The sequence below is a fragment of the Actinomadura chokoriensis genome (assembly GCF_041463665.1).
In the GTDB taxonomy this organism is placed as follows: Bacteria; Actinomycetota; Actinomycetes; order Streptosporangiales; family Streptosporangiaceae; genus Spirillospora; species Spirillospora chokoriensis_A.
In genome coordinates this window covers 112,279-199,435 of record NZ_JAXCEJ010000017.1, presented here as the reverse complement: position 1 = coordinate 199,435, position 87,157 = coordinate 112,279, and the positions used below count along the sequence as shown (strand labels likewise).

The following is an 87,157-nucleotide window of genomic DNA, read 5'->3' as shown; positions in this document are numbered from 1 at the left end:
GCCGCCGTGCTGGAGGTATTGGTGGAGGATGTCGGGGGTGTTGGTGAAGGTGTTGGGGCGCATGTAGGCGGCGGCGGGTCCGGTGAGTTCGCCGAAGTAGTCGGTGAGTTCTTGGGCGGTGTTGCGCCAGGTGAAGTAGGTGTAGGACTGGTGGAAGCCGGTTTTGGCGAGGGTGTGCATGATGGCGGGGCGGGTGAAGGCCTCGGCGAGGAAGATGACGTCGGGGTCGGTGGTGTTGATGTCGGCCAGGAGGCGTTCCCAGAAGGCGATGGGTTTGGTGTGGGGGTTGTCGACGCGGAAGATGCGGACGCCGTGGTTCATCCAGTGGTGGATGAGGCGTTTGATCTCTTGGTAGAGGCCGTCGGGGTCGTGGTCGAAGTTGAGGGGGTAGATGTCCTGGTATTTCTTGGGCGGGTTTTCGGCGTAGGCGATGGTGCCGTCGGCGCGGGTGGTGAACCATTGGGGGTGCTGGGTGACCCAGGGGTGGTCGGGGGAGCATTGCAGGGCCAGGTCGAGGGCGATTTCCAGGCCGTGGTCGGCGGCGTGGGCCACGAAGGCGTCGAAGTCCTCCAGGGTGCCCAGGTCGGGGTGGACGGTGTCGTGGCCGCCCTGGGGTGAGCCGATGGCCCAGGGGGAGCCGGGGTCGTAGGGTCCGGCGTCCAGGGTGTTGTTGGGGCCTTTGCGGTGGGTGGTGCCGATGGGGTGGATGGGGGGGAGGTAGACCACGTCAAAGCCCATGTCGGCGATGGCGGGCAGGCGTTTCATCGCGGTGCGCAAGGTGCCGGAGGTGGGGCCGCGGCGCCCGATGGGGTCGAAGGCGGCGCCTTCGGAGCGGGGGAAGAACTCATACCAGGCGCCGTACAGGGCTCGTTGCCGGTGCACGGCCAGGGGGTACCAGTCGCTGACGGTCAGCAGGTCCCGCAGCGGATGACGCTCCAGCACGTCTGCGGCGTCGGGGTCGGCGGCGGCCTGCATCCGGTCGGCGACCGGGACGGTCTGGTCCCCCAGGAGTTCGGCCAGCCGCTCCAGCCTCGGCCGGTCCTTGCTCGGCACGGCGCCGGCCGCGCGCTCCAGCAGGGCCGATCCCTCGGCGAGCATGAGTTCGACGTCCTGGCCGCGCGGCACCTTGATCTGCGCGTCATGCCACCAGTGCGCGATCGGATCGCCCCACGCCTCCACCCGAAACGACCACGACCCCATCCGCGTCGGCGTCACCTGGGCCGCCCACCGGTCGGCCCCCACCCCGACCTCGGCCATCGGCTGCCCCGGCAGCTCCTCGCCCTCGGGCGTGCGCAGCACCACCGCCGCACCCAGCATCTCGTGCCCCTCACGGAACACCGTCGCCGACACCTCGACCGTCTCACCCACCACGGCCTTCGCCGGCCACCGCCCGCACCCCACCACCGGCGCCACGTCCAGGATCGGGATGCGACCGAGCCTCGGAATGCCGGTCGTGCTTGACGTTCCGGACTGCACGTGCATGTCGCCACCTCTACCCGATCGAGTCATCCGAAACTTCCATGCCCGGCAACCGGCGATTACCTCCAAGTAGTTTCGGCCGTTTTGTGCCGGGCTCGCGCCGAGCGGTGTTACGGTCGCCCCTTACCTGTTCATGATCAAGTAAGGATGTGGTTCCATGCGGCGATCCGTACGGACCGGAGCGGCCGGACTGGCCGGGGTGCTGGCGCTGAGCGCCTGCGCCGGGACCGGCGCGGAGGGGGACGGCGAGCGCGCCGGGCTCAAGGCCGCGACCGCGGCGTCGCTCCCGACGTCCCAGCGGTTCGATCTCACCAAGCCGTCCTACGACCTGTTCCGCGGCAAGAGCCTGCAGGACGGGACCGTCATGCAGTCGTTCGCGTTCGACCAGGTCAACAAGCGGCTCTTCACCGCGCAGGTGTCGAGCGGATCGGGCTCCGACGCGCGCGGCGATCTGACGATCACGCAGCTCGACTTCAAGGGCAACAAGCTCGGCTACATGCGGCTGAAGGGCTACGGGCACGGCGTCTCGATCGGCGTCGAGCCGTCCGGGACGGCCTCCTACCTGTGGACGGAGACGAACGCGGTCCAGTTCACCGACGCCAACGGCAACACCTCGTCGCGGGGCAAGAACCTCGCGCGCTTCAAGTTCGTCAACGGGACGACCCTGACGAACAGCTCGTCGGCGCTCACGAAGTACACGCCCGTCTCCGGGCAGGGCAGCGTCACCGCGTCCATCGACCCGATCAACAACCGGCTCGCGATGCGCTACCAGAAGTCGGGCCAGTGGCGTATAGCCGTGTGGAAGCTCTCCGACCTCAAGGCCCGCAACTACAGCGCCAAGCTCGCCGACATCGCCCAGCCCGCCACGGTCAGCGGCATCTCCTTCCAGGGCTACGCGCTCTACGGGAGCTACGTGTACCTGTACCACGGCAGCGCCTACAGCGCGTCCAACCCGAAGCCGGGCAACACGTATCTGTCGGCCGTCGACCTCAACACCGGCAAGCTGGTCGGCAAGCCGTTCCTCACCGGGGCGGGCTCGACGCTGTCCTACCGGGAGGCCGAAGGACTCGCGATCTACAAGGCCGGGTCCCAGGTACGGCTGTTCCTCGGCTTCGCCTCCGGCTCGTCCGGAGCGCGGAAGGCGAACCTCTTCTACAAGAACGCCCTGGTCTGATCCGACCGCCGGCGCGCCAGCGCTCACTGGGAGGGCCGGCGCGCCCGCCACGGGCACCGGGTCCGGGCTCGGCCGGGTCTGGGGATGGTCGAGTTTGGGCAAACGCTCGGACCGGGCGGCCGGGCCGGTGCCCGCGCCGGCCGCCGCCGCGACGGCCAGAACCCTGCGTGGACGGGCTTTCCACAGGCCCCGTCACCGCGCGGGCCGGCCCGTCCGCGCGGTGACGGTCTCGTTCACGCTCTCGCGCGCACGCGATGCGAGCGCATAGCGTGGCGTTGTGTGAAGGCAATCCGACGATTCACGGTCCGCACCGTCCTTCCCGAGCCGCTCCGGCAGCTTGAGGAACTGGTCCTCAACCTGCGCTGGTCCTGGCACCACGAGACGCTCGACCTGTTCCGCGCCGTGGACCCCGCGCTCTGGAAGGCCGTCCACCACGATCCCGTCCGGCTGCTCGGCGAGGTCGCGCCGGAGCGGCTGGCGCAGCTGGCCGGGGACCGGCGGTTCCTGCGCCGCCTGCAGGACACCGCCGAGGACCTGCGCGAGTACCTGACCGCCCCGCGCTGGTACCAGTCGCGGGCGGACGGGCCCGCCTGCATCGCCTACTTCTCACCCGAGTACGGGATCACCGCCGCGCTGCCGCAGTACTCCGGCGGCCTCGGCATCCTGGCCGGCGACCACCTGAAGACGGCGAGCGACCTCGGCGTCCCGATCCTCGGGGTCGGGCTGCTGTACCGGCACGGCTACTTCTCGCAGTCGCTGTCCCCGGACGGCTGGCAGCTGGAGCGCTACCCGCCGATCGACCCGAACGGGCTCCCGCTGACCCTGCTCCGCGAACGGGACGGGACGCCGGTCCGCGTCGCCATCGGCCTCCCCAAGGGGAACGAGCTGCACGCGCAAGTGTGGGTCGTGCGGGTCGGGCGCGTCCCCCAGCTGCTCCTGGACTCCGACGTCGAGGACAACGACCAGGCGGCCCGGGACGTCACCGACCGGCTGTACGGGGGCGGCGGCGACCACCGGCTGCTGCAGGAGATGCTGCTCGGCATCGGCGGCGTCCGGGCGATCCGCGCCTACTGCCGCATCACCGGGCATCCCGCTCCAGAGGTGTTCCACACCAACGAGGGCCACGCCGGGTTCCTCGGCCTGGAACGCATCCGCGAGCTGGTCTCGGAGGACGGGCTGTCGTTCGACGAAGCCCTCGAGGCGACGCGGGCGGGCACGGTGTTCACCACGCACACGCCCGTTCCCGCCGGCATCGACCGGTTCCCCCGCGACCTGATCGGCCGGTACTTCGGCGGCGCGAACGAGGAGGAGCAGGTCCCCGTCGACCGGATCCTCGCCCTCGGCAGCGAGGACTACCCGGGCGGCGACCGCACCGTGTTCAACATGGCCGTGATGGGGATGCGGCTCGCGCAGCGCGTCAACGGCGTCAGCGAGCTGCACGGCGAGGTCAGCCGCGAGATGTTCGGCGGCCTGTGGGGCGGGTTCGACACCGCCGAGGTCCCGGTCGGTTCGATCACCAACGGCGTGCACGCCGGAACGTGGGTGGCGCGCGAGGTGCTGGAGTTCACCGCCCGCGAGCTGCCGTCGGTGATGGAGTCCGGGCGCGGCTGGGAGGGCGTCCGCGCCGTGTCCGAGGCGGAGATCTGGCGGATGCGGGGCCTGCTGCGGCGCCGGCTCGTCCTGGACGCGCGGCGCCGGCTCCGCGAGTCGTGGCGGCAGCGCGGCGCGAGCGAGGCCGAGGTCTCCTGGATCGACGACGCGCTCGACCCCGGCGTCCTGACGATCGGGTTCGCGCGGCGCGTCCCCTCGTACAAGCGGCTCACCCTGATGATGAGCGACCCGGACCGGCTCCGCGCGATCCTGCTGGATCCGGACCGCCCCGTGCAGATCGTCATCGCCGGGAAGGCCCACCCGGCCGACGAGGGCGGCAAGCGGCTGATCCAGGACATCGTGCGGTTCGCCGACTCCGAGGACGTCCGGCACCGGATCGTGTTCCTGCCCGACTACGACATGGCGCTCGGGCAGCTGATGGTGCAGGGCTGCGACGTGTGGATGAACAACCCGCTGCGCCCGCTGGAGGCGTGCGGCACGTCCGGGATGAAGGCGGCGCTGAACGGCGGGCTGAACCTGTCCATCCGGGACGGCTGGTGGGACGAGTGGTACGACGGGCAGAACGGCTGGGCGATCCCGTCCGCCGACGGCCTCGCCAGCCCCGACCGGCGGGACGAGCTGGAGGCCGCCGCGCTGTACGAGCTGATCGAGGACCACGTGTCCGTCACGTTCTACGACCGCGACTCGGCGGACCTGCCGCGCCGCTGGCTGGAGATGGTCAAGCACACCATCGCCACCCTCGGCCCGAAGGTCCTCGCGACCCGGATGCTGCGCGACTACGTCGAGGACCTCTACACCCCGGCGGCCGAGTCCGAGCGGGCCATGGTCGCCGACAAGTTCGCGGGCGCGCGGACGCTGGCGGCGTGGAAGCAGCGGGTCCGCAGGGCGTGGCCGCACGTCGCCGTCGAGCACGTCGAGTCCAACGGTGAGGAGAGCCCGCAGGTGGGGGCCCGGCTCACGGTGCGGGTCGTCGTGAACCTCGGCGGGCTCGACCCGGACGACGTCGCCGTGGAGATCGCCTACGGGCGGGTCGACGACGCCGACGCTCTCGTCGACCCGACCCACCTGGAACTGGAGGAGGCCGAGTCCGCGGAGAACGGGCGGCGCCGCTACACCGGCGAGGTCCCGCTGGGGCGCAGCGGCGCGTTCGGCTACAGCGTCCGCGTGGTGCCGAGCCATCCGCTGCTGTCGGGCCGGGCCGAGATGGGCCTCGTCGCGCTGCCGCCCGCGCCGCAGGGCATGACGAACGGCGACCTGCGCTAGACGGCGGGCTGCTCCTGCTCCTCCTCGTCATCGTCGGCGGGCGGGTCGGCCACCTGCCAGGCCGCGACGACGAGGGGGAGCAGGACGTGCGTCGCCAGCAGGGCGAACAGGATCAGGAAGAGCGCCGCGGCGGGGATCTGCGATTCGCGGCTGTCGCCGTCGGCGAGCATGGTCACCACCAGGACCGCGACGAGCACGCAGGTCGTGGCCTGGTGGGCGGTCGCGAACGCGCGGAGCCGCGCCGCGAGCTGGCGCTCGTCGAGTTCGTGCTCCCGCTTGGAGATGAGCCCCCGGGTGACGGCGATCAGCTGGCCCGCGAGCGGGAACCCCACCACTACCAGCACGCCCAGGATCACGAAGTTGGCGATCATCGCGGTGTCGCTGGGGGCGAGCGCCCACGACACGGCGGCGTCCACCCAGAGCAGGCCGAGCGTGACCGCGCCCGCCCCGGCCAGGATCCGGCGCGGCCGCCGGCGGGCGTAGCGGGCGGGCATCCGGCGCTCCAGCTCGTCGTCGAGGGCCGCGAGGCGGTCCGCGCGCTTGCGTCGCGCCCGCTCCAGCCGTCCCGGGGACTGGTTCGTCATGGTGTGTCTCCGATCCTGGGGAAGGGTTTCAGGGAGAAGACGACCTCGACCGGCACCTCGAAGTACTCGGCGATGCGCAGGGCGAGGTGCAGGCTGGGGCTGTACTCGCCCCGCTCCAGGTAGCCGACCGTCTGGTAGTGGACGCCCAGCGCGGCGGCGAGGTCGCGGCGCGAGACGCCGCGCTCGGCCCGCAGCACCGGGATCCGGTTGTGGACGGTCTCCTTGTCGGCGGGCACGGGGCCGGCCTTGCGGATCACGGCCCGCACCCGCTCATGCCCGTCCCCATAACGAGAACTTGAATCATTAGCCATACCCCTGCTTCTGTTGATAGTATATGTACTACATTCCATTGCAGACTCGCAACCAGGTGGCTTCTGGAGCGGGGCCGATGAGTTTTCGGTGCGGGGAGGGTCGACATCGTCATGACGACTACGCAGACGCTCGAAACGCCCGGGGCCGACCTCGTGTACGACGTCCACGGTCCGCTGCCGACCGCCGACGGGCGCCCGCCGCTGGTCATGATCGGTCAGCCCATGGACGCCAGCGGCTTCCACACCCTCGCGTCGCTCCTCTCCGAGCGCACGGTGATCACCTACGACCCGCGCGGCCTCGGCCGCAGCACCCGCAAGGACGGCCGGACCGACCATGCGCCGGACATCCAGGCCGCCGACGTGCACGCCCTCATCGAGGCGCTCGGCGCGGGCCCGGTCGAGATGTTCGCGAGCAGCGGCGGCGCGGTCACCGCGCTCGCCCTCGTGTCCGCGCACCCCGAGGACGTCACCACCCTGGTCGCCCACGAGCCACCGCTCATCGGGGTGCTTCCGGACGCCGGGGCCGCCGAGCGCGCCAGGGCCGGCGTCCGGGACGTGTACGAGAAGGAGGGCTGGGGCGCGGGCATGGCGGCCTTCATCGCGATGACGTCCTGGCAGGGCGAGTTCACCGACGACTACTTCGCCCAGCCCGCGCCGGATCCCGCCATATTCGGGATGCCGGCCGAGGACGACGGCTCCCGCGACGATCCGCTGCTGTCCGACCGGTCGTGGGCGGTCAGCGGGTACCGGCCCGACGCCGACGCCCTCGCCGCGGCGCCCACGCGGATCGTGATCGCGGTGGGCGAGGAGTCCGAGGGCACCATCACCGGACGCACGTCGGTGGCGACGGCCGAGCTGCTCGGCCGGCGGGCCGCGGTGTTCCCGAGCCACCACGGCGGCTTCATGGGCGGCGAGTTCGGCCAGGCGGGACAGCCCGAAGCGTTCGCCGGCAGGCTGCGCGAGGTCCTCGGCGGAGCCGGCTGACGGCCGGGGATCCAGCGCGGAACGGCCGCCCTCGCGCGCCCGGCCCCTCGGACCCGAACGAGAGTTAAGCGTCGTCGCGGGCGGCCAGGGCCTCGTAGGCGGGGGCCAGGACGTCCGGGAGGGAACGGCGCCGGATCTTGATCGGTGGGGGCGGGGCGACCTGGAGGACGAAACCGGGCGGGACGGGAGGCGCGGGCGGCCGGTCGCGGAGCCGGGCGAGGCCGGACGGCGGTGTCCAGAAGCCGGCGGCGGTCAGCGGCTCGTCCTCCACGTCCAGAGGGTCGGGTTCGGTCCCGGTGGCGCGCCGCAGGGAGGCCAGCAACTGGTCCCTGCCCCGTCCGTTCCACTGGAGGATGAGGAACGGGTCGTCGTCGAACGCCTCGGCCAGCAGGTAGAGGACGGCCGCCGCGTGCTTGCACGGGTCGCCCCAGTCGGGGCAGTCGCACATCAGGTGCAGGTCGGCGGCCGAACCGGGGAAGAGCGCGAGGCCCAGTTCGGCGAACACCCACTCGATCTCGGGCGGCATCTCCCCGGCCAGGAGGCGGGCGCGGAAAACGGCGCGGGACGCCAGTTCCTGCTCGGCGGCCCGCCAGTCCGCCTCGTCGATCGCGTCGATGCCGAGGGCCACCTCGTACGGTTCGGGCGCCGACCCGCGCACCTTCGCGGTCACCTCGTACGGCTCGACTCTCAGGTCGAACACGTTGCCCTTGCGGGCGTAGGTGCGTCCGCGCTGCAGGCGGCCCTTGTCGGCGAACGACTCGACGAGGTCGATGAAGCGGCGGGACCACCATTCGGCGCCGATCGACCCGCGCTTGTTGCGGGCCCTGATGCCGTCGTCCATGACGCCGTCGTCCATCAGTCGCTCACCGCCTCGGGGGACAGCCGCAGGACGTCCCGGAGTTCGGCGACCGAGAGTTCGGTCAGCCAGTCCTCGCCGGTGCCCACGATCGATTCGGCGAGGGCCTTCTTGCGCTCGATCATCTCGTCCACGCGCTCCTCCATCGTCCCGACGCAGATGAACTTGCGGACCTGGACGTTGCGGGTCTGGCCGATGCGGAACGCGCGGTCGGTGGCCTGGTCCTCGACGGCGGGGTTCCACCAGCGGTCGACGTGCACGACGTGGTTGGCGGCGGTCAGCGTCAGGCCCGTCCCGGCGGCCTTGAGGGAGAGCAGGAAGATCGCCGGTTCGGCGTCGTTCTGGAAGTGCTGCACGAGGTCGTCGCGTGCCTGCTTGGACGTCCCGCCGTGCAGCCACAGGACGGGACGTTCGAGACGGGCGGCGAGGTAGGGCTGGAGCATCGAGCCGAACTCGGCGTACTGGGTGAAGACGAGCGCCTTCTCACCCTGTCCGAGGACCTCGGCGCAGATCTCCTCCAGCCGTTCGAGCTTGCCCGAGCGGCCGGGGAGGCGCGAGCCGTCCTTCAGCAACTGCGCCGGATGGTTGCAGACCTGCTTGAGCTTGGCCATCGTCGCCAGGACGAGGCCGCGCCGCTGCTTGTCGTCCGCCTCGGCGATCTGCTGGAGCATGTCGTCCACGGTCGCCCGGTAGAGGGACGCCTGCTCGGTCGTGAGGTTGCAGTAGACCTTGATCTCCTGCTTCTCCGGCAGGTCGGAGATGATCGACTTGTCGGTCTTGAGGCGGCGGAGGATGAACGGCTGGGTGGCCCGCTTCAGCGCCAGTGCCGCCTGCTCGTCGCCCTCCCGCTCGATCGGGACGGCGAACCGCTGCCGGAACGCGGCGCGCGGCCCGAGCAGGCCGGGGTTCGCGAACTCCATGATCGACCACAGTTCGGTCAGATGGTTCTCGACCGGCGTGCCCGTGAGCGCGATCCGGGTGCGCGCCGGGATGCTCCGCACCGCCCTGGCCTGCCGCGTCCCGCTGTTCTTGAGCGCCTGCGCCTCGTCGCAGACGATCCGCCCCCACTCGATCGGCGCGAGCGCCTCCGCGTCCCGCGCGGCCGTCCCGTACGTGGTCAGCACGAGATCGGCGCTCGCCACGGCCTCGGCCAGCTCCTCGCCGCGATGCCGCCCCGTCCCGTGGTGGACGTAGACGCGCAGCTTGGGAGTGAACCGCGCGGCCTCCCGCTGCCAGTTCCCCACCAGCGACATCGGCAGGATCGCGAGCGTCGGGTCCGGGCGCGCGCCGTTCTCCCGTTCATGTACGAGAAGGGACAAGACAGAAATGGTCTTACCGAGTCCCATATCGTCGGCAAGAAGTGCGCCAAGCCCCAAGTCATTCATGAAGGTCAGCCAGGCGAGGCCGCGTTCCTGGTACGGGCGCAGTTCGGCGTCCAGCTCGTCCGGCGTGTGCATGGGGGTGAGGCGGCGGTCGGCCTCGCCGGACAGCAGGTCGCCGAGGGGGCCGCCCGCGTCGACCTCGGTGAGGGGGAGGACCTCGTCGCCGGCGTGCACGATCGCGCGGATCGCCTCGGCGGCGCTCATGCGGCCCCGGCGAGGGTGGCGGAGGAAGTCGAGGGCCGCCTCGAGCTGGCGCTCGTCGAGCTCGACCCACCGGCCGCGCAGGCGGACGAGCGGGGTCTTCAGGCGGGCCAGCTCCTCCAGTTCGGCCTCGTCGATGCTCTCGTCGCCGATGGCCAGGTCCCAGCGGAAGCCGACCATGGCCTTCAGATCGAAGCCGGAGGGGGCGGCCGCGCCGGCCGACGCCTCCGGATCCTCGTCGCGGGTCGTCAGCTTCATGCCGAGCTTCGCCTTGCCCGCCCACTGGGGGAGCAGGACGCCGAAGCCCGCGGCGGCGAGCATCGGGGCGGCCTGGCGCAGGAAGCGGAACGCCCCCGCCGTGTCGAGGGCCAGTTCGTGCGGGGCCGGGCCGTCAAGGGCGGGGGCCATCTCGGGGAAAAGGCGCAGGGCGCGGCCGAGGCCGGTGAGGAGCGTCTCCTCCGCGTCGCGGATCGAGGTCGCCTCACCGTCCCAGACCATGGCGGCCGGTACGTAGAGGCTCGGGTCGTCGGTGCCCTGGAGGGCGAACTCGACCCGCCACGAATCGTCCTTCGACTCCTCGCTCTCGCCGGACTCCCCAGTGCCGGACTCTTCGGTGCCGAACTCTTCGGCGCCCGGCTCGGCGAGGCGGAAGCAGACGCGGAGCGGTCCGGACGGGCGGCGCGCGGCGGCGGCCCACGCGTCCAGCTCGGCGATCAGGTCGCCCGGATCGTCGCGGGGCTCGCGGGCCACGGCGGCGGACGGGCCGGTCAGCGCCGTCACCCAGCGTTCGGCGAGCGGCAGCCGGTCGAGCTCCTTGCGCCGCGACACGAGCAGCGGATGCGGCACCACGCCCCGGACGGCGGTGTCGACCAGGGCGGACAGCGCCTCCCGCAGCACCTCGGCGGCGGGACGTCCGCCGTCCGCGGCGCGGCAGGCGGCGGGCATGGCGCGCGCGAGAGCGCGGAAGCGCGCCGGGTCGTCGATCACCGGACGCCAGCGCGCCACGAGATCGCCGTCCTCGCGCAGGAGGGCGGGCAGGACGTGGCCGCGGGAGGTCAGATGGTCGGCCTCGTCCGCGAGCATGCACAGGAACCGCAGGTCGGTACCGGGGACGACGTCGGCGCTGTGCTCGGCTCCCTGGAGCAGCGCCATCGCGGGGAAGGGTTCGAGCACGAGGGCCGGGACGCGCCACGGACGCAGCTCGGGCTCGTCCGACACCGGCTCCGGGCCGAGCTCGGCCGAGGGCAGCGGATGGTCGCCGATCGTGGGGAGCGACATCGTCAGCTCGACGCGGAACGCCGTGCGGACGAGCGGCTCGTAGGACGTCCCGCCGAAGTCGCAGGTCGCGAACGGGTGGACGTCCGCGGACGGCTCGTACGGGCCGGTGCGCTCGGCCCAGAGGCAGAGCGCACCGCCATGCCAGGTGGCGTGGGCGACGAGCATGGTCCCCGAAGCTACCAGCAGCCCCCGACATCACCGGACGTCACAGCGGTCGCCCGAGCCGGCGGCCGCCACTCAGAGAATTCTCATAGCGGTCAAATATCCCTCTCACCGCCCGCCGGGAGGCTCCCTCCATCTCACTCCCGAGCATGAGGAGGCTCCCGATGGCAGAGAACGGAACCGGTGAGGCGCGAGGACTGAGCCGCCGCGCGGCGCTCACCGCGATGGGCGGCGTCGGGCTCGGCACGGTCGGCGCGGTCGCCGGCGGCGCCGCGCTGGCCGGCGGCGCGCAGAGCACGACCGGCCCCCCGGTGGAGCAGGTGGCGCACGGGGGGACGAACCCGGCGTGCGTGCTGTCCCCGGAGACGACGGAGGGCCCGTACTACCTGGACTACGAGATGGTCCGCCGGGACGTCACCGAGGACCGTCCGGGCATCCCCCTGATCCTGCGGGTCGCGGTCGTGGACACCTCCGCCGGATGCCGTCCGGTCAAGCGGGCCGCCGTGGACATCTGGCACTGCGACGCGGGCGGCGTCTACTCCGGCTACGAGGGCAACACGCTGCCGGGCGGTCCGCCGTCGGGAATGCCGACGGACATGCCGACCGGGATGCCGACCGGCATGCCGCCCGGCGGCGGAGGCGGAGGGCACGCGGAGCCCGTCAACGACCTGACGTTCCTGCGCGGCGTCCAGCTCACCAACGGGCACGGCACCGCCGAACTCCGGACGATCTACCCCGGCTGGTACCAGGGAAGGGCCCTGCACATCCATGTGAAGGTGCACGTCGGAGGCAAGGTCGACGCGAAGAAGAAGTCGTACTCCGGCGGGCACGTCAGCCACACCGGGCAGTTCTTCTTCGAGGAGGAGCTGGCCGAGAAGGTCGCCGCGCTGGAGCCCTACAAGCACAACACGGTCCCGCGCGTGAAACTGGAGGAGGACGGGATCTACCGGCAGGCGGGCTCGGGCCTGCTCACCATCCGCCCGATCCACCGGGGACGCATCGAGCGCGGGCTGCTCGCCACGATCACGGTCGGCGTGGATCCGTCCGCCACGCCCGCCGCCGTCTGAGCAGTACCGGCGCGAGGCACGCGGCGACCCCCTGGCTAGGCTCGGGACGTTCGTCACCGAGTTGCACAGGAGGGCCGCCGTGGGCGAGTTCGTACGGGTCGAGATCGAGGACGGGATCGCGACGATCAGGCTGGACCGCCCGAAGATGAACGCCCTGAACGCCCGGATGCAGCGGGAGCTGATCGACGCGGCCCGGCAGGTCACCGATGACGCCTCGGTGGGCGCCGTCGTGCTGTACGGCGGGGAGAAGGTGTTCGCCGCCGGCGCGGACATCAAGGAGATGGCCCCGATGTCCTACGCCGAGATGTCGGCGGGCCACTCGCGGCTCCTGCAGGACTTCGCCAAGGCGCTCGCCGCCATCCCGAAGCCGGTCATCGCCGCGATCACCGGGTACGCGCTCGGCGGCGGCCTGGAGGTGGCGCTGACCGCCGACTTCCGCGTCGCGGGCGAGGGCGCGAAGGTGGGGCAGCCGGAGATCCAGCTCGGCATCATCCCCGGCGCGGGCGGCACGCAGCGGCTGTCCCGGCTGGTCGGCCCGGCCAAGGCGAAGGACCTGATCTTCTCCGGACGGCACGTCAAGGCCGACGAGGCCCTCGCCATCGGCCTGGTCGACCGGGTCGTCCCGGACGCCGACGTCTACACGGCCGCCAAGGAGTGGGCAGCGACCTTCGTCGGCGGCCCCGCGATCGCGCTGCGCGCGGCGAAGCAGGCCATCGACAAGGGCCTGGAGGTCGACCTCGACACCGGCCTGGAGATCGAGCGGACGCAGTTCGCGGCCCTGTTCGCCACCGACGACCAGGCCAACGGCATGAAGAGCTTCATGGAGGAAGGCCCCGGCAAGGCCGAGTTCACCGGCCGCTGACCGCCCGCTCCCGCGCGTCCAGTACCTCGTCGGCGTAGCGCTCGGTCCACCGGCCCAGGGCGGACAGGGGCTCGATCAACCCGCGCCCAGGGCCGGTCAGCTGGTATTCCACGCGCGGTGGTGCCTCGGCATAGCGGCGGCGCGTGACCAGACCGTTCTGTTCAAGGCGCCGCAGCGTCTCCGTCAGGACCTTCTGGCTGATGCCGCCGATGCGCTCCCGCAGCTCGCCTGGACGGCGGGGGCCTTCGCGCAGGGACCAGAGCACCACGCCGGTCCAGGTGCCCGAAAGTAGGTCGAGCCCAAGGCGCGTCTGGCAGTCGGCGACGAACTCGTTCATGGTCTCGTCCGCCATCCTGCCCCTCCCGATGCGCACCGGATGGTGCCGAACGGATCGCCTAGCGTCCCCCCGACGGTAATCGAACGGGAGGTCACCATGCGGATCGGAGTGCTGGGCGCGGGGAACATGGCGGATGCGCTCGCCACGCAATGGGCGCGCAAGGGGCATGAGGTGCGGATCGGCGCGCGCACCCCCGGGAAGGCGGTCGCGCTGGCGGAACGCGTCGGCCACGGTTCAGCCGGCGGGACGCTGCGGGACGCGGCGCAGTTCGGGGACGCGGTGCTGCTCGCCGTCTGGTACGACGGCGTCCGCGACGTGCTGCGCGAGGCGGGGCCGCTGGCGGGACGCGTGCTGATCGACTGCACCAACCCGATGGGACCCCCGTTCGAGCGGCTCCGGACGGGAGGCGGCCCGTCGGCCGCGCGGCGCGCCGCGGTGACCGGCGCCCGCGTGGTCAAGGCGTTCAACCTGTGCCCCGACAGCGTGTGGCGGATGACGCCGCCCGAATTCGGCGGCCGCCCCCTCGGCGTGCCGCTGTGCGGCGACGACGCGGACGCGCTGGCCGCGGTCCGGACGCTCGTGACCGATCTCGGCTGCGTGCCGATGGACGGCGGAAGCCTCGAAAGGGCCGGCCTCCTGGAGGCGGCGACGGCGTTCATGGTGGGCCTGTGGGTCGCGGGCGAGGACCCGTCGGCGATGCTGCCGCCGCCCGAGTACTCCGGCGTCCCCCGGCGTACCGGTGCATGACGGTTAAACCGTTATTTGTCTTTCCGGGTGTGCTGCCGGGGATCGTGCAGGCCGGCCGCTAGCATCTCCCGCCATGCGACACGCGTACCGAACCGCGCTCGTGACGGGTGCGTCCAGCGGGATCGGGGAGAGCTTCGCCCGCCTGCTGGCCGGCCGCGGCGCCGATCTGGTGATCGTGGCGCGCCGTGCCGACCTGCTGGACGGGCTGGCCCGCGAGCTGGTCGAACGGTACCGGGTCGCCGTCGAGGTGATGGCCGCCGACCTCGCCGACCCCGCGCAGCGCGCCGAGGTGGAGGGGCGGTTGAGGTCCGACCCGGTCGAGCTGCTGGTGAACAACGCCGGGTACGGCGCTTTCGGAGCCTTCGCGGACCTGCCGCTGGACGACCACCTCGCGCAGATCGAGCTGAACGTGACCGCGCTGGTGCGCCTCACGCACGCCGCCCTGCCCGGAATGGTCGAGCGCGGCCGCGGCGGAGTGCTCAACGTCGCGTCGATGGCCGGGTTCACCCCGTCCCCGGGCAGTGCCAGCTACGGGGCCACCAAGGCGTACGTGGCGTCGTTCTCCGAGAGCCTGCACTCGGAGGTCGCGGGCAAGGGCGTCCACGTGACGGCGCTGTGCCCCGGCTTCACCCGGACCGAGGACGACGTTCCGTCCAACCTGCTGTGGCTGCGGCGCGACGACGTGGCGCGCGCCGGGCTGGACGCGGTGGCCGCCGGACGCGCGCTCTGCGTCCCCGGCATGCAGTACAAGGCGGCGCTCCCGGCGCTGAAGCTCGTCCCGAGGCCGCTGCTCAGGGCCGCGGTGAACCGCATGTGGCAACAGGCCGCCGACACGCGGTGACGGAACGTCACGCCTCGTTTGCCCAGATCTACAAAAGTTCCCGCGGGTTGCTTGTCGCGAGCCTGACTTGACGGGGATCACGGTGAGTGGCGACGATCGAACCTACGCTTGAGTAAGTTGTGTACGGCCTGCTGGCCCGCAGACGCGGCGGCACGTCCCGCAACACCACCTCGTCCAGCGAAGGAACCACATGTCCGTGACCCCCGAAGAGAAGTTCCAGACCGGCCTCCTGCACGACCTCGAGCCGGTGGTCGAGACAGAACTGAACCGCCACCTGTCGATGGCCAAGGAATGGTTCCCGCACCAGTACGTCCCGTGGAGCGAGGGCCGCGACTTCGACGGGCCGCTGGACGGTGAGCCGTGGTCGATCGAGCAGTCGAAGGTGACCGCCGAGGCCCGCGAGTCGCTCATCGTCAACCTGCTCACCGAGGACAACCTCCCCGGATACCACAACGCCATCGCCGCCGTGTACGGCCGCGAGGGCGCCTGGGGCACCTGGGTCAACCGGTGGACGGCCGAGGAGAACCGGCACAGCGTCGTCCTGCGCGACTACCTCACCGTGACCCGCGCGGTCGACCCGGTCGCGCTGGAACGCGCCCGGATGCGCCACATGGAGGCCGGCTACGAGGCCGACCACGGCGACTCGTTCCTGCACGGCACGGCCTACGTCTCGTTCCAGGAACTCGCCACCCGGGTGTCGCACCGCAACACCGGCAAGGCGTCCGGCGACCCGCTCTGCGAGCAGATGATGGTCCGCATCGCCGCCGACGAGAACCTCCACATGATCTTCTACCGGAACCTCCTCGGCGCCTCGCTGGAGGCCGCCCCGAACGAGACGATGCGGGCGATCACCGACGTCGTGAAGGGGTTCCAGATGCCCGGCTACAGCATCGACGGCTTCCTCCGCAAGTCCGTCGTCATCGCCAACGCCGGCATCTACGACCTGCGGCTGCACCACGACGACGTGCTCGTCCCGGTGCTGCGCAAGTGGGGCGTGTTCGACCGCACGGACCTGTCGGGCGACGGCGAGAAGGCCCGCCAGGAGCTGGGCGAGTTCCTGGAGCAGCTCGACGCCGCCGCCACCAAGTTCGAGACCCGCCGAGAGGAACGCCGCGCCCGCCAAGCCACCCGCAAGTCCTGACCCGAGCCCCCAACAGAAGACCCGTGCCACGCAGCCGGGCGGCTCGGGGCCCGAGCGACAGAGGTTGAACCCCAGCCCCCGTTTACGGGCAGGGACGCGGAGCGAGCGCCAGCGAGCGGAGCGGTCATGCCCGGCGCGCCGCGTCCCCGCAGCGTAGGGAGCGCCAGCGACCGGAGCGAGGAGACCCGTGTCGCGCAGCCGGGGGGTATGGGGGGTCGCCCCCCAATAAAAACCAGCCCGGCGCGCCGCGTCCCCGCAGCGTAGGGAGCGCCAGCGACCGGAGCGAGGAGACCCGTGCCGCGCAGCCGGGGGTCTGGGGGTCGCCCCCCAGATAAACAGGGAACGCGGCCCCGTTTCTTGGCGTCAAAGGGGATATGGGGACGCATCGGCGACTGGGTGAGTATCGGTTGCTGGACGAGATCGGCCGGGGGAGCACCGCGGTGGTGTATCTCGCCATGGATTCGCGTGGCCGTGAGGTGGCGGTCAAGGAGCTGGTTCCGGAGTTGACGGGGGTTCCGGAGGCGATCGATCGGCTGGCGCGGGAGATGCGGGCGCAGGCGCGGGTGCGCAGCGCTTATGTCGCGGGCCTGCTGGATGGGGCGATCACGGCGGAGCGGCCGCACGTGGTGATGCAGTACGTGCCGGGCTGTCCGTTGTATGACTTGGTCCCGGCGTATGGGCCGTTGCGCGGTGACCGGCTGGCCCGGTTCGCCCGGCGGCTGGCGCTCGCGCTGGGGGACGTCCACGACGCGGGTGTGCTGCACCGGGATGTGTCGCCGGGTAATGTCATCGTGATGGGCGACCGGCCGACGCTGATCGATTTCGGGATCGCGCAGGAGTCCGGCGCCGATCAGATCACCCGGCGGGGGATGGTCGTGGGGACGCCCGCCTATCTCGCCCCGGAGTTGATCGAGGGGGAGCGCGCCACCACCGCGTCGGACGTGTTCTCTTGGGCGGCGACTGTCGCGTTCGCGGCGACGGGCCGTCCGCCGTTCGGGCGGGGGTCGCTGCACGGGGTGTGCTTCCGGATCCTGCGCGGCCAGGCTGATCTTGACGGTGTTCCTGAGCCGGTGGCGGGGCTGCTGCGGGCGGCGCTGCGGCGGGATCCTGCCGAGCGGCCGCCGGCGCGCTGGTTCGCCGGGGCGCTGGCGCCGCTGCCGGGGGGTGGTCGTCCCCGCGCGGTGCATGCGACCGCCCGGGACGGGGTGGCGGCGGCCTGATGGCGGTTAGATCTTCCTGGCCGGAGCGGCGAGGGTAGGGTTTCGTAAACGATGAAGGGAGCCGTCACGTCCGGGGACCGAATCGGCCACTACAGCGTCCAGCAGACCCTCGGTGAGGGGGGCATGGGCGTCGTCTACCTCGGGACCGACCCCGAGGGGCGCAATGTTGCCATCAAGGTGCTGCGGCCCGCGGTCGCGGGTGACGCCACGGCGCGTCGCCGGCTGGCCCGCGAGGTCGATTCGATGCGCAGGGTGCACAGCCCGCACGTCGCGGAGATCCTCGACGCCGACGTGACCGCCGATCAGCCCTACATCGTGACCCAGTACGTGCCCGGCCGGACGCTCGAAGAGGTCGTCGAGGATTCGGGGCCGATCTACGGGCCCGGGCTGCAGCGGCTCGGGGTGGGGCTCGCGTCCGCGTTGTCGGCGATCCACGGCGCCGGGATCGTGCACCGCGACATGAAGCCCGGCAACGTGATGCTCGTGGACGGCGAGCCCGTCGTGATCGACTTCGGCATCGCGCAGGCCGCCGACGCGACCCGGCTCACCGCGACCGGCATGGTCATCGGCACGCCCGGCTATCTCGCCCCGGAGATCATCGAGGGGGAGGACGCGGGACCGCCGTCGGACGTGCACGCGTGGGCGGGCACGGTCGCCTACGCCGCCACGGGCCGGCCGCCGTTCGGCTCCGGCACCTTCGAGTCGATCTTCTACAAGATCATGCAGGGCGCGCCGGACCTGGAGGGGGTGCCGGACGCGCTGCTGCCGGTGCTGCGGTCGGCGATGGCGCGGCATCCGGCCGAGCGTCCGACAGCGGTCCACCTGGTGCAGCTCACCCGGCGGATCCACCTCGAGGCGACGATCACCGACCAGACCCGCGTCGACCAGCACTACACGTCGCCGGACCCGCCCGCGGCGGGTGCGGCCGCGGCGGGCACGTCGCTGGACGAGCCGGCGGCCGACCACTCGCGGCTGTTCTCCATGCCGGCGACCGGGCCGCAGGACTCCCGGCCGAGGGACGTCCCGGCGCGGCCCACCACGCCGGGCGGCGCGGCCGTCCCGACGCCGGCGCCCGTTCCGGCGCAGCCGAGGGACTTCGTCGGCCAGTTGCCGCCCGCGGCGCCTCCGCCGCCTCCGCCGGCGCCGCCGCCCGCGCAGTTCAAGGCGGGGGAGCAGTTCGGCCCGCGCGGCTACGGCCCGCCCGACCCCTACAACCAGGGCGGATACCCGCCGCCCTACGGCCAGCCGCCACCGGGCCAGCCACCGCCGGGCGCGCTCCAGCGCGGCGCTTACGACCAGCAGACGCAGGACGCGCAGCGCCGTGTCGCCGACCAGGCCCGTGCCGACAAGGCCCGTGCCGATCGGGAGCGTGCCGACCGGGACCGTGCCGACCGGGACCGCGGCGACCGGGACCGGCGCAAGCCCTACGGCTGGTACCGGGTGCTCAGTTTCGTCGTCCTCGTGGCGCTGCTCGGGTTCGCCGGCATCGCGCCGCTGCTCGCTCTCGGCGTCACGGTCGCGGGCGTGTTCGTGCTGCGTGCGGGGGACAAGGCCGCCAAGGGCATGGAGGGCCGGCAGACCCGGCGCGGCCCGCGCTCGGGCGATGCCGTCGCCGCCGCGTTCCGGACGCCGCTGCACCTGCCGGGCGCCCTGATGTCCACGGTCATGTGGACGTCGCTCAGCCTGTTCGCGGGGCTGGTCCTGCTCGGAGTGCTGATCTTCGCGCGGTCCGACATGACCGCCTCGAAGGCCATCGCGTACTCGTCCATGGCGGTGATCGGGCTGCTGTGTCTCGCGCCCGGCAGCGGCGCGCCGAGGCGGCAGCTCGCCCGGATCTGGGGCGCGCTCCTGCCGCGCGCCGAGGCCGCCCTCGCCGGCGCCCTGATCCTCGGGGTCTTCGCGGGGGTGCTGGTCGCGCTGTCGCAGCGGCAGCCGCCCGACACGACCCCGCTGGACGGGATGAGCCAGAGCCTGGAGGGGCTGCGGGCGGACGTCCGCGAACTCGTGTCCGGCATCCCCGGCATGTGATCGGCTCGTCCCCGCGGACGGGCCCGGTCGGTAGGGTGGCGACCCTTATGAGCGGTGAGACGAGCCATCAGGGACACATTGGTCCGTACCGGCTGCTGTCGCGCCTCGGCGGCGCGCCCGTCTTCGGTGGGCGGGCGCCGGGGGATGACGGGACCGTCCACCGCGCCGCCGCACCGGACGGGCGCGACGTGGCGATCCGGCTGCTCCCGCCCGGCGCGGCCCCGGACGTCGGGCGGATGCGCGAGGTGATCAGCCCGTACGTGGTGGACGTCCTGGACGGGGAGCCCGCCGGCCCGCGCCCGTATGTCGTGTCCAGGTTCGTCCCGGGCCGGCCGCTGGCGGAGACGGTCGCCGAGCGCGGCCCCATGTCGGGGGACGCGCTGCGCCGTATCGCCCTGGGGCTGGCCAAGGCGCTCGCGGCCATCCACCGGACGGGGCTCGCGCACGGCGGGCTCGGTCCGGGGACCGTGCTCGTCGTGGACGACGCACCCGTGGTCGTCGACTTCGCGCTGGTCGGCGGCGCCGATGCCGCCGGTGACGTCCGGGCGTGGGCCGCGACGGTGACGTTCGCCGCCACCGGACGGCGCGATGCCCACGCCGGCGCGCTGCCGGCTGGATTGCGGCCGCTGGTGGAGGCTGCTTCGCATCCCGATCCGGAGGTGCGCCCGGCGGCGGAGGAGCTGGCGGAGGCCGCCTCCGGGCTTGACCTCCCCGCCGTCCCGGCTCCCCGTCGTGCCCCGACGAGCGCGCCGCAGCCCGACCCCGAGCCCGTCCCAGGGCCGCGAGCCGAGCCCGTCCCAGAGCCGGACGCCGTGGCCGTGCCGGGGCCCGCGGACGGGACGCGGCGGCGGGGCGCCGAGGCGCACGAGATGGCGGTGGCGTCGGGCTGGGCGCGGCTGCTCGCCGCCATGGTCGTGGTGAACGCGATCGCTTTCGCGATCATGGCCCCGATCGCGGGGCTCGTCCTGTCGCTCGCCGCGGTGACGCTGCTGCGGCTCGCGGGCGCGGCTCCGGGGACCAGGGCGCGCGCACTCGGGCGGACACTGCTGACCGTCCCGTACGCGGCGGTGTTCACGGCCGCGGTCCCGCTCGGGCTCGTCGCGGCGTCGGCGGTCGGCGGGGAGATCGACTCGCTCACCGCCTGCGCGTTCGGTGCCGGGGCCGGGGCGGCGGCGCTGTGGACGGCGCCGGGCGTGAAGGGCCCGCGCCGGCAGCTGGAGCGGATCTTCCTGCCCCTCGCGCGCGGCCCCCGGCGCGTCGCCGCCGCTGTCGTGGGCCTCGGCGTGCTCGCTCTGCTCGCGGGCGTGGGCGCGATGACGCTGACGCCGAGTTTCGCCCCGATGTACGGGCTGCAGCAGACGCTGGAGAGCTCGATGGACCGCCTGCAGCACGCCGTCAACAGGTAGCGGGACGTGAAGTGCGTCACGTCCGTTTCGGGACACGGATAGGCCCGTGAAGGCCCCGGACTCGTGGGTAAGGTCTCACGAGCTGGGATTGGCCGGGGGGCTACCGGCAAGTAACATTGTTCGTGCACGGCCGAATCAGGGCCCCGGGTCCGAAGGACGTTCGGGGATTTGGCAGGCTGTGACTTCGAAAGCGCACGTCCGCGTCGACCCGTCATGGGCGGCGCCCCTCTGCCGCTTACCTCAGCGGCCAACTGAGTGCAGGGAGGTCGGCCACCGGCCATGAACATCGTCGTCCTGGTGAAGCAGGTTCCCGATACGGAGAGCCCGCGCAAGCTGAAGTCCGATGACAGCACGCTCGACCGCGCCGCGGCTGACGGCGTCATCAACGAGCTCGATGAGTACGCGATCGAAGAGGCGCTGCGCATCAAGGAGGCCCAGGGCGGCGAGGTGACCGTCCTGACCATGGGCCCCGACAAGGCCACCGACTCGATCCGCAAGTCCCTGGCCATGGGCGCCGACAAGGCCGTGCACCTCGTCGACGAGGGCCTCGCCGGCTCCGACGCGCTGCAGACCTCCTACGCGATCCAGCAGGCGCTCGGCCGCACCGGGTTCGACCTGGTGATCCTCGGCTCGGAGTCCACCGACGCGCGCACCGGCGTCCTCGCCGCGATGCTCGCCGAGCGGCTCGGCGTCGCGCAGGTGTCGCTCGCCAACAAGGTCGAGATCGACGGGACGTCCGTCAAGGCGCAGCGGCAGACCGACTACGGCTTCGACCGGGTCGAGGCCAGCCTGCCCGCGGTCGTCAGCGTCGTCGAGAAGATCAACGAGCCGCGCTACCCCTCGTTCAAGGGGATCATGGCGGCCAAGAAGAAGCCGGTCGAGACGCTCGGCCTGGGCGACGCCGGCATCGAGGCGTCCCAGGTGGGCCTGGCGAACGCCGCCACCGAGGTGGTCGACTTCGCCGAGGCGCCGCCGCGCGCCAAGGGCGAGATCGTCACCGACGAGGGCGACGGCGGTGCGAAGATCGCCGAGTTCCTCGCGTCGAAGAAGTTCGTCTGACCGGGGAAGGGGATTTAGAGACCAATGGCTGAGATTCTCGTCCTCGTCGACCATGTCGACGGTGAGGTCAAGAAGGTCACGCTCGAACTGCTGACGCTGGCCAACCGGCTCGGCGAGGCCGCCGCGGTATGGGTCGGCCCCGGCTACGAGAGCGCCAAGGACAGGCTGGGCGAGTACGGCGCCGGCAAGGTCTACGTGGCCGCCGACGAGGAGCTCACCTCCTACGTCGTCGCCCCGAAGGCCGCGCTGCTGGCGCAGCTGGTGAGCGAGAAGTCCCCGGCCGCGGTGCTCGTCGCCGCCACCGCCGAGGGCAAGGAGATCGCCGGCCGCCTCGCGGTCAAGACCGGCTCCGGCGTGCTCACCGACGTCGTGGACGTCACCGACGGCTTCGTCGCCGAGCACTCCATCTTCGGCGGCGGGATCATCGCGCACGCCAAGGTGCGGACCGGCACGCCGATCATCGCGGTCCGGCCGAACTCGGTCGCCCCCGAGGCGTCCGCGGCCACCCCGGCCGAGGAGCAGGTGTCGGTCACGCTGTCGGACACCGACAAGGGCACCAGGATCGTGGAGAAGGTCGTCCAGGAGAAGGGCGAGCGCCCGGACCTGACCGAGGCCGCGATCGTCGTCTCCGGCGGCCGCGGCGTCGGCGGCGCCGAGAACTTCAAGATCATCGAGGGCCTGGCCGACTCGCTCGGCGCGGCCGTCGGCGCCTCCCGCGCCGCGACCGACGCCGGCTGGTACCCGCACTCGTTCCAGGTCGGCCAGACCGGCAAGACCGTGTCGCCGCAGCTGTACATCGCGGTCGGCATCTCCGGCGCCATCCAGCACCGGGCCGGCATGCAGACCTCGAAGACCATCGTCGCCATCAACAAGGACCCCGAGGCGCCGATCTTCGAGCTCGTCGACTACGGCATCGTGGGCGACCTCTTCCAGGTCGCGCCGCAGCTCACCGAGGAGATCACCAAGCGCAAGTGATCCCACGCGAACGGCCCCGGCGACGCGCGTCGCCGGGGCCTTTCGCCGTTCAGGTCGCCGTTCAGGTCGCCGTTCAGGCCGTCGTTCGGGTCGCCGTTCAGGCGGCGACGGGTTCGGGACGGGTGTCGCTCGGGTCGCCGGGCCGGGGTCGCGCGGCCGGCATGGCGGCGGCGACGTCCGCCGACCTGCGGAGCGGGACGAAGCGCGCTCCGGCGGCGATCAGCAGTGCCAGGACGACGACCGTGCCGACGCCGATCCGCAGGGAGGTGGCGTCCGAGAGGAAGCCGACCACGACGGGGCCGAGCAGGAGGCCGCCGTAGCCCATCGCGCCGACCTGGGCGACGGCCGCGGCGGGACGGTCCGGCGCGGCGGTTCCGGCCAGCGAGATCGTCGTCGGGACGACGGTGCAGACGACGAGCCCGGTCACGAAGAACCCGGCGATCGCGACGGCCGGGGTCGGCGCCAGCACCACGACGGTCATGCCGGCCGCGGTGCCGAGGCCCGCGCCGACCAGCAGGCGGCGGGTGCCGACGCGCGTCCGGACGCGGTCGCCGACCAGCCGGCCGAGCAGCATCGCCAGCTCGAACACGGGGTAGCCGGCGGCGGCCAGGGCCTCGGTGGCGCCCAGCTCGTCGTGCAGGAGCAGGCCGCTCCAGTCGGCGATCGAGCCCTCGGTCATGAACGCGATGAAGGCCAGGACGCCGATCAGGTAGACGGCGGCGGGCATGCGGCGCGCCCTGCGGCCCGTCCCGGGCGCGGCGGGCGCCACGGGGTCGGGCAGGTAGGTGCGGCCGAGCGCGAGGCCGGCGGGGAGCGACAGCAGCGCGGCGGCCAGCACGGTCTCGGTGAAGCCGAACCCGGCGGCGGCCGTGGCGACGCCGAACAGCCCGCCGCTCATCGCGCCGACGCACCAGCCGGCGTGCATGCCGCTCAGGACGGGCCGGCGGTAGGCCTGCTCGACGACGCTGCCCTGCGCGTTCATCGCGATGTCGGTGATCCCGAACGTCATGCCGAACAGGGCGACGGCGACGAGCAGCAGCCAGTAGGCGGGCGCGAGCGCCACCGCCACGTAGGACAGCGCGGTCAGCGGGAGGGCCACCCGCAGCACCGCCCGGCTGCCCGCGCGCGCCATGACGCCGCGCAGCGCCTGCATGGCGGCGATCGCGCCGAGCCCCCAGACGAGGACGACGACGCCGATCTCGCCCTCCGTCGTCCCGAACTTCCCGGCCAGCGCGGGCATGCGCGCCACCCACACCCCGGTCAGCAGACCGGCCAGTGCGAAGGTGAGGAACGTTCCGGAACGGGCACGCAGCAGCATCGTTCACCTCTTTCTCGGCTCGGCGGGGCGCACCCCGGTGCCGCTCACGCGGCGTCGTGACGGACGTCCGGCCCGAACCGCGACGCGATCCGGGCTGTGCGGGGTGGACCCCGCGGGGTTGGTCAGTCGCTCGGGCCCCAGGGGCCCGCAGTGGGGGAGGCTCCCCCGTGTCATCGCTCCAGCAGGCCCAGGAGCCGGCGTTTCAGCGCTTCGAGCTGCCGCGCGTCGTACAGCTCGGGGTCGTGGCTCACCACTTCCCAGAGGCCCTCGGCGGCCAGCCGGACGACCGCCGCGATGCCCGGGTCCGGGTCGTCGGCCGGGTCGCGTCCGTGCCAGCGGCGCATCGCCTCGTTCAGCGGCTCGGCCTGGTCCGGGTCCGCCGCGGCGGCCGTGATGGCCGACCAGCGCCGGTAGGCGCGCGCCTCACCGGTGAGGATCTCGAACGTGGCCTCGACGTAGGCGCGGGTGTAGGAGCCCGGCGCGCCGGCCCCGTACGCGTCGACGTAGGAGGCGATCAGGTCGTCGAAATCCTCGATGACCCGCGCCACCATCGCCCGGACGAGCGCCTCCTTGGTGGGGAAGTGGTAGAGCAGCCCTCCCTTGCTGACGCCGGCGCGGTCGGCGACCGCGGTGAGCGTCAGCGCCTGCGTCCCCTGCTCGGAGAGGACGGCTTCGGCGGCGTCCAGTAGGGCTTCCTTCGTCATGATCCCTCCACTGTACCGGCTGGACGGTACAGACGGTGAACCCGGTCCCCGCCCCGGCTATTCCCGGCCTCCGCGTAAGCGCACGGCCACCGGCGGGGAACAGGGCGGGCGCGGATACTGTTGACCGCGTGGTGACCTACCTCGACCATGCGGCGACGACCCCGATGCGGCCCGAGGCCATCGAGGCGATGACGGCGGAGCTACGCGAGCTGGGGAACCCGTCCTCCCTGCACGCGGTGGGGCGGCGCGCCCGCCGGGTCGTCGAGGAGTCCCGCGAGATCATCGCCGAGGCGTTCGACGCCCGCCCGAGCGAGGTCGTGTTCACCTCCGGCGGCACCGAGGCCGACAACCTCGCGGTCAAGGGCCTCTACTGGGCGCGCCGCGGCGCCGACCCCGCGCGCACACGCGTGCTGGCGGGCGCCGTCGAGCACCACGCCGTCATGGACGCCGTGCAGTGGCTCGCCGACCACGAGGGCGCCAAGGTCGAGTGGCTGCCGGTGGACGCGGTGGGCCGCGTCCGTCCCGAGGCGCTCCGCGAGGCGCTCGGCTCCGGCGACGATGTGGCGCTCACCACGGTCATGTGGGCCAACAACGAGGTCGGGACCGTCCAGCCCATCGCCGACCTCGCCGCCGCCGCCCGCGAGCGCGGCGTCCCCCTGCACACCGACGCCGTCCAGGCCGCCGGGCAGCTGCCCGTCGGCTTCGCGGCGAGCGGGGCGCAGGCCCTGACCATCACCGGCCACAAGCTCGGCGGCCCGATCGGCGTCGGCGCGCTGCTGCTCGCCAAGCCGAAAGAGCCGGTCTTCCTCGACCCGGTGCCGCTGCTGCACGGCGGAGGGCAGGAGCGCGACGTCCGCTCCGGGACGCTCGACACGCCCGCCATCGCCGGGTTCGCCGCCGCCGTCCAGGCCACCCTCGCGCACCGGGAGGCCGAGGCGCGCCGCCTGACCGGGCTGCGCGACCTGCTGATCGCTGCCGTCCGCACGGCCGTGCCCGACGCGATCCTGAACGGCGACCCCGTGGACCGCCTGCCCGGCAACGCGCACTTCTCCTTCCCCGGCTGCGAGGGCGACGCCCTGCTCATGCTGCTGGACGCTCGCGGCATCGCGTGCTCCACCGGGTCGGCGTGCTCGGCCGGCGTCTCGCAGCCCAGCCACGTCCTGCTCGCGATGGACGCGAGCCCCGAGCGCGCCCGCGGCTCGCTGCGCTTCACCCTCGGCCACACCTCCGCCGAGGCGGACGTGAAGGCGCTCGCCGACGCCATCGGCCCCGCCGTGGAACGCGCGCGCCGCGCCGGTCTCAGCTGATCCATCCTGGTTTTACCGTTCCTTGAACGGGGACAGAGCGCCCGTGACGATCGACGTGACCGAAGGAATCAAGCAGGCGGCGGGACATCCCTGGTTCCACCGCATGTCCCGCGTGGGCCTGGTCGCCCACGGCCTCCTCTACCTGCTCATCGGCTGGCTCGCCCTCCAGGTCGCCTTCGGCGGCGGCGGGAAGGAGGCCGACCGGAACGGAGCGCTCCAGGAGGTCGCCGACAAGCCCGGCGGCCCCGTCGTCCTGTGGCTGATGGCGGTCGGGTTCGCCGCGCTCGTCCTCTGGCAGTGCGCCGAAGCCCTGTTCGGACGTCCCACGCCGGACGGTCACAAGCCCACCAAACGGCTGGGCTCCGCCGCGCGCGCCATCGTCTACGCGACGGCCTGCGGGGGGACCCTGGCGTTCCTGCTCGGCCACCAGGGGAAGTCGAGCGACCAGCAGTCCAAGAGCCTCACCGCGCGGCTGATGGGCGAGCCGGGCGGCCGCTGGCTCGTCCTCGCGATCGCGGCGGGCTTCGTGGTCTGGGGGGCCGTCGTGATCGTCGGCGCCGTCCGCCGCAAGTTCCTCCGCGAGCTCAAGACCGCCGAGATGAGCGGGGCGGAGCGCCGCTTCGCCCAGGCCCTCGGAATCGTCGGCAACCTCGCCCGCGGCCTCGTCGGGCTCGCCGTCGGAGCCTTCCTCGCCCACGCGGCCATCACCTTCGACCCCAAGAAGGCCCATGGCCTGGACGGCGCCCTCCGCGAGTTCGCCGACACCCCCGCCGGCGTCTGGGGCCTGGTGGCCGTCGCCGCCGGCGTCCTCACCTTCGGCCTCTACTCCATCTGCGAAGCGAAATGGCGGAAGGTCGACGCGACCCGCTAGGGCTGGTACGGCGCGAGGGCCTTCCAGGCCGGGTCGGCGGTGGAGGCGACCTTGGCCTTGCCCTCCGGCCAGCCGGCGGCGAGCTGGTCGAGCTCGGAGATGACGCCCGAGTCGGGGTCGGCGTACAGGTGGAAGACGCGCAGGCCGTCACCGGTCTCGCGAACGGCGAGGACCGCGCGGTCGCCGAGCTTGGTCAGCTTCTTCTCGAAGGCGCGCAGCGCGCCCGCCGACGGCTCGACCGGCAGCCGGTCGGGGTTGCTGTTGGCGTACGGGACGCTGATCGCCACGTGCAGGTCGCAGAGCGGGTAGTCCTGGCGGTGCAGCGGGAACCGGGCGCCGAGGCGGGCGGGATGCCCGCGCGGGGTGCGGCCCTCGCCGGACAGCCACGCGGGCTCGGCGAACGGCTCGGCGACCTGCTCGACGACGACGGGCAGCATCGACGGCGGCAGCGAGTCGATCGGCGCCTCCGTCGCGATCGTGACCTCGCCGATCCAGCGGGCCACGTCGTCCTCGCCGAGCGCCCAGTACAGGACGTTCAGCGCCACCTGGAGCTGCTGCTCCTCGGAGACGAAGAGGAAGTCGGGATGGTAGGCCGCGATGTGCACGCGGGCGCGGTCGGTGTCGGCGCGCATGCCCAGCCGGACGTACTCCAGGTCGAACTCGTGGTCGCCGAGGACGAGGTCCTGGGCGAGCATCTCCGGGTCGGCCTGGCGCGCCGGATGGAAGCTCCAGCCGCCGGCCGCGGCGCCGGTCGGCGCGGACCGCGCCCAGCGCTCGGTCACGCCGCGCAGCCCGGGGTCGCCGCCGCCGGTCACGGTCAGTGACGGGTTCCGGTCGTCGGCGCCGCCGATCTCCCACTGCAGCCCTGAGTGGATCTTGTGCACCCGGCGGGACAGCTCCTCCATCGTCTCCGCCGACAGCCCCTCGCCGGGCACGGCGGTCTCGGGCTCGCCGGGCGCGGTGGCCTCGGGCTCGCCGGGCGCGGTGGCCTCGGGCTCGCCGGGCCCGCCGATCTCGGGCTCGCCGGGCTCGGGCCGGGCGGCCAGCGACGCCTCGATCGTCGGGCGGGCCTGCGCCCACCACTCCCAGAACTCGCTGATGGCGGGCGGTGCGACGGCGGACGTCTCGCGCGGACGACGGAAGATTCCCATAGCGGCCCCAATCGTACGCGGAAATGCAGGCGGCGGACCCGGCCACGCCGCGTAGGCTCGAAGGACTATGACTCTGCGCGTACTCGCCGCCATGTCGGGCGGCGTCGACTCCGCCGTGGCCGCCGCCCGCGCCGCCGAGGCCGGGCACGACGTCACCGGTGTCCACATGGCCCTGTCCAGCAACCCCCAGTCCTACCGTACGGGGGCGCGCGGCTGCTGCACCCTGGAAGACTCGCGGGACGCGCGCCGCGCGGCCGACGTGATCGGCATCCCGTTCTACGTGTGGGATCTCGCCGAGCGCTTCCACGAGGACGTGGTGGAGGACTTCGTCAGCGAGTACGCGGCGGGCCGCACCCCGAACCCGTGCCTGCGCTGCAACGAGAAGATCAAGTTCGCCGCGCTGCTGGACCGCGCGACGGCCCTCGGGTTCGACGCCGTCTGCACCGGGCACTACGCGCGGCTGGACGGCGGCGTCCTGCGCCGCGGCGTCGACGCGGGCAAGGACCAGTCGTACGTGCTGGCCGTCTGCACGCCCGAGCAGCTCTCGCGCGCGCTGTTCCCGCTCGGCGACACGTCCAAGGCCGACATCCGGCGCGAGGCGCAGCGGCGCGGCCTCCAGGTCGCCGACAAGCCGGACAGCCACGACATCTGCTTCATCGCCGACGGCGACACGCGCGGTTTCCTCGCCGAGCGGCTCGGCTCCGCCAAGGGCCCGATCGTCGACTCGGGCGGCAACGAGGTCGGCGAGCACGACGGCGCCTACGCCTACACGATCGGCCAGCGCAAGGGCCTGCGGATCGGCACCCCGGCGCCGGACGGGCGGCCCCGCTACGTCCTCGACATCTCCCCGGTCACGAACACGGTGACGGTCGGGCCGCGCGAGGAGCTGGACGTCCACGAGATCACCGGCGAGCGCCCGGTGTGGCTGAGCGACGCGCCGGACGGCCCGTTCGGCTGCCAGGTCCAGCTCCGCGCGCACGGCGAGGTGCACGACTGCACGGTGGAGCGGCACGGCGACGAGCTGCGCATCCGCCTGGCCGCCCCGGCACGCGGCGTCGCGACCGGCCAGGCCGCCGTCCTGTACGCCGGCGACCGCGTCCTCGCGTCGGCCACGATCGCCGACGCGGCCCGCGTCCGCGCCTGACGGCGGCCGCCCGGTTCCTCGTTCCGGGCGGCTTGGGGAATCATGTGGGGCCGCGGTGGCTTATGCGCCGTAGCGAATCATGGAGGCGTGCTGTGGAGTTCGGTGTTTCGACGTTCGTGACCGATGACGGGATCGGGCCGGCGGCGCTCGGGCGGGCGCTGGAGGAGCGCGGGTTCGGGTCGTTGTTCCTGGCCGAGCACACGCACATCCCGGTGAAGCGGGAGTCGCCGTGGCCGGGCGGGGCGGAGCTGCCCCGGATGTACTACCGGACGCTCGACCCGTTCGTGGCGCTGACCGCCGCCGCGTCGGTGACCGAGCGGCTCCGCGTCGGAACCGGCATCGCCCTGATCATCCAGCGGGACCCGATCGTCCTGGCCAAGGAGACCGCCTCCCTCGACCTGGTCTCCGGCGGGCGGGCCGTGCTCGGCGTGGGCGCGGGCTGGAACCGGGAGGAGATGCGCAACCATGGCACCGACCCCGCGACGCGGATGCGGCTGCTCCGCGAGCGGGTGCTGGCCGTCAAGGAGCTGTGGACGAAGGACGAGGCCGAGTTCCACGGCGAGTTCGTCGACTTCGACCCCGTGTTCTCCTACCCGAAGCCCGTCCAGGACCCGCACCCGCCGGTGATGATCGGCGGGGCCGGGCCGACGACCTTCGACCGGGTCGTGGAGTTCGGCGACGGCTGGATGCCGATCTACGGGCGCGGCACCGACGTGCTCGCCGGGAAGATCGCCGAGCTGCGCGAGCGCGCGGGCCGCGCGGTGCCGGTCACGGTGTTCGGGGTCCCCGGGAAGCCGGAGGCCGTCGCGGAGCTGGCGGCCGCGGGCGTCGACGAGGTGCTGTTCAACCTGAAGACCGAGCCGGAAGGCGACACGCTCCGCTACCTGGACCGGCTCGCGGAACTGGTGTGATCGCCGCGCCGATAGGGTGCGCGGTGTGACGAGTTATCCGTGGCGGGCGGGGACGGCGACCGGTGCCGGGTCGTACCCGGGGGACGACCCGGCGGAGGCGCTGAGGGTCGTTTTCGGTGAGCTGCCCGAGCTGCCGCACCTGCCGGAGCTGCCCGCGCGCGGCCCCGGCGCCGACCTGACCGGGCGGACGGCCGGGCTGCTGGTCGACATGCCGGTGCGGGTGGAGCCGTCCGGGTGGCGGTTCTCCGACCGTCCCGGCCGTGACACGCTGCGCGCCCACGACCACCTCGCCCGCGACCTGGACGTCCTTGAGGAGGTCGCGGGCGGCCACGACGGACCGTTCAAGATCCAGGTGTGCGGTCCGTGGACGCTGGCCGCCACGATCGAGCTCCGGCACGGCGACCGGGCGCTGAAGGACCCGGGCGCCGTCCGCGACCTCGCCGCCTCGCTCGCCGAGGGCGTCGCCGCGCACGTCGCGGACGTCCGGCGGCGGCTGCCCGCCGCGGAGATCGTCCTGCAGTTGGACGAGCCGGGCCTGCCCGCCGTGCTCGCCGGGACCGTCCCGACCGCCAGCGGGTTCTCCCGGCTGCGCGCGATCGAGGAGCCCGTCGCCGAGGACACCCTTCGGAGCGTGATCGAAGCGGCCGGCGCCTACCCCGTCGTGCACTGCTGCGCCAGGAACGTCCCGTACGGGCTGCTGCGCGGCGCCGGCGCGAAGGCGATCTCGGTCGATCTGCGGCGGGTGCCGCAGCGCGACGACGACGCGGTGGGGGAGGCGATCGACGCGGGGACGGCCCTGTTCCTCGGCGCGGTGCCCGCCACCGACGCCGTCCTGCCCTCCCTCCAGGCGACCGGCGCGCCGGTCCGGGACCTGTGGCGGCGGCTCGGCTTCCCGCCCGCGCAGCTCGCGAGGCAGGTCGTGATCACCCCGGCGTGCGGGATGGCCGACGCGTCGCCCCGTTACGTCCGCGAGGCCCTCAAGCGCTGCCGCGAAACGGCGCGGATGCTCTACGAGGCGGCCGAGCAGTGATCGCGGCGGAGCGGAGGTCGCCGGCCTGCCGTTCTCGCCGTGCGGTGCGGGGCGCCGTCCCCCGCGATGACACGGCTGAGGTGCGCTCATAATGTCGTATGTGAAGGCGACAATGAAGGCATGACCATGAGCGACGGCGTTCCCACCGAGGCACGGCAGCGGCACCTCGAGCTGAGCGAACAGCTCGAAGAGGCCAACTACCGGTACTACGTCCTCGACCAGCCGACGCTCACGGACGCGGAGTACGACCAGCGGATGCGGGAGATCCGCGTGCTGGAGGAGCGGCACCCGGAGCTGGTCACGCCCGACTCGCCGACGCAGAAGGTCGGCGCGCCGATCATCACCGACTTCGCGACCGTCCGGCATCTGGAGCGGATGCAGAGCCTCGACAACGCGATGAACGCCGACGAGCTGCTCGCGTGGGACGAGCGCGTCGTCAAGGAGGTCGGCGAGGTCGCCGGCTACCTGTGCGAGCTGAAGATCGACGGCCTGGCGATCGCGCTGACCTACGAGAAGGGGCGGCTGGTGCGCGGGGTCACCCGCGGGGACGGCCGCACCGGCGAGGACGTCACGAACAACGTCCGCACCATCGCCGACATCCCCGGCCAGCTGGCGGGCGACGGCTGGCCGGACGTCCTGGAGGTCCGCGGCGAGGTCTTCCTGCCGGTCGAGGGGTTCGAGCAGGTCAACGCCGCGCAGATCGAGGCCGGCAAGGACCCGTTCGCCAACCCGCGCAACGCGGCCGCGGGGTCGCTGCGGCAGAAGGACCCGCGGGTCACCGCGCACCGGCCGCTCGGCATGCTCGTCCACGGGTTCGGCGCCTGGCAGGGCGGGACGCAGCCGGAGAGCCAGTCCGGGGCGTACGAGCTGATGCGCGGCTGGGGGCTGCCGGTCAGCGACCGGTACCAGGTCGTCGGCGGGATGGACGCGGTCCGCGAGTACATCGCCGGGTACGGCGACGACCGGCACGCCACCGCCTACGAGATCGACGGGGTCGTCGTCAAGGTCGACCAGTTCTCGCTGCAGCGGCGGCTCGGATCGACCAGCCGGGCGCCGCGCTGGGCGATCGCGTGGAAGTACCCGCCGGAGGAGGTCAACACCAAGCTCCTCGACATCAAGGTCGGCGTAGGGCGGACGGGGCGCATCACCCCCTACGGCGTGATGGAGCCCATCAAGGTCGCCGGGTCCACCGTCGAACGCGCGACGCTGCACAACGCGGGCGAGGTCAGGCGCAAGGGCGTGCTGATCGGCGACACCGTCGTGCTGCGGAAGGCGGGCGACGTGATCCCCGAGATCGTCGCGCCGGTGACCGCGCTGCGGGACGGCTCGGAGCGCGAGTTCGAGATGCCCGCCCACTGCCCCGAGTGCGGGACGGAGCTGGCGTACGAGAAGGAGGGCGACGCCGACATCCGCTGCCCGAACGCGCGGTTCTGCCCGGGGCAGCTGCGCGAGCGGCTGTTCTTCGTGGCGAGCCGCAACGCGCTCGACATCGAGGCGCTCGGTTACGTCGCGGCAACGGCGCTCACGCAGCCGCTCGAGCCGGACGACCCGCCGGTGAAGAACGAGGGCGACCTGTTCCACCTGACCGTCGACCGGCTCCTCCCGATCAGGAGCCTGGTCCTCGACCAGCGCACGGGCACGTCCAAGACCGACCCGAAGACCGGCGAGCCGAAGGTCGTGTCGTTCTTCGCCAACAAGGAGGGCGAGCCGAAGAAGACCGTCGAGATCCTCTTCGAGGAGCTGGAGAAGGCCAAGCGGCAGCCGCTGTGGCGGGTGCTGGTGGCCCTGTCGATCCGGCACGTGGGGCCCTCGGCCGCGCGCGACCTCGCCCGCGAAATGCGCTCGATGGACGCGATCGCGGACGCCACCGAGGAGGAGCTGGCGGCGGTCGACGGCGTCGGCCCGACGATCGCGGCGTCGATCAAGAACTGGTTCACGGTCCCGTGGCACCGGGAGATCGTCGACAAGTGGCGGGCCGCGGGCGTCCGGATGGAGGACGAGGGCGCGGCGGGCCCGCGCCCGCTGGAGGGCGTCACCGTGGTGATCACCGGCTCGCTGGAGGAGTACAGCCGGGACTCGGCGACCGAGGCGGTGCAGCGGCTCGGCGGCAAGGTGTCCGGCTCGGTGTCGAAGAAGACCGGCTTCGTGGTCGTGGGCGACAATCCAGGGTCGAAATACGACAAAGCCGTCAAGTTGGGCGTACCGGTCCTAGCGGAAGAGGGCTTCCGTGTCCTGCTCGCCGATGGGCCGGATGCGGCCAAAAACGTAACTTTGCGCGCCGGCGAATAACGGCGCGTGGTCGCGGAGGCCCCACCAGGGTTGCGTTACTCAGGGGTACACTTCAACTACCCAATGGTGAGTGGCGGGTGCGGACCGGCATAACGGAACGTACGCAATCGGTTTCGCGAAGTTGAGCAGAGGCCGTACTCTCCCTCTCATCACGACCTACACCTGAATCTCCGGACGTAGCACCCAGGGGGCGTCCCCCGAGGTCGGGGACGTCCGGAGCCGGGGACGGCCCCCGAACCCCCCGAGGATGTGATGAAGGACCCGAACAACACACGGAACACGGCCCCGCGCCGTGGTTCCCCGTTGTGGATCTACTTCGTCGTGGTCATCCTGCTCGGCGTCGCGGCCGGCGGGGCCGCGTTCTCCGGGCTGAGCGCGGCCGACCTGGACGCCCTCGTCAGCACCCCCGTGTTCTGGATCCTCGGCTGCTTCATCATCTTCGGCGAACTCCGCCCGATCATCACGCCCGGCTCCACCGAGAACAACGGCGCCACCACGTCCACCACGTTCTCGTTCGCCGCGCTGCTGTACGCCGGCCTGCCCATCGCCGCAGCCCTCCAGGCCGTCGCCGTCATCACCTGCGGCATCCTCCGCGGCCGCGCCCCCCACCGGATCGCCTTCAACGCCGCCCAGTACACCCTCAGCCTCGCCGCCGCCCAACTCGTCCTCGCCCTGTTCGGCGACCTCGCCACGCCGTCCGGCCTGTGGGTCCCGCACGGCTCCGACCTGCCCGCGATCGCGCTCGCCGGCGCCGTCTACTTCGCCTGCAACGACACCCTCGTCGGCTCCGCCGTCGCCCTGCACGCCCGAATCTCCCTGGTCAGGGCACTCCGCCTGGACCTCGGCTACCAGGTCCTCGTCCATCTCGCGCTACTCGGCCTCGCCCCGCTGATCGTCGTCGCGATGGACCGATCCGCCCTCTTCGTCCCGCTCATCGTGCTGCCGTTCATCGCCGTCTACCTGAACGCCTCCGTGTCGGTCCGGCGCGAGCACCAGGCCCTGCACGACGGGCTGACCGGGCTGCCCAACCGCAAGCTCCTGATCGTCCGCACCGAGGAGGCCCTCGCCGGAGCGCGAGGCGCGGAGAACCGCGGCGCCGACCGGCGCCGCGCGGGCGCCCTCGGCACCCGCTGCCGCAAGACCACCGACCCGCCCAGCCACCGCGCCGGGCTGTTCCTGCTCGACCTCGACCGGTTCAAGGAGGTCAACGACACCCTCGGGCACCCCACCGGCGACCGGCTGCTGCAACTCGTCGCGCACCGGCTCACCCACAGCGTCCGCCCCGGCGACCTCGTCGCGCGGCTCGGCGGCGACGAGTTCGCGGTGCTGCTGCCCACCGTCCGGGACGAGACCGCCGCCCGCGAAGTCGCCGCCCGGCTCCGCGCCGCGCTCAGCGAACCCGTCCGGCTGGACGGCATGTCGTTCGACCTGGAGGCCAGCGTCGGCATCGCGCTGTTCCCCGACCACGCACCCGACTTCGAACTGCTCCTGCAGCGCGCCGACGTCGCCATGTACAACGCCAAAGAGGCGCGCACCGGCGTCGAGATCTACTCGCCCCGCAAAGACCGCAACTCCCCGGAACGGCTCGGCATGCTCGGCGACCTCCGCCGCGCCATCGACCGCTCCGAACTCGAGCTGTTCTACCAGCCGAAGGTCTCGCTGCGGGACGGCCACCTCGTCGGCATGGAGGCGCTGCTCCGCTGGCGGCACCCCGCCAAGGGCGTCCTCGAACCCCACGCCTTCCTCCCGATCGCCGAGCAGACCTACCTGATGCGCTCGATCACCCACCACGTCGTCACCGCCGCGCTCGCGCAGACCGCCGCCTGGTGGCGCGAGAACCTCGCCGTCCAGGTCGCCGTCAACGCCTCCGGACGCGACCTCCTCGACACCGGCCTCACCGAGACGATCGAAGAGGGCCTCCTCGCCCGCGGCCTGCCCGCCGCCGCGCTCCAACTGGAGATCACCGAACGCATCCTGATGAACGAGCCCGCCTACGCCTCCGACACCGTCAGCGCCCTCGCCGAACTCGGCATCCCGCTCAGCCTCGACGACTTCGGCACCGGCTACTCCTCCCTCGTCCGGCTCAAGCGGCTCCCCGTCGAAGAGATCAAGATCGACGCCTCGTTCGTCCGGCGCATCGTCGAGTCCCCCGACGACGCCGTCATCGTCCGCTCCATCGTCGACCTCGTCCGCACCCTCGGCCTCCGCTCCGTCGCCGAGGGCGTCGAAACCCCCGCCACCGCCCAAGCCCTCCGCGACATGGGCTGCGACGCCGCCCAAGGCTGGCACTTCGGCCGCCCCATGGACGCCGCGACCGCCACCGACTGGCTCCGCCGCCACGCCCAAAAAGCCCCCGAGCCCGCGGCGTGATCTACCGGGGGGGCGACCCCCCCGAGCCCCCCGGCTGCGCGGCACGGGTCTCCTCGCTCCACTCCGCTGGCGCTCCGCTGCGCTGCGGGGACGCGGCGCGCCGGGCTGGTTTTTACCGGGGGGGCGACCGCCCGAACCCCCCGGCTGCGCGGCACGGGTCTCCTCGCTCCGGTCGCTGGCGCTCCCTGCGCTGCGGGGACGCGGCGCGCCGGGCATGGCCGCTGCGCTCGCTGGCGCTCCCTCCGCGTCCCTGCCCGTAACCGGGGGCTGGGGTTCAAACCCTGTGGTTCGGGGGCCCCGAGGCTCCCCGGCTGCGCGGGACGGGTCTCCTCGCTCGCCTGCGCTGTGGGGGCGCGGCGCGCTGGGCTTGACCGGGGCGCTCGCAGGGCTTGCTCCGCGTGCCTGCCCGGAAGTGGTGGCTGGGTTTGGAGCCGAGGGGGTCGCGGCCGTTCGGTGGGGGTGGTGTCCAAGGGGGACCGTGCGGCCTCGCGGGGGATGACAGGCTACTTTGCGGATGGTCTTACGGGATGTCGGTGGGGGCCGCTACCATCACGCGTCATGAACAACGCTGCGCGCGGAGTGATCTTCGGGCTTTCCCTCTTAGGGATCGGGTTCATGTTCTTCGGGATGATCGATTCCGCGTCCGCGGACCCCTTCAAGCTCGAAGATCTCGGCGGGCTGATGGCCGCCGGCTTCGCCATGGTGTCGTGCGCGGTCATCGGCGCCGGGGCGCTGATGGGGATGAAGGAGACGCCGCCGAAGCAGGTGACGTTCCCGTTCCAGCAGCAGGCGGCAGTCCCGCCGCAGGCGTATCCGCAGCCGGGCACCGGCCCGCAGGCCGTGCCGCGGCAGTATCAGCCGCCCCAGCAGCCGCAGTAGAGGTCAGAACCCGCGGCGGCGGGCCTCGTAGTCTTCCTCGTAGTACTCCTCGCGAACGCGCGGCGGGGGGCGCCGCTCGACGGAGCGGCGGGCGGACACGATCCGCATGATGCCGATGACGAGGCCGATCAGGCCGCCGACCATCAGGATCACGCCGACCAGCCGGATGTCGATGCCGCTGAACTCGTAGTTGACCGCATAGGCCATGATCGCGCCGATGATGATCAGTGCGATGCTGCCGCCGATGGTCACGGCGGGCTCCTCTCGTCGTCCCGGGGGTGGACGGGACAAGCGTTCCCCGTGTGCGGAGTTGAAACGGCGCGCCGGGATCATGCCTGCGTAAACCGGTCGGGGTGCGCGGCGCGCGGCCCATAGGATGGGCGGGAACCCAATTCATCGCAGGAACGGTTTCTCTCATGTCCGCCATCACCCGTGACGAGGTCTCGCACCTCGCCCGGCTGTCCCGGCTGGCGCTCGGCGACGATGAGCTCGACCATCTCGCCGCCCAGCTCGACCAGATCATCTCCGCGGTCGCGCGGGTGCAGGAGGTCGCGGCGGAGGACATCCCGCCCACCTCGCACGCGCTGCCGCTGACCAACGTGTACCGGACGGACGAGGTACGGCAGTGCCTCACGCCCGAGCAGGCCCTGTCCGGTGCGCCGGCCGCCGAGGAGCAGCGCTTCCGCGTCCCGCGGATCCTGGACGAGGAGGCCTGACCGGTGATCCGAACGCAGCGCGGCGGAGTGGAGGTCGCCGGTCAGGCGGCACGCGGCGGGGGATCTGGGGCGTCCTCCCCCCGGGAGGGATTCTGATGGAGCTGGTCAGGAAGGGGGCGGCGGAGCTCGGAGGGCTGCTCGCCGCCGGTGAGGTGTCGGCCGTCGAGGTGGCCGAGGCGCATCTGGACCGCATCGCGGCCGTGGACGGGCAGGTCAACGCGTTCCTGCACGTCGACCGGGACACGACGCTGGCGCAGGCGCGGAAGGTGGACGAGCGGCGCGCGTCGGGGGAGGAGCTCGGCCCGCTGGCCGGCGTCCCCATCGCGCACAAGGACGTCTTCACCACCGCGGACATGCCCACGACCGCCGGGTCCAAGATCCTCGAGGGGTGGCGGCCGCCGTACGACGCGACCGTCACGGCGCGGCTGCGGCAGGCCGGGCTGGTGATCCTCGGCAAGACGAACATGGACGAGTTCGCCATGGGCTCGTCCACGGAGAACAGCGCCTACAAGACCTCGCGCAACCCGTGGGATCTGGAGCGCATCCCCGGCGGCTCGTCCGGCGGGTCCTCGGCGGCGGTCGCGGCGTACGAGGCGCCACTGTCGACGGGCACCGACACGGGCGGCTCCATCCGGCAGCCCGCCGCCGTCACCGGCATCGTCGGGATGAAGCCCACCTACGGCGGCTCGTCCCGGTACGGGGTGATCGCGTTCGCGTCGTCGCTCGACACGCCCGGCCCGTTCGCGCGCAACGTCCTCGACGCCGCGCTGCTGCACGAGGCGTTCAGCGGCCACGACCCGATGGACTCCACCTCGGTGAGCGAGGCCGTCCCGCCGGTCGTGGAGGCCGCGCGCCACGCCGACGTCAACGGCCTGCGCGTCGGCGTGGTGAAGGAGTTCGCCGGCGACGGCTACGAGGCGGGCGTCTCGGCCCGCTTCACCGAGGCGGTCGAACTCCTGGAGTCCCTCGGCGCGAAGGTCGTCGAGGTCTCCTGCCCGCACTTCACGTACGCACTGCCCGCCTACTACCTGATCGCGCCGTCGGAGTGCTCGTCCAACCTGGCCCGCTTCGACGCCATGCGGTACGGCCTGCGCGTCGGCGACGACGGCTCCCGCAGCGCCGAGGAGGTCATGGCGCTGACCCGCGCCGAGGGCTTCGGCCCCGAGGTCAAGCGGCGCATCATGCTCGGCACCTACGCGCTCTCCTCGGGCTACTACGACGCCTACTACGGCAAGGCGCAGCAGGTCCGCACACTGATCAAGCGCGACTTCGAGGCCGCGTTCGAGCAGGTCGACGTGCTGGTCTCGCCGACGACGCCGACGACCGCGTTCCCCATCGGCGAGCGCGCCGACGACCCGATCGCGATGTACCTGGCCGACCTGTGCACCATCCCGGCCAACCTCACGGGCAACGCCGCGATCTCAGTGCCGTGCGGACTGTCGGACGGCCTCCCAGTCGGCCTGCAGATCATGGCGCCCGTCCTCGGCGACGATCGCGTCTACCGCGTCGGCGCCGCCGTCGAGCGGGCCCTCGAAGACCGCTGGGGCGGCCCCCTCCTGACCCAGGCCCCGGAACTCTAGGCGATCTGGAACGGCGGTACGTCAGTGATCACGCGCGTCGAGATGGACGGCTTCAAGTCCTTCCTGGACTTCAGGCTGGACGTCCCGCCGTTCCTCGGGACGATGAATGCGTTGAAAGGACTGCGGTACCTGTGAGCGTGGACACGCTGATGAACTATGACGAGGCGCTGGCGAAGTTCGAGCCGGTGCTCGGGATCGAGACGCACATCGAGCTGGGCACCGCGTCGAAGATGTTCTGCGGGTGCCCGACGGAGTTCGGGGCCGAGCCGAACACGCAGGTGTGCCCGGTGTGTCTCGGGCTGCCGGGGTCGCTGCCGGTGACCAACCACGCGGCGATCGAGGGCATCATCAAGATCGGCCTGGCGCTGAACTGCGACATCGTGGAGTGGTGCCGGTTCGCTCGGAAGAACTACTTCTATCCGGACATGCCGAAGAACTTCCAGATCTCGCAGTACGACGAGCCGCTCTGCGTGGACGGTCATCTGGACGTCGAGGTCGACGGCGAGACGTACCGGATCGAGATCGAGCGCGTCCACATGGAGGAGGACACCGGCAAGTCGCTGCACGTGGGCGGCTCGACGGGGCGCATCCACGGGGCCGAGTACTCGCTGGTCGACTACAACCGGGCCGGGATCCCGCTGGTGGAGATCGTCACCAAGCCGATCCCGGCGACCGGTGACAAGGCGCCGCTGGTGGCGCGGGCCTACGCGACGGAACTGCGGGAGCTGGTGCGGTCGCTCGACGTCTCGGACGTCCGCATGGAGCAGGGCTCGATGCGCTGCGACGTGAACGTGTCGCTCATGCCGCGCGGTGCGGGGGAGTGGGGCACCCGGACGGAGACCAAGAACGTCAACTCGCTGCGGTCGGTCGAGCGGGCCGTCCGGTCGGAGATCGAGCGGCAGGCGGGCGTGCTGGACGCGGGCGGGCGCGTGATCCAGGAGACCCGCCACTTCCACGAGGACACCGGCCGCACCACCAGCGGGCGCAGCAAGGAGGAGGCGCAGGACTACCGGTACTTCCCCGAGCCCGACCTCGTCCCGATGGCGCCGTCGCGGGAGTGGGTCGAGGAGTTGCGCGCGTCGCTGCCGGAGCTTCCGGCCGCGCGCCGCCGCCGCATCCAGACGGAGTGGAACCTGTCCGACCTGGAACTGCGGGACGTCGTCAACGCCGGCGCCGTCGACCTCATCGAGGCGACGGTCGCGGAGGGCGTCGACGCCGCCGCCGCGCGCAAATGGTGGATGAACGAGCTGTCGCGGCGCGCGACCGAGCAGGGCGTCGAGCTGGCCGACCTGCCGATCACGCCGGAGCAGGTCGCCCGGGTGCAGGCGATGATCACGGCCGGGGAGCTGAACGACAAGCTGGCCCGCAAGGTGTTCGAGGGCGTCCTCGCGGGCGAGGGCACCCCGGACGAGGTCGTCGCGAAGCGGGGCCTGAAGGTCGTCAGCGACGAGGGCGAGCTGTCCTCGGTCATCGACGAGGTGATCGCCGGCAACGCGGACGTGGCCGACAAGATCCGGGCCGGGAAGGTCGCCGCCGCCGGCGCCCTCGTCGGCGCCGTGATGAAGGCGACCCGCGGTCAGGCCGACGCCGGGCGGGCGCGCGAGCTGATCCTGGAGAAGCTCGGCGCGTCCTGACGCGTGACGCCGTCCCGTGGCCTCGCCGACGGGCACGGGACGGCGGTCAGCCGAGGGGGACCGACAGGACGCGGTCGTCGTCGGGGGCCGGGCTGCCGCGGCCGTCGCGGTTGCTGGTCGTCACCCAGAGGGAGCCGTCCGGGGCCCGGACGGCGGCGCGCAGGCGGCCGAACTCGTTGTCGAAGTGCGCGACCGGCCGGCCCGCCCTGCCGTTGTCGAGGGGTACCTGCCAGAGGCGCTGCCCGCGCAGGGCGGCGGCCCAGAGGGAGCCGTCCGCGTAGGCGAGGCCGGACGGGGACGCCTCGTCGGTCGTCCAGGTGAGGAGCGGGTCGGTGAAGCCCTTGCGGTGGCCGATGCCCTCGACCTCCGGCCATCCGTAGTTGCGGCCCTTCTCGATCAGGTTGATCTCGTCGAAGCGGTTCTGGCCGAACTCGGTGGCGTAGAGTCGGCCCTTCGCGTCCCACGCGAGGCCCTGCACGTTGCGGTGCCCGTAGGTCCAGACGCGGTTGCCGAACGGGTTGCCGGGGGCGGGCTTCCCGTCGGGGGCCACACGCAGGATCTTGCCGCCGAGGGAGTTCTTGTCCTGGGCCAGGCTGGGGTCGCCGGTCTCGCCGGTGCTGATGTAGAGCATCTTGTCCGGGCCGAACGCGAGCCGGCCGCCGTCGTGGTTGGCGCCCTTCGGTATGCCCGTCACGATCGGCTCGGGGGTACCGAGGCGTCCGTCATAGGTGGCGCGGACGACACGGTTGTCCGACGCGGCCGTGAAGTACAGGTAGATCAGGTGGTCCGTCGAATACGACGGGGACACCGCCACGCCCAGCAGCCCGCCCTCGCCCTGCGGCCGCACCCCGGGCACCGTGCCGACGGACGTCTTCTTCCCGGACGGCGCGACCCGCACGAGGCGAGCCGAGTCCCGTTCGGTGACGAGGGCGTCGCCGCCGGGCAGGAACGCCACCGCCCATGGCACCGACAGATTCGCTGCGATGGTGCGCGGCTTACCCGGCTTTCCGCCCGTCCCGGCCGATGGGCTGGACGAAAGCGGCGGCGGCGTGCGCGCGCCGCCCCCGCCGGACGGCGAGGGCGAGCAGCCCGCGAGGACCACCGCGGCGGAGACCAGGACGATCGTGTGCAGTCGCATGGACGCCTCCCGTAGGTAGTACGGATCCGGCGGGCAGGTCGTTCCCCGTCACCGAGCGTCATGCCAGGACAAGCCGCTGATTCGGTGACGATCGGCTTTCGGGTGTCCCAAACGGAACCAGGACGAGGGCGTTTGTCGCCGGGAGGACGCTCAGCCTCAATCGCTCCGTGACCTATGGAACGTACAGTGAGCGACGCGGTGATCCCGTAGTGCAGCAACGTCGCTGATCTCCGGCAGGCGGCTCCGGCAGGCATGCTCCCCCCAGGCAGGCCGGTTCGCTCGCCATCGCCCTGCGCCGACCCTGCGCGGGGCACGATTCGTGACCTTCCGGCCGTTGTACGGGCGGCGAGGGTCCCGGACCCATCTCTCCCGGCGTGCGGCCTCACCGTCCGCGGGGGCCGATCAGCTCCACGGGGGCAGGAAGGGACACGGCGTGATGAGCGGCGACTACGCCAGGCGGGTGCCGCCGCGTGCGCTGCCGGTCGCCATGGCCGCGGTCGTCGGCGTGCTCTACGCCACCGGTTCGCTGCTGGGCTGGGGAGGCCGGGCCTTCATCGCGTGGGCGGAGGCGGCCGCCGCGGGCGCCGCCGCGATCTCCCTGCTGATGTCGTCCCGGCGGCCGGACGGCGCGCCTGCTGAGCCGGGCGCCCCGGGCGGGCTCTGGCGCGCGTCGTGGCGCTGGTACGGGATCGCCGCGGCGTCCTGGTTCGTCGGCGCGGTCGGCAGCGCCCTGTCTGCGGGCGCCGGCCGCAGCGCCCTGTCCCTGTCGGTGCCCGACCTGTTCTACCTGGTCGCGCTGGTCGCGCTGGTCACCGGCCTCATCGTGCCGGTCAGGCCGCCGCGCGACGCGGGGACGTGGCTGCGCTACGTCGCGGACACCTACGTCTGCGCCAGCGCGCTGTTCGTGCTCGGCTGGGTCGCGCTGTTCGGCGGCCTGTACGACCGGTCGGGGGAGTCGCCGCCGCAGTTCCTGCTGGAGCTGCTGTACCCGCTGATCGACATCGTGTTCGTCTGCGCCGCGCTGCCGTTCGTCCTCGGCGCCGCGCGCGGGCACCGCCGGCTCGCGTGGATGGGGTACGGCGCGCTGACGGCCATCGCGGTCGCCGACGGCGTGACCACGTTCGTCCGGCTGGACGGCGGCGGGGTCGCCGACGACCCGTCCGACATCCTGCGCCTCGCCGGGCTGCTGCTCCTGCTGCTGGTCCCGTGGACGGGCCCGGCCGCCCGGCCGGATCTGCCCGTCGACGACATCCCCGCCGACGTCGAGGTCGACGCGGAGGAACGAGGCCGCATGATCGGCCCGGGCATCGCGCCGGCCGCGATCGCCGCCGCGGCGGCGCTGTTCGTCGCGGGCCACTCCGTCACCGGCAAGAACGGCCTGGAGCCCGCCGTGTCGATCGCCGCCGGGTCGGCCGCGCTGGTGCTGATCGCGCGCCTCGCCGGGCTGCTGCGGGAGAACGACGCGCTGCGCCGGGCCGTGGACACCGGCGAGGAGCACTTCCGGGCGCTGTCGGAGAGCATCAACGACGCGGTGCTCATCTGCGACCTGGACGCGACCGTCCAGTACGCCAGCGCGGGCGCCCTGCGCATGTACCACTACACGTCCGACGAACTGCTCGGACGCCCCCTGAACGAGCTCGTCCACCCGGAGGACGTGCCGCACGTCCAGGCGGTGTTCACCGAGTTCCTGGACGACCGGGCGGGCCCCGGCGGGGCCGACGAGGCGCTGCGCGTGTCGTGCCGGGTGCGGGCGGCGGACGGCACCTGGCTGCCGACCGAGTCGACGATCTCGCGGTACAGCGGCTCGGACGGGACGCCGGTCCGGCTGCTGGTCACGACGCGGGACCTCAGCGAGCAGGCGGCGCTGCAGCGCCAGGTCGCGCACCTGACGTTCCACGACGGGCTGACGGGCCTGCCGAACCGGTCCTACTTCGAGGAGCGGACACGGGAGGTGCTGTCGCGGCAGCCGTCCGGCGGCAAGGTCGCGGTCGTGTTCGTCGACCTCGACGGGTTCACCGCCGTGAACGACTCGGAGGGGCACGCGGCCGGGGACCAGGTCCTCGCGCAGGCGGCCCGGCGGCTGCGCGCGAACGTCCTGTCCGACGACACGGTGGCCCGCTGGGGCGGCGACGAGTTCGCCGTCCTCGTGCAGCTCCCGCCGGACGACCGTGAGACGCGCGCCACGGTGGAGCTCGCCGGGCGGCTCCTGCGGGTCCTCTCGGTCGACCCCTACCAGGTCGGCGCCAAGCACATCGTGCTGACCGCGAGTGTCGGCATCGCGTTCGCCGGGGACGAGGAGGAGCCCGCCGCCGCGGGCGGCGGCTCGGACGCGGGCCGCAGGCTCCGCCGCACCGCCGCCGACCTGCTGCGCAACGGCGACCTCGCGATGGCCCGCGCGAAGGAGACGGGCGGCGGGCGCGTCGAGGTGTACGCGCCGCACATGCACGCCGACGTCGTCCGGCGGCTGGAGCTCGGCAGTGACCTGCAGACGGCGCTCGCCGAAGAGCAGTTCGCGGTGGAGTTCCAGCCGGTGGTGGACCTCGCAACGTCCCGGGTGACCGGGGTGGAGGCGCTGCTGCGCTGGTGGCGCGGGAACGAGGCGGTGCCGCCGGAGGAGTTCATCGGCCCGGCCGAGGAGTCCGGCCTGATGGTCCCGCTCGGCGAGTGGGTGCTGCGGGAGGCGTGCCGGGAGGTCGCCCGGTGGCGCGGCGACTCCTGGGACATCGGCCTGTCGGTGAACTTCACCGCCCGGCAGATCGCCGCCCCCCGGTTCACCGAGTCGGTCGCGGCGGTGCTGGAGGAGACCGGGCTGCCGCCGAGCGCGCTGACGCTGGAGGTCCGCGAGGAGGTCCTCGTCGAGGACGCCGGCCAGAACGTGGCGCGGCTGTCGCGGCTGCGCGACCTCGGCGTCCGGCTGGCGATCGACGACTTCGGCACCGGGTACGCCTCGCTCGCCTACCTCGGGCAGCTGCCGGTCGACATCATCAAGATCGACCCGTCGTTCGTGGCGGGGCTCGGCTCGGACGAGACGCTGACGCTGCTCACCCGCACGATCGTGCGGCTCGGCAGCGACCTCGGGCTGGCCGTGGTCGCGGAGGGCATCGAGCGGCCCGAGCAGCTGGAGCTGCTGCGGGAGATGGGCTGCCCGCGCGGCCAGGGCTTCCTCGTGGCGCGGCCGATGGCGGCCGGGCGGGTCGAGTCGCTCGTGCGGACGAACCTCGGCGCGCGCGACCGTCCCGGCGACGTCGCGCTGCCCCTGCCCGGATGACCGGCGGCCGGATGACCGGCGCCCGGATGACCGGCCGCCGGGGTGACCGGCGACACGGTCGTCTCAAATAATGGGATATAGTGTCCACGGATTTGACCAGTGGCCGGACATCGGCGAAAGTAGGCCCGTGCAGAGCACTTCCACCATCCTCGTAGTACTTGGTCGGCGCGCGGGCTGACCAAGCTCTCCGTCCTGCGCGCCTCCCCTCGACCGCCTCCCGGCGGCGGGGGTTTTTTGTTGCCCGGCGAGCCAAGACTCACTCCCCAAGGAACCGCAGAATCATGACGACCGAACAGATGACGGGAGCCCAGGCGCTGGTCCGCGCCCTGGAGAACGTCGGCGTCGACACCGTGTTCGGCATTCCGGGTGGCGCGATCCTCCCGGCGTACGACCCGCTGTTCGACTCCAAGAAGCTGCGCCACGTCCTCGTCCGGCACGAGCAGGGCGCCGGCCACGCCGCCCAGGGCTATGCGATGGTGACCGGCAAGGTGGGCGTCTGCATGGCCACCAGCGGGCCCGGCGCGACCAACCTCGTCACGGCGATCTCCGACGCCTACATGGACTCGGTGCCGATCGTGGCGATCACCGGCCAGGTCGCGTCCTCGCTCATCGGGACGGACGGCTTCCAGGAGGCCGACATCGCCGGCATCACGATGCCGATCACCAAGCACAACTTCCTGGTCACCGATGCCGCCGACATCGGCCGGACGATCGCCGAGGCGTTCCACATCGCCTCCACCGGCCGTCCCGGGCCGGTCCTCGTCGACATCGCCAAGGACGCGCTGCAGGCCACGTTCGAGTTCGAGTGGCCCGTCCAGCTCCAGCTCCCCGGGTACCGGCCCGTCACCCGGCCGCACTCCAAGCAGGTCCGCGAGGCGGCACGGCTGATCGTGGGCGCCAGGCGCCCGGTCCTGTACGTCGGCGGCGGCGTGCTGAAGGCCGGGGCGTCCGCCGAGCTGAAGGTGCTCGCCGAGCTGACCGGCGCGCCCGTCGTCACCACGCTCATGGCCAAGGGCGCGCTGCCCGACAGCCACCCGCTGCACATGGGCATGCCGGGCATGCACGGCTCCGTCGGCGCCGTCGGCGCGCTGCAGCGCGCCGACCTGCTGGTCACCCTGGGCGCCCGGTTCGACGACCGGGTCACCGGCAAGCTGGACGGGTTCGCGCCGCACGCCAAGGTCGTGCACGCCGACATCGACCCGGCGGAGATCTCCAAGAACCGGCACGCCGACGTCCCGATCGTCGGGGACGCCCGCGAGGTCATCGCCGACCTGATCGTCGCTGTGCAGAACGAGCACGAGCAGGGCAACAAGGGCGACTACACCGACTGGTGGCGGCAGCTCGACGCCTGGCGCGAGACGTACCCGCTGGGCTACGACACGCCGGAGGACGGCTCGCTGTCCCCGCAGTACGTCATCGAGCGGATCGGGCGGATCGCCGGGCCGGACGCCTACTACGTCGCGGGCGTCGGCCAGCACCAGATGTGGGCCGCGCAGTTCATCAAGTACGAGCGGCCGGGGGCGTTCCTGAACTCCGGCGGCGCCGGGACGATGGGCTACGCCGTCCCCGCGGCGATGGGCGCCAAGGCCGGCGCGCCGGACACGACGGTCTGGGCGATCGACGGCGACGGCTGCTTCCAGATGACCAACCAGGAGCTCGCGACCTGCGCTATCGAGGGCATCCCGGTGAAGGTCGCCGTGATCAACAACGGCAACCTCGGCATGGTCCGGCAGTGGCAGACGCTCTTCTACAACGAGCGCTACTCCAACACCGGCCTCAAGCCCCAGGCCGAGCACGCCGCGAAGCGGATCCCCGACTTCGTCAAGCTCGCCGAGGCGTACGGTTGTGTGGGCCTGCGCTGCGACAAGGCCGAGGACGTCGACGAGGTCATCAACAAGGCCATGGAGATCAACGACGCCCCCGTCGTGATCGACTTCGTCGTCCACGAGGACGCCATGGTCTGGCCGATGGTCGCGGCCGGCACCGCCAACGACGACATCAAGATCGCGCGGGACATGGCTCCCGAGTGGGAGAACGGAGACTGACCCCGATGAGCCTGCACACCCTCTCGGTGCTGGTGGAGAACAAGCCCGGCATCCTCGCCAGGGTCGCGGCGCTGTTCTCCCGGCGCGGCTTCAACATCGAGTCCCTCGCCGTCGGCGTCACCGAGCACCCGGAGATCTCCCGGATGACGATCGTGGTGAACGTCGCCGACCTGCCGCTGGAGCAGGTCACCAAGCAGCTCAACAAGCTGATCAACGTGCTGAAGATCGTCGAGCTGGACTCCTCCGCGTCCGTCCAGCGCGAGCTCGTCCTGGTCAAGGTGCGCGCGGACGCGGAGACGCGCTCGCAGGTCCTGGAGACCGTCAACCTGTTCCGTGCCAAGGTGGTGGACGTCGCGCCGGACGCCGTCACCATCGAGGCGACCGGCAACCGCGACAAGCTGGACGCGTTCATCCGGGTCCTGGAGCCGTTCGGCATCAAGGAACTGGTGCAGTCGGGCATGGTGGCCATCGGCCGCGGCGCCCGGTCCATCACCGACCGCTCGCTGCGGTCCATCGAGCGCAGCGCGTGAACACACCTCATTACAACGCGTGACATGGAAAACAACGAAAGGCGACAGCACTGTGGCTGAGATGTTCTACGACGACGCCGCCGACCTGAGCGTGATCCAGGGCCGGCACGTGGCGATCATCGGCTACGGCAGCCAGGGGCACGCGCACGCGCTCTCCCTGCGCGACTCCGGCGTGGACGTGCGGGTCGGGCTCCGCGAGGGGTCGGCCAGCCGGGAGAAGGCGGAGAGCGAGGGCCTGCGGGTCGTCACCCCGGCCGAGGCGGCCGAGGAGGCCGACCTCATCATGCTGCTGGCCCCGGACCACCACCACCGGGAGATCTTCGAGAAGGACATCAAGCCCGCCCTCGTCGAGGGCGACGCGCTGTTCTTCGGCCACGGCTTCAGCATCCGCTACGACCTCGTCCAGCCGCCCGAGGGCGTCGACGTGGCGATGGTCGCGCCGAAGGGGCCGGGGCACCTCGTCCGCCGCCAGTTCGTCGCCGGGCGCGGCGTGCCGGTGATCGTGGCCGTGGAGAAGGACCCGTCCGGCAACGCCTGGCCGCTGGCCCTGTCCTACGCCAAGGCGATCGGCGGCCTGCGCGCCGGCGGGATCAGGACCACGTTCACCGAGGAGACCGAGACCGACCTGTTCGGCGAGCAGTCGGTGCTGTGCGGCGGCGTCTCCGAGCTGATCAAGACCGGGTTCGAGGTGCTGACGGAGGCCGGCTACCAGCCGGAGGTCGCCTACTTCGAGGTCCTGCACGAGCTGAAGCTGATCATCGACCTGATCTACGAGGGCGGCATCTCCAAGATGTACTGGTCGGTGTCCGACAACGCCGAGTACGGCGGCTACAGCCGCGGCCCTCGCGTGATCACGCCGGAGACCAAGGCCGCGATGAAGAAGATCCTCGGCGAGATCCAGTCCGGCCAGTACGCCAAGGAGCTGGTGGACGAGTTCGAGGGCGGCCAGAAGCAGTTCCAGCAGTACCGGGACGAGCTGGCCGAGCACCCGATCGAGAAGACCGGCGCCAAGCTGCGCCCGATGATGAGCTGGCTGAACGACTGAGCCGTCCTGCGGAGGCGCGGGGGCGGATGCGCTCCCGCGCCTTCGTGTGTCCGCTCCCGCGCCTTCGTGTGTTCGCGGCCGTGCCGGTGCCCCCGCGGCCGGACAGGTGCGCTCGTGGCAGGGCCGGTGCTTCAGCGGCCGAACCGGCGCAGCAGCCTGGCCAGCGGCGAGGCGCTACCGGGGGCGTCGGCCACGAAGAGCGCCAGGTGGCCGCCCTTGGTGAAGTAGACGGCCACGTCCTTCTGGCCCGCCGCGCGACGCTGCGGGCTGGTACGCAGTCCTTCGGCGCGGACGGAGCCGAAGCGGGCCTCGCGGGTGACGCCGAGCGACGTCGCCGCCACGTGCACGTCCCAGCGTCCGGGCTCCACCGCGGCGGGGTCGGCGACCACCTCGAACCCGCCGGCGCCGTCCGGGCGGGGTTCGGCGGGGAAGCCGTGCTCCTTGCCGGACGTCCGCTCCCGCAGGATGACGTCCACCGCGGTGTGGTTGGTCTCGACCCGCTGCAGCGCGGCGACGCCGCGGATGCGCACCTTGCGGCCCTGCCAGGAGACCGCGTCCAGCCGGTGCTCGACGCCGACCTCGGTGGTGATGTCGGCGTCCTGCCGGGGGACGCCGCGCAGGTAGGGGTACATCGCGTAGATCCGGCCGCCGACCACGACGGCGCCCGCCGGGCTGCCCTCGACCTCGTCGCGGATCAGCCGCTCCAGCTCCTCGCGCAGGCCGTGCTGGATGCAGAACGCCCGGAGCCGGACGGACGCGGGCATGGCGGCGCGGGTGGCCTCGCTCAGCCCCTCCTCGCCGATGACGCGGCGGGTGCCCTCCACGAGCCGCTCGCGCTGGGCGCGGTCGAGGCTCAGATAGCGGTGGTCGTACACGCCCAGCACGTCGCGCAGGACGCTGATGGTGCAGTCCGAGGTCACGGGTCTCTCCTGATCGGCCGGGGACAACGGTCACGTTAAGGCTCCAGCCGATCGCGCACAGTGAAAACCCGGTGGTCTGTCCTCCCGGATGCATACACCTCCCCAGGTTCGACCGCGACGAGCCGTGCGGATGCCGAGATCGGAAACGCGCGGGCCGGAACGCAGCCGCGCGCCTGACCGGTGGTAGCGTCCGGCGCGTGGCCGAGGTCGTCGTGGCGCAGGGGCCCGCTCGCGAGGTCCCCGCCGGCACCGGGGGAGACACCCGGCGCCGCCGCCTGCTGCTCGCCGCGCTGATCGCGGCGAGCGCGCTGCTGTACGCGGCGTACGCGCTGATGCGGCTGCGCGCCTTCCGGACCGGCAGCTACGACCTGGTGATCTTCGATCAGGCGGTCCGCTCCTACAGCCGCTTCGACCTTCCGGTCGCCATGGTGAAGGGCGTCCACAACGGATTCGGGCCCGACTTCGCCGTCCTCGGCGACCACTTCTCGCCGATCCTGGCCCTGCTCGCGCCGCTCTACTGGATCCACGACGGCCCGGAGACGCTGCTGGTCGCGCAGGCCGTGCTGTTCGCGCTCGCGATCTGGCCGATCTGGCGGTACACCGAACGCAGGCTCGGCCCGGCCGCCGCGTACTGCGCGGCGGGCGCCTACGCGCTGTCCTGGCCGATCGCGGAGGCGCTCGCCTTCGACTTCCACGAGGTCGCGTTCGTGCCGCCGCTGTCGGCGCTGATGGTCGAGCGGCACGACGCCGGACGGCGCGGCCAGGCGGCCGTCGCGGCCTTCGCGCTGCTGCTGGTCAAGGAGGACATGGGGCTCCTGCTCACCGGCTTCGGCCTCTACCTCCTGACCCGTCCCGACGAGCAGGACGGCGAGCGCCGGCGGCTGCGCGACCTGGTGCCGAGGGGCGACCGGCGGGCCGGCCTCGCCTATGCCGTGGTCGGGCTGGTCACCACCTGGGTCTGCTCCCGCGTGCTCATCACGGCCTTCGGCGGCGACAACGACTACTACTGGGCCTACGGCGCACTCGGTCCCGACGTGCCGCACGCCGCCGCGCACGCCCTCACCCATCCGTGGGACGTCGCGTCCGTGCTCGTCGACCCGCCGCAGAAGGTGGTGACGATGGCGCTGGTCGTCCTGCCGCTGCTCCTGCTGCCGCTGGCGTCCCCGCTGACCCTAACCGCCGTGCCGCTGCTGGCCGAGCGGATGCTCGCGAGCCGCTTCGGCAACTGGTGGGAGCCGCACTACCACTACAACGCGTTCATCGTCGCCGTGCTCGTCCTCGCGGCGGCGGACGGGGCGGCGCGGCTGCGCGGATGGGAACGGACGGGGCGGCGGGTCCCGGGGGCGCTGCCGATGGCCGGGGTGCTGGCCGCCACGCTCGCCTGTGCGCCCTTCTTCGCCTACCGGCACTTGGCCGATCCTGCGCTGTGGCGGCAGAACGAGCGGGCCCGCGCCGCGTCGGCGGCGGCGGCGACGGTCCCCGACGGCGCGCTGGTCGAGGCGGCCAACGGCGTCGGACCGGCGCTGACGTCCCGCGCCCGCGTGCTGCTGTGGGACGAGCGGTCGCGCGGGGCCCCGTGGGTGGTCGCCTACGTCGGCCGGCTGGAGTTCCCCTTCTCCTCGGTCGCCGAGCAGCGGCGGCGGGTCGGGGAACTGGAGGCCGCCGGGTACCGGCAGGTCCTCCGGCGGGACGGATACATCGTGCTGCACCGGGACGTCCCCGACCCCTGGTGAGGCATATCGCGGATCGTTGGGACGGATCGTCCAGTAACCGATGGGCGAGATCACGGTCAGAATGCCGGTGAAGGTACCTCTCGGATAAATGTCCCTATCGTTTCCGAGCACTTTGCCTGATACTTGAAGAAAGCCGTGACGGGCGCGGCCGGTGCGGGGAGAACCTGCGCGAACACTCACGTGACCGCCGCCGGAACGGGTCTTGGGGCGAGTGCATGAGCGGTGCGAGACTGATCTGGGACGACGGAATGTCACCGGCCGGAGGCGACGCGGAATTCCCCGCCGGTGCGGCAATCCCGCGGGCGGGTAAATCTCTGGATAACGGTGTGGAGTCATGACATGCCGGCGCGAGGGGACGAGCGAGGAGACAGGCGAGGAGACCGGGACGTCCGGCGCTGGGAGACGTGCGGGCAGGCGTGGATCGGCGCGCTCCGGCACGTCTGGGCGGCCGGCGAGGCCGGGCTGGAGGACGGCGGGCCCATCATCGAGGGGCCCCCGCTGCTGTTCGAGATCAGCTCGCTGAGCTGGGAGGATCCGATCCTCCACGAGCACGGCGACCGGGCGCGGCTGGTCCGGAGGGCGGAGGAGCGCACCCGCCGCGTCGTCCGCGGGCGGTACTGGCCGAGGCTGCACGACCTGGACGGGCACGACCAGATCCGCTGGGTGGTCGACCTGCTGCGGGCCAGGCCGTGGACGACCAGCGCGTGGATCTCGCTGACGATCCCGGGCGAGCCGGCCGACGGGCTGCCGGCGCTGACCGCGCTGTCGTTCCGCCTGCACGGCTACCGGCTGATCATGACGGCGATGTTCCGGTCGCAGAACGTCCACCGGGGCTACCTGATGTACATCCCGCTGCGCGAGGTGCAGCTGGGCGTCGCCGAGGAGCTGGGGCTTCCGGCGGGGCCGCTGCGGGTGTTCGTGGACGTCCCGCACGTCCACGTGGCGGACGCCGAACGGGTGGCGTCCGTGCTCGCCGCCGTGCCGGAACCGAACGCGGCCTGACAGATCGGGCCGAATCCGTCCGGATCGGTAGTTATCAGGGAGTCTTTCCCTGCTGGGAACCCCCGCGGCCCGCGGGTTATAGACTCCGTGCCGGGGGCGAGGGCCACGACGAGGTGACTCGCGACTTCACCTGAACAGCACACGAACACTCACTTTCCGAAGGACTGTTTCCTCTTGAGCAAGCCCGTCGTCCTCGTCGCAGAAGAACTCTCCCCGGCCGGCATCGCCGTGCTGGAGGCCGACTTCGACGTCCGGCACGTCGACGGCAGCGACCGCGAGCAGCTGCTCCCGGCCGTCGCCGACGTCGACGCGCTGATCGTCCGGAGCGCCACCAAGGTCACCGCCGAGGTGTTCCAGCACGCCGGGAGGCTGCGGGTCGTCGCGCGCGCCGGCGTCGGCCTCGACAACGTCGACGTGGAGGCCGCCACCAAGGCCGGCGTCATGGTCGTCAACGCGCCCACGTCCAACATCGTCACCGCCGCCGAGCACGCGATCGCGCTGCTCCTCGCCACCGCGCGCAACGTCCCGCAGGGCCACGCCGCGCTCAAGCAGGGCGAGTGGAAGCGGTCCAGGTACACCGGCGTCGAGCTGCAGGGCAAGACCGCCGGCGTGCTCGGCCTCGGCCGGATCGGGGTCCTGGTCGCGCAGCGCCTCGCCGCATTCGACATGAACGTGATCGCGTTCGACCCCTACGTGCAGGCCGCCCGCGCCGCGCAGCTCGGCGTGAAGCTCGTCACGCTGGAGGAGCTGCTCCGCGAGAGCGACTTCATCACCGTCCACCTGCCGAAGACGCCCGAGACCCTCGGCCTCATCGGCGACCGCGAACTGCAGCAGGTCAAGCCGTCCGTCCGGATCGTCAACGCCGCCCGCGGCGGGATCGTCGACGAGGCGGCCCTCGACCTCGCGATCAAGGACGGCCGGGTCGCCGGCGCCGGCATCGACGTGTTCAGCACCGAGCCGTGCACCGAGAGCCCGCTGTTCCACCACGACAACGTCGTCGTCACCCCGCACCTCGGCGCCAGCACCCACGAGGCGCAGGAGAAGGCGGGCACGCAGGTCGCCCGCTCGGTGAAGCTCGCCCTGTCCGGCGAGTTCGTGCCGGACGCGGTCAACGTGCAGGGCGGCGCGGTCGCCGAGGACGTCAAGCCCGGCCTGCCGCTCGCCGAGAAGCTCGGCCGCATCTTCACCGCCCTCGCCGGCGGCGTCCCCGTCCGGCTCGACGTCGTCGTCCGCGGCGAGATCGCCGAGCACGACGTGAAGGTCCTCGAACTCGCCGCCCTCAAGGGCGTGTTCGTGGACGTCATCGAGGAGACCGTGACGTTCGTCAACGCGCCGCTGCTGGCCCGCGACCGCGGCGTCGAGGTCACTCTCACCACGTCCGAGGACAGCCCCGACTGGCGCAACGTCGTGCAGGTGCGCGGCACCATGGCCGACGGCGACGTCGTCTCGGTCTCCGGCACCCTCACCGGCCCCAAGCACGCCGAGCGGATCATCGAGATCAACGGCTACAACATGGAGCTCGTCCCGACCGAGCACATGGCGTTCTTCTCCTACGTCGACCGTCCCGGCATCGTCGGCGCCGTCGGCAAGCTGCTCGGCGACGAGCAGGTCAACATCGCCGGCATGCAGGTCGGCCGCGACGTCAAGGGCGGCAAGGCCCTCATCGCGCTGACCGTCGACTCGGCCATCGCGCCCCAGCTCGTCGACGCCATCACCCGCGAGGTGGGCGCCGACATGGGCCGCAGGGTCGATCTCGAAGGCTGAGCAGGTTCTCTCCGCCGCGGGCGGGTGCCCCGAGCACCCGCCCGCGGCGTTCCTGTCTCAGATCGCGAGACTTCCTGCCACGGGTCGGGACAATGCCGCCGCGCCGGAGGTATTCTCGCTGGTAGTCATGCGGCGCTTCGTAGTAACCCTTCGCTGCCGCAGCGGGGCCTGATCAACGGCAGGCCGGCGCCGCTGCGGAGGCTTCGCCTGGCCGTGAGCCCGATTCCATGCCCGGACCGTGCGAACCCACGGCGTCCTGGCAGCCCTCTCGCCACAGCTCAGCGATCTGGAGCAACCTCATGAACGACACCTGGACCAACACGCCCGCCGACGACGCCGAAGAAGAAGCCGCCCGCGCCCTGCAGACCGCCCTGGACCGCAGGGCCGACTAGCGGTTGGCGCAATCCTCCGGCCAACTGCCTGATCGCGTGCCTGAAGTGTCGGCTGGTCTCGCCGTCCCTGCCGGTGTGCCCGCGTGATCTGAGCAGCTGACGGTGTGGGCGCCGTGTGACACTGGGGCCTATGGCGGTCGGGGTCGGGGCTGGTGACGTTGCGGGGGTGTTGCGCGACGTCGGGCGCCTCGGGCCGTACTTCGAGATCCTCACGGAGCTGGACGGGGCCGGATGGCGGCCGTTCGCCGGGGACGCCGAGCGCCTGCGGGCGCTCACCGGAGACTACGCGGAGCGGCTGGGGACGGGGGAGCGGCGGGTCGCCGGGTCGCTGGCCTTTCAGGCGCTCGCGGCTCGGCTGTGGTCACCGGTCGTCGCCGCGGCGGCGTCCGGGGCCGTCCCGGATCTGGACGGGCTGCGGTGGCGGTGGCAGCCGGGCGAGCCGATCATGCTGGGGCTTCCGGAACCCCGTGGCTGGCGTGTCGAGAGTGCCGGGGAGGCTGCCTCGCTCGTCCATGACGTGGTGGTGGACGGGCATCTGCGGCCCTTGCGGGAGGCGATGTCGCGGGTCGTGACCCTCGCGGAGGGCCTGGTCTGGGGGAACGCGGCGTCCGCGCTGGCGGGGAGCCTGAACGTCGGGGTGGCCGATCCGCGGCGGGCCGCGCTGGTTCGCGAGTTGCTCGGGCGGGAGCCGCTGGCGGGCGCGGGGAGTTTCGGGCCGGACGGGTTCGTCCGGAACAGTTGCTGTCTGTACTACCGGGTGCCCGGCGGCGGGATGTGCGGGGACTGCGGCCTCCTGCCCGGATCGTGAGACGTGAGCCCACGCACTGAGACGTTTGCAGTAGAGTGCGCGCATGGTTTCGCGCAGCATTCGTCTGGCCGTCATCCCGGGTGACGGGATCGGCCCCGAGGTGGTCGCCGAGGGACTCAAGGTCCTCGACGCCGTGTCCGGTGACCTCACGTTCGAGCAGACCTCCTACGACCTGGGCGCCGCCCGCTGGCACCGGACGGGGGAGACGCTGCCCGACTCGGTGCTGGCCGAGCTGCGCGAGCAGGAGGTCATCCTGCTCGGCGCCGTGGGCGACCCGAGCGTGCCGAGCGGGACGCTGGAGCGCGGGCTGCTGCTGCGGACCCGGTTCGAGCTCGACCACTACGTCAACCTGCGTCCGGTGAAGCTGTTCCCGGGCGTCCAGACGCCGCTGGCGGGCGTGACGACCGACGACATCGACATGGTCGTCGTCCGGGAGGGCACCGAGGGGCCCTACACCGGCGTCGGCGGTGTGCTGCGGAAGGGCACCGCGCACGAGGTCGCCACGCAGGAGAGCGTGAACACCGCGTACGGGGTGGAGCGGGTCATCCGGTACGCGTTCGAGGTCGCGGCGTCCCGGCCGCGCAAGAAGCTCACGCTGGTGCACAAGGACAACGTCCTGACGTTCGCCGGCGATCTGTACCAGCGTGTCCTGAAGCGGGTCGGTGCGGAGTACCCGCAGATCTCCACCGACTACGTGCACGTGGACGCGGCCACGATGTTCTTCGTGAACCAGCCGCAGCGGTTCGACGTGGTCGTCACCGACAACCTGTTCGGCGACATCATCACCGACATCGGCGCCGCCATCGCCGGCGGGATCGGACTGGCCGCGTCCGGCAACGTCAACCCCGACCGCACCGCGCCGTCGATGTTCGAGCCCGTGCACGGCAGCGCGCCCGACATCGCCGGGCAGGGCAAGGCCGACCCGACCGCCACGATCCTCTCGGTCGCGATGCTGCTCGACCACATTGGCGAGGGCGACGCCGCGCGCCGCGTCGAGCAGGCCGTCTCCGACGATCTGGCCGAGCGCGCCGGTCTCGGCGCACGGTCCACGTCCCAGGTCGGCGACGCGATCGCCAAGCGAGTATCCGGGTAGGGCACGCCGCCCGTCCGGACGGACCGGGCGTGCCCTCGCGGCGCGCCCGGTCTTCGGTGTGCGCCGCGCGTGGAGGAGCAGGTCTAGACGAAGTACGACAATAGGGACTAGAGACGCCACAGCGGCGATGGGGCCGCCGGCGACCCGCGAGAGGACGAACCGCGATGAGCGACACCCTGGAGTTCGAGATCACGCGCAACGAGCGGCCCGTGACCGCCGGCGAGCGCGCGGCGATCCTGGCCGATCCCGGCTGGGGCCGGCACTTCACCGACCACATGGTCACGATCAGGTACTCGGCGGAACGCGGCTGGCACGACGCGAAGCTCGAACCGTACGGGCCGATCCCCATGGACCCCGCCGCCCAGGTGTTCCACTACGCCCAGGAGCTCTTCGAGGGACTCAAGGCCTACCGGCAGCCGGACGGCTCGATCGTCACCTTCCGGCCGTACATGAACGCGGCCCGGATGAACCGGTCGGCGAAGCGGATGGCGATGCCGGAGATCCCCGAGCAGCTGTTCGTGGACGCGATCGAGTTGCTCGTCCGCACCGACAAGGACTGGGTGCCGGACACCGAGGGGCACAGCCTCTACCTGCGGCCGTTCATGTTCGCCACGACCCGCGCCCTCGGCGTCAACAGCCCGGCGAGCGAGTTCCTTTTCATGGTCATCGCGTCCCCGTCCGGGCTGTACTACCCGCGCGGGATCAAGCCCGTCTCGGTGTGGCTGTCGCAGGACTACAGCCGCGCGGCGCCGGGCGGGACGGGCGAGGCCAAGTTCGGCGGCAACTACGCGGCGTCCTTCGCCGGGCAGGCCGAGGCCGTCCAGCAGGGTTGCGACCAGGTCGTCTGGCTCGACGCGGTGGAGCACCGCTGGGTCGAGGAGGTCGGGTCGATGAACCTCATGTTCGTCTACGGCTCCGGCTCGAAGGCCCGGCTCCTCACGCCCGCGCTCACCGGCACGCTGCTCGCCGGCGTCACCCGCGACTCGATGCTGAAGCTCGCCCCCGACCTCGGCCTCCCCACCGAGGAGGGCAAGATCAGCGTCGACGAGTGGCAGGCGGGCTGCGAGTCCGGCGAGATCACCGAGGTGTTCGGCTGCGGCACCGCCGCGATCATCAGCCCGGTCGGCTGGGTCAAGGGCCGCGACCGCGCGTGGACGATCGGCGACGGCGAGCCCGGCGAGATCTCGATGCGGCTCCGTCAGGAGCTGATCGGCATCCAGTACGGCACGCGTCCAGACCCCTACGGCTGGGTCCACAAACTCTCCTGACCTGCGGGTTCGCGGGCCCCGGCGGGTGGTGCGCCGGGGCCGGGGCGTCTCATGATCTGAGACGGATGTCCCGGGCATGAGAATCGTGTGGCAGACTGGGGCCATCATGCGCCACAGCCTCGTCATTATCGGCTGGCGCGCCGGCAGCGAATAGGACACCGCCGGCGCGCAGACCTCTCACGTCCGTGAGGGGTCTTTTTTGTGCCCTGGCGCTGATCCCTCTGGGGGTTCCCACCTATGCAAGGCGACGCGTTCCACGTCTACGACACCACCCTGCGCGACGGTTCGCAGCAGGAGGGGCTCAACCTCTCCGTGCCCGACAAGCTCGCCATCGCGCGGCACCTCGACGACCTGGGCGTCGGCTTCATCGAGGGCGGCTGGCCGGGCGCCAACCCCAAGGACACCGAGTTCTTCAGGCGGGCCCGCACCGAGCTCGACCTGAAGCACGCGCGGCTCACCGCGTTCGGCGCGACCCGCCGGGCCGGGGTGAAGGCGGCCGACGATCCCCAGGTCGCCGCGCTGCGCGAATCCGGCGCGTCCGTCGTGACCCTGGTCGCCAAGAGCCACGACAGGCACGTCGAGCTGGCCCTCCGCACCAGCCTGGCGGAGAACCTCGCGATGATCCGCGACACCGTCTCCCACCTGCGTGCGGAGGGCCAACGAGTCTTCCTGGACGCCGAGCACTTCTTCGACGGCTACAAGGCCAACCGCGCCTACGCGCTGGAGGCCGTCCGCACCGCCGCCGAGGCCGGCGCGGACGTCGTCGCGCTCTGCGACACCAACGGCGGCATGCTGCCGGACGAGCTGGCCGAGGTCGTCGACGAGGTCGTCGGCTACGGCGTGCGGGTCGGCATCCACTGCCACGACGACTCCGGCTGCGCGGTCGCCAACACGCTCGCCGCGGTGAAGGCCGGCGCCACCCACGTGCAGGGCTGCGCGAACGGCTACGGCGAGCGCAGCGGCAACGCGAACCTGTTCACGGTCGTCGGGAACCTGCAGCTCAAGCGGGGGATGAGCCTCGTGTCGGACGCGCAGCTCGCCGAGATGACCCGGATCGCGCACGCCGTCTCCGAGGTCACCAACGTCGCGCCGAGCTCGCAGCAGCCGTACGTGGGCGTGTCGGCGTTCGCGCACAAGGCCGGGCTGCACGCGTCCGCCGTCAAGATCGACCCGGACCTGTACCAGCACATCGACCCCGCCGCCGTCGGCAACGACATGCGGATGCTGGTGTCGAGCATGGCCGGACGCGCGTCCGTCGAGCTGAAGGGCCGCGAGCTGGGCTACGACCTGTCCGGCGAGAACTCCAAGGCCGTCGTCGCCAAGGTCAAGGAGCTGGAGTCCACCGGCTACACCTTCGAGGCCGCGGACGCCTCGTTCGAGCTGCTGCTGCGCGAGGAGCTGACCGGCGTCCGGCAGCGGCACTTCGAGGTCGAGTCGTGGCGGTCGATCGTGGAGCGCCGGCCGGACGGGTCCATGGTGAGCGAGGCCACCGTCAAGCTGCACGCCAAGGGCGAGCGGATCATCGCGACCGGTGAGGGCAACGGCCCCGTCAACGCCCTCGACAACGCGCTGCGCCTCGCGCTCGGCCGCCTCTACCCGGAGCTGGCGCGGCTGGAGCTGGTCGACTACAAGGTGCGCATCCTGGAGGGGACCCACGGCACCGAGGCGCGGACGCGGGTGCTGGTCGAGTCCGGCGACGGCGAGCGCGAGTGGGGGACGGTCGGCGTCGAGGACAACGTCATCGCCGCGTCCTGGCAGGCCCTGGAGGAGGCCGTGACCTACTGCCTGCTCCGCGCCGGGTACGAGGCGGGCTGACCGGCGCCTGGAGCGGAGCGTCGGCGGAGCCGAAAGCGGAGGTCAGCCGGGCTTCCGGGAGGCGTTGTCCACAACCGCCGCCGCCGGGGAATCTCTTGGCCCGTTCGGGCATTATCGGGGACATGAGCACAGAGATCAGCGACAACGCCGCGAAGAGCCGCTACGAGATCAGGGTGGACGGCGACCTCGCCGGGTTCGTCGAGTACGAACCGGGGGAGGGCGCCCTCACCTTCGTCCACACCGAGGTCGACTCCGCGTTCGAGGGCAAGGGCATCGGGAGCGCGCTCGCGCGCGGCGCGCTGGACGACGTGCGCGGCAAGGGGTTCTCGGTCGTCCCGGTATGCCCGTTCATCAAGAAGTGGATCGAGAGGCACCCCGACTACAAGGACCTCGTCGGCTCCTGACCGTCACACGGCGCGCAGCTCGGACCCGCCGCCTTGGCGGCGGGGGAATCTCTCGCGGGTCCGCGGACGCGGAGGATCCCGGCCGCCGCGCCGACGCCGCTCCGCAGTGCGAGCGCGTCACGGTCAACCTGACCGGCAAGGCCGTCCAGGCGCTCCAGCGCCTCCAGGACCAAGACCGGCTACAACAAGACCGACTGCATCAACCGCGCGCTGATCATCGCCGGCGACATCGAGGGCATGTCCCGCGACCCCGGCGCCTTCTGCTGGCGCGAAACCCCCGACAGCGACCTGATGCTCGTCCGCTTCGTCTGACCCGGCCGAGCCCTGTCCGCCTCCTGCGGAGGCCCCGGCCGCCGCCCGCTGGAAGTGGTGACCTGGAACCGGTCGTTCGAAAGAACGATGGTGTTTCCGTCGGTATCGGTACGGTTACGCAGAAAATTCGCCAAACCTGTCGAAAGCGGTGGCGGATTTCCCGCGCAGCATCCACTATGGGGATCTGCACGGCATGCGTGGCGTTCCCGCGTGCCGTCCTTCAACGAACCGACCTGCCGGAGTGATCCTATGCCCGTTCGACCCTGGACCCCTGAGGACCTTGGGCGTCCTACGGACGGGACCTGGGCCGACGTCGCCTTCGGCTTGGGGGAGATGTACGAGCGTGAGGGCGACCTCGACCAGGCCGCCGGCTGGTACCGGCGGGCCGCCGAGTCCGGGCGCGCCGACGCCGCGCTTCGCCTCGGCGCGGTGCTCGGGCGGATGGCCGACGCCGGGCTCGCCGGCGAATCGGCCGAGGACCTGCTGGCCGAGGCGACCCGCTGGCTCAGCGGCGCCCACGACGCCACCAGCCCCGACGCCATCGAGCTCATCACCGACATGCTCAACCGGCAGCTTCGGCAGGCCGCGCGCCGCGGGCTGGAGCCCACCCCGGCGGGCTGACCGCCCGGTGGACGCCTCCCGGTCCGGTGTGAACCGAAGCGCTTCGCCCGCCGTCGGAGTCCATGAGATCGGCGACGGCGGAGGGTGGACGAGTTGAGCGGCGAGGACCCCGGGTACGTGCCCCCGGACCACAGGACGACCGCCGAGTTCCGCGTGCCCGGCGGGGCCGCCGCGCCGGAGACCGGGGCGGGAGCCGATTCGACCGTCGTCGACAAGTCCGTGGACGACCTCGCGGATGCGACGCTCCAGGACTTCCCGGTCGACGACCCCGAGGACCCGCCGGAGGGCGACCCGGAGGCGACCTTCCATGACCTTCCGGGCGATGATCCGGAAGACGACTCCGAAGAGACCTTCCAGGACACCGCGGCGGACGATCGGGACGTGACCTTCCGCGACGTGCCCGAGAGGGGCCGCGACGCGTCTGAGACGGCCAAGGCGCCGGCGACCGTCACCGACATCCGGCTTGAGGAGCACGCTCCGCTCGTCCCGCCCCAGGCGGAGGCGGCGGTGTTCGAGCAGGGCGCGCCACCGGCGCCGGAACCGAGGCCCGCTTCCGCGCCGACTGAGCCGCCCGCACCCGCACCCCCGCCCGCGCCGTCACCGGTCGTCGGAGAGGCGCCCTGGACGGAGCAGTTCGGCGCCGGGCACCAGTCGACGTCTCCCGGCCAGGGCGCTCCGGCGTTCCCCTTCGTGATGCCCGCACCCGGGCCCGGCACCGGGCCGCAGCCCGTCGCGACCGCCCCGGCAATGCCGTCCGTGGGAGTGCCGCCGTCGCGGTCCAGACGGCCGATGGTCCTCCTCATCACGGTGATCGGCGCGGTGGTGCTCCTCTCCGCAGCCGGGCTCGTCGCGCTGCTGCTCACCGGGGGCGGCCCCGACGAGGAGAAGACCGCGACGCCGCCGTCACCGGCCGCGTCCGTCCCGGCGGGGGCCGGGGGAGCGACGCACGGGCCGGCGCCGTCGTCGTCCGGGGCCCCGTCGCCGAGCGGGGCCCCCGCGACGCCTCCGGCGGCGGGTCAGCCGCCCGCCCAGCAGCCCGGCACGCCGCCGCCCGCGACCACCGCCCCGATCGGGCCGCTCGTGCCGGGCAAGGGGATCACCTACCAGCTCGTCCAGCAGGACGAGGGGTACTTCGAGGGCAAGATGGTCATCACCAACCGCACCGACCGTCCCATGAAGGCGTGGAAGCTGACGTTCCGCGCCCCCGGTGCGGACGTGAAGAACATCTGGGGCGCGCGGCTCGTCCACGGCGGCGCGAAGGTGGAGATCCGGAACCTGGACGGCGCGCCCGCGATCCCGCCGGGCGGCACATGGGACGTCCAGTTCGGCGCGGCCGGGCCCGCGTCCACCCCGAAGGGCTGCGAGCTCAACGGCAGGGCGTGCGGCTTCTGACCGGGGTACTAGGCTCTCGAACATGCGTATCGCCAGGTTCTCCACCGACGACGGCATGTCCTTCGGTGTGGTGGAGGAGAACACCGTCGCCGCCATCGCGGCCCACCCGTTCGGTGAGCTGACCCTCACCGGGCAGCGCCTGCCGCTCGCCGACGTCCGGCTGCTCGCGCCGATCCTGCCCAGCAAGATCATCGCGATCGGGAAGAACTACGCCGACCACGTGCGCGAGATGGGCGGGGACGAGCCGCCCGCCGAACCGGTGATCTTCAGCAAGCCGTCCACCGCGGTGATCGGCCCGGGGGAGGCGATCGCCTACCCGCGCAAGCTGTCCGAGCGCGTCGACCACGAGGGCGAGCTGGCCGTCGTCATCGGGCGGATGTGCCGCGAGGTGCCCGCGTCCCGGGCAGCCGAGGTCATCCTGGGCTACACCTGCGCCAACGACGTCACCGCCCGCGACCTGCAGGCCAAGGACGGGCAGTGGACGCGGGCCAAGGGCTTCGACACGTTCTGCCCGATCGGGCCGTGGATCGAGACCGAGGCCGACCCCGCCGACCTGGCGATCTCCACGACCGTGAACGGCGAGGTCCGCCAGGACGCCCGCACGTCCCTGCTGCTGCACGACATCCCGACGCTCGTCGAGTACGTCAGCCAGGTCATGACGCTGCTGCCCGGCGACGTCATCCTCACCGGCACCCCCGCCGGCGTCGGCCCGTTGCAGATCGGGGACGAGGTCACCGTCACCATCGAGGGCATCGGCAGCCTCACCAACCGCGTCATCGCACGGGACTGAGCCGTGGCGTTCGCCGGCTTCACCGACGAGGCGTTCTCGTTCTACGAGGGCTTGCAGGGCGACAACAGCAAGCCCTACTGGACGTCCCACAAGGAGACCTACGAACGCCATGTTCGCCGACCCTTGACCGAGTTGTGCGCCGAACTCGAAGAGGAGTTCGGCGCGGTCAAGCTCTTCCGGCCGTACCGGGACGTCCGCTTCAGCAAGGACAAGTCGCCCTACAAGACGCACCAGGGCGGGCACACCGGCGAGGGCTTCTACATCCAGGTCGACGCGGACGGCCTCTTGGTCGCGGGCGGCATGTACGCGCCCACCCCCGATCAGCTCCGCCGCTACCGCGACGCTGTCGGGTCCGACGTCCACGGCGGCGAACTCCAGGCCATCGTGGACGACCTCCGCTCCGCCGGCATGGAGATCGCAGGGGACCGGCTCAAGACCCGGCCGCGCGGCACGGCGCCCGACCACCCGCGCCTCGAACTCCTGCGGCACCGCTCTCTCTACGCCCGCACGGGATGGCCGGCCGACCCGTGGATGGCGGACCCCGGCCAGGTCGTCACGCGGGTGCGGACGTCCTGGCGGCGCCTGCGTCCCCTCGTCGACTGGGGCCGGGAGCACATCGGCCCGCCCGACCTCACCCGGTGACCGCCGTCCTCGGGAATCGTTTTGGCCGTTGTCCCAAGGTCCTGTATTCTCATCGAGGCGCGAGCGACCGGCCGGAAACGGCACGGAAGCCCGTACCTCACTGGGGTATGGTGTAATCGGCAGCACGAGTGATTCTGGTTCACTTAGTCTAGGTTCGAGTCCTGGTACCCCAGCTGCGTCCGCTCAGGCGGACCACGCCCCCGTCGTCTAGTGGCCTAGGACGCCGCCCTCTCAAGGCGGTAACGGCGGTTCGAATCCGCTCGGGGGTACGTGATCGAGGCCGTTCATCGGCCTCCGGTCGATTTCGCCGCCTCGTGGCTTCTTCCAGAGGCCGGCCTCCTGGAACCCTTGATGTCCGGCTTCGCCCTTGCGATGGTCTGTGCTTATGCGCGAGGCCATTCTCCGCGAGCTCTCGAGGAAGTCAGTGACGCGCATCGTCCGTCCCGGATTCCGACCCAGAGCATCACGTGCCCGCGTCAGACGGAGACGGGCGCATCAGACGGAGACGGGCCGCATCGCCAGTCCTCGCGGGTCCGGCGCCTTGTCTGCGTTGAGGGGGAATCGTGTTCGTGGTGGGGGGCGGCGTCCGGTAGGCTGGGCGAGGCCCGAGCGGGGGATCGCTCGGGTGCATGGTCTGGCCCCCGTCGTCTAGTGGCCTAGGACGCCGCCCTCTCAAGGCGGTAACGGCGGTTCGAATCCGCTCGGGGGTACAACGGAACCGCAGGCCGCCTTCCCGGCGGACCTGCGGTTTTTCGATTGTGCGCGGGGTTCGCCGCCGCCGGTGGGAGATGCCGGGCGGCTTGGGTAAGGGCCCGTGGACGATCCCCACGTCCACGAGGAGCTCGAATCATGAACAGTGTGCGGGCCGTGCCCGATCCTGACGCCCTGACGTGGGAAGAGGCGGCGCGGCGGGAATGATCCTTCCGTGCGGTGGAGTTCGATTGCGCTGCTCTTCGGGATCATGGTGCTCGTCACCGTGGACGTGCTCCTCGACGGCCCGCTGAGGCACCTCGACTGGACCGTCCACGAGTTCTGCGACGCGCACGTCCGGGGCGGGTGGCTCACGGCCGTGCACGTGGCGACCAAGCTCGGCCAGCGCGGCGACCTGGTGCTGCTCATCATGCCGCTGGCCGTCGTGGCCACGGTGCGGACGCGCGCGCTCCGTTACGCGGTGCTGAGCGTGGTGATCGTGATCGTGCTGTCGCTGCTGCAGACCGGGCTGAAAGCGGTGATCCCCCGGACTTATCCGGTCAGTGGCACCGACGTGCTGTTCGCCGGCGGGGACGCCTATCCGTCCGGCCACACCCTCAACGCGTTCGTGCTCGTCTGGCTCATCCTCGAACTGCTGGTCGTCGCGTTCCCCGCCGTCCGGCTACCGCAGCGGTGGCGCCGAAACATCCCGCTGGTGACCGGCTGCGTCGCCGGGGCGGCGCTCACGCTGGCGGACGAGCACTGGCTCACCGACGTGCTGTTCAGCCTCGCGCTGGGCCCGGTCCTGCTGGCCGCCCTGATAGCAGCCGCTCCCCGAGTCCGGCGCGCGGACGGATGGCCGCGAATTCTCCGAACCCCCAGTCGCCCCATGCGACGCGTCCGTCGACCAGGACGAGGGTAGAGCAGCCGTCGGCTAGAGCGTACGGGCCGCCATGCAGGGATTTCACGAGTTCAACCCACACGTCGTGGTCCTCGTGCTTGAGCATCTGGCACGCGTCGGCGACGACGACGCACTGCCGGATCGACGTGGACCGGTCGCGCAGGTGTTCCAGCAGTTCCCTCCATCCCTGCGCGGCCTCGTAAGGCAGCTGCAGGGCCGCGACGAATTGCTGGACGGCCCTCAGCGCGGTCGTGCACGCAGAACCCAGCACCATTCGCACGTCGGTGCCGTTCAGAACGTCGTCCAGGCACCGAACGAGAGGCTGGACCTGATCGGCGGACGAGTTGAGGGCGATCACCTTGCCCGGCGACTTCGCCACTTCCGAAGCTTTCAGCGCGTTCTCGAAGATGTCGGCGGTCTCGTCTTTGATGCCATAGTCGGCGCCGTTGTCCCCTTCCCACCAGCAGAAGGGAAAGCGGCGGCCCGCCGCCTCACTCGCGTCCGCCATGCCCTGGAGGGAGCCCGCCAGCACCTTCGCCGGATTCTTCGTCTCCTCGGGATCGAGACGGAGTTCCTGCACCATCTCGGTGTTGTGGATTCTGTGCGCCCTGTGGCGCATGAGGTACAGGAGGATCTCGCGCCCCCTCTCGTCCAGCGCCTCCCAGCAGCGGAGCGCCCTGGCCTCGTCGCCCGGCAGCCATTCGGGGCCGTGGTGACCGGGACCGCCGCTGCGCTGCTCCCACAGGGGATGGTCGTCCTCCAGGTACACGCGAACCTCCTTGAGCGGGCCGGCGGGTGCCACCGCCCATGCTGGCGGACTTCCGGCTCCTTCAGAAGGGAAATCGGCGATGTGGCGCGAGGTGGCCTGGGGCTTCGCGTGGGCCGTGTATTTGGGGAAGGATGGGCAGTGATCACCGTCGTCTGAGGGAGCCAGCGCATGCCGGAGATGCCGCCACCGGAGATCGACACGAGCGCGCCGCATTCGGCCCGCATCTGGGATTACTGGCTGGGAGGCAAGGACAATTATCCGGTGGACCGGGAGGCGGGCGACGCCGTGCTGCGGATCCTGCCCGGGATCGCCGTCTCGGCCAAACAGGACCGGGCCTTTCTCGGCCGCGCGGTGCGTTTCCTGGTCGCGCAGGGCATACGGCAGTTCCTCGACCTGGGCACGGGCCTTCCCACCGTCGACAACACCCACGAGGTCGCCCAGCGCGTGGCGCCGGACAGCCGGATCGTCTACGTCGACAACGACCCGCTGGTGCTCGCGCACGCGCGTGCGCTGCTGACGAGCAGTCCCGAAGGCGCGTGCGACTACATCCAGGCCGACATCCGGGACACGTCGGCGGTGCTCGCCGAGGCGGCCGGCACCCTGGACTTCGGGCGCCCGGTCGCGCTCATGCTGCTCGGCGTGCTGAACCACATCCTGGACGACGGCGAGGCCCGGCGGCTCGTCGCCGATCTGCTCGACGGGCTCGCCCCCGGGAGTCACCTGGTCATCTCGCACACCTGCGACGCCACGACCGACGAACTGGACGGCGAGGCGATGCGCCGCGCGGTGCGGGAGGTGATGGAGCGCGGCGGGACGCCGATCCGCGCCCGGTCCCCCGAGGAGATCGAGACGCTGTTCACCGGCACCCGGCTGCTGGAGCCGGGGGTGGTGTCGTGCTCGCGGTGGCGTCCCGACCCGTCTCCGTGGCGCGAAGCGGAGGTCCCGCACTTCAGCGGCGTCGCCGTCCTCTGACCGGGGAGCTGACCACCGGAAGACGCGGCCCGCATGGGACCGCGTGAGAACATGCCGTTTCGCGTGTGGTGATGCCCACTTCCGCGGCCCTGCGGTCGCGTGTCATTGGCTGACGAGGAGGGATGTGGTCAACTAAAATCATTGGCATGGGGAGGGGCATGATGCGGGAGCACGTGGACGGGATCTCGCCGGGGGCGTCGCTGGCCGAGAAGGTGGAGTGGCTGATCCAGAACCTGTGGCCGGCGGACGCCGGACCGCCGCGCAACAACGTGGAGACCGCCGCCGCCATCGCGCAGGCCACCGGGGAGGACATCTCGTCCACCACCGTCTGGAAGCTGCGCACGGGCAGGCAGGAGAACCCGCAGCTCAAGACGCTGACGGCGCTCGCGACGTTCTTCGGCGTGCCGATCGGGTTCTTCGGGTTCGCCGGCGAGTCCGAGCCCATCGGCGACGACCTGACGATCAAGGCGCTGCGCCGGGACGTCGAGCAGGGCGTGATCCGGCCGGAGGTGCTGCGCGCCCTCGTCGACCTGTCCCCGCGGGCCCGCTGGGTCGTGGACGAGATGATCCTCGCCGCCGCCGCGGCCGACCGGGAGCGGAACCGCTAGCAGCGACCGCTCGCGCCGGCCGCCGTCGTGCGCGCCCGGCCCGGTGATGAGGCGATGTTTCGCGGCCGTCCCGATCAGGTAGAGGCGGACTAGCCGTCCACCGGGAGTCGTGATGCCGCCGTACGCCGTCGTCCTGTCGGTGCTCGGGCTGGTGGCGGCGGTCATCGCGGCCGTCTACGCGGTGTCGTTCGCGGTCGCGCCGCGCGCGTTCGAGGCCGGCCCGTTCCTTTCGGGGGCCCGCCCGGCCGAGCACGCGCTGTCGCGGTACCACGTGCGCTGGTACGCGGTGTCGATGGTGTTCCTCGCCTTCGACATGGAGATGGTCTTCATGTTCCCGTGGGCGCTCGTCGTCGCTTCCGTGGGCGCGAAGGCCGTCGTGGAGATGTTCGCCTTCCTCGCGCTGCTGCTGGTCGGCGTCCTGTACGCGTGGCGGGAGGGGGCGCTGCGGTGGGCCTGAGACGCGACCCGCGCCCGCTCGTCGTGTCCGCCGCGGACGGGACGAGGGACAGGCTCGCGGTCGAGGCCGAGCTTCGGCGGCGCCGGTGGCGTCCCGCGCTGTCGCCCGCCGAGACGGGGATGCTCGTCGTCTGCGGGAATCCGGGGGCGGCGCTGGAGGCGGCCGTCGACACCGTCTGGCGGGACATGCCGGAGCCGCGCACCCGGGGGTTGGACGGCGCCACCGGTGGCGAGCGCCCTCCGCTGGAGCTGGACGCGGCCATGGCCGACCGCGCGGACGACCGGGACGGGCTGCGGCTCGACGTCCTGCATGTGCCGCTCGGGCCCGTGCTGCCGTACTGGCCCGCTGGGCTGCGCGTCGATCTGACGTTGCAGGGGGACGTCGTCCAGTCGGCGGAGGTATCCGTCGTCGACCGCGCGGACGGGACCTTCTGGACGGAGGACAGGCGAGTGGCGGCCCGGCTCGACACCCTTTCGCGGTTCCTGCGCGTCGCCGGGTGGGAGGCGGCGGGGGAGCGGGCCGCCGTGCTGCGCGACGAGGCCCTGGACGGTGCGCCGGCCGCGCGATTCAGGTCGTTCGCCCGGAAGGTCCGGCGGTCGCCCGCTCTGCGATGGATGATGCGCGACGTCGGTGGTGTGCGGGAGCGGGTCGAGGGCTGGCTCCGGGAGATCGAGGGGGCGGACGGTTCGCGCGCGTCCGCACGGGAGGCGCTTGAGGCGCTGCCCTCGCTGCTCGAAGGCGCCGGGCTGGCCGAGGCGCGGTTGATCGTGGCGAGCCTCGATCCGGACCTCGGGGCGATCGATGATTGAGGTCGCCGTCCTCGGCGTGCTGGCGGTCGCGGCGGCCGTGCTGAGCGGCGCGTTGGCGGGACGTCCCGCCGCGCCGTTCCAGGAGGCCGTGCGCCTGCTGACCATGCAGCGGCGTGTCACGGCGAGGGCCGACCGGCTGCTGACCGGGATCGGGGTGGTCTCGCTGCCGGTGGCGGCGGCGCTCGCGGCGCTGGTCGTGCCGTTCGGCGAGCGCGCGGCCGTGGGGACGGGCGTCGGCGTCGTCTGGTTCAACGCGATGGAGGTCGTCGCCTGGGGGTCGGTGTGGCTGGCGGGCTGGGGCGCCAATTCGGCGTACGCGCTGGCCGGCGGGTACCGGTTCGTCGCGCAGGGCCTCGCCTACGAGCTGCCGCACATGTTCGCGCTCGTCACCGCCGCGCTCGGCGCGCACTCGCTCGACCTGCGGGTCGTCGCGCAGGCGCAGGACGGGCTGTGGTTCGCCGTCTGGATGCCGGTCGCGTTCGCCGTCTACCTGATCTCGGTCCCGGCGATGGCGTTCTGGGGTCCGCTCGGCCATCCGGTGGGCGCCGACCTGGCCGGGGGAGCGATGGCCGAGCTGTCCGGGCCGGACCGGCTCGTCTTCCAGGCCGGGCGGTACGGGCTGCTCGCGGTGGGGGCGGCCGTCGCCGTCCCGCTGTTCCTCGGCGGCGGGGCGGGCCCGCTGCTGCCCGGATGGCTGTGGTCCCTGGTGAAGACGTGCGCCGTCCTCGCCCTGCTGGTGTGGACGCGCCGGCGCGTGCCCGTGCTGCGCATGGACCGGGCCATGACGGCGGCGTGGACGGTGCTGATCCCGGCCGCGGTGCTGCAGATGCTCGTCGTCGGGATCGTCGTCGTCTGAGGGAGGGATGCCGTGGAGGCCGTCGCGTTCTGGGTGCTCGCCGTGGCCGCGGTGGGGACCGGTGTCACCGTGTTCGCCGTCGACTCGATGGCGCGGGCGACGTTCGCGCTGCTCGCGTCCTTCCTGTGCGTGGGCGCGGAGCTGCTGCTCGTCGGCCTGCACTACCTCGGCGTCCTGGTGATCCTGATGATGATCATGGAGATGCTGGTGATGGCCGTCTTCATGGTCATGTACATGATGAATCCGGCCGGGCTGATGCCGATGTCCATGCTGCACAACAGGCGCGGCGCGTTCGGCATCTCGGGCGCGGTGTTCGCGGCGCTGGCGGCGGGGATCTTCGCGATCCCGTGGCCGGAGCGCGCGGGACGCCCGCCCCGCGACCCGACGTTCGCGCTCGGTGAGTCGATCATGGGGCCGAAGATGCTGGTCATGATGGTGATCGGGATCGCGATCCTGGCCACCATGATCGCCTCGGTGGTGCTGGCGACGCATCGGGGACGGTACGACCGTGACGCTTGAGACGTTCCTGCTGCTGGCCGCCGCGCTGTTCTGCGTCGGGCTGTTCGGGGCGCTGTCGCAGCAGTCGGTCGTGATGGTGATGATGGGCCTGGAACTCATGATCAACGGTGTGGTGGTCGCGGCGGCCGGGTTCTGGCACTGGGTGTCGCCCGGCCTGGCGGACGGGCAGGTCCTCGTGCTCGTCGCAATCACCGTGATGGCGCTGGAGATGGCGATGGGCTTCGCCGTCGTCACCGCGCTGTTCCGGGCCCGGGACGTCGACATGACCGACGACGCGGGGGATCTGCGCGGATGAGCCTTCGGCTGGGCGGGCTCGCGGTGGACGGGTTGTCCGCCGTGCTGCTGGTGACCCTGGCCGTCGTCCTCGCGGCGGTCCTCGTGTTCGCGGCGGGGGAGCGGTACGGCGCCCGCTTCTACGGGCTGATGGTGCTGTTCGCCGCGGCGATGGCGGTCACGGTCACCGCGACGGACCTGCTCATGCTGCTGATGGGCTGGGAGGTCATGGGCGCGATGTCGTACGCGCTCATCGGCTACGCGTGGTCGGACGCGGACCGGGTCCGGTCGGCGGATGTGGCGTTCCTGACGACGCGGACCGCCGACATGGGGCTTTACGCGGCCGCCGGGTTCGCGCTCGCCGGAGCCCACTCGCTGAGGCTGGACGCGCTGGCGCAGGCGGACGGCCCGTGGCGGGACCTGATCGCGGCCGGGATCGCGGTGTCCGCGCTGGGGAAGTCGGCGCAGCTTCCGTTCTCGTTCTGGCTGGCGCGGGCCATGTCGGGGCCGAGCCCGGTGTCGGCTCTGCTGCATTCGGCGACGATGGTCGCGGCCGGCGCCTACCTGCTGATGCGCGTCCATCCGCTGCTGGCCGCGACCGGCTGGGCGGACGCGCTCGTGGCCTGGGCGGGCGCGGTGACCGCCCTGGTCCTTGGTGCCGTCGCGCTCGCCCAGCGCGACCTCAAGCAGCTTCTCGCCGCCTCCACGTGCGCGCAGATCGGCTTCATGGTGCTCGCGGCCGGCGCGGGCGAGGTGGGCGCCGGGACGGCCCAGCTGGTCGCGCACGCGGCGGTGAAGAGCCTGCTGTTCCTCTGCGCCGGCGCGTGGCTGGTCGCGCTCGGGACTCAGCGGCTGGACGAGCTGCGGGGCGCGGCCCGGCGGCACCGGCTGGTCGGCGCCGCGTTCGCGGTGGGGGCGCTCGCGCTGGCGGGCCTCCCTCCGCTGTCGCTGTGGGTGACGAAGGACGAGGTGCTGGCCGGCCTGCCACCCGGCCTGCTCGCGGTGGGCCTTGCGGCTTCGGTGGTTTCGGCCGCCTACGCGGCGAAGGCGCTGTTCGCGGTGTTCCGCCCGGCCGAGGGGGGCGGGGTGCGGGTACCCGTCCTGGGGCAGGTCCCGCTGGTCGTGCTGGCCTTCGCGGCGGGCGTGCTCGGCGTGCTCGGGCTCCCGGTGGCGGCCGAAGCGTGGCGCCGCCTGCTCGGGGTTCCGGACGAGAGCGGCACCGACACGCGGGTACTCGCCCTCTCCGGGACGCTGGCGCTGATCACGGTCGCCGCGGTGGGGTTCGTCCGGCGGGTTCCGGCCCCCGGATGGGCGGCGGAGTGGCTGTATCTGGAGCGGGCCGCCGGCGCCGCCGTGGTGCGTCCGGCGTTCGCGGTCGCGCGGGCGCTGGCGCGGTTCGACGACCGGGTCGTGGACGGGTCCGTCCGGGGCGTCGCACGCGGCGGCAGGTGGGCGGCGAGCCTGACCGGGCGCCGGATCGAGATCCGCATGGACGGCCTCACCCGCGTGGTCGCCCGCGCCGCCCGGACCCTCGCCGTGCTGGCCCGCCGCCCGCAGACGGGGCAGATCCATATGTACTACGCGCAGGCCGCGGTGGTGCTCGCGGTGCTCGTCGCCATCGCCGTCCTGGCCGGGTGAGCCGATGCCGACCCTGATGATCTTCCTGCCGCTCGCCGTCGCGGTGGCGCTGCCGGCCGTCCCGCGCTGCGCGGTGCCGTGGACATGGATCGGCGCCAGCCTCGCCGAGGTCGCCCTCGTCTCCTGGATGTGGGTCTCGCATGGGACGAGAGACGGCGTGTCGTTCGAGACGAACGTGCGGTGGATCCCGTCCGTCCGGGCCGGGTACCACGTCGGTGTCGACGGCCTCTCGCTGCCGCTGCTCGCCCTGACCGCCGTGCTGTTCGCGGCGTGCGCGGTGTACTCGCTGAGGCAGACGCATAGGGTGCGGGCCTTCGCGATGCTGTTCCTCTTCCTGGAGACGGTGTGCCTCGGACTGTTCGCGGCCCTGGACCTCCTGCTCTTCTTCGTGTTCTTCGACCTGTCGATCGTCGGCATGTACTTCGTGATCCTGCTCTGGGGGCACGGTGACAGGTCGCGATCGGCGCTGAAGTTCTTCCTCTACACGTTCCTGGGATCGCTGATCCTGCTGCTGGGGTTCATCGGCCTCTACCTGGGCGCCGACCCCAACACGTTCGACATGGTGGAACTGACCCGCCACCCGCCCCTGCGCGGCGGCCTGGCCGGGCTGACCCTCCTCGCCGTCGGGATCGGCCTCGGCATCAAGACGCCCGTCGTCCCGTTCCACACCTGGCTGCCGCCCGCGCACACCGACGCGCCCGCCGCCGGGTCGGCGATCCTCGCCGGGGTCATGCTGAAGATGGGCACGTACGGGCTCGTCCGGATCGCGATGCCGATGCTGCCGGACGCCTGGCGCCGCCACGCGCTCGCCGTGCTGATCGTCGGCCTGGCCGGCGTCCTGTACGGGGCGCTGGTCGCCCTCGCGCAGGACAACGTCAAGCGGCTCGTCGCCTACACGTCGGTGAACCACATGGGCTACATCGTCCTGGCGCTGGGCGCGGCCGGGTACGCCTCCGGCGACGCCGACGCCCGGCGGCTCGCGGTGACGGGCGCGGTGACGCAGATGGTCAGCCACGGGCTCGTCACCGGCGCGCTGTTCCTGCTGTGCGGGGTCCTGTACGACCGGGCCGGGAGCTACGACCTCGCGCGGTTCGGCGGACTCGCGCGTGGCGCGCCCGTGTTCGCCGGGTTGTTCGCGGTGGCCGCGTTCGCGTCGCTGGGGCTGCCCGGCCTGTCCGGGTTCATCGCCGAGTTCCAGATCCTCGCCGGGACGATCGGGAGCGGCACGGCGGCGGCCGCCGTGGCCGGCGCGCTCGCGATCACCGGGATCGTGATCACCGCGGCGCTGTTCCTGCGCGTCCTGCACCGGGCCGTGCTCGGGCCGCCGGGCGAGCTGACCGCGCGGGTCACCGACGTGCGGCGGCCCGAACTGGCCGCGCTCGCCCCGCCGCTGTCGCTGTCGCTGCTCATCGGCGTCGCGCCGGGCGGCCTGCTCGGCACGATCGAGCCGCTGTCGGCCGCCGTCGTCGCGCTGGTGGGACGGTGATGAACGAGAATCCCGCCGACCTCGCCCCCGAGCTGTGCGTGCTCATCGCGGCCGTGCTCGGCCTGGTCAACGGGCTCTTCCTGCCCCGCGAACGGCAGTGGCGGGTCGCGGTGATCTGCGCGGCGGGACTCCTCGCGGGGCTGGCCGTCGCGGGCGTCGCGGCGACCCGCGCCGACCTGACGGTGTTCGACGCGTTCCTCGTCGACCCGATCACGCACGTCACCCGGATCGCCGTGCTGGGCGCGACGCTCGGCGTGCTGCCGCTGGCCGCCGGGCGGGTGCGCGGCCATCCCCGGGAGAGCGAGCACTACGTCCTGATCCTGCTGTCGGCGCTCGGGACGATCGTGCTGGGCGCCTCGTCCGACCTGCTGGTGCTGGTCGCCGGCTACCTGCTGGCGAGCATCCCCGCGTACGCGCTCGCCGCGTTCGGCGAGGACGGGCCCGGGACCGAGGCGGCGCTGAAGTACTACCTGATGGGCGCGCTGCTCGGCGTGTTCATGCTCGCCGGGGTGACGGTGCTGTCCGGGGTGGGACGCGGCACCGCGTATCCGGCCCTGCGCGCCGGGCTGGCCGGCGCCCCTTCCGTCGCGGTCGCCGCCGGTGTCGTCGCGCTGCTCGCGGGGCTGCTGTTCAAGGCGGGCGCGGTCCCCGGGCATTTCTGGGTGCCGGACGTGACCGAGGGCGCCCCACCGGCGATCGCCGCGTTCGTCACGACGGTCCCGAAGATCGGGGCGTTCGCCGCGCTCTACCGGTTCGGCGCGGAGGCGCTCCCAGCGGGCGCCGCCGGATGGCCCGCGCTCGTCGCCGTGATCGCGGCGGCCACGATGACGCTCGGAAACCTCGCCGCGTTCGGGCAGGACAACGTGCGGCGGCTGCTCGCGTACTCGACCGTCAGCCAGGCGGGCTACCTGCTCGTCCCGGTCGCGATGGCGGGACGCACCGGCCTGGCCGAGCCCGCGCTGCTGTACTACGTCGCCGCTTACGCCGTGACGAACCTCGGCGCGTTCGCGGTCGTCCTCGCCCACGGGCGCGACGACCTGGCCGGATACGCCGGACTGATGCGCGCCTCCCCGCCGCTCGGGCTGTCGCTGGTCGTCTGCCTGCTCGGCCTCGTCGGCACGCCGCCGACCGCCGTGTTCGTCGGGAAGGTCCTGATGTTCGGCGCGGCCCTGGACGGCGGCTACCTCTGGCTCGCCGTCTTCGCCGCCGTGAACACGGTCGCGAGCGTGTTCTACTACCTGCGCTGGATCGTCCCGCTGTTCCGGCGACCGGACGGGCCGTCCCGTCCGGCGCGCGGCGCGACGGCGGTCGCCGTCGTCACCGCGCTGTTCTCGCTGGTCCTCGGCATCGGCAGCGGCCTCGCGCTCACGGGCTGAGCAGGCCGCGCTCTCCGGCGAGGTCGAGCGCGGCCTGGGACGCCGGGGCGAGCAGGTGCCGGTCGTCGCGCCCCACGTAGAGGTACTCGTCCACCTCGCCGGTCGGCGTCATGGCGCCCCGGTGGGCGGCGGTGAAGCAGGCCATCCGCACGCGGGAGAAGCCAGGCTGGTCATGGGCGGCCGCCCAGATGACGCCGAGCTCCCGGAAGGACGCCCTGTCCAGTTCGAGCGCGAGCTCCTCGCGGACCTCGCGGGAGAGCGCCGACCAGTCGTCCTCCCCGGCTTCGCGCTTGCCGCCGGGCAGGTAGAGCAGGTCACGCCCCCGGGACCGGACGGCGAGCATCCGCCCGTCCGACACCTCGACCCATGCGACCACATCGAGAAACGCCACGCCGCTCAGTGTGCCAGCCGCACCGTGACCGCCTCGGCGCCGCCGAGGCCGAGCGCGCCGGCCGCCGAGCCCTGGTTGACGGCCAGGCCCAGCCAGCCGGACGAGTCGGTCCACAGGAGCGGCTCGCCCGGGGCGACGCCGCCGAAGGTCTCCTCGAACGTGAGTCGCGCGGTGCCGGTCTCCCAGGTGACCCGCAGCGGCGTTCCCGGTGGCAGGTCGCCGAGCGCGGCGGCCAGGTCGGAGGGCTCGGCGCCCAGGATCAGGCTGCCGAAACGGTCGGTGTAGAGGACGGGGGCCGTCAGCTCCCCGTCCACGATCGCCGGTGGCGGGACGTCCAGCGGCAGCGGGTCGACCGGGGCGCCGAGATCGGCCACGTCCACGCCGGTGGCGAGGTGCGCGGCGGCGGGGGAGAAGATGTCGCGGCCGTGGAACGAGGCCGACACCTCCGGCAGGCGGTACTCCGGGTTCTCCAGCGCGTGCGCGCGGACGACGCCGCCAAGCCGTTCGGCGGCCGGGACGAGCAGCCCGTTGTCGGGGCCGACGAGCACGTCCCCGCGTCCCGTCTCGACCGCGACCGGGCGGCGCCGCGTGCCGACACCGGGGTCGACGATCCCCGTGTGCACGCCGACCGGCAGGTACGGGAGCGCCTGCCGGAGCAGCATCGCGCCCTCGCGGACGCCGAACGGGGTGATCTCGTCACTCAGCACCAGCACGTTCGCCGCAGGCGCGATCGTGTAGACGACCCCCGCGCAGATGGACGTGTACGCGGCGCCGAAGTCGGTCGCCAGGCTGACGAACGGGCGGCTGCCGGGCATGCGCCCGAGCCTACCGAGCCCGGGGGTGTGGCCCGCTGGGCGGCGCGCGGGAGCGCCGCCGCCCGGCCGGGCGTCCGGTTCCAGACGGTCAGGTCGTGACCGGCGGCGTACAGCCGACCGGCCATTGGGGCGCCCATGCGGCCCAGTCCGAGAAAAGCGATTCTTGTCATGGCGGAATCGACGTTAAGTGCCGCAGAGACATGACACCAGCGAAGACTTCGCACGGGTGCCATGCGCGACACGCATGGCTCAGGAGAGGGCGAAGAGCAGCACCACGACGGCCAGCAGCGTCGCCAGGCCCGTCATGACGAGCACGGAGACCGGGTCGGCCGCGCCGTGGCCGGCGGGCAGCCGGTGCCTCCGCAGCCGCAGGCTCACCCGGTTGCGGCGGACCAGCAGCGCGGCGCCGCCGCAGACGACGGCGGCCGCCACGGCCGCGCCGGGCGCCGAGGGCGCGACCCGCACGCACAGCAGCCCCACGACGATGAGGGAGAGGGTGGTCCGCGACCAGGCGAGCGCCGTCCGTTCCGGCTGCGCCCCCCGGTCCCAGAGTTTCACCGGGTGACCAGCACGGCCACCAGCAGGACGATCGCGGCGACCGCGATGCCGTAGGCCATGATCGGCGCGAGCGCGGGCGGCGGGAGCGTCTCGTCCCGGCGCAGGGCGCGCTCGGTGCGCAGCCAGCGGCGGAACGCGAGCGCGGCGACGAGCGCGCCGGTCGCGGCGAAGCCGACCGCGAGGCCCTGCCGCAGCGCCGGCTCGGCGAAGTCGCCGGCGAGCGCGACGCCGATGCCGCCCGCGATCAACGCCAGCGCCGTGCGGATCCAGGCCAGGAACGTCCGCTCGTTGGCGAGGGTGAAGCGCGGGTCGGGGTCGCTGCCCTCGGCGAGCAGGCGGTCGGCCCACCTGCCGCCTGGCGAGCGCCGTGGCTTGATCGTGGTCATCGCCATTCATATTAGGCGACCGAAGTGAATGCCTTATCGCCCGCCCTTGAATGCCGATTCCTACCAATTATGCGGGAAATTGCGGGCGGGTGCCGGAGCGGCGGGGTCAGCGGGCGCCGAAGCGGCGGGCGGAGGCGTCCTCCTGGGCCAGCCGGTGCAGCGCCGTGAGGACCTGCTCGTAGAGGACGGTGGAGACGAGCAGCGAATGCACCGTCCGGCTGCGGGGCGCGCCCTCGGCGACCCTGCCGATCTCGTGCTCGCCGACCTCGGTCGCCGCCTTCACGTAGGGCCGCAGGTCCTTGAGGGTGATGGGGAAGCCGAGGCGGCGCAGCGCCACGAACGTGTGCGCGAGCAGGTCGCGGGCGGGGGCGTCGGCGCCGACGGTCCAGCCCAGTTCGCGGACGAGGGAGTCCACGTCCTCGCGGGCGGCGCGCCAGTGCGGGTCGTGCGGCGCGGCGACGTGCGGGCCGATCGCGTGCTGGGTGGTGGCGAACAGGTCGTGCAGGCTGACCCGGTCGTCCTCGACCGCGGCGATGATCTGCTGGATCGCCGCCACCGGCAGGTCGCCGACCTCGCGCAGCGCGTTGATCAGCCGCAGCCGCTCCAGATGGCGGCCGTCGTACTCCGAGCGGGTCGCGCTCACCGCCGAGCCCTTCGGGAGCAGGCCCTCCCGGATGTAGAACTTGATCGTCTGGACCGTCAGCCCGCTCCGATCGCTGAGCTCGGAGATCTGCACCGTCGAACCCCCTTTGCCGGGGGTCAACGGTATCCAGGCCGGGGGAATGGATACTGGCACTATCCAATGTCTGTCTGAGTTGTACCGGTTCGAAGGTCGGTGACCGACCGGCCCGCCCGGAGCGCGCACGGGACGGGGAGGCGCTCGTCCAGCGCGATCCGGACCGCGACCGCCTCGCCCGGGGCCGCCTCGGCGACCGCGAAGCCCGCGAGCCGGACCGTCCCGTCCGCCGTGGCGTAGCACTGGACGACCTCGCGCCCGGCCCGGCTCCCGGTGTTTTGGACGGTCACCTCCGCGACGCCGCCCGAGACGGTCAGCGCCCCGTACTCCCACGTGGTGTAGCCAAGCCCGTGCCCGAACGGGTAGGCGACCTGGCCGGGCGCGTAGTGCCGGTAGCCGATCGCGGTGCCCTCGGCGTAGTCGAGACTCCCGTCCCCGGCGGGGATCGGCGACAGGACGCCGTCGTGCGACGCGGGGAACGTGGTGGGCAGCCGCCCGCCCGGCTCGGCCGCGCCGGTCAGGACGTCCGCGATCGCGTCGCCGCCCTCCTGGCCCGGCAGCCATGCCCACAGGACGGCGGCGACCTCGTCCCGCCAGGGCATCAGCACGGGCGCGCCCGCGTTCACGACCACGATCGTGCGCGGATTGGCGGCGGCGACGGCGGAGACCAGTTCGTCCTGGCGGCCGGGCAGGGTGAGGGACGTGCGGTCGAAGCCCTCGCTCTCCACGTCGTCGTTCGTGCCGACGACCACGGCGGCGGCGTCGGCGTCGCGGGCGGCGGCCACGGCGGCGGCGAGCGCGCCGTCCTCGGACGGGTGCGGCTCATGGTGGCCGATTCCGAACGCCGTCCCGAAACGTCCGGGCGCGTGGGTGTGGTGCAACTCGACCGGAACGGGCACGCCCGCATCGAGTTCCACCTCGACCCGGTGCTCCGGGGGGCGCAGCAGCGCCTCCACCGGATCGCCCTGGCCGGGCGTCAGCGTCGCCGCCGCGCGGGTCTCGCCGACGCGCAGCTCGAACTCGCCGACCCCCGCGATCGCGAACGTGTGCACACCGTCCTCGGCCGGGGTCACCTGCGTGCGGGCGACGATCCGAGCGGTTCCCCTGGGGATTCCGCCGAGGAAGACGAGATGCGCCGCCTTGCGGAGCTCCGACTCGATCAGGGCGCCGTCGGCGTCGAAGAACTCAAGCCGCACGCCACGTTCACCGGTCTCAGGATCGGTCGTGAGGGAGAGCGGCAGGAACGCCAGGCGGCGGTGCGAGTAGACGCCGGGACGGACGATCAGCTCCGTGCCGTCCCCGAGTGCCCGCCGCAGCCCCTCGACCGGATTCACGACATGCTCCGGATTGACGTGCGCGCTGCCGCCGCCCTGTGCGCTGAACCGAACCGCGTTGGGGCCGATCACCGCGAGCCTGCGCACGGCGTCCAGCGGCAGGGCGCCGTTCTCGTTCCGCAACAGCACGGCCGACTGGGCGGCCGCGTCCCGCAGCCTCGCGCGGGCGTCGGGAGGCGTCGTCGCCATCGGCGGCTGGGGAAAGCCGTCGAGTGCGCCCACGCGCGCGGCCAGCCGCAGGACGCGCAGAACCTTGTCGTCGATCAGCTCCTCGGCGACCCCGCCCTCGCGGACGGCCGCGACGAGCTTGTCCCGCCAAGGGCTGGTGGGGAGGCCGGGCATCTCCACGTCCATTCCCGCGTTGGCGCTCTCCTCGGTCGAGCGGATCGCCGTCCAGTCCGAGAGGAGGACGCCGTCGAAACCCCAGCGCTCCTTCAGCACGCCGGTCAGCAGCTCGCGGTGCTCCGTCATGGACGTGCCGTTGACCTTGTTGTAAGCGGCCATCACCGCCCACGCGCCCGCCTTCACCGCCGCCTCGAACGGGCGCAGGTACAGCTCGTCCAGGGCCTCGCCGCCGATGCGCGCGTCGTAGGACATGCGCGCGGTCTCGGAGTCGTTGCCGACGAAGTGCTTCACCGTCGCCGCGACGCCCGCCGACTGGACGCCCCGCACGAACGCGGCGCCGATGCGGGCGGTGAGCAGCGGGTCCTCGGAGTAGTTCTCGAAGTGGCGGCCGCCGAGCGGCGTCCGGTGCAGGTTGATCGTCGGCGCGAGCTGGACGTGCACGCCCTTGTCGCGGGCCTGCGCGCCGTTCAGCCGCCCGATCCGCTCGGCGAGCGCCGGATCCCACGTCGCGGCGAGCGCCGTCGGGTTCGGGAACAGCAGGCTCGGGCGGCGCTCGTCCCAGGCGGTGCCCCGCACGCCGGACGGCCCGTCCGACATGACGAGACCCCGCAGCCCGATCCTGGGGACGGGGCGCAGGGTCCAGAAACCGTCGCCGGTGAGCAGGTGGACCTTCTCCTCCAGGGTGAGGTCCGCGAGCCGTTCACGAAGACGGGTTTCGTCCATCAGCCGACTCTACGTCCCGGCGTTCAGGAGCCGGTGCGGCGCATCCCCTCGGAGATCTTGTCGGCGGCGGCGGCCACGGGGGCGGCGTGCAGGCGGCCGGGGGAGCGGGACAGGCGCTCCAGGGGGCCGGACACGGAGACGGCCGCGATCACCCGCCCCCCGGCGCCCCGGATGGGCGCGGACACCGACCCGACGCCCTGCTCGCGCTCGCCGACGCTCTGCGCCCAGCCGCGCCGCCGGACGGACGCGAGCGTCGTCGCCTCGAACTTGGCGTTGCGCAGCCCCCGGTGCAACCGGTCGGGCTCCTCCCAGGCGAGCAGGATCTGCGCGGCCGAACCCGCCGTCATCGGGAGCGCGGCGCCGACCGGGACGGTGTCGCGCAGGCCGCTGGTCCGCTCGGCCGCGGCCACGCACACGCGGACGTCCCCCTGGCGGCGGAACAGCGAGGCGCTCTCGCCGGTGAGGTCGCGCAGGTGGGCCAGAATAGGCTGGGCGATCGCGAGGAGCCGGTCCTCGCCGGCCGCGACCGCCAGCTCGGCGAGCCGCGGCCCGAGGATGAAACGTCCCTGCGTGTCGCGGTGCACGAGGCGGTGGTGCTCCAGCGCGACGGCCAGCCGGTGGGCGGTGGGGCGGGCGAGCCCGGTGGTCTGGACGAGCTGGGCGAGCGAGGCCGGCCCGGCCTCCAGCGCGTTCAGAACGAGAACGGCTTTGTCAAGTACGCCGACTCCGCTAGAGTTGTCCATGTCTTGATATTGCCGTCTCGTAATATGAGATGCAAGTCGAGGTGACCGAGACCACGGCGCGCTGGCCATCAGCACCGGGCGCCGACGATGACAGGTGAGGTGGGATTGATGGGCCGAACACTGGCCGAGAAGGTCTACGACGCGCACGTCGTCCGGCGTGCCGAGGGTGAGCCGGACCTCCTCTACATCGACCTGCACCTCGTCCACGAGGTCACCAGCCCGCAGGCGTTCGACGGGCTGCGGATGGCCGGCCGTCCCGTCCGCCGCCCCGACCTGACCATCGCCACCGAGGACCACAACGTCCCGACGACGGACCTGCTCAAGCCGATCGCCGACCCGGTGTCGCGCACCCAGGTCGAGACGCTGCGCAAGAACTGCTCCGAGTTCGGGGTCCGGCTGCACCCGATGGGCGACGCCAGCCAGGGCATCGTGCACGTCATGGGGCCGCAGCTCGGCCTCACCCAGCCCGGCATGACCGTCGTCTGCGGAGACTCGCACACCTCCACGCACGGCGCGTTCGGCGCCCTCGCCTTCGGCATCGGGACCAGCGAGGTCGAGCACGTCCTCGCCACCCAGACGCTGCCGCAGGTCCAGCCGAAGACGATGGCCGTCACGGTCGAGGGCCCGCTGCCCGAGGGCGTCACCGCCAAGGACCTCATCCTCGCGGTCATCGCGAGGATCGGCACCGGCGGCGGCCAGGGCCACATCATCGAGTACCGCGGCGAGGCGATCCGCTCCCTGACGATGGAAGGCCGCATGACGGTCTGCAACATGTCCATCGAGGCCGGCGCCCGCGCCGGGATGATCGCGCCGGACGAGACCACCTTCGAGTACCTCAAGGGCCGCCCGCACGCCCCGCGGGGCGAGGACTGGGACCGGGCCGTCGAGTACTGGACGTCCCTGCGCACCGACGACGACGCGGTCTTCGACAAGGAGGTCGTGATCGACGCGGCCGAGCTGACCCCGTTCGTCACCTGGGGCACCAACCCCGGCCAGGGCCTGCCCCTCGGCGAGTCCGTGCCCGACCCCGTGTCGTTCACCGACCCCGTCCAGCGCCAGGCCGCCGAGCGCGCCCTGGACTACATGGGCCTCACCGCCGGGACGCCGCTGCGCGACATCAGGGTCGACACCGTCTTCGTCGGCTCCTGCACCAACGGCCGCATCGAGGACCTCCGCGCCGTCGCCGGCGTGCTCGGCGGCCGCAAGATCGCCGACGGCGTCCGGATGCTGGTGGTCCCCGGCTCCATGGAGGTCAAGAAGCAGGCCGAGGAGGAGGGCCTCGACGAGGTCATCGCCGCGTCCGGTGCCGAGTGGCGCGAGGCCGGCTGCTCCATGTGCCTCGCGATGAACCCCGACAAGCTCACGCCCGGCGAGCGCAGCGCCTCCACGTCCAACCGCAACTTCGAGGGACGCCAGGGACCCGGCGGACGCACCCACCTGGTGTCGCCCGCCGTCGCCGCCGCAACCGCCGTCACCGGCCGCCTGGCCGCCCCTGCCGACCTCTAAGGAACCACGATGGAAGCGTTCACCACCTACACCGGGCGCGCGGTGCCGCTGCGCCGCAGCAACGTCGACACCGACCAGATCATCCCGGCCGTCTGGCTGAAGCAGGTCAGCCGCACCGGGTTCGAGAAGGGCCTGTTCTCCGGCTGGCGCGAGGACCCCGAGTTCGTCCTCAACCAGCCCCGGTACGAGGGCGCGGGCATCCTGGTCGCCGGGACCGACTTCGGCACCGGCTCGTCCCGCGAGCACGCCGTCTGGGCCCTGCAGCAGTACGGCTTCCGCGTGATCATCGCGCCGCGCTTCGGCGACATCTTCCGCAACAACTCCACCAAGATGGGCCTGCTCCCCGTCATCCTGACCGGCGAGCAGGTGGCGGACCTCCAGACCCGCGTCGAGGAGGACCCCACGCTGGAGATAACCGTCGACCTGGACAAGCGCGAGGTCCGCTACGGGGACGACGTCGCGACCTTCGAGATCGACGACTACACCCGCTGGCGCCTCATGGAGGGCCTGGACGACATCGGCCTCACCCTCCGCCACGCCGACGCCATCAACGACTTCGAGGCCGGCCGCAGCCCCTTCCTGCCGACGACGGTCTGACACGCCGACGCGCGGACGCTGATCGTAGGCGCGACCCGTGCCGCCCCGGGCGGCACGGGTCGCCCCTAATGCACCCCCGGGGGAGTCGGGCGGTCGGGGCACGAGGGACAATTCCTGTAGTGCCGTGCACGCCGACCGTTTGGGGGAATGGAATTGGGCGCCGTCCCGTGGAGCGGGCCGGACTGGGACGATCCAGCGTTGACGCAGCTCGCGCGCCAGTTGCGTGATGCTCACAAGGCCGTCGCGCCGCTTCCGGCCGAGACCCGGCAGCGGCTCATCCGGCACCTGCTGGCGATCACCGATCTGGCGAAAAGAGACGCCGGACTGGCCGCTCGCAGGCTGGACGCGTTCCTCGCCGATTTCCAAGACGGGCCCGACGTCGGTTAGCGTGCGCAGTGGCCGGATCCGGTCCGGTCACCCGGCGAGACGGGGGCGAGGCCGACAAAAACGCCAGCGACACGCCAACTCATGTGTGCAGGTGATTGTGTCCATGCTGAGGGTCCCTTAGTTTCGTTCGGGCAAGGGGGGAACTAGAGGAGTAACCCATGAACAAGCGTGAGCTGGTCGACGCGATCTCTGACCGGCTGGGCAGCAAGAAGGCCGCAGCCGAGGCCGTCGACGCCATCCTGGAGGCGATCCAGACCGCCGTCGCCAAGGGCGACAAGGTCGCGATCACCGGGTTCGGTTCGTTCGAGAAGGCCGACCGGCCTGCCCGTACGGCCCGCAACCCCGCAACCGGCAAGACCATCGAGGTTCCCGCGACGTCCGTGCCGAAGTTCAAGGCCGGCGCCGACTTCAAGAACCTGGTGGCCGGCAAGAAGTAGGCCTCACCGCCAGAGCGCCCGGGACCGTGTCAACGGTCCCGGGCGCTGACGCGTTCGGGGTGCGTGGGGGGGCGCGGGCCGGGGAGGGCGCGGGTTCAGGACGGCAGCGGGAACGTCGAGAGCGTCACCACCGAGACGCGGTCGCCGTCCAGGCGGAGGTTCACCCGCTGGCCGAACCGCAGCAGCCGCAGCCCGCCCGCCGCGAACGCCTCCGCGTCGAAGGGCAGCTCCGTCCCGTCGTCGAGCAGCACGCTCCCCGAGCGGGTCTCCGCGTCGAACGCCTTCACCGTCCCCTGCATGACCGGAACTCTAGGCCAACGAGGGCAGCCGGGCGGCGACCTCGGCGGTGCGGGGGCCGGTGCCGAGGGCGAGGGCGGCGCGGAGGTCGTCCGGGGTGTCGACGTCGCGGCGGACGCTGTCGGTGCCGGGCAGGAGGATCTCCACCGCGCCGCGCGAGCGGTGCGCGTCGCGGGAGCCGCCGCCGAACGCGGGGGCGAAGGGCACGCCCGGGCGGGCCGTGTACAGCGTGGTCCCGACGCCGGCCGCGTCCGGAACGAACGCCTCGGGCACGGCGGCCGCGGCGTCGAGGACGCGGGCGAGTTCATCCGGCCGCAGAGCGGGCAGATCTGCCGACAGCGCTCCAACGCCCGCGTCCGGGGAGAGTTCGCGGCCCCGGCCGGCGCCGTAGACCAGCGCCGGGTTCAGGCCGGCGTCCGGCACGTCGGGCACCACGCGGGCGCCGAGGGCGGCGAGGTCGGCCGCCGGGAGGGGATCGTCGGTGACTACGATCACGTGGCGGACCCGGTCGCAGCGCAGCGCCGCGGCGACCGTGTCGGCCGCCACCGCGAGCGCGAGCGCCTCCCGGTGCGGGCCCGCCGCGGCGGCCATGCGGGTCTTGGCCCTGGCGAGCACCTTGACGGGGACGACGAGCGACCAGCGGGGACGGGGCGCGCCGTGCGCCGCGCTCGCCCGTGCCACTGTGGACGGTGCCGGCGTGGACGGTGCCGGCGTGGACGGTGCTGTTATGGACGGTGCTGTTGTGGACCGTGCTGCTGTAGACATGGCAACTCGACACTATGCGCACGCAACCGCGACACTTGATGACACCCCACGTTCTTCGGGGATGGAGCGAGGAGGGGACGGAATGAGGAGGGGACGGGCATGAGCCACGGGCACTCGCCGGGCTGGCGGAAGCTCACGATCGTCATCCTGCGCCCGCTGCTTTTCGGGCTCCTGAAACGCGACTGGCAGGGCCGGGGCAACGTGCCCGGGAAGGGCGGCGTCATCATCGCCGCCAACCACATCTCCGAGTCCGACCCCCTCGCGCTCGCCCACTTCGTGTACGAGTCGGGCCGGTACCCCGTCTTCCTGGCCAAGTCCGCCTTGTTCGACGCCAAGGTCATCGGCGCGGTGTTCCGCGGCACCGGGCAGATCCCCGTCTACCGCGACCGTGCCGACGCGGCGCTCGCCCTGGAGGACGCGGAGAAGGCGCTCCTGAACGGCGAATGCCTGATCTTCTACCCGGAGGGCAGCTGCACGCGTGACCCGGAGCTGTGGCCCATGACCGGCCAGACGGGCGTCGCCCGCATGGCGCTGCGGACGGGCGCCGAGGTCGTCCCGGTGGCGAGCTGGGGCGCGCACGAGCTGATGCCGTACAAGAAGGGGGAGCAGAGGGGGCTGGCGGGAAGCCTGAAGAAGGGTTTCCACCCGCTGCCGCGCAAGACGATGAAAGTGATCGCCGGACCGCCCGTGGACCTGTCCGAGTACGCGGGGGCGCCGCTCAGCAGGGCAACGCTGCGGGCCGCCACCGACGACATCATGGCGGCGATCGCCGGTCTCCTCGGCGAGCTGCGCGGCCAGGAGCCGCCGGCGGAGCGCTACGACCACCACCGGGTGCTGGAGGAGCGCCGCCGCGCGGCGGGCGAGATACCGGGCGCCGCGGGCGAGATACCGGGCGCCGCAGGCGAGATACCGGGCGAGGCGGGGGGCGGCGCGGGCGAGGCGCGGGCCGTGGTCCCCGAGCCCGCGCGGCCGTCCGAGCCCAGCACCACCGAGCAGAAGGCGGCCGACTCGTGACGTTCCGTACCGCGGTGATGGGCGCCGGATCCTGGGGGACGACGATCACCAAGCTGCTGCACGACGCCGGCGGCGAGGCCGTCCTGTGGGGGCGGCGTCCCGAGGTCGTCGAGGCGGTCAACGAGCGGCACGAGAACCCCGACTACCTGCCCGGCGTTACGCTGCCGGAGAGCGTCCGCGCCACGCTTGACCCGGCGGAGGCGCTGAAGGGCGCCGACTTCGTCGCGCTGGCCGTCCCCGCGCAGACCCTGCGGAGCAACCTCGCCGGCTGGGTGCCGCACCTGCCGCCGGACGCCGTGCTCGTCAGCTTGATGAAGGGCGTCGAGATGGGCACCACGCGGCGGATGTCGGAGGTGATCCGCGAGGTCGCCGACGTCCCCGAGGAGCGCGTCGGCGTCTTCTGCGGCCCCAACCTGGCCCGCGAGATCGCGAGCGGGGAGCCCGGCGCGGCGGTCGCCGCCTGCGTGGACGAGGCCGTAGCGCAGCGCCTCCAGGCCGCGACGATGACCCCGTACTTCCGCGTCTACACCTCCACGGACATGGTCGGCTGCGAGCTCGGCGGCGCGGTGAAGAACGTCGTCGCGCTGTGCGTCGGCATGTCGGTCGGGCTCGGCTTCGGCGCGAGCACCCAGGCGGTGCTGATGACCCGGGGGCTCGCCGAGATCACCCGGCTGGGCGCGGCGCTCGGCGCCGACGAGCACACCTTCGCCGGGCTCGCCGGCATGGGCGACCTCGTCGGGACGTGCATCTCGCCGCTGTCGCGGAACCGGACGTTCGGCGAGAACCTCGGCCGCGGCATGACCCTCGACGAGGTGATCGCCGTCACCAAGCAGACGGCCGAGGGGGTCAAGTCGTCCGAGGCGGTGCTGGAACTCGCCCGCAAGCACAACGTGGAGATGCCGATCACCGAGGCGG

The 87,157-nt window shown here is 72.3% G+C and carries 79 protein-coding genes, 3 tRNA genes and 1 pseudogene (1 of these 83 cut by a window edge); 60 read left to right on the top strand and 23 right to left on the bottom strand.

Features of this window, described 5'->3' with window-relative positions:
* Positions 1 to 1,482, bottom strand: a 1,482-nt coding sequence (locus SM418_RS25330) for a maltotransferase domain-containing protein (RefSeq protein WP_371966112.1), incomplete at its 3' end; no start/stop codon positions are given.
* Between the two features lie 154 nt (positions 1,483 to 1,636).
* On the opposite strand from SM418_RS25330, the gene SM418_RS25325 reads away from it, so the two are divergent.
* Both SM418_RS25325 and glgP read left to right on the top strand, forming a co-directional pair.
* Positions 1,637 to 2,653 (top strand): phage baseplate protein, encoded by a 1,017-nt coding sequence (locus SM418_RS25325; RefSeq protein WP_371943650.1) that lies wholly within the window; start codon positions 1,637 to 1,639, stop codon positions 2,651 to 2,653.
* A gap of 279 nt (positions 2,654 to 2,932) precedes the next feature.
* The gene (glgP, locus tag SM418_RS25320) at positions 2,933 to 5,527 is read left to right on the top strand and encodes an alpha-glucan family phosphorylase (protein WP_371943649.1); all 2,595 of its coding nucleotides are present in this window, start codon (positions 2,933 to 2,935) and stop codon (positions 5,525 to 5,527) included.
* Here the strand turns inward: glgP and SM418_RS25315 are convergent.
* Both SM418_RS25315 and SM418_RS25310 read right to left on the bottom strand, forming a co-directional pair.
* Positions 5,524 to 6,111 (bottom strand): hypothetical protein, encoded by a 588-nt coding sequence (locus tag SM418_RS25315; RefSeq protein ID WP_371943648.1) that lies wholly within the window; start codon positions 6,109 to 6,111, stop codon positions 5,524 to 5,526. The two genes, glgP and SM418_RS25315, sit on opposite strands and share 4 nt — an antisense overlap.
* Positions 6,108 to 6,377: a helix-turn-helix transcriptional regulator gene (locus tag SM418_RS25310; RefSeq protein WP_371943661.1), complete on the bottom strand. Its 270-nt coding sequence runs from the start codon at positions 6,375 to 6,377 to the stop codon at positions 6,108 to 6,110. Before SM418_RS25310 ends, SM418_RS25315 begins: the two co-directional genes overlap by 4 nt.
* 156 nt (positions 6,378 to 6,533) lie before the next feature.
* On the opposite strand from SM418_RS25310, the gene SM418_RS25305 reads away from it, so the two are divergent.
* Positions 6,534 to 7,406, top strand: a complete 873-nt coding sequence (locus tag SM418_RS25305; protein ID WP_371943647.1) for an alpha/beta fold hydrolase — start codon at positions 6,534 to 6,536, stop codon at positions 7,404 to 7,406.
* 64 nt (positions 7,407 to 7,470) lie between these two features.
* Here the strand turns inward: SM418_RS25305 and SM418_RS25300 are convergent, their stop codons facing one another.
* Together SM418_RS25300 and SM418_RS25295 are read right to left on the bottom strand one after the other, a co-directional pair.
* Positions 7,471 to 8,262 carry an SWIM zinc finger family protein gene (locus SM418_RS25300; RefSeq protein WP_371943646.1) on the bottom strand — a complete coding sequence of 264 codons (792 nt, stop codon included), beginning with the start codon at positions 8,260 to 8,262 and terminating at the stop codon, positions 7,471 to 7,473.
* Positions 8,262 to 11,288, bottom strand: coding sequence for a DEAD/DEAH box helicase (locus SM418_RS25295; protein ID WP_371943645.1), 3,027 nt, complete (start codon positions 11,286 to 11,288; stop codon positions 8,262 to 8,264). The genes SM418_RS25300 and SM418_RS25295 overlap by 1 nt, the downstream gene beginning before the upstream one ends.
* A gap of 161 nt (positions 11,289 to 11,449) precedes the next feature.
* Between SM418_RS25295 and SM418_RS25290 the strand changes: the two genes are divergently transcribed.
* Both SM418_RS25290 and SM418_RS25285 read left to right on the top strand, forming a co-directional pair.
* Positions 11,450 to 12,352, top strand: coding sequence for an intradiol ring-cleavage dioxygenase (locus SM418_RS25290; protein ID WP_371943644.1), 903 nt, complete (start codon positions 11,450 to 11,452; stop codon positions 12,350 to 12,352).
* Between the two features lie 79 nt (positions 12,353 to 12,431).
* Positions 12,432 to 13,214 (top strand): enoyl-CoA hydratase/isomerase family protein, encoded by a 783-nt coding sequence (locus tag SM418_RS25285; protein ID WP_371943643.1) that lies wholly within the window; start codon positions 12,432 to 12,434, stop codon positions 13,212 to 13,214.
* Here the strand turns inward: SM418_RS25285 and SM418_RS25280 are convergent.
* Complete coding sequence (locus SM418_RS25280) at positions 13,201 to 13,566, bottom strand: winged helix-turn-helix transcriptional regulator (RefSeq protein WP_371943642.1); 366 nt, start codon at positions 13,564 to 13,566, stop codon at positions 13,201 to 13,203. The two genes, SM418_RS25285 and SM418_RS25280, sit on opposite strands and share 14 nt — an antisense overlap.
* Before the next feature lie 81 nt (positions 13,567 to 13,647).
* On the opposite strand from SM418_RS25280, the gene SM418_RS25275 reads away from it, so the two are divergent.
* The 8 genes from SM418_RS25275 to SM418_RS25240 all read left to right on the top strand — a co-directional run bounded on the left by SM418_RS25275 (position 13,648) and on the right by SM418_RS25240 (position 22,968).
* Positions 13,648 to 14,298 (top strand): NADPH-dependent F420 reductase, encoded by a 651-nt coding sequence (locus tag SM418_RS25275; RefSeq protein WP_371943641.1) that lies wholly within the window; start codon positions 13,648 to 13,650, stop codon positions 14,296 to 14,298.
* 73 nt (positions 14,299 to 14,371) lie between these two features.
* Positions 14,372 to 15,139 carry an SDR family NAD(P)-dependent oxidoreductase gene (locus SM418_RS25270; protein ID WP_371943640.1) on the top strand — a complete coding sequence of 256 codons (768 nt, stop codon included), beginning with the start codon at positions 14,372 to 14,374 and terminating at the stop codon, positions 15,137 to 15,139.
* Between the two features lie 190 nt (positions 15,140 to 15,329).
* Positions 15,330 to 16,280 carry an acyl-ACP desaturase gene (locus SM418_RS25265; RefSeq protein ID WP_371943639.1) on the top strand — a complete coding sequence of 317 codons (951 nt, stop codon included), beginning with the start codon at positions 15,330 to 15,332 and terminating at the stop codon, positions 16,278 to 16,280.
* Positions 16,281 to 16,687: 407 nt separating this feature from the next.
* Positions 16,688 to 17,500 (top strand): serine/threonine-protein kinase, encoded by an 813-nt coding sequence (locus tag SM418_RS25260; protein WP_371943638.1) that lies wholly within the window; start codon positions 16,688 to 16,690, stop codon positions 17,498 to 17,500.
* A 51-nt stretch (positions 17,501 to 17,551) separates the two neighbouring features.
* Positions 17,552 to 19,528 carry a serine/threonine-protein kinase gene (locus tag SM418_RS25255; protein ID WP_371943637.1) on the top strand — a complete coding sequence of 659 codons (1,977 nt, stop codon included), beginning with the start codon at positions 17,552 to 17,554 and terminating at the stop codon, positions 19,526 to 19,528.
* A 47-nt stretch (positions 19,529 to 19,575) separates the two neighbouring features.
* A complete protein-coding gene (locus SM418_RS25250; protein ID WP_371943636.1) occupies positions 19,576 to 20,934 on the top strand; it encodes a serine/threonine-protein kinase in 1,359 nt (452 codons plus the stop codon).
* A 279-nt stretch (positions 20,935 to 21,213) separates the two neighbouring features.
* Positions 21,214 to 21,993, top strand: coding sequence for an electron transfer flavoprotein subunit beta/FixA family protein (locus SM418_RS25245; protein WP_371943635.1), 780 nt, complete (start codon positions 21,214 to 21,216; stop codon positions 21,991 to 21,993).
* A gap of 24 nt (positions 21,994 to 22,017) precedes the next feature.
* Positions 22,018 to 22,968 (top strand): electron transfer flavoprotein subunit alpha/FixB family protein, encoded by a 951-nt coding sequence (locus tag SM418_RS25240; protein WP_371943634.1) that lies wholly within the window; start codon positions 22,018 to 22,020, stop codon positions 22,966 to 22,968.
* Between the two features lie 97 nt (positions 22,969 to 23,065).
* On the opposite strand, the gene SM418_RS25235 is transcribed toward SM418_RS25240, so the two are convergent.
* On the bottom strand, positions 23,066 to 24,286 hold the full coding sequence (locus SM418_RS25235) for an MFS transporter (protein WP_371943633.1): 1,221 nt from the start codon (positions 24,284 to 24,286) through the stop codon (positions 23,066 to 23,068).
* Between the two features lie 170 nt (positions 24,287 to 24,456).
* Complete coding sequence (locus tag SM418_RS25230) at positions 24,457 to 24,990, bottom strand: TetR/AcrR family transcriptional regulator (protein WP_371943632.1); 534 nt, start codon at positions 24,988 to 24,990, stop codon at positions 24,457 to 24,459.
* A gap of 131 nt (positions 24,991 to 25,121) precedes the next feature.
* Here SM418_RS25230 and SM418_RS25225 point away from each other — a divergent pair, with 131 nt between their 5' ends.
* Together SM418_RS25225 and SM418_RS25220 are read left to right on the top strand one after the other, a co-directional pair.
* A complete protein-coding gene (locus SM418_RS25225) occupies positions 25,122 to 26,297 on the top strand; it encodes a cysteine desulfurase family protein (RefSeq protein ID WP_371943660.1) in 1,176 nt (391 codons plus the stop codon).
* 43 nt (positions 26,298 to 26,340) lie between these two features.
* Complete coding sequence (locus SM418_RS25220; protein ID WP_371943631.1) at positions 26,341 to 27,168, top strand: DUF1206 domain-containing protein; 828 nt, start codon at positions 26,341 to 26,343, stop codon at positions 27,166 to 27,168.
* Here the strand turns inward: SM418_RS25220 and SM418_RS25215 are convergent.
* Positions 27,165 to 28,319, bottom strand: coding sequence for a DUF695 domain-containing protein (locus tag SM418_RS25215; protein WP_371943630.1), 1,155 nt, complete (start codon positions 28,317 to 28,319; stop codon positions 27,165 to 27,167). The two genes, SM418_RS25220 and SM418_RS25215, sit on opposite strands and share 4 nt — an antisense overlap.
* Before the next feature lie 67 nt (positions 28,320 to 28,386).
* Here SM418_RS25215 and mnmA point away from each other — a divergent pair, with 67 nt between their 5' ends.
* The 6 genes from mnmA to SM418_RS25185 all read left to right on the top strand — a co-directional run bounded on the left by mnmA (position 28,387) and on the right by SM418_RS25185 (position 36,942).
* A complete protein-coding gene (gene mnmA / locus SM418_RS25210; protein ID WP_371943629.1) occupies positions 28,387 to 29,463 on the top strand; it encodes a tRNA 2-thiouridine(34) synthase MnmA in 1,077 nt (358 codons plus the stop codon).
* A 92-nt stretch (positions 29,464 to 29,555) separates the two neighbouring features.
* A complete protein-coding gene (locus SM418_RS25205) occupies positions 29,556 to 30,374 on the top strand; it encodes an LLM class F420-dependent oxidoreductase (protein WP_371943628.1) in 819 nt (272 codons plus the stop codon).
* A gap of 25 nt (positions 30,375 to 30,399) precedes the next feature.
* Complete coding sequence (locus SM418_RS25200; protein WP_371943627.1) at positions 30,400 to 31,404, top strand: methionine synthase; 1,005 nt, start codon at positions 30,400 to 30,402, stop codon at positions 31,402 to 31,404.
* 120 nt (positions 31,405 to 31,524) lie between these two features.
* Positions 31,525 to 33,693 carry an NAD-dependent DNA ligase LigA gene (ligA, locus tag SM418_RS25195; RefSeq protein ID WP_371943626.1) on the top strand — a complete coding sequence of 723 codons (2,169 nt, stop codon included), beginning with the start codon at positions 31,525 to 31,527 and terminating at the stop codon, positions 33,691 to 33,693.
* A 252-nt stretch (positions 33,694 to 33,945) separates the two neighbouring features.
* Entirely contained in the window at positions 33,946 to 36,063 is a 2,118-nt protein-coding gene (locus tag SM418_RS25190; protein ID WP_371943625.1) for a putative bifunctional diguanylate cyclase/phosphodiesterase, read from the top strand.
* A 558-nt stretch (positions 36,064 to 36,621) separates the two neighbouring features.
* Entirely contained in the window at positions 36,622 to 36,942 is a 321-nt protein-coding gene (locus SM418_RS25185) for a hypothetical protein (protein WP_371943624.1), read from the top strand.
* Positions 36,943 to 36,945: 3 nt separating this feature from the next.
* Here the strand turns inward: SM418_RS25185 and SM418_RS25180 are convergent, their stop codons facing one another.
* Positions 36,946 to 37,194: a DUF6458 family protein gene (locus SM418_RS25180; protein WP_371943623.1), complete on the bottom strand. Its 249-nt coding sequence runs from the start codon at positions 37,192 to 37,194 to the stop codon at positions 36,946 to 36,948.
* A 164-nt stretch (positions 37,195 to 37,358) separates the two neighbouring features.
* Between SM418_RS25180 and gatC the strand changes: the two genes are divergently transcribed.
* The 3 genes from gatC to gatB all read left to right on the top strand — a co-directional run bounded on the left by gatC (position 37,359) and on the right by gatB (position 40,872).
* Positions 37,359 to 37,658, top strand: coding sequence for an Asp-tRNA(Asn)/Glu-tRNA(Gln) amidotransferase subunit GatC (gene gatC, locus SM418_RS25175; protein ID WP_371943622.1), 300 nt, complete (start codon positions 37,359 to 37,361; stop codon positions 37,656 to 37,658).
* A gap of 95 nt (positions 37,659 to 37,753) precedes the next feature.
* Complete coding sequence (gatA, locus tag SM418_RS25170; protein WP_371943621.1) at positions 37,754 to 39,238, top strand: Asp-tRNA(Asn)/Glu-tRNA(Gln) amidotransferase subunit GatA; 1,485 nt, start codon at positions 37,754 to 37,756, stop codon at positions 39,236 to 39,238.
* Positions 39,239 to 39,387: 149 nt separating this feature from the next.
* Complete coding sequence (gene gatB / locus SM418_RS25165) at positions 39,388 to 40,872, top strand: Asp-tRNA(Asn)/Glu-tRNA(Gln) amidotransferase subunit GatB (protein WP_371943659.1); 1,485 nt, start codon at positions 39,388 to 39,390, stop codon at positions 40,870 to 40,872.
* A 46-nt stretch (positions 40,873 to 40,918) separates the two neighbouring features.
* Here the strand turns inward: gatB and SM418_RS25160 are convergent, their stop codons facing one another.
* The gene (locus SM418_RS25160) at positions 40,919 to 42,010 is read right to left on the bottom strand and encodes a PQQ-dependent sugar dehydrogenase (protein WP_371943620.1); all 1,092 of its coding nucleotides are present in this window, start codon (positions 42,008 to 42,010) and stop codon (positions 40,919 to 40,921) included.
* A gap of 436 nt (positions 42,011 to 42,446) precedes the next feature.
* On the opposite strand from SM418_RS25160, the gene SM418_RS25155 reads away from it, so the two are divergent.
* The 4 genes from SM418_RS25155 to ilvC all read left to right on the top strand — a co-directional run bounded on the left by SM418_RS25155 (position 42,447) and on the right by ilvC (position 48,898).
* Positions 42,447 to 45,278: a putative bifunctional diguanylate cyclase/phosphodiesterase gene (locus tag SM418_RS25155; RefSeq protein WP_371943619.1), complete on the top strand. Its 2,832-nt coding sequence runs from the start codon at positions 42,447 to 42,449 to the stop codon at positions 45,276 to 45,278.
* Positions 45,279 to 45,436: 158 nt separating this feature from the next.
* Positions 45,437 to 47,323, top strand: a complete 1,887-nt coding sequence (locus SM418_RS25150) for an acetolactate synthase large subunit (RefSeq protein ID WP_371943618.1) — start codon at positions 45,437 to 45,439, stop codon at positions 47,321 to 47,323.
* A gap of 5 nt (positions 47,324 to 47,328) precedes the next feature.
* Entirely contained in the window at positions 47,329 to 47,853 is a 525-nt protein-coding gene (ilvN, locus tag SM418_RS25145; RefSeq protein ID WP_371943617.1) for an acetolactate synthase small subunit, read from the top strand.
* Positions 47,854 to 47,914: 61 nt separating this feature from the next.
* Entirely contained in the window at positions 47,915 to 48,898 is a 984-nt protein-coding gene (gene ilvC / locus SM418_RS25140) for a ketol-acid reductoisomerase (protein WP_371943658.1), read from the top strand.
* A gap of 131 nt (positions 48,899 to 49,029) precedes the next feature.
* Here the strand turns inward: ilvC and SM418_RS25135 are convergent, their stop codons facing one another.
* Complete coding sequence (locus SM418_RS25135; RefSeq protein WP_371943616.1) at positions 49,030 to 49,818, bottom strand: hypothetical protein; 789 nt, start codon at positions 49,816 to 49,818, stop codon at positions 49,030 to 49,032.
* 197 nt (positions 49,819 to 50,015) lie between these two features.
* Here SM418_RS25135 and SM418_RS25130 point away from each other — a divergent pair, with 197 nt between their 5' ends.
* The 16 genes from SM418_RS25130 to SM418_RS25055 all read left to right on the top strand — a co-directional run bounded on the left by SM418_RS25130 (position 50,016) and on the right by SM418_RS25055 (position 65,466).
* Positions 50,016 to 51,551, top strand: a complete 1,536-nt coding sequence (locus SM418_RS25130; protein WP_371943615.1) for a DUF2079 domain-containing protein — start codon at positions 50,016 to 50,018, stop codon at positions 51,549 to 51,551.
* A gap of 339 nt (positions 51,552 to 51,890) precedes the next feature.
* The gene (locus tag SM418_RS25125) at positions 51,891 to 52,553 is read left to right on the top strand and encodes a thymidylate synthase family protein (RefSeq protein ID WP_371943614.1); all 663 of its coding nucleotides are present in this window, start codon (positions 51,891 to 51,893) and stop codon (positions 52,551 to 52,553) included.
* Between the two features lie 174 nt (positions 52,554 to 52,727).
* Positions 52,728 to 54,317: a phosphoglycerate dehydrogenase gene (serA, locus tag SM418_RS25120; protein WP_371943613.1), complete on the top strand. Its 1,590-nt coding sequence runs from the start codon at positions 52,728 to 52,730 to the stop codon at positions 54,315 to 54,317.
* Positions 54,318 to 54,875: 558 nt separating this feature from the next.
* Entirely contained in the window at positions 54,876 to 55,517 is a 642-nt protein-coding gene (locus SM418_RS25115; RefSeq protein ID WP_371943612.1) for a (2Fe-2S)-binding protein, read from the top strand.
* A 43-nt stretch (positions 55,518 to 55,560) separates the two neighbouring features.
* Complete coding sequence (locus SM418_RS25110) at positions 55,561 to 56,610, top strand: 3-isopropylmalate dehydrogenase (RefSeq protein WP_371943611.1); 1,050 nt, start codon at positions 55,561 to 55,563, stop codon at positions 56,608 to 56,610.
* Between the two features lie 164 nt (positions 56,611 to 56,774).
* Complete coding sequence (locus SM418_RS25105; RefSeq protein ID WP_371943610.1) at positions 56,775 to 57,878, top strand: branched-chain amino acid aminotransferase; 1,104 nt, start codon at positions 56,775 to 56,777, stop codon at positions 57,876 to 57,878.
* A 237-nt stretch (positions 57,879 to 58,115) separates the two neighbouring features.
* On the top strand, positions 58,116 to 59,693 hold the full coding sequence (gene cimA / locus SM418_RS25100; protein ID WP_371943609.1) for a citramalate synthase: 1,578 nt from the start codon (positions 58,116 to 58,118) through the stop codon (positions 59,691 to 59,693).
* A gap of 122 nt (positions 59,694 to 59,815) precedes the next feature.
* Positions 59,816 to 60,097 (top strand): GNAT family N-acetyltransferase, encoded by a 282-nt coding sequence (locus tag SM418_RS25095; RefSeq protein ID WP_371943608.1) that lies wholly within the window; start codon positions 59,816 to 59,818, stop codon positions 60,095 to 60,097.
* Between the two features lie 645 nt (positions 60,098 to 60,742).
* Complete coding sequence (locus tag SM418_RS25090; protein ID WP_371943607.1) at positions 60,743 to 61,030, top strand: hypothetical protein; 288 nt, start codon at positions 60,743 to 60,745, stop codon at positions 61,028 to 61,030.
* 93 nt (positions 61,031 to 61,123) lie between these two features.
* Positions 61,124 to 62,422: a cellulose binding domain-containing protein gene (locus SM418_RS25085; protein ID WP_371943606.1), complete on the top strand. Its 1,299-nt coding sequence runs from the start codon at positions 61,124 to 61,126 to the stop codon at positions 62,420 to 62,422.
* A gap of 22 nt (positions 62,423 to 62,444) precedes the next feature.
* Entirely contained in the window at positions 62,445 to 63,212 is a 768-nt protein-coding gene (locus tag SM418_RS25080) for a fumarylacetoacetate hydrolase family protein (protein WP_371943605.1), read from the top strand.
* A gap of 3 nt (positions 63,213 to 63,215) precedes the next feature.
* Entirely contained in the window at positions 63,216 to 63,854 is a 639-nt protein-coding gene (locus SM418_RS25075) for a DUF2461 domain-containing protein (protein ID WP_371943604.1), read from the top strand.
* 101 nt (positions 63,855 to 63,955) lie between these two features.
* Positions 63,956 to 64,027, top strand: a tRNA-Gln gene (locus SM418_RS25070).
* Between the two features lie 23 nt (positions 64,028 to 64,050).
* Positions 64,051 to 64,123 (top strand) — tRNA-Glu (locus SM418_RS25065).
* A gap of 368 nt (positions 64,124 to 64,491) precedes the next feature.
* Positions 64,492 to 64,564 (top strand) — tRNA-Glu (locus SM418_RS25060).
* Positions 64,565 to 64,779: 215 nt separating this feature from the next.
* Complete coding sequence (locus SM418_RS25055) at positions 64,780 to 65,466, top strand: phosphatase PAP2 family protein (protein ID WP_371943603.1); 687 nt, start codon at positions 64,780 to 64,782, stop codon at positions 65,464 to 65,466.
* A 376-nt stretch (positions 65,467 to 65,842) separates the two neighbouring features.
* Here the strand turns inward: SM418_RS25055 and SM418_RS25050 are convergent.
* A pseudogene (locus SM418_RS25050) lies at positions 65,843 to 66,427 on the bottom strand (DUF6416 domain-containing protein); the annotation flags it as partial.
* On the opposite strand from SM418_RS25050, the gene SM418_RS25045 reads away from it, so the two are divergent.
* The 10 genes from SM418_RS25045 (at position 66,383) to SM418_RS25000 (ending at position 75,208) form a co-directional block, all read left to right on the top strand.
* Entirely contained in the window at positions 66,383 to 67,186 is an 804-nt protein-coding gene (locus tag SM418_RS25045) for an SAM-dependent methyltransferase (protein ID WP_371943602.1), read from the top strand. The pseudogene SM418_RS25050 and the gene SM418_RS25045 sit on opposite strands and share 45 nt — an antisense overlap.
* Before the next feature lie 146 nt (positions 67,187 to 67,332).
* Positions 67,333 to 67,794, top strand: coding sequence for a helix-turn-helix domain-containing protein (locus SM418_RS25040; protein WP_371943601.1), 462 nt, complete (start codon positions 67,333 to 67,335; stop codon positions 67,792 to 67,794).
* Positions 67,795 to 67,906: 112 nt separating this feature from the next.
* Positions 67,907 to 68,251 (top strand): NADH-quinone oxidoreductase subunit A, encoded by a 345-nt coding sequence (locus SM418_RS25035; protein WP_371943600.1) that lies wholly within the window; start codon positions 67,907 to 67,909, stop codon positions 68,249 to 68,251.
* Positions 68,242 to 69,060: a hypothetical protein gene (locus tag SM418_RS25030; protein WP_371943599.1), complete on the top strand. Its 819-nt coding sequence runs from the start codon at positions 68,242 to 68,244 to the stop codon at positions 69,058 to 69,060. Before SM418_RS25035 ends, SM418_RS25030 begins: the two co-directional genes overlap by 10 nt.
* Positions 69,053 to 69,916 carry an NADH-quinone oxidoreductase subunit H gene (locus SM418_RS25025; protein WP_371943598.1) on the top strand — a complete coding sequence of 288 codons (864 nt, stop codon included), beginning with the start codon at positions 69,053 to 69,055 and terminating at the stop codon, positions 69,914 to 69,916. The genes SM418_RS25030 and SM418_RS25025 overlap by 8 nt, the downstream gene beginning before the upstream one ends.
* Before the next feature lie 12 nt (positions 69,917 to 69,928).
* Positions 69,929 to 70,435, top strand: coding sequence for an NADH-quinone oxidoreductase subunit J family protein (locus SM418_RS25020; protein WP_371943597.1), 507 nt, complete (start codon positions 69,929 to 69,931; stop codon positions 70,433 to 70,435).
* Complete coding sequence (gene nuoK, locus SM418_RS25015) at positions 70,425 to 70,730, top strand: NADH-quinone oxidoreductase subunit NuoK (protein WP_371943596.1); 306 nt, start codon at positions 70,425 to 70,427, stop codon at positions 70,728 to 70,730. Before SM418_RS25020 ends, nuoK begins: the two co-directional genes overlap by 11 nt.
* Positions 70,727 to 72,346 (top strand): NADH-quinone oxidoreductase subunit 5 family protein, encoded by a 1,620-nt coding sequence (locus tag SM418_RS25010; RefSeq protein WP_371943595.1) that lies wholly within the window; start codon positions 70,727 to 70,729, stop codon positions 72,344 to 72,346. The genes nuoK and SM418_RS25010 overlap by 4 nt, the downstream gene beginning before the upstream one ends.
* A gap of 4 nt (positions 72,347 to 72,350) precedes the next feature.
* Positions 72,351 to 73,832, top strand: coding sequence for a complex I subunit 4 family protein (locus SM418_RS25005; RefSeq protein ID WP_371943594.1), 1,482 nt, complete (start codon positions 72,351 to 72,353; stop codon positions 73,830 to 73,832).
* Positions 73,832 to 75,208 carry an NADH-quinone oxidoreductase subunit N gene (locus SM418_RS25000; protein ID WP_371943593.1) on the top strand — a complete coding sequence of 459 codons (1,377 nt, stop codon included), beginning with the start codon at positions 73,832 to 73,834 and terminating at the stop codon, positions 75,206 to 75,208. Before SM418_RS25005 ends, SM418_RS25000 begins: the two co-directional genes overlap by 1 nt.
* Here SM418_RS25000 and SM418_RS24995 read toward each other — a convergent pair.
* The 8 genes from SM418_RS24995 to SM418_RS24960 all read right to left on the bottom strand — a co-directional run bounded on the left by SM418_RS24995 (position 75,198) and on the right by SM418_RS24960 (position 81,239).
* Positions 75,198 to 75,599, bottom strand: coding sequence for an NUDIX hydrolase (locus tag SM418_RS24995; RefSeq protein ID WP_371943592.1), 402 nt, complete (start codon positions 75,597 to 75,599; stop codon positions 75,198 to 75,200). The two genes, SM418_RS25000 and SM418_RS24995, sit on opposite strands and share 11 nt — an antisense overlap.
* A gap of 5 nt (positions 75,600 to 75,604) precedes the next feature.
* The gene (locus SM418_RS24990) at positions 75,605 to 76,414 is read right to left on the bottom strand and encodes an SAM hydrolase/SAM-dependent halogenase family protein (protein WP_371943591.1); all 810 of its coding nucleotides are present in this window, start codon (positions 76,412 to 76,414) and stop codon (positions 75,605 to 75,607) included.
* Positions 76,300 to 76,584: an NAD(P)-binding domain-containing protein gene (locus SM418_RS24985; protein WP_371943590.1), complete on the bottom strand. Its 285-nt coding sequence runs from the start codon at positions 76,582 to 76,584 to the stop codon at positions 76,300 to 76,302. The genes SM418_RS24990 and SM418_RS24985 overlap by 115 nt, the downstream gene beginning before the upstream one ends.
* A 79-nt stretch (positions 76,585 to 76,663) precedes the next feature.
* A complete protein-coding gene (locus tag SM418_RS24980) occupies positions 76,664 to 76,972 on the bottom strand; it encodes a DUF202 domain-containing protein (protein WP_371943589.1) in 309 nt (102 codons plus the stop codon).
* Positions 76,969 to 77,358 (bottom strand): YidH family protein, encoded by a 390-nt coding sequence (locus tag SM418_RS24975; RefSeq protein ID WP_371943588.1) that lies wholly within the window; start codon positions 77,356 to 77,358, stop codon positions 76,969 to 76,971. Before SM418_RS24975 ends, SM418_RS24980 begins: the two co-directional genes overlap by 4 nt.
* A gap of 106 nt (positions 77,359 to 77,464) precedes the next feature.
* Positions 77,465 to 78,094 (bottom strand): MerR family transcriptional regulator, encoded by a 630-nt coding sequence (locus SM418_RS24970; protein WP_371943587.1) that lies wholly within the window; start codon positions 78,092 to 78,094, stop codon positions 77,465 to 77,467.
* Positions 78,095 to 78,153: 59 nt separating this feature from the next.
* Positions 78,154 to 80,496 carry a glycoside hydrolase family 3 protein gene (locus SM418_RS24965; RefSeq protein ID WP_371943586.1) on the bottom strand — a complete coding sequence of 781 codons (2,343 nt, stop codon included), beginning with the start codon at positions 80,494 to 80,496 and terminating at the stop codon, positions 78,154 to 78,156.
* 23 nt (positions 80,497 to 80,519) lie between these two features.
* A complete protein-coding gene (locus SM418_RS24960) occupies positions 80,520 to 81,239 on the bottom strand; it encodes an IclR family transcriptional regulator (RefSeq protein WP_371943585.1) in 720 nt (239 codons plus the stop codon).
* A gap of 108 nt (positions 81,240 to 81,347) precedes the next feature.
* Here SM418_RS24960 and leuC point away from each other — a divergent pair, with 108 nt between their 5' ends.
* The 4 genes from leuC to SM418_RS24940 all read left to right on the top strand — a co-directional run bounded on the left by leuC (position 81,348) and on the right by SM418_RS24940 (position 84,166).
* A complete protein-coding gene (gene leuC, locus SM418_RS24955) occupies positions 81,348 to 82,745 on the top strand; it encodes a 3-isopropylmalate dehydratase large subunit (protein WP_371943584.1) in 1,398 nt (465 codons plus the stop codon).
* Between the two features lie 9 nt (positions 82,746 to 82,754).
* The gene (leuD, locus tag SM418_RS24950; protein WP_371943583.1) at positions 82,755 to 83,342 is read left to right on the top strand and encodes a 3-isopropylmalate dehydratase small subunit; all 588 of its coding nucleotides are present in this window, start codon (positions 82,755 to 82,757) and stop codon (positions 83,340 to 83,342) included.
* Positions 83,343 to 83,489: 147 nt separating this feature from the next.
* Positions 83,490 to 83,729 carry an SCO5555 family protein gene (locus tag SM418_RS24945; RefSeq protein ID WP_459077258.1) on the top strand — a complete coding sequence of 80 codons (240 nt, stop codon included), beginning with the start codon at positions 83,490 to 83,492 and terminating at the stop codon, positions 83,727 to 83,729.
* Between the two features lie 158 nt (positions 83,730 to 83,887).
* Positions 83,888 to 84,166 carry an HU family DNA-binding protein gene (locus SM418_RS24940; RefSeq protein ID WP_026403810.1) on the top strand — a complete coding sequence of 93 codons (279 nt, stop codon included), beginning with the start codon at positions 83,888 to 83,890 and terminating at the stop codon, positions 84,164 to 84,166.
* 95 nt (positions 84,167 to 84,261) lie between these two features.
* Here the strand turns inward: SM418_RS24940 and SM418_RS24935 are convergent, their stop codons facing one another.
* A complete protein-coding gene (locus tag SM418_RS24935) occupies positions 84,262 to 84,465 on the bottom strand; it encodes a cold-shock protein (protein ID WP_371943581.1) in 204 nt (67 codons plus the stop codon).
* Between the two features lie 10 nt (positions 84,466 to 84,475).
* Complete coding sequence (gene cofC / locus SM418_RS24930; RefSeq protein WP_371943657.1) at positions 84,476 to 85,054, bottom strand: 2-phospho-L-lactate guanylyltransferase; 579 nt, start codon at positions 85,052 to 85,054, stop codon at positions 84,476 to 84,478.
* A gap of 273 nt (positions 85,055 to 85,327) precedes the next feature.
* Here cofC and SM418_RS24925 point away from each other — a divergent pair, with 273 nt between their 5' ends.
* Positions 85,328 to 86,242: a lysophospholipid acyltransferase family protein gene (locus SM418_RS24925; protein WP_371943580.1), complete on the top strand. Its 915-nt coding sequence runs from the start codon at positions 85,328 to 85,330 to the stop codon at positions 86,240 to 86,242.
* Between the two features lie 17 nt (positions 86,243 to 86,259).
* On the top strand, positions 86,260 to 87,157 hold the 5' portion of the coding sequence (locus tag SM418_RS24920) for an NAD(P)H-dependent glycerol-3-phosphate dehydrogenase (protein ID WP_371943656.1). The gene runs 92 nt beyond the window's last position; the window shows 898 of its 990 coding nt (coding positions 1-898); the start codon lies at positions 86,260 to 86,262; the stop codon falls past the right edge of the window.

Excerpts from the sequence above, each read along its gene's own strand:
- SM418_RS25010 (WP_371943595.1), top strand. The coding sequence starts at position 70,727 with ATGAGCCTTCGGCTGGGCGGGCTCGCGGTGGACGGGTTGTCCGCCGTG.
- leuD (WP_371943583.1), top strand. The coding sequence starts at position 82,755 with ATGGAAGCGTTCACCACCTACACCGGGCGCGCGGTGCCGCTGCGCCGC.
- SM418_RS25235 (WP_371943633.1), bottom strand. The coding sequence starts at position 24,286 with ATGCTGCTGCGTGCCCGTTCCGGAACGTTCCTCACCTTCGCACTGGCC.
- SM418_RS25300 (WP_371943646.1), bottom strand. The coding sequence starts at position 8,262 with ATGGACGACGGCGTCATGGACGACGGCATCAGGGCCCGCAACAAGCGC.
- SM418_RS25280 (WP_371943642.1), bottom strand. The coding sequence starts at position 13,566 with ATGGCGGACGAGACCATGAACGAGTTCGTCGCCGACTGCCAGACGCGC.
- SM418_RS25040 (WP_371943601.1), top strand. The coding sequence starts at position 67,333 with ATGGGGAGGGGCATGATGCGGGAGCACGTGGACGGGATCTCGCCGGGG.
- SM418_RS25005 (WP_371943594.1), top strand. The coding sequence starts at position 72,351 with ATGCCGACCCTGATGATCTTCCTGCCGCTCGCCGTCGCGGTGGCGCTG.
- SM418_RS25275 (WP_371943641.1), top strand. The coding sequence starts at position 13,648 with ATGCGGATCGGAGTGCTGGGCGCGGGGAACATGGCGGATGCGCTCGCC.
- mnmA (WP_371943629.1), top strand. The coding sequence starts at position 28,387 with ATGACTCTGCGCGTACTCGCCGCCATGTCGGGCGGCGTCGACTCCGCC.
- SM418_RS24990 (WP_371943591.1), bottom strand. The coding sequence starts at position 76,414 with ATGCCCGGCAGCCGCCCGTTCGTCAGCCTGGCGACCGACTTCGGCGCC.
- SM418_RS25290 (WP_371943644.1), top strand. The coding sequence starts at position 11,450 with ATGGCAGAGAACGGAACCGGTGAGGCGCGAGGACTGAGCCGCCGCGCG.
- SM418_RS24985 (WP_371943590.1), bottom strand. The coding sequence starts at position 76,584 with ATGACAAGAATCGCTTTTCTCGGACTGGGCCGCATGGGCGCCCCAATG.
- leuC (WP_371943584.1), top strand. The coding sequence starts at position 81,348 with ATGGGCCGAACACTGGCCGAGAAGGTCTACGACGCGCACGTCGTCCGG.
- gatC (WP_371943622.1), top strand. The coding sequence starts at position 37,359 with ATGTCCGCCATCACCCGTGACGAGGTCTCGCACCTCGCCCGGCTGTCC.
- SM418_RS25095 (WP_371943608.1), top strand. The coding sequence starts at position 59,816 with ATGAGCACAGAGATCAGCGACAACGCCGCGAAGAGCCGCTACGAGATC.
- SM418_RS25240 (WP_371943634.1), top strand. The coding sequence starts at position 22,018 with ATGGCTGAGATTCTCGTCCTCGTCGACCATGTCGACGGTGAGGTCAAG.
- SM418_RS25035 (WP_371943600.1), top strand. The coding sequence starts at position 67,907 with ATGCCGCCGTACGCCGTCGTCCTGTCGGTGCTCGGGCTGGTGGCGGCG.
- SM418_RS25215 (WP_371943630.1), bottom strand. The coding sequence starts at position 28,319 with ATGGGAATCTTCCGTCGTCCGCGCGAGACGTCCGCCGTCGCACCGCCC.
- SM418_RS25185 (WP_371943624.1), top strand. The coding sequence starts at position 36,622 with ATGAACAACGCTGCGCGCGGAGTGATCTTCGGGCTTTCCCTCTTAGGG.
- SM418_RS25305 (WP_371943647.1), top strand. The coding sequence starts at position 6,534 with ATGACGACTACGCAGACGCTCGAAACGCCCGGGGCCGACCTCGTGTAC.
- SM418_RS24935 (WP_371943581.1), bottom strand. The coding sequence starts at position 84,465 with ATGCAGGGGACGGTGAAGGCGTTCGACGCGGAGACCCGCTCGGGGAGC.
- SM418_RS25265 (WP_371943639.1), top strand. The coding sequence starts at position 15,330 with ATGTCCGTGACCCCCGAAGAGAAGTTCCAGACCGGCCTCCTGCACGAC.
- ilvC (WP_371943658.1), top strand. The coding sequence starts at position 47,915 with ATGTTCTACGACGACGCCGCCGACCTGAGCGTGATCCAGGGCCGGCAC.
- SM418_RS25080 (WP_371943605.1), top strand. The coding sequence starts at position 62,445 with ATGCGTATCGCCAGGTTCTCCACCGACGACGGCATGTCCTTCGGTGTG.
- SM418_RS25000 (WP_371943593.1), top strand. The coding sequence starts at position 73,832 with ATGAACGAGAATCCCGCCGACCTCGCCCCCGAGCTGTGCGTGCTCATC.
- ligA (WP_371943626.1), top strand. The coding sequence starts at position 31,525 with ATGACCATGAGCGACGGCGTTCCCACCGAGGCACGGCAGCGGCACCTC.
- SM418_RS25245 (WP_371943635.1), top strand. The coding sequence starts at position 21,214 with ATGAACATCGTCGTCCTGGTGAAGCAGGTTCCCGATACGGAGAGCCCG.
- SM418_RS24975 (WP_371943588.1), bottom strand. The coding sequence starts at position 77,358 with ATGACCACGATCAAGCCACGGCGCTCGCCAGGCGGCAGGTGGGCCGAC.
- SM418_RS25090 (WP_371943607.1), top strand. The coding sequence starts at position 60,743 with ATGTACGAGCGTGAGGGCGACCTCGACCAGGCCGCCGGCTGGTACCGG.
- gatB (WP_371943659.1), top strand. The coding sequence starts at position 39,388 with ATGAACTATGACGAGGCGCTGGCGAAGTTCGAGCCGGTGCTCGGGATC.
- cofC (WP_371943657.1), bottom strand. The coding sequence starts at position 85,054 with ATGGCCGCCGCGGCGGGCCCGCACCGGGAGGCGCTCGCGCTCGCGGTG.
- SM418_RS25190 (WP_371943625.1), top strand. The coding sequence starts at position 33,946 with ATGAAGGACCCGAACAACACACGGAACACGGCCCCGCGCCGTGGTTCC.
- ilvN (WP_371943617.1), top strand. The coding sequence starts at position 47,329 with ATGAGCCTGCACACCCTCTCGGTGCTGGTGGAGAACAAGCCCGGCATC.
- SM418_RS24925 (WP_371943580.1), top strand. The coding sequence starts at position 85,328 with ATGAGCCACGGGCACTCGCCGGGCTGGCGGAAGCTCACGATCGTCATC.
- SM418_RS25025 (WP_371943598.1), top strand. The coding sequence starts at position 69,053 with ATGATTGAGGTCGCCGTCCTCGGCGTGCTGGCGGTCGCGGCGGCCGTG.
- SM418_RS25160 (WP_371943620.1), bottom strand. The coding sequence starts at position 42,010 with ATGCGACTGCACACGATCGTCCTGGTCTCCGCCGCGGTGGTCCTCGCG.
- SM418_RS25110 (WP_371943611.1), top strand. The coding sequence starts at position 55,561 with ATGGTTTCGCGCAGCATTCGTCTGGCCGTCATCCCGGGTGACGGGATC.
- SM418_RS25230 (WP_371943632.1), bottom strand. The coding sequence starts at position 24,990 with ATGACGAAGGAAGCCCTACTGGACGCCGCCGAAGCCGTCCTCTCCGAG.
- SM418_RS24960 (WP_371943585.1), bottom strand. The coding sequence starts at position 81,239 with ATGGACAACTCTAGCGGAGTCGGCGTACTTGACAAAGCCGTTCTCGTT.
- SM418_RS25295 (WP_371943645.1), bottom strand. The coding sequence starts at position 11,288 with ATGCTCGTCGCCCACGCCACCTGGCATGGCGGTGCGCTCTGCCTCTGG.
- SM418_RS25105 (WP_371943610.1), top strand. The coding sequence starts at position 56,775 with ATGAGCGACACCCTGGAGTTCGAGATCACGCGCAACGAGCGGCCCGTG.
- SM418_RS25255 (WP_371943637.1), top strand. The coding sequence starts at position 17,552 with ATGAAGGGAGCCGTCACGTCCGGGGACCGAATCGGCCACTACAGCGTC.
- SM418_RS25270 (WP_371943640.1), top strand. The coding sequence starts at position 14,372 with ATGCGACACGCGTACCGAACCGCGCTCGTGACGGGTGCGTCCAGCGGG.
- cimA (WP_371943609.1), top strand. The coding sequence starts at position 58,116 with ATGCAAGGCGACGCGTTCCACGTCTACGACACCACCCTGCGCGACGGT.
- SM418_RS25045 (WP_371943602.1), top strand. The coding sequence starts at position 66,383 with ATGCCGGAGATGCCGCCACCGGAGATCGACACGAGCGCGCCGCATTCG.
- SM418_RS25250 (WP_371943636.1), top strand. The coding sequence starts at position 19,576 with ATGAGCGGTGAGACGAGCCATCAGGGACACATTGGTCCGTACCGGCTG.
- SM418_RS25155 (WP_371943619.1), top strand. The coding sequence starts at position 42,447 with ATGAGCGGCGACTACGCCAGGCGGGTGCCGCCGCGTGCGCTGCCGGTC.
- SM418_RS25325 (WP_371943650.1), top strand. The coding sequence starts at position 1,637 with ATGCGGCGATCCGTACGGACCGGAGCGGCCGGACTGGCCGGGGTGCTG.
- gatA (WP_371943621.1), top strand. The coding sequence starts at position 37,754 with ATGGAGCTGGTCAGGAAGGGGGCGGCGGAGCTCGGAGGGCTGCTCGCC.
- SM418_RS24965 (WP_371943586.1), bottom strand. The coding sequence starts at position 80,496 with ATGGACGAAACCCGTCTTCGTGAACGGCTCGCGGACCTCACCCTGGAG.
- SM418_RS24940 (WP_026403810.1), top strand. The coding sequence starts at position 83,888 with ATGAACAAGCGTGAGCTGGTCGACGCGATCTCTGACCGGCTGGGCAGC.
- SM418_RS25315 (WP_371943648.1), bottom strand. The coding sequence starts at position 6,111 with ATGACGAACCAGTCCCCGGGACGGCTGGAGCGGGCGCGACGCAAGCGC.
- SM418_RS25125 (WP_371943614.1), top strand. The coding sequence starts at position 51,891 with ATGCCGGCGCGAGGGGACGAGCGAGGAGACAGGCGAGGAGACCGGGAC.
- SM418_RS24945 (WP_459077258.1), top strand. The coding sequence starts at position 83,490 with ATGGAATTGGGCGCCGTCCCGTGGAGCGGGCCGGACTGGGACGATCCA.